At 60.4% G+C, this 102,613-nt stretch carries 104 protein-coding genes, 5 tRNA genes, 1 other RNA gene and 2 pseudogenes (1 of these 112 running past the window's edge); 63 read left to right on the plus strand and 49 right to left on the minus strand.

What is annotated here, in order from left to right; translation table 11 throughout:
* On the minus strand, nucleotides 1–48 hold the 5' portion of the coding sequence (locus MTX36_RS13195) for an FAD-binding oxidoreductase (protein ID WP_243620182.1). It extends 1,386 nt beyond the left edge of the window; the window shows 48 of its 1,434 coding nt (coding positions 1–48); the start codon lies at nucleotides 46–48; the stop codon falls past the left edge of the window.
* A gap of 45 nt (nucleotides 49–93) precedes the next feature.
* Here MTX36_RS13195 and MTX36_RS13200 point away from each other — a divergent pair, with 45 nt between their 5' ends.
* The 4 genes from MTX36_RS13200 to MTX36_RS13215 are packed head-to-tail and all read left to right on the plus strand — an operon-like array spanning nucleotide 94 to nucleotide 4,167.
* Complete coding sequence (locus MTX36_RS13200; RefSeq protein WP_374230479.1) at nucleotides 94–585, plus strand: GtrA family protein; 492 nt, start codon at nucleotides 94–96, stop codon at nucleotides 583–585.
* A gap of 54 nt (nucleotides 586–639) precedes the next feature.
* A complete protein-coding gene (locus MTX36_RS13205; RefSeq protein WP_243620183.1) occupies nucleotides 640–1,647 on the plus strand; it encodes a PIN domain-containing protein in 1,008 nt (335 codons plus the stop codon).
* A 19-nt stretch (nucleotides 1,648–1,666) separates the two neighbouring features.
* A complete protein-coding gene (locus MTX36_RS13210; RefSeq protein WP_243620184.1) occupies nucleotides 1,667–2,608 on the plus strand; it encodes an alpha/beta hydrolase in 942 nt (313 codons plus the stop codon).
* A gap of 56 nt (nucleotides 2,609–2,664) precedes the next feature.
* Nucleotides 2,665–4,167 (plus strand): HNH endonuclease signature motif containing protein, encoded by a 1,503-nt coding sequence (locus MTX36_RS13215; RefSeq protein ID WP_243620185.1) that lies wholly within the window; start codon nucleotides 2,665–2,667, stop codon nucleotides 4,165–4,167.
* A gap of 1 nt (nucleotide 4,168) precedes the next feature.
* Here MTX36_RS13215 and MTX36_RS13220 read toward each other — a convergent pair whose 3' ends face one another.
* From MTX36_RS13220 to rfbA, 5 genes are all read right to left on the minus strand, one after another.
* The gene (locus MTX36_RS13220; protein WP_243620186.1) at nucleotides 4,169–5,272 is read right to left on the minus strand and encodes a S1C family serine protease; all 1,104 of its coding nucleotides are present in this window, start codon (nucleotides 5,270–5,272) and stop codon (nucleotides 4,169–4,171) included.
* Nucleotides 5,273–5,352: 80 nt separating this feature from the next.
* Entirely contained in the window at nucleotides 5,353–6,183 is an 831-nt protein-coding gene (locus tag MTX36_RS13225; RefSeq protein ID WP_243620187.1) for a glycosyltransferase, read from the minus strand.
* Entirely contained in the window at nucleotides 6,180–6,650 is a 471-nt protein-coding gene (locus tag MTX36_RS13230; protein ID WP_243620188.1) for a GtrA family protein, read from the minus strand. The genes MTX36_RS13225 and MTX36_RS13230 overlap by 4 nt, the downstream gene beginning before the upstream one ends.
* Nucleotides 6,650–7,261, minus strand: a complete 612-nt coding sequence (locus MTX36_RS13235) for a dTDP-4-dehydrorhamnose 3,5-epimerase family protein (protein ID WP_243620189.1) — start codon at nucleotides 7,259–7,261, stop codon at nucleotides 6,650–6,652. The genes MTX36_RS13230 and MTX36_RS13235 overlap by 1 nt, the downstream gene beginning before the upstream one ends.
* A gap of 1 nt (nucleotide 7,262) precedes the next feature.
* Entirely contained in the window at nucleotides 7,263–8,138 is an 876-nt protein-coding gene (gene rfbA, locus MTX36_RS13240; RefSeq protein ID WP_243620190.1) for a glucose-1-phosphate thymidylyltransferase RfbA, read from the minus strand.
* A gap of 107 nt (nucleotides 8,139–8,245) precedes the next feature.
* Here rfbA and rfbB point away from each other — a divergent pair, with 107 nt between their 5' ends.
* Nucleotides 8,246–9,253 (plus strand): dTDP-glucose 4,6-dehydratase, encoded by a 1,008-nt coding sequence (gene rfbB / locus MTX36_RS13245; protein WP_243620191.1) that lies wholly within the window; start codon nucleotides 8,246–8,248, stop codon nucleotides 9,251–9,253.
* An 11-nt stretch (nucleotides 9,254–9,264) separates the two neighbouring features.
* On the opposite strand, the gene MTX36_RS13250 is transcribed toward rfbB, so the two are convergent.
* Together MTX36_RS13250 and MTX36_RS13255 are read right to left on the minus strand one after the other, a co-directional pair.
* Nucleotides 9,265–10,194 (minus strand): NAD(P)-dependent oxidoreductase, encoded by a 930-nt coding sequence (locus MTX36_RS13250; RefSeq protein ID WP_243620192.1) that lies wholly within the window; start codon nucleotides 10,192–10,194, stop codon nucleotides 9,265–9,267.
* A gap of 1 nt (nucleotide 10,195) precedes the next feature.
* Nucleotides 10,196–11,239 (minus strand): glycosyltransferase, encoded by a 1,044-nt coding sequence (locus MTX36_RS13255; RefSeq protein ID WP_243620193.1) that lies wholly within the window; start codon nucleotides 11,237–11,239, stop codon nucleotides 10,196–10,198.
* 108 nt (nucleotides 11,240–11,347) lie between these two features.
* On the opposite strand from MTX36_RS13255, the gene MTX36_RS13260 reads away from it, so the two are divergent.
* The gene (locus tag MTX36_RS13260; RefSeq protein WP_243620194.1) at nucleotides 11,348–12,004 is read left to right on the plus strand and encodes a bifunctional 2-polyprenyl-6-hydroxyphenol methylase/3-demethylubiquinol 3-O-methyltransferase UbiG; all 657 of its coding nucleotides are present in this window, start codon (nucleotides 11,348–11,350) and stop codon (nucleotides 12,002–12,004) included.
* Here MTX36_RS13260 and MTX36_RS13265 read toward each other — a convergent pair.
* On the minus strand, nucleotides 11,959–14,178 hold the full coding sequence (locus MTX36_RS13265) for a hypothetical protein (RefSeq protein WP_243620195.1): 2,220 nt from the start codon (nucleotides 14,176–14,178) through the stop codon (nucleotides 11,959–11,961). The two genes, MTX36_RS13260 and MTX36_RS13265, sit on opposite strands and share 46 nt — an antisense overlap.
* A 98-nt stretch (nucleotides 14,179–14,276) precedes the next feature.
* Here MTX36_RS13265 and MTX36_RS13270 point away from each other — a divergent pair, with 98 nt between their 5' ends.
* A complete protein-coding gene (locus MTX36_RS13270) occupies nucleotides 14,277–16,151 on the plus strand; it encodes a glycosyltransferase (RefSeq protein WP_243620196.1) in 1,875 nt (624 codons plus the stop codon).
* Between the two features lie 3 nt (nucleotides 16,152–16,154).
* Here MTX36_RS13270 and MTX36_RS13275 read toward each other — a convergent pair whose 3' ends face one another.
* The 6 genes from MTX36_RS13275 to MTX36_RS13300 form a co-directional block, all read right to left on the minus strand.
* A complete protein-coding gene (locus MTX36_RS13275) occupies nucleotides 16,155–16,982 on the minus strand; it encodes a TylF/MycF/NovP-related O-methyltransferase (protein WP_243620197.1) in 828 nt (275 codons plus the stop codon).
* A 46-nt stretch (nucleotides 16,983–17,028) separates the two neighbouring features.
* The gene (rsgA, locus tag MTX36_RS13280) at nucleotides 17,029–18,087 is read right to left on the minus strand and encodes a ribosome small subunit-dependent GTPase A (protein ID WP_243620198.1); all 1,059 of its coding nucleotides are present in this window, start codon (nucleotides 18,085–18,087) and stop codon (nucleotides 17,029–17,031) included.
* A gap of 155 nt (nucleotides 18,088–18,242) precedes the next feature.
* On the minus strand, nucleotides 18,243–19,139 hold the full coding sequence (locus MTX36_RS13285) for a glycosyltransferase (protein ID WP_243620199.1): 897 nt from the start codon (nucleotides 19,137–19,139) through the stop codon (nucleotides 18,243–18,245).
* Nucleotides 19,136–19,972 (minus strand): ABC transporter ATP-binding protein, encoded by an 837-nt coding sequence (locus tag MTX36_RS13290; RefSeq protein ID WP_243620200.1) that lies wholly within the window; start codon nucleotides 19,970–19,972, stop codon nucleotides 19,136–19,138. The genes MTX36_RS13285 and MTX36_RS13290 overlap by 4 nt, the downstream gene beginning before the upstream one ends.
* A gap of 9 nt (nucleotides 19,973–19,981) precedes the next feature.
* A complete protein-coding gene (locus MTX36_RS13295) occupies nucleotides 19,982–20,812 on the minus strand; it encodes an ABC transporter permease (protein WP_279394572.1) in 831 nt (276 codons plus the stop codon).
* Nucleotides 20,813–20,908: 96 nt separating this feature from the next.
* Complete coding sequence (locus tag MTX36_RS13300) at nucleotides 20,909–21,463, minus strand: bacterial proteasome activator family protein (protein ID WP_243620202.1); 555 nt, start codon at nucleotides 21,461–21,463, stop codon at nucleotides 20,909–20,911.
* 131 nt (nucleotides 21,464–21,594) lie between these two features.
* Here MTX36_RS13300 and MTX36_RS13305 point away from each other — a divergent pair, with 131 nt between their 5' ends.
* Nucleotides 21,595–22,797: a cysteine desulfurase-like protein gene (locus MTX36_RS13305; protein ID WP_094270767.1), complete on the plus strand. Its 1,203-nt coding sequence runs from the start codon at nucleotides 21,595–21,597 to the stop codon at nucleotides 22,795–22,797.
* A 15-nt stretch (nucleotides 22,798–22,812) separates the two neighbouring features.
* On the opposite strand, the gene MTX36_RS13310 is transcribed toward MTX36_RS13305, so the two are convergent.
* A complete protein-coding gene (locus tag MTX36_RS13310; protein ID WP_243620203.1) occupies nucleotides 22,813–23,802 on the minus strand; it encodes an NAD(P)H-quinone oxidoreductase in 990 nt (329 codons plus the stop codon).
* Between MTX36_RS13310 and MTX36_RS13315 the strand changes: the two genes are divergently transcribed.
* The 20 genes from MTX36_RS13315 to yut all read left to right on the plus strand — a co-directional run bounded on the left by MTX36_RS13315 (nucleotide 23,801) and on the right by yut (nucleotide 37,064).
* Nucleotides 23,801–25,039 (plus strand): alpha-hydroxy-acid oxidizing protein, encoded by a 1,239-nt coding sequence (locus MTX36_RS13315; protein ID WP_243620204.1) that lies wholly within the window; start codon nucleotides 23,801–23,803, stop codon nucleotides 25,037–25,039. The two genes, MTX36_RS13310 and MTX36_RS13315, sit on opposite strands and share 2 nt — an antisense overlap.
* Before the next feature lie 127 nt (nucleotides 25,040–25,166).
* On the plus strand, nucleotides 25,167–25,592 hold the full coding sequence (locus MTX36_RS13320; RefSeq protein WP_243620295.1) for a MarR family winged helix-turn-helix transcriptional regulator: 426 nt from the start codon (nucleotides 25,167–25,169) through the stop codon (nucleotides 25,590–25,592).
* Between the two features lie 50 nt (nucleotides 25,593–25,642).
* Nucleotides 25,643–25,732: transfer RNA gene (locus MTX36_RS13325), tRNA-Ser, on the plus strand.
* 202 nt (nucleotides 25,733–25,934) lie between these two features.
* Nucleotides 25,935–26,225, plus strand: a complete 291-nt coding sequence (locus MTX36_RS13330; protein ID WP_243620205.1) for a hypothetical protein — start codon at nucleotides 25,935–25,937, stop codon at nucleotides 26,223–26,225.
* Nucleotides 26,212–26,616 (plus strand): ankyrin repeat domain-containing protein, encoded by a 405-nt coding sequence (locus tag MTX36_RS13335; RefSeq protein ID WP_243620206.1) that lies wholly within the window; start codon nucleotides 26,212–26,214, stop codon nucleotides 26,614–26,616. The genes MTX36_RS13330 and MTX36_RS13335 overlap by 14 nt, the downstream gene beginning before the upstream one ends.
* Before the next feature lie 151 nt (nucleotides 26,617–26,767).
* The gene (locus tag MTX36_RS13340; RefSeq protein ID WP_243620207.1) at nucleotides 26,768–27,178 is read left to right on the plus strand and encodes an ankyrin repeat domain-containing protein; all 411 of its coding nucleotides are present in this window, start codon (nucleotides 26,768–26,770) and stop codon (nucleotides 27,176–27,178) included.
* A gap of 34 nt (nucleotides 27,179–27,212) precedes the next feature.
* Nucleotides 27,213–27,581, plus strand: a complete 369-nt coding sequence (locus MTX36_RS13345; RefSeq protein ID WP_243620208.1) for a hypothetical protein — start codon at nucleotides 27,213–27,215, stop codon at nucleotides 27,579–27,581.
* Nucleotides 27,582–27,587: 6 nt separating this feature from the next.
* A complete protein-coding gene (locus MTX36_RS13350; RefSeq protein WP_243620209.1) occupies nucleotides 27,588–27,752 on the plus strand; it encodes a hypothetical protein in 165 nt (54 codons plus the stop codon).
* A gap of 164 nt (nucleotides 27,753–27,916) precedes the next feature.
* Nucleotides 27,917–28,051, plus strand: a complete 135-nt coding sequence (locus MTX36_RS29865) for a hypothetical protein (RefSeq protein WP_279394573.1) — start codon at nucleotides 27,917–27,919, stop codon at nucleotides 28,049–28,051.
* A 3-nt stretch (nucleotides 28,052–28,054) separates the two neighbouring features.
* Nucleotides 28,055–28,228, plus strand: a complete 174-nt coding sequence (locus MTX36_RS30555; RefSeq protein WP_374230480.1) for a fumarylacetoacetate hydrolase family protein — start codon at nucleotides 28,055–28,057, stop codon at nucleotides 28,226–28,228.
* 516 nt (nucleotides 28,229–28,744) lie between these two features.
* Complete coding sequence (locus MTX36_RS29870; RefSeq protein ID WP_279394574.1) at nucleotides 28,745–28,876, plus strand: hypothetical protein; 132 nt, start codon at nucleotides 28,745–28,747, stop codon at nucleotides 28,874–28,876.
* On the plus strand, nucleotides 28,876–30,423 hold the full coding sequence (locus MTX36_RS13355; protein ID WP_243620296.1) for an ammonium transporter: 1,548 nt from the start codon (nucleotides 28,876–28,878) through the stop codon (nucleotides 30,421–30,423). The genes MTX36_RS29870 and MTX36_RS13355 overlap by 1 nt, the downstream gene beginning before the upstream one ends.
* 51 nt (nucleotides 30,424–30,474) lie before the next feature.
* Nucleotides 30,475–30,777: an urease subunit gamma gene (locus tag MTX36_RS13360; RefSeq protein WP_243620210.1), complete on the plus strand. Its 303-nt coding sequence runs from the start codon at nucleotides 30,475–30,477 to the stop codon at nucleotides 30,775–30,777.
* A 25-nt stretch (nucleotides 30,778–30,802) separates the two neighbouring features.
* Nucleotides 30,803–31,240, plus strand: a complete 438-nt coding sequence (locus tag MTX36_RS13365; protein WP_243620211.1) for an urease subunit beta — start codon at nucleotides 30,803–30,805, stop codon at nucleotides 31,238–31,240.
* A gap of 65 nt (nucleotides 31,241–31,305) precedes the next feature.
* Nucleotides 31,306–33,024 (plus strand): urease subunit alpha, encoded by a 1,719-nt coding sequence (locus MTX36_RS13370; protein ID WP_243620212.1) that lies wholly within the window; start codon nucleotides 31,306–31,308, stop codon nucleotides 33,022–33,024.
* 9 nt (nucleotides 33,025–33,033) lie between these two features.
* Nucleotides 33,034–33,681, plus strand: coding sequence for an urease accessory protein UreE (ureE, locus tag MTX36_RS13375; protein WP_243620213.1), 648 nt, complete (start codon nucleotides 33,034–33,036; stop codon nucleotides 33,679–33,681).
* Nucleotides 33,665–34,378, plus strand: coding sequence for an urease accessory protein UreF (locus MTX36_RS13380; protein ID WP_243620214.1), 714 nt, complete (start codon nucleotides 33,665–33,667; stop codon nucleotides 34,376–34,378). The genes ureE and MTX36_RS13380 overlap by 17 nt, the downstream gene beginning before the upstream one ends.
* Nucleotides 34,379–34,388: 10 nt before the next feature.
* Entirely contained in the window at nucleotides 34,389–35,036 is a 648-nt protein-coding gene (gene ureG / locus MTX36_RS13385; RefSeq protein ID WP_243620215.1) for an urease accessory protein UreG, read from the plus strand.
* Complete coding sequence (locus tag MTX36_RS13390; RefSeq protein ID WP_243620216.1) at nucleotides 35,033–35,992, plus strand: urease accessory protein UreD; 960 nt, start codon at nucleotides 35,033–35,035, stop codon at nucleotides 35,990–35,992. The genes ureG and MTX36_RS13390 overlap by 4 nt, the downstream gene beginning before the upstream one ends.
* A gap of 28 nt (nucleotides 35,993–36,020) precedes the next feature.
* Nucleotides 36,021–37,064, plus strand: coding sequence for an urea transporter (gene yut, locus MTX36_RS13395; RefSeq protein WP_243620217.1), 1,044 nt, complete (start codon nucleotides 36,021–36,023; stop codon nucleotides 37,062–37,064).
* On the opposite strand, the gene MTX36_RS13400 is transcribed toward yut, so the two are convergent.
* The gene (locus tag MTX36_RS13400; protein WP_243620218.1) at nucleotides 37,061–37,465 is read right to left on the minus strand and encodes a DUF4259 domain-containing protein; all 405 of its coding nucleotides are present in this window, start codon (nucleotides 37,463–37,465) and stop codon (nucleotides 37,061–37,063) included. The genes yut and MTX36_RS13400 overlap by 4 nt on opposite strands.
* Nucleotides 37,466–37,529: 64 nt before the next feature.
* The gene (locus MTX36_RS13405; RefSeq protein ID WP_243620219.1) at nucleotides 37,530–38,150 is read right to left on the minus strand and encodes a LysE family translocator; all 621 of its coding nucleotides are present in this window, start codon (nucleotides 38,148–38,150) and stop codon (nucleotides 37,530–37,532) included.
* A 397-nt stretch (nucleotides 38,151–38,547) separates the two neighbouring features.
* Between MTX36_RS13405 and MTX36_RS13410 the strand changes: the two genes are divergently transcribed.
* Entirely contained in the window at nucleotides 38,548–39,537 is a 990-nt protein-coding gene (locus MTX36_RS13410) for an alpha/beta hydrolase family protein (RefSeq protein WP_243620220.1), read from the plus strand.
* Between the two features lie 20 nt (nucleotides 39,538–39,557).
* Here the strand turns inward: MTX36_RS13410 and MTX36_RS13415 are convergent, their stop codons facing one another.
* The 3 genes from MTX36_RS13415 to hisC form a co-directional block, all read right to left on the minus strand.
* Nucleotides 39,558–40,427 (minus strand): MYG1 family protein, encoded by an 870-nt coding sequence (locus MTX36_RS13415; protein WP_243620221.1) that lies wholly within the window; start codon nucleotides 40,425–40,427, stop codon nucleotides 39,558–39,560.
* Between the two features lie 37 nt (nucleotides 40,428–40,464).
* Nucleotides 40,465–42,150 carry a bifunctional UDP-sugar hydrolase/5'-nucleotidase gene (locus tag MTX36_RS13420; protein WP_243620222.1) on the minus strand — a complete coding sequence of 562 codons (1,686 nt, stop codon included), beginning with the start codon at nucleotides 42,148–42,150 and terminating at the stop codon, nucleotides 40,465–40,467.
* Between the two features lie 118 nt (nucleotides 42,151–42,268).
* A complete protein-coding gene (gene hisC / locus MTX36_RS13425; protein ID WP_243620223.1) occupies nucleotides 42,269–43,345 on the minus strand; it encodes a histidinol-phosphate transaminase in 1,077 nt (358 codons plus the stop codon).
* Between the two features lie 62 nt (nucleotides 43,346–43,407).
* Here hisC and MTX36_RS13430 point away from each other — a divergent pair, with 62 nt between their 5' ends.
* From MTX36_RS13430 to MTX36_RS13445, 4 genes are all read left to right on the plus strand, one after another.
* Complete coding sequence (locus MTX36_RS13430) at nucleotides 43,408–44,127, plus strand: dienelactone hydrolase family protein (protein ID WP_243620224.1); 720 nt, start codon at nucleotides 43,408–43,410, stop codon at nucleotides 44,125–44,127.
* 96 nt (nucleotides 44,128–44,223) lie between these two features.
* Nucleotides 44,224–44,315, plus strand: a tRNA-Ser gene (locus tag MTX36_RS13435).
* A gap of 73 nt (nucleotides 44,316–44,388) precedes the next feature.
* A tRNA-Arg gene (locus MTX36_RS13440) sits at nucleotides 44,389–44,461 on the plus strand.
* Nucleotides 44,462–44,607: 146 nt separating this feature from the next.
* Nucleotides 44,608–45,795, plus strand: a complete 1,188-nt coding sequence (locus MTX36_RS13445) for a cation:proton antiporter (protein WP_243620225.1) — start codon at nucleotides 44,608–44,610, stop codon at nucleotides 45,793–45,795.
* Here the strand turns inward: MTX36_RS13445 and MTX36_RS13450 are convergent.
* From MTX36_RS13450 to MTX36_RS13470, 5 genes are all read right to left on the minus strand, one after another.
* Nucleotides 45,792–47,030: a S9 family peptidase gene (locus MTX36_RS13450; protein ID WP_243620226.1), complete on the minus strand. Its 1,239-nt coding sequence runs from the start codon at nucleotides 47,028–47,030 to the stop codon at nucleotides 45,792–45,794. The genes MTX36_RS13445 and MTX36_RS13450 overlap by 4 nt on opposite strands.
* 64 nt (nucleotides 47,031–47,094) lie before the next feature.
* Nucleotides 47,095–47,754: a DUF998 domain-containing protein gene (locus MTX36_RS13455; RefSeq protein WP_243620227.1), complete on the minus strand. Its 660-nt coding sequence runs from the start codon at nucleotides 47,752–47,754 to the stop codon at nucleotides 47,095–47,097.
* A 9-nt stretch (nucleotides 47,755–47,763) separates the two neighbouring features.
* Nucleotides 47,764–48,198: a very short patch repair endonuclease gene (locus MTX36_RS13460; protein ID WP_243620228.1), complete on the minus strand. Its 435-nt coding sequence runs from the start codon at nucleotides 48,196–48,198 to the stop codon at nucleotides 47,764–47,766.
* Between the two features lie 8 nt (nucleotides 48,199–48,206).
* A complete protein-coding gene (locus MTX36_RS13465; protein WP_243620229.1) occupies nucleotides 48,207–49,064 on the minus strand; it encodes a hypothetical protein in 858 nt (285 codons plus the stop codon).
* Nucleotides 49,061–50,206, minus strand: a complete 1,146-nt coding sequence (locus MTX36_RS13470) for a DNA cytosine methyltransferase (RefSeq protein WP_243620298.1) — start codon at nucleotides 50,204–50,206, stop codon at nucleotides 49,061–49,063. The genes MTX36_RS13465 and MTX36_RS13470 overlap by 4 nt, the downstream gene beginning before the upstream one ends.
* Nucleotides 50,207–50,453: 247 nt before the next feature.
* On the opposite strand from MTX36_RS13470, the gene MTX36_RS13475 reads away from it, so the two are divergent.
* A complete protein-coding gene (locus MTX36_RS13475) occupies nucleotides 50,454–51,041 on the plus strand; it encodes a putative glycolipid-binding domain-containing protein (protein WP_094270799.1) in 588 nt (195 codons plus the stop codon).
* A gap of 6 nt (nucleotides 51,042–51,047) precedes the next feature.
* On the opposite strand, the gene MTX36_RS13480 is transcribed toward MTX36_RS13475, so the two are convergent.
* Nucleotides 51,048–52,019, minus strand: coding sequence for a prephenate dehydrogenase (locus MTX36_RS13480; RefSeq protein WP_243620299.1), 972 nt, complete (start codon nucleotides 52,017–52,019; stop codon nucleotides 51,048–51,050).
* Between the two features lie 71 nt (nucleotides 52,020–52,090).
* On the opposite strand from MTX36_RS13480, the gene MTX36_RS13485 reads away from it, so the two are divergent.
* From MTX36_RS13485 to MTX36_RS13515, 7 genes are all read left to right on the plus strand, one after another.
* Complete coding sequence (locus tag MTX36_RS13485; RefSeq protein ID WP_243620230.1) at nucleotides 52,091–52,630, plus strand: tRNA adenosine deaminase-associated protein; 540 nt, start codon at nucleotides 52,091–52,093, stop codon at nucleotides 52,628–52,630.
* Nucleotides 52,631–53,092, plus strand: a complete 462-nt coding sequence (locus tag MTX36_RS13490; protein ID WP_094270801.1) for a nucleoside deaminase — start codon at nucleotides 52,631–52,633, stop codon at nucleotides 53,090–53,092.
* Nucleotides 53,093–53,233: 141 nt separating this feature from the next.
* On the plus strand, nucleotides 53,234–53,425 hold the full coding sequence (locus tag MTX36_RS13495) for a CsbD family protein (protein ID WP_243620231.1): 192 nt from the start codon (nucleotides 53,234–53,236) through the stop codon (nucleotides 53,423–53,425).
* Between the two features lie 56 nt (nucleotides 53,426–53,481).
* Nucleotides 53,482–53,572: transfer RNA gene (locus tag MTX36_RS13500), tRNA-Ser, on the plus strand.
* Between the two features lie 194 nt (nucleotides 53,573–53,766).
* Entirely contained in the window at nucleotides 53,767–54,450 is a 684-nt protein-coding gene (locus tag MTX36_RS13505; protein ID WP_243620232.1) for a YceI family protein, read from the plus strand.
* A 110-nt stretch (nucleotides 54,451–54,560) separates the two neighbouring features.
* Nucleotides 54,561–54,911: a YidH family protein gene (locus tag MTX36_RS13510; RefSeq protein ID WP_243620233.1), complete on the plus strand. Its 351-nt coding sequence runs from the start codon at nucleotides 54,561–54,563 to the stop codon at nucleotides 54,909–54,911.
* A 1-nt stretch (nucleotide 54,912) separates the two neighbouring features.
* The gene (locus MTX36_RS13515) at nucleotides 54,913–55,251 is read left to right on the plus strand and encodes a DUF202 domain-containing protein (RefSeq protein ID WP_243620234.1); all 339 of its coding nucleotides are present in this window, start codon (nucleotides 54,913–54,915) and stop codon (nucleotides 55,249–55,251) included.
* Here the strand turns inward: MTX36_RS13515 and MTX36_RS13520 are convergent.
* On the minus strand, nucleotides 55,217–56,158 hold the full coding sequence (locus MTX36_RS13520; protein ID WP_243620235.1) for a sterol desaturase family protein: 942 nt from the start codon (nucleotides 56,156–56,158) through the stop codon (nucleotides 55,217–55,219). The two genes, MTX36_RS13515 and MTX36_RS13520, sit on opposite strands and share 35 nt — an antisense overlap.
* A 124-nt stretch (nucleotides 56,159–56,282) precedes the next feature.
* Between MTX36_RS13520 and MTX36_RS13525 the strand changes: the two genes are divergently transcribed.
* Nucleotides 56,283–56,738, plus strand: coding sequence for an Rrf2 family transcriptional regulator (locus MTX36_RS13525; RefSeq protein ID WP_243620236.1), 456 nt, complete (start codon nucleotides 56,283–56,285; stop codon nucleotides 56,736–56,738).
* Nucleotides 56,739–56,837: 99 nt separating this feature from the next.
* Here the strand turns inward: MTX36_RS13525 and MTX36_RS13530 are convergent, their stop codons facing one another.
* Nucleotides 56,838–57,950, minus strand: a complete 1,113-nt coding sequence (locus MTX36_RS13530) for a GGDEF domain-containing protein (RefSeq protein ID WP_243620237.1) — start codon at nucleotides 57,948–57,950, stop codon at nucleotides 56,838–56,840.
* A gap of 231 nt (nucleotides 57,951–58,181) precedes the next feature.
* On the opposite strand from MTX36_RS13530, the gene MTX36_RS13535 reads away from it, so the two are divergent.
* The 4 genes from MTX36_RS13535 to MTX36_RS13550 all read left to right on the plus strand — a co-directional run bounded on the left by MTX36_RS13535 (nucleotide 58,182) and on the right by MTX36_RS13550 (nucleotide 64,986).
* Nucleotides 58,182–58,796 (plus strand): TetR/AcrR family transcriptional regulator, encoded by a 615-nt coding sequence (locus MTX36_RS13535; RefSeq protein ID WP_243620301.1) that lies wholly within the window; start codon nucleotides 58,182–58,184, stop codon nucleotides 58,794–58,796.
* 66 nt (nucleotides 58,797–58,862) lie between these two features.
* A complete protein-coding gene (locus MTX36_RS13540; protein WP_243620238.1) occupies nucleotides 58,863–61,211 on the plus strand; it encodes an MMPL family transporter in 2,349 nt (782 codons plus the stop codon).
* A 113-nt stretch (nucleotides 61,212–61,324) separates the two neighbouring features.
* Nucleotides 61,325–63,058, plus strand: a complete 1,734-nt coding sequence (locus MTX36_RS13545) for an ABC transporter ATP-binding protein (RefSeq protein WP_243620239.1) — start codon at nucleotides 61,325–61,327, stop codon at nucleotides 63,056–63,058.
* Nucleotides 63,055–64,986 (plus strand): ABC transporter ATP-binding protein, encoded by a 1,932-nt coding sequence (locus MTX36_RS13550; RefSeq protein WP_279394575.1) that lies wholly within the window; start codon nucleotides 63,055–63,057, stop codon nucleotides 64,984–64,986. The genes MTX36_RS13545 and MTX36_RS13550 overlap by 4 nt, the downstream gene beginning before the upstream one ends.
* A gap of 64 nt (nucleotides 64,987–65,050) precedes the next feature.
* Here MTX36_RS13550 and MTX36_RS13555 read toward each other — a convergent pair whose 3' ends face one another.
* The 3 genes from MTX36_RS13555 to MTX36_RS13565 form a co-directional block, all read right to left on the minus strand.
* Nucleotides 65,051–66,181: a DUF1972 domain-containing protein gene (locus MTX36_RS13555; RefSeq protein WP_243620240.1), complete on the minus strand. Its 1,131-nt coding sequence runs from the start codon at nucleotides 66,179–66,181 to the stop codon at nucleotides 65,051–65,053.
* Nucleotides 66,182–66,412: 231 nt separating this feature from the next.
* Entirely contained in the window at nucleotides 66,413–67,165 is a 753-nt protein-coding gene (locus MTX36_RS13560) for a CDP-alcohol phosphatidyltransferase family protein (protein WP_243620241.1), read from the minus strand.
* The gene (locus tag MTX36_RS13565; RefSeq protein ID WP_243620242.1) at nucleotides 67,162–68,328 is read right to left on the minus strand and encodes a glycosyltransferase; all 1,167 of its coding nucleotides are present in this window, start codon (nucleotides 68,326–68,328) and stop codon (nucleotides 67,162–67,164) included. Before MTX36_RS13565 ends, MTX36_RS13560 begins: the two co-directional genes overlap by 4 nt.
* A 235-nt stretch (nucleotides 68,329–68,563) precedes the next feature.
* Between MTX36_RS13565 and MTX36_RS13570 the strand changes: the two genes are divergently transcribed.
* Complete coding sequence (locus MTX36_RS13570; protein WP_243620243.1) at nucleotides 68,564–69,853, plus strand: polysaccharide biosynthesis tyrosine autokinase; 1,290 nt, start codon at nucleotides 68,564–68,566, stop codon at nucleotides 69,851–69,853.
* Between the two features lie 20 nt (nucleotides 69,854–69,873).
* Here the strand turns inward: MTX36_RS13570 and MTX36_RS13575 are convergent, their stop codons facing one another.
* Entirely contained in the window at nucleotides 69,874–70,893 is a 1,020-nt protein-coding gene (locus MTX36_RS13575; protein WP_243620244.1) for a glycosyltransferase, read from the minus strand.
* A 663-nt stretch (nucleotides 70,894–71,556) separates the two neighbouring features.
* On the opposite strand from MTX36_RS13575, the pseudogene MTX36_RS13580 reads away from it, so the two are divergent.
* A pseudogene (locus MTX36_RS13580) lies at nucleotides 71,557–71,964 on the plus strand (O-antigen ligase family protein); the annotation flags it as partial.
* A gap of 136 nt (nucleotides 71,965–72,100) precedes the next feature.
* On the opposite strand, the gene MTX36_RS13585 reads toward MTX36_RS13580, so the two are convergent.
* Nucleotides 72,101–74,302 carry an oligosaccharide flippase family protein gene (locus tag MTX36_RS13585; RefSeq protein WP_243620245.1) on the minus strand — a complete coding sequence of 734 codons (2,202 nt, stop codon included), beginning with the start codon at nucleotides 74,300–74,302 and terminating at the stop codon, nucleotides 72,101–72,103.
* A 6-nt stretch (nucleotides 74,303–74,308) separates the two neighbouring features.
* Nucleotides 74,309–75,307, minus strand: coding sequence for a glycosyltransferase family 2 protein (locus MTX36_RS13590; protein ID WP_243620246.1), 999 nt, complete (start codon nucleotides 75,305–75,307; stop codon nucleotides 74,309–74,311).
* A 114-nt stretch (nucleotides 75,308–75,421) separates the two neighbouring features.
* On the opposite strand from MTX36_RS13590, the gene MTX36_RS13595 reads away from it, so the two are divergent.
* Both MTX36_RS13595 and MTX36_RS13600 read left to right on the plus strand, forming a co-directional pair.
* Nucleotides 75,422–76,270: a hypothetical protein gene (locus tag MTX36_RS13595; protein WP_243620247.1), complete on the plus strand. Its 849-nt coding sequence runs from the start codon at nucleotides 75,422–75,424 to the stop codon at nucleotides 76,268–76,270.
* Nucleotides 76,271–76,365: 95 nt separating this feature from the next.
* Nucleotides 76,366–79,641: a LamG-like jellyroll fold domain-containing protein gene (locus MTX36_RS13600; RefSeq protein WP_243620248.1), complete on the plus strand. Its 3,276-nt coding sequence runs from the start codon at nucleotides 76,366–76,368 to the stop codon at nucleotides 79,639–79,641.
* A 60-nt stretch (nucleotides 79,642–79,701) separates the two neighbouring features.
* Here MTX36_RS13600 and MTX36_RS13605 read toward each other — a convergent pair whose 3' ends face one another.
* The 3 genes from MTX36_RS13605 to MTX36_RS13615 are packed head-to-tail and all read right to left on the minus strand — an operon-like array spanning nucleotide 79,702 to nucleotide 82,188.
* A complete protein-coding gene (locus MTX36_RS13605; RefSeq protein WP_243620249.1) occupies nucleotides 79,702–81,189 on the minus strand; it encodes a glycerophosphodiester phosphodiesterase family protein in 1,488 nt (495 codons plus the stop codon).
* A 1-nt stretch (nucleotide 81,190) separates the two neighbouring features.
* Nucleotides 81,191–81,688, minus strand: coding sequence for a DUF4352 domain-containing protein (locus MTX36_RS13610; RefSeq protein WP_243620250.1), 498 nt, complete (start codon nucleotides 81,686–81,688; stop codon nucleotides 81,191–81,193).
* A 50-nt stretch (nucleotides 81,689–81,738) separates the two neighbouring features.
* Nucleotides 81,739–82,188: an adenylyltransferase/cytidyltransferase family protein gene (locus tag MTX36_RS13615; protein ID WP_243620251.1), complete on the minus strand. Its 450-nt coding sequence runs from the start codon at nucleotides 82,186–82,188 to the stop codon at nucleotides 81,739–81,741.
* Between the two features lie 238 nt (nucleotides 82,189–82,426).
* On the opposite strand from MTX36_RS13615, the gene MTX36_RS13620 reads away from it, so the two are divergent.
* A complete protein-coding gene (locus MTX36_RS13620; protein WP_243620252.1) occupies nucleotides 82,427–83,767 on the plus strand; it encodes a UDP-glucose/GDP-mannose dehydrogenase family protein in 1,341 nt (446 codons plus the stop codon).
* A 59-nt stretch (nucleotides 83,768–83,826) separates the two neighbouring features.
* Complete coding sequence (tgt, locus tag MTX36_RS13625; protein WP_243620253.1) at nucleotides 83,827–85,116, plus strand: tRNA guanosine(34) transglycosylase Tgt; 1,290 nt, start codon at nucleotides 83,827–83,829, stop codon at nucleotides 85,114–85,116.
* Here the strand turns inward: tgt and MTX36_RS13630 are convergent.
* A complete protein-coding gene (locus MTX36_RS13630) occupies nucleotides 85,107–85,832 on the minus strand; it encodes a queuosine precursor transporter (RefSeq protein ID WP_243620254.1) in 726 nt (241 codons plus the stop codon). The two genes, tgt and MTX36_RS13630, sit on opposite strands and share 10 nt — an antisense overlap.
* A gap of 123 nt (nucleotides 85,833–85,955) precedes the next feature.
* Complete coding sequence (locus MTX36_RS13635; protein WP_243620255.1) at nucleotides 85,956–86,963, minus strand: hypothetical protein; 1,008 nt, start codon at nucleotides 86,961–86,963, stop codon at nucleotides 85,956–85,958.
* 127 nt (nucleotides 86,964–87,090) lie between these two features.
* Here MTX36_RS13635 and MTX36_RS13640 point away from each other — a divergent pair, with 127 nt between their 5' ends.
* Entirely contained in the window at nucleotides 87,091–87,654 is a 564-nt protein-coding gene (locus MTX36_RS13640; protein WP_243620256.1) for a DUF4190 domain-containing protein, read from the plus strand.
* A 10-nt stretch (nucleotides 87,655–87,664) separates the two neighbouring features.
* Here the strand turns inward: MTX36_RS13640 and MTX36_RS13645 are convergent, their stop codons facing one another.
* From MTX36_RS13645 to MTX36_RS13660, 4 genes are all read right to left on the minus strand, one after another.
* On the minus strand, nucleotides 87,665–88,405 hold the full coding sequence (locus MTX36_RS13645) for an EAL domain-containing protein (RefSeq protein WP_243620257.1): 741 nt from the start codon (nucleotides 88,403–88,405) through the stop codon (nucleotides 87,665–87,667).
* A 199-nt stretch (nucleotides 88,406–88,604) separates the two neighbouring features.
* Nucleotides 88,605–89,528, minus strand: coding sequence for a tRNA glutamyl-Q(34) synthetase GluQRS (gluQRS, locus tag MTX36_RS13650; RefSeq protein ID WP_243620259.1), 924 nt, complete (start codon nucleotides 89,526–89,528; stop codon nucleotides 88,605–88,607).
* Nucleotide 89,529: 1 nt separating this feature from the next.
* Nucleotides 89,530–90,129, minus strand: a complete 600-nt coding sequence (locus tag MTX36_RS13655; RefSeq protein WP_243620261.1) for a TetR/AcrR family transcriptional regulator — start codon at nucleotides 90,127–90,129, stop codon at nucleotides 89,530–89,532.
* A 50-nt stretch (nucleotides 90,130–90,179) separates the two neighbouring features.
* A complete protein-coding gene (locus MTX36_RS13660) occupies nucleotides 90,180–90,740 on the minus strand; it encodes a TIGR03086 family metal-binding protein (RefSeq protein ID WP_243620264.1) in 561 nt (186 codons plus the stop codon).
* A gap of 546 nt (nucleotides 90,741–91,286) precedes the next feature.
* Here MTX36_RS13660 and MTX36_RS13665 point away from each other — a divergent pair.
* A complete protein-coding gene (locus MTX36_RS13665; RefSeq protein ID WP_243620265.1) occupies nucleotides 91,287–91,832 on the plus strand; it encodes a pentapeptide repeat-containing protein in 546 nt (181 codons plus the stop codon).
* A gap of 75 nt (nucleotides 91,833–91,907) precedes the next feature.
* Here the strand turns inward: MTX36_RS13665 and MTX36_RS13670 are convergent, their stop codons facing one another.
* Nucleotides 91,908–92,582 (minus strand): response regulator transcription factor, encoded by a 675-nt coding sequence (locus tag MTX36_RS13670; protein WP_243620267.1) that lies wholly within the window; start codon nucleotides 92,580–92,582, stop codon nucleotides 91,908–91,910.
* Between the two features lie 125 nt (nucleotides 92,583–92,707).
* On the opposite strand from MTX36_RS13670, the gene MTX36_RS13675 reads away from it, so the two are divergent.
* Entirely contained in the window at nucleotides 92,708–93,013 is a 306-nt protein-coding gene (locus MTX36_RS13675; protein ID WP_243620269.1) for a DUF6191 domain-containing protein, read from the plus strand.
* A gap of 84 nt (nucleotides 93,014–93,097) precedes the next feature.
* Here MTX36_RS13675 and MTX36_RS13680 read toward each other — a convergent pair whose 3' ends face one another.
* Together MTX36_RS13680 and MTX36_RS13685 are read right to left on the minus strand one after the other, a co-directional pair.
* Nucleotides 93,098–93,514, minus strand: a complete 417-nt coding sequence (locus MTX36_RS13680) for a hypothetical protein (protein ID WP_243620270.1) — start codon at nucleotides 93,512–93,514, stop codon at nucleotides 93,098–93,100.
* Nucleotides 93,515–93,615: 101 nt separating this feature from the next.
* A tRNA-Ser gene (locus MTX36_RS13685) sits at nucleotides 93,616–93,703 on the minus strand.
* 124 nt (nucleotides 93,704–93,827) lie between these two features.
* Here MTX36_RS13685 and ffs point away from each other — a divergent pair.
* From ffs to MTX36_RS13705, 4 genes are all read left to right on the plus strand, one after another.
* Nucleotides 93,828–93,927, plus strand: an RNA gene (gene ffs, locus MTX36_RS13690) — signal recognition particle sRNA small type.
* Nucleotides 93,928–93,970: 43 nt separating this feature from the next.
* The gene (locus tag MTX36_RS13695) at nucleotides 93,971–95,263 is read left to right on the plus strand and encodes an aminotransferase class I/II-fold pyridoxal phosphate-dependent enzyme (protein ID WP_243620272.1); all 1,293 of its coding nucleotides are present in this window, start codon (nucleotides 93,971–93,973) and stop codon (nucleotides 95,261–95,263) included.
* A gap of 97 nt (nucleotides 95,264–95,360) precedes the next feature.
* Nucleotides 95,361–96,701, plus strand: a complete 1,341-nt coding sequence (locus MTX36_RS13700; RefSeq protein ID WP_243620274.1) for a glycosyltransferase 87 family protein — start codon at nucleotides 95,361–95,363, stop codon at nucleotides 96,699–96,701.
* A 17-nt stretch (nucleotides 96,702–96,718) separates the two neighbouring features.
* Nucleotides 96,719–97,294, plus strand: a complete 576-nt coding sequence (locus tag MTX36_RS13705; protein WP_243620275.1) for an HhH-GPD-type base excision DNA repair protein — start codon at nucleotides 96,719–96,721, stop codon at nucleotides 97,292–97,294.
* Between the two features lie 7 nt (nucleotides 97,295–97,301).
* Here the strand turns inward: MTX36_RS13705 and MTX36_RS13710 are convergent, their stop codons facing one another.
* Nucleotides 97,302–98,201 (minus strand): LysR substrate-binding domain-containing protein, encoded by a 900-nt coding sequence (locus MTX36_RS13710; protein WP_243620277.1) that lies wholly within the window; start codon nucleotides 98,199–98,201, stop codon nucleotides 97,302–97,304.
* A 179-nt stretch (nucleotides 98,202–98,380) separates the two neighbouring features.
* Between MTX36_RS13710 and MTX36_RS13715 the strand changes: the two genes are divergently transcribed.
* Nucleotides 98,381–99,358 (plus strand): YeiH family protein, encoded by a 978-nt coding sequence (locus MTX36_RS13715; RefSeq protein WP_243620305.1) that lies wholly within the window; start codon nucleotides 98,381–98,383, stop codon nucleotides 99,356–99,358.
* Between the two features lie 5 nt (nucleotides 99,359–99,363).
* Here the strand turns inward: MTX36_RS13715 and MTX36_RS13720 are convergent, their stop codons facing one another.
* Entirely contained in the window at nucleotides 99,364–100,365 is a 1,002-nt protein-coding gene (locus MTX36_RS13720; RefSeq protein WP_243620279.1) for an AraC family transcriptional regulator, read from the minus strand.
* A 199-nt stretch (nucleotides 100,366–100,564) separates the two neighbouring features.
* Between MTX36_RS13720 and MTX36_RS13725 the strand changes: the two genes are divergently transcribed.
* The 3 genes and pseudogenes from MTX36_RS13725 to MTX36_RS13735 form a co-directional block, all read left to right on the plus strand.
* Nucleotides 100,565–101,536, plus strand: a complete 972-nt coding sequence (locus tag MTX36_RS13725) for a quinone oxidoreductase (protein ID WP_243620280.1) — start codon at nucleotides 100,565–100,567, stop codon at nucleotides 101,534–101,536.
* A 26-nt stretch (nucleotides 101,537–101,562) separates the two neighbouring features.
* Nucleotides 101,563–102,453 (plus strand): TauD/TfdA family dioxygenase, encoded by an 891-nt coding sequence (locus tag MTX36_RS13730; protein ID WP_243620281.1) that lies wholly within the window; start codon nucleotides 101,563–101,565, stop codon nucleotides 102,451–102,453.
* A gap of 49 nt (nucleotides 102,454–102,502) precedes the next feature.
* Nucleotides 102,503–102,613 (plus strand): annotated as a pseudogene (locus MTX36_RS13735) (3-keto-5-aminohexanoate cleavage protein); the annotation flags it as partial.

A 102,613-nucleotide genomic window follows, 5' to 3' on the forward strand; every position in this document is an offset into this window, starting at 1 on the left:
TTGGGTGTGGAGAGCCTGCTGCGGCGTCTCTTCTGCTGTCGTGGACATCAAGGTAGAGGTTACCTGGGAGTAGTGCGGATAGCTTCGGCTCGAGTGGTTACTCTCGTCGTCGTGCCTGAAACGCCTGCGAACCACCAGCACGAACCCCATGTCCCGTTGCCGGTGGAGATCCCCGTCACGACGGACCTCGCCGATGATGCAATGGACCTGAAAACGCAGATCATCCGGTTTGTAGCGACCGGCGGGTTGTCGGCGGTCGTAGATTACGGGCTGTACGTGCTGCTCCTCGCGCTGGGATTGCCGCGCATCGCCGCAAAATCGCTGAGCTTCGTCGCGGGCACCACGACGGCATATCTCATTAATCGCCGGTGGACGTTCAAGGCCGAGCCGTCGCGTACGCGGTTCATCGCTGTTGTGGTGCTGTATGCCGTGACTTTCGGGATCCAGGTCTGGCTCAACGAGCTGATGAACCAGGTTTTCGACGACCAGTGGTGGAGTCTGCCCTTGGCCTTCGTCATTGCGCAGGGCACCGCGACGGTCATCAACTTCATCGTTCAGCGGGCTGTGATCTTTAAAATCAAGTAACGGTTCGGGGTGAATTAGCGTATTCGTCCGGTTTCTCGAGAGAGAATCGAGACCATGATCATCGTCCTCGATTCCTCCGCCCTGTCTCGGGGTGTGCGGTTCGACAATTCCATTGCCGACGCCAAGGCCCGCGGACTCCGCGTAGTCGTACCCCACCTGGTAGTTCTCGACGTAGCCAACCGCTACCGCGCGGAATCCGCAGAGATGATCGCCGCGCTGAGTGCGTCGGCACGGATGTACGACCGACTCGGCCTACGCCGAGACCTCACTCGATTCATCGACGCGGCCCACGACAAAGCTGACGGGTATGTCCAAGACGTTGTGGACGATCTCCGGCAGATCGGAGTCGAGGTTGTCGATCCAGTCGAGGTGTCGCACATCGAGATCGCCGAACGGGCAATCTCGATGCGCAGGCCGTACGTCGACAAGAAAAAGCGCGACGGATATCCCGCGACCCTGAACTGGCTGACAGTGCTCGATCTTGCCGACCGGAACCCGGGCGTCGAAGTGCTCTGGGTGAGTGACGATGCGCGCGCGTTCGGGGACTCCGGCGACGCATCGTGGCACGAAGATCTTGTTTGCGAACTCGAATCGCGTGGACTTGCCAGTCACGTCCGGTGGGCGCAGGAGTTCCCCGTATTCGACGGGCCGGCGCAGATCGAGGAGTCTGTCGAGGCGGAAGTTGTCACGCCGGAACTGGTTGCGCCGGTGATAGTTGCGACTGACGTCGTTGCAGTGACAATTGCGACTGACGTCGTTGCAGTGACAATTGCGACTGACGTCGTTGCGGTGGACGTTGTCGAGGAGTTTGCCGAAGAGCGTGTGGTTGCTGTGGGGCCGACGCCTGTTGAACGGGTTGTTGCGGCACCTGCACCTGCACCTGCACCTGCACCTAAGCCTGTGCAGCGGGCTGCTCGGACCCGAGTCGCACCACAGCGCATTCCACCCGCTCCGAAAGCGTCGACCGGTGGTTTGCGCAATCTCGGCAAGGTCATCGGCGGACGGAAAAGGAAAATGACGATCGTCGAGGATCTTGACGAAGTCGACCTCTTCGGAAGCTGATCGCTTCTAACCTCAACGGATGTCTCTGACGCCGATAGTCACTCGCCGGACCGGTATGCGGTACGGCAGGCCCAGTCTCGAATCGCAGGTTCTGTACAACGCGTGCCGCTGGATGGTTCGTCCGGTGGTGGGAGTTGCGCCGCTGACGCTCGGCGCCATTCGACGTGCTTCGGTTCTGGATACTGCGGCGGGGGTGCGGATTCCGTCGGGCATCGATCGAGAAGCCGTGCGCTTTCCGGGTTTCGACGGCGAATTGGTGCATATCGCCGGCTCGACCGCCGATATTCGTGACGGTGTTGTCCTGTACCTGCACGGCGGGGGGTTCATGTGTTGCGGCCTCAACACACATCGTCCGGTGGTTGCGAGTATTGCCAAACGAACAGGTCTGCCGGTGTTGCATCTCGCGTATCGGCAGTTGCCGACTACGTCCATCAGTGGGTCGGTCGACGATTGCCTCAGTGCCTATCGATGGCTCCTGACGCAGGGCGCTTTGCCGGAGAAGACGGTATTCGTGGGTGATTCGGCGGGTGGATTCCTGGTGTTCGCAACGGCATTGGCGGCCGCTGCTGCCGGACTCGCAGTTCCGGCCGGGTTGGTCGGACTGTCGCCGCTCCTTGATCTGGACTGCACCACGAAAGCTGTTCACGCCAATGCCCGACGCGATGTCATTGCTCCGGTATCAGCCTTGGCGGCCATCGGAAAATTGGGTGGTAAGGCGTTGTCGCCCATTGACGGCGACCTTGCCGGCCTGCCGCCGTCGCTGCTGATCGCGGCCGAATCCGAAGTGCTCCGAGTCGATTCGGAACTGATGGCGCAGCGGCTTTCATCAGCTGGAGTCGAATGTTCGCTGCAGATTTGGAACGGTCAAATTCACGCATTTCCGGCGGTGTTGCCGAGTCTGCCGGAAAGTCGGGCTGCGCTTCGCGACGTCGCAAAATTCATCTCGATTCGCATCGCCTGAGTTTTTGTCGGACCCCAGGTTTAAGGTTTGGAGCAAGTTCGAACCGGGGGGTTCTTGTGGACGAAATCGAGCCAGATGACGGTGGGCATGGTGACCTGACCGATGTGTTGTTGTGCGCTGCTGAAGAGTTGGTGCAATGTCCTGTTTCTGTGCTCACGGAGGATGCCGTTCTCGAGTCTCTACGACGGTTGGAGAGAATTGTTCGGTTTCTGGATGCCATTGCATACCAGCTTATTTCGGAGTGCCTGAGTCGTAGTCTGCACATCCGGCACGGATTGCGCTCACCCCATCAACTGCTCATCCAGACGCTGAGAATTTCCGCGACTGATGCGTCGCGGCGAGTGCGGGCGGCAAAGTCTGTGGTGCAGCGGGTTTCACCTCTGGGGGAATCACTTCCGGCGGTACTGGCAGGAACGGGAGAAGGCGTGCGGGACGGTGACATTGGCCGTGACCACATTTCGTCCATTGCTGATGTAATGCACAAGGTTCCGAACGCCGTCGATTTCGAAGCGCGCCAAAGCCTCGAGATGATCCTGGCCGAGTATGCCCGAACCGGGACTCCCGAGGGAGTCACTGCAGCGGGGGTCGAGGCATTGGCCTGGCTCAATCCGGATGGCGCACTCACCGACGACAGAGATCGGCGCCGCCGACGGTATCTCAATGTCCGGCACCAAGATGTGGATCTGATGTCGCGGATTTCTGGCGAACTGGATCCGGTCGCGCGTGCACGACTCGATGTGGTTCTGGCCAAGTGGGCGAGGCCCGGCATGAACAACCCGGATGATCCCGAATCGCCGACCGGAGACAGCAGTGAAGTGCGCGAGTCCGACATCGTTGCGGCCGCAGCACGAGACACCCGCTCCGCAGGTCAACGGAACCACGACGCGTTCTCGGCGCTGCTCAAATGTGTGCTCGACGACGGCATATTGGGCAAGCACCGCGGCCTCCCGGCAACCGTGATCATCACTATGACGTTGGCGCAGTTGGAGGAATCGATCGGAGGTGTGGCAACCACCGCGACCGGCGGAATTCTTCCCATTCACGAGGCACTGGCGATGGCTGAAAAAGCACATCCGGTGCTGGTTCTCTTCGATCAGAACGGCCGACCACTACATTTCGGTCGAGGAAAACGGTTGGCCTCCGTCGACCAGAGGTTGGCTCTCATCGCTGCAGATCGGGGGTGCACCAGACCGAATTGTGATGCCCCGCCGTCGCGGTGTGCGGTGCACCACATGGCCGAATGGAATGACAAAGGCCGCACTGACATCGACAACCTCACACTTGCTTGCGACAGCTGTCATGGTTCGGTGAAGCAGGGCGGCGAGGGCTGGAAAACCAATCCTCGGACCGGCGATGACGCCTATGCCGGCAGAACCGAGTGGACACCACCCGCACACATAGATCCGGAACGACGCCCGCGAGTCAACTTTCGGCACCATCCGAGTGAGCTACTGGATCGTGCCTACGCAATCATCCGGCGTCGCAATCACACTCAGCGCCGCGAGAAAGCGGGTCGGCAGGATTCATCCGGTGACGACGCAGATCCCGGAGCGATCTGAATTACCGCGGCGGGCCCTCGTCCAGGACGAGGGACCCGGCGGCCGGCTGACCCTGTGCGTCGGTCCACTTCACATCGATGGCGTCGCCGGGTTTTCGTGAGCTCATCACTGAGTTGAGATCTGCGGACGAAGTTATGGGGGTGCCGCCGAATTCGGTGATGACGGCACCCTTGGTGAGACCTGCCTTCTCGGCGGGTGAATCAAAGCTCACAGCAACAACTTCCGCTCCGGGCGAGGCGTCGCGGTGATCCTTGACGGCTACGCCGAGAATTGGTGTCGGGCCGACACGAACCGTCTCCGAGGAGAGTCCGCTGAGTACTTGGTCGACAACGGGAAGGGCGATATCAATGGGTATAGCGTACGACTGTGGGGCGGGCGAGGTTTCGGTGCGATCAGCAATGGCGTTGCCGGCACTGCTGACACCGATAAGCTCGGCAGCGGCGTTCACCAGAGGACCGCCGGAATCGCCGGGCCGGATGTCGGCGTCTACTTCGATAAGGCCCATTAGCTGGTTTCGTGATCCGTCCGTCGAATTGCGGGTATTGACCGTGACGCCCAAGTTGGTGATGACTCCGGGTGCAGGCAGTGGAACACCCTCGCCTTCGGCGTTTCCGATCGCAGTGATCGGATCGCCTCGCTTGGCGTTTTCGGCCGTGCCTACAGTCGCGCTGGGAAGATTGGATGCGCCGGCCAACCGAAGCACCGCGAGATCTTGATCGCTGTCGTAGCCGAGCACCTCGACGTCGTAGATCAGGCCGTTGGACATACTTGTCGCAGTAATCTCGGAACCTCCGCTGATGACGTGGTGGTTGGTTAACACCACTCCGTCAGGAGAGAGAACGATGCCGGTTCCGGCGGTGGTGGTGAATCCTCCGGAGGAAGTGATCGTCACGATGCTGGGGACCACCCGTGCCGCGAGTTCTTCGGGTGTGAGCGAGACGATCGGTGACGGCGGGGCGGTAGTGATAACCGTGACGGGCGCAGATTCTGTGGTGCCGGGATACGTTCCAGGTGTGAGAGGCGGCGCGACCAATGCGAGCCCACCCAGTCCCAATACGAGTAGCCCGGCCAGCCACAGGCTACGTTTTCCGCTGCGTTTCCTCATCGGTCGACCCATATCGTCGGTGTACCCAATCCGCGGATAGTCCAGTGTCGTGACGGTGAAGATTGCCGACTGGGACTGACTCAGGACATGCGATGCCGCAACAACATGTAGACCCCACGACGCATGAACGAGGTAGCAAGTGCGCGTAGATCGCCGATCCGGACGTCCATCGCGGATACGAGTGTCGGATCGGACTCGCGCAGGATTTTATGGAATGCAGCCGCCTGACCGGCCTGTTCCTTGGCAAGTCGGACACTCCATTGCCCGGCGTTGACGCGGAATGACGCGAGTGGTTTGGCGATCGCGTAGACGTCTCCTTGAAGTGCTACGCCGGTGTAGGTGGCCTCGTCGATGACGTACGGATTTGTGTCGTCCCACCATCCGATGGCTTTCAAAGCTGAGCGCCTCATCAGCACGCACCCGGGTTCTCCGAAGATATTTGCTCCAGCGGTGACCGTCTTGCGGGTGGCTTCTCGTCCGCTGACGAGACCCTTCAGGCCGGCGAGCCCGCGAGCAGACAGGATGGTCTTTCCGTTCGCATCTACGAGTTTGCGTTGCGAAGCAACGAGAACCACAGTGGGGTGTTTGTCGAACGCTGCAACCTGTTCGGCGAGGCATTCGGGATAGATCGTGTCGTCACCGCATACGAGCTTCAGTAGTTCACCGTTTGAGGCTTCACTGACACGGTCCCAGTTCCGCTTTGCACCGCCGCCGGCTTCTGTGGTCAGGATTTCGATGCGTGGGTCGTCGGCGTATCGTGCCAGGACCTTCATGGTGTCGTCAGTGGAGGAATGATCCGAGATGATCAATTCGAAGTCTTGGAAGGTCTGATTCAAGATCGAATCAATCGTCTCGGCAATGTATTCGGCATTGTTGTAGGCCGGGACGACGACTGATACACGGGGGGTCATGAGGTGCCTGTTCTCTTTTTTCTACTGAATGAGAAGTCGCGGTAACCGAAGAAACTTGCTGTCGCGGTAACTGCAGTGATGACGAGCTGGGACGGGATGGGTGGAAAATGTAGAAGCGTGACGGCGAGTGTCATCAGCGCAATGTTGACGACGAAGGCGCCGGAGTTGACGATGACGAATCGCCAGAAATCGCGCAAGAAGTGGCCGCGGACTTCGAAAACGAGATACCGGTACATTGCGAAAGCGCACAGCACGTTGCAGAGGTATCCGGCGACGATCGCGAAGTGATAACCAAGTTGATCGCCGAGTGAGACTTGCCAGACGATGAACCATGCCGTTCCGAGAACTGTGTTGATACCGCCGACCAGCAGAAATGCGAGTGGCTGATTTTTGACGACGCGCATCAGTAGGCCGGGTTTGCCGGTCATCCCGGCGGGTGGCGTCGCTGTTGCGTCTGGTGACACCATCAGCCTTCGCCGAATGTGGGCAGGAGCCCAGCGGATAGAGCGTCCTGCAGTGAGGGCGCTGCGGTGTCCTTGGCTGAGAGGGTGATGTTCAGCGGTTCCCCGTTTCTTCCGACAGTGGGCCAGTCGATGGCGATGTCGGAGTCGAGCGGGTGAACTTCGTGTTCGCGTTCGGGGGCGTACCCGGTCGAGCACAGGTACACGACGGTTGAGTTGTCTTCGAGGGAGAGGAAGGCGTGGCCGAGCCCTTCGGGCAGGAAGATTGCACGGCGTTCGGTGTCGTCGAGGAGGACCGAGTCCCACTGCCCGAAGGTCGGTGAACCTACGCGCAGGTCTACCGCGATGTCGAGAATCGCGCCTTTGATGCAGGTTACGTACTTGGCTTGTCCTGGAGGGACATCGGCAAAATGGATGCCCCGTAGGACTCCGGCGGCGGAGACCGAGCAATTGGCTTGTTGGAGATCGAGCGTGCGTCCGGTGATGTCGGAGAATCCGGGTTCGCGGAACCATTCGAGGAAGACACCGCGGTCGTCGCCGAACTGTTTGGGTGTGAATTCCCAGGCTCCGGGGACTTTCAGTTCGCGGTACTGGCTTGTTATGTGAGTACTTGTCATGTCACCAGTCCTTGCCACGTTCGAGAAGATCGAGAAGATATTTTCCGTAGCCCGATTTGAGCAATTTTTCGGCACGTTCGCGTAATTCGTCATCGGTGATGAAACCGTGGCGCCACGCTACTTCTTCGGGCGCGCCAATTTTCAGTCCCTGGCGCTCTTCGATTGTCCGCACGTAGTTGGATGCGTCGAGGAGCGAATCAAAGGTGCCGGTGTCGAGCCAGGCGGTTCCACGGGGAAGTATTTCGACCTGAAGGCGCCCGGCATCCAGGTAGGCGCGGTTGACGTCGGTGATCTCGTACTCTCCGCGCGCCGACGGTTTGAGGTCTTTTGCGATGGCGACGACGTCGTTGTCGTAGAAATACAGGCCCGGTACCGAATAATTGGAGCGGGGGTTTGCCGGTTTCTCTTCGAGCGAAACCGCCTTGCCCTCGCGATCGAATTCGATGACGCCATAGGCTGTGGGGTCCGATACCCAGTACGCGAAGACGGCGCCCCCGTCGATGTTCTCGAACCGCGTGAGCTTACTTCCGAGACCGGGACCGTAGAAGATGTTGTCGCCCAGGACCAACGCAGCGGATTCGGAACCGATGTGATCAGCACCGAGAACGAAGGCCTGTGCCAGGCCGTTCGGTTCGTGTTGGACCTGGTAAGTCAGATTTACCCCGAACTGGGATCCGTCGCCGAGCAGTCGCTGGAACTGCGGTGCGTCGTCCACTGTGGTGATGATCAAGATGTCGCGGATCCCGGCCAGCATCAGAGTGCTGAGTGGGTAGTAGATCATCGGTTTGTCGTATACCGGGACCAGCTGTTTGCTCACACCGAGTGTGATGGGGTGCAGCCTCGACCCCGTGCCGCCCGCCAGAATGATTCCGCGCATGACTCGCAGTGTTCCAGTGTTCGCGGGAGAAACAAATCTCGGGCGCACGGTATCGTGCGTGGCCGGTAGGTTGATCGGTTCGATTCGGTGATTGTGGAGGCGCAAACATGAGGGTGCTCGTCACTGGCGGTGCAGGCTTTATCGGCGCCAACTTTGTACATCAGACGGTGGTTGAGCGTCCCGAGGTAAAGGTCACTGTGCTTGACGCGTTGACCTACGCGGGCAACAAGTCTTCGCTCGATTCCATCGCGGATCGCATCACATTCGTTCACGGTGACGTCACCGACGCAGTTCTGGTTGACGAGCTGGTGGGGGCTGCGGATGTAGTGGTTCATTTTGCTGCAGAGTCGCACAATGACAATTCACTGGGCGATCCGTGGCCGTTCGTGCACACCAACATTGTGGGCACCTTCACTCTGTTGCAGGCGGTGCGTAAGCACGACGTCCGCTATCACCACATTTCCACCGACGAGGTTTACGGGGACCTGGAACTCGACGACCCTGATCGATTTACGGAATCGACTGCATACAACCCATCGAGCCCGTACTCGGCTACCAAAGCGTCGAGCGACATGTTGGTGCGAGCGTGGACGCGGTCCTTCGGCGTTCGCGCGACATTGTCGAACTGTTCGAACAACTATGGTCCATATCAGCATGTCGAGAAGTTCATTCCGCGGCAGATCACCAACGTTCTCGCAGGGCTGCGGCCGAAGCTCTATGGCGACGGTCTGAACGTTCGTGACTGGATCCATGTCGACGACCACAACAGTGCTGTGTGGGCGATCATCGACGGCGGACGGATCGGACAGACGTATTTGATCGGTGCGGACGGCGAGGTGAACAACCGAACAGTTATGGAGTCGATTCTTCAAATATTGGGCAAGAGTCGTGACGAGTTCGATTTTGTAACCGACCGCCCAGGTCATGACGTGCGGTATGCGATTGATTCGAGTTTGCTCCGGGAAGAGCTTGGTTGGGGGCCGCGCTACAAGGATTTCCGTAGCGGCCTCGAAGCAACCATCGGTTGGTACAGCGACAACGAATTGTGGTGGCGTCCACAGAAGGATGCGACCGAGCAGGCTTACATTGCTGCGGGTGAGAAAACCGCCGACTGAGTCCTGCGATGTCACTTCTGATCGGCCAAGCCCCGTCGTATCGAGTCCAGGGTCGAGGCGATGCCGGCTGGTAGCGGACGGTGGGGTCGTTGGTCCAGTTCTGTCCAGACGATCGATCTCAGCCGTAGGTCTCTGGCCTGCGCAGACGCGAGTGGGGAGCTGGCAAGGACAACGTTCGGCCGTGTCCGGAACACGGAGTGGCAGGCTCCGAGAATCGCTCCGATCGTGACGCTGCGACCGGAGGCATAGATCTTGGTGACGACACCTACAGGCGAGTTTTCTGCTTGTTTGAAGCTGTCGACCACCATCTCGGCGGCATCGGACACGTAGACGTAGTCCCGCAGCGTGTCCATAGGTACGTAGATCGAGATCGGCATGGACATTAGATAGCCGCGGCAAAGGTGTGAGATCAGGCCTTGCGGTTTTGCCAGATTCTGGCCGGGGCCGTAGAGGTTCGCGAACCGGCCTATGACAGTGCGAGTTCCGGTTCTCTCACCGAACTCGCGAACTATCGATTCGGCATCGAGTTTTGCGTAGCCGTAGTCGGCCAGCGGGGCAGTCGCACTCGCTTCGGTGTGCGGTGCCCCTGGTGCGCCTGCGTAGACGCCCCCCGCGGACGAAGCGTGGAAGATGGTTCCGGTTCCGGCGTTCGTCGTGCCCAACTCGTCGAGGACGTCTTTCATCAGTCCGTTCTCGCGAGCGAATTCATCACGACTGGTTCCATTGACGCCCGCGCCGGCACACCATGCCATTCGCCACGGGCCACCCGCCGCGTCGACGATCAGTTTCCTGGCGTCGGCGAAGAGAGTGTCCTTCGCACGATCAGGATCCCCCCACGGCACGCGACTGGTGCGAATATCGGCTCCGCGGCGATGTAGGTCGCGCGCTACGGCACTGCCGAGGAGGCCACCGCTGCCGACTACCCAGGTAGGAATGCTCATGCTATTCGGGTGACTTGATGTTGGGTGATTCGGAGGCTTCTCGACGACCCAGTGGGCCGACTGCCGGATCGCTGACGATCAGGTAGGGAGGCTTTCCCATTGCTGTTTTGACTGCCACACCGATGTATTCGGCGATCACGCCCAGCGAGAAGAGGACGGCACCGAAACCGAAGAGCATCACGATCATTGTCGATGCCCATCCGCGCACCTCGACGCCGGCGTCGAAGAACATGTACGAAGCCAACACGTAGAGGACGATCGCGAGGCCACCGACTGCGAACAAGAAACCGATGAGGCTCACCATTCGTAGGCCCTTGGTGCCGCTGGAGAGAACCATCCGCCAGAAATGCGACAGTAGGCTTCTGAGGTGATAGCCGGATGCTCGGCCACGTTCCTCACGTAGTTGGACGGGACTGGTCGTGACTTCACCGGCGATCCAGCCTAGGGCGACGTCGAGATATGCCTCGGAGCCGGCGTATGCGGCGACGGAGCGTCCGACCTCGCCGAGGACGAGTCGGAAGCTTTGATACTTCACGGAATTCTCGGACGACAAAATCTTGGTAGTGAGCCATTTCGACGACTTCGACGCTGCGTTGCGCAATGCGCCGTGTGGGGCCGCATTGACGGGTTGCGCGTAGACGAGGGTCGCCTGCTGGTCAAGTGCGGTGTCGAGTAGGCCGCCGATTTCAGCGGGGTCGTGCTGTCCGTCCTCATCGAGGGTCACGACCCATTCGCCGCCGCTCGATGCCATCCCGGCGAGGGTGGCGGGATGTTGACCGAAGTTACGTGAAAGCCAGATGGGTCGGATGAAGTCATGTTGTTTCGCGAGTGCGCGGATGACGGCAGCCGAACCGTCCGGTCCATGGTCGAAGACGAGGAGCACCTCTTCGACGATCATGGGACGCCCACGGGGTGTGGTCTGTGTCGTCGTGAGAGGAAGGATCTCGTCTATCAGTGCATTGAGTGTGCGTTCGCCCTGGTAAACCGGCACAACGATGGAAATTCGGTGGGCTTGCGCCGACTCGGGTGTGCTATCGGTCTTCACAGGCGGGCAGTGTATACGTGTAGTTCGCCCGACTTCTCGGAGTGGTGGCCTGACAGTGCGCGCCGAGAAAAGTTATGATCCGGATCACTCGAGGGAAGTGAGTGTCAGTTGTCCGAATTCAAAGAATCGACAGATGATGGGCGCCCGGAGTTCGCCGGCATTCGCGGCGGGGCGGATACCACCGATAACGAGTACACCGCACGGCTGAAGGAACTCCAGGGCGCTAGATGGAAGCGTGTGCTGAACGTTCAGGCACCGTATCAATGGAACATCCGACGGTTTCTCGGCGGGCGAAGGGTTCTCGACGTCGGTTGCGGTATCGGTCGGAATCTGCGGAACCTTGCGGCTGGAAGTGCTGGGGTAGATCACAACGAGCATTCGGTGGAGTTTTGTCGGTCCCTCGGGTTGGTTGCCTATACGTCCGGAGAGTTTCATGCGGAACCCGAGCGTCCCGCTTTCAATGGGATGCTCATGGCACACCTGCTCGAGCACTTACCGCCGGATGAGGTTGCGGGGATCGTCGCCGAGTATCTGCCGTATCTGGAGCCGGGTGCGACGGTCATGTTGGTATGCCCTCAAGAGCGCGGATTCGACAGCGATCCGACGCACACCGTCTTCCTGGACGGCGCCGATCTGGAAAAGATCTGCGCCGATACCGGACTCGTTGTCACTCGATCACTTTCCTTCCCCTTTCCGCGGTGGATGGGGAAACCGTTCATCTACAACGAGTCAGTGGTGATCGCGGAGGTTCCGTCGCGGCTGTGACGTCTGCCGCGGTAGTAGAGCACAGTCATTGCGCCGATCAGTACTGCGCCAAATCCCATGCCGACGAGACCGATTCGTTGACCTGGCGGGCGGAAGGTGACCACCAAATCGGCGTTTGTGGTTCCGGGTGGGATATCGACGTAGAGGAATACGTCGCCGAGGCCTTTGGTTGTGAGAACTTCACCGTCGAGGGTGGCGGTGTATCCGGGCCAGGCCAGTCTCGCGAAAACGATGCTTCCGCCCTGCTCGGATGAGACACGCACATGTTCGGTGTCGGGTTCGGACGAGATTGGTGTCGCTTCGGCGTTCACAGTTGCCGAGACGCGTCCGAGTTGGTCGGAGATCGGCCCGTCGTTGCGTTCGAGAACTGACACCGTGTCTGCGATGTCTGCCGGGACGCTCACCCAATGCCATCCAAGGGGCGGGGGCTGGCGATCGGCGCGCATGAACTGCGCATTCTGCAGCACGACGCGGTCCAGAAGCATCAGGTCTGCTGTGGTTCGACCCGTGTAACCGTCTTCTTGAAACAGTCGATGGAAGGAGTCGTCGCACGTGGACCCATCGTAGGTAATGCAGAGGAGATCACTGAAGGCTTGGTGTCCGACCGGGGTGTAAGCGTTGACGTAGTCGAGGTCGAGAACTTTGGCGTAGTTGCCGAATACCTGCGAAGTCCAGGGAAGGTCGGAATTTGCATTGGAGGTGTCGGTCAAGCTCCGCGTTCCGAGTTGGAGTGTTGTCCCTTCCCAATCCGGGAAGTTTGCTTTGGCTTCTGCTTGCGAGGTGGGTAGATACCATTTGCTGAGCACCGACGAGTATGTGGCGACTTGATAGAACGCGACTGGAGCAATCGTGAGAATTATCAGTCCAGCTGCTGCTGCACTGCCCCAGCGTTTCGCGGTGAGGACGACAAGCCCGATGGCGATCATTATGGTGATCGCCCAGAGGATGTGGCGGCCGAAGTACTGAGGTCCAGATGATCCAGCTCTGATTGCGAGAATCAGAACCAGCGCTCCTGCTGCGAACATTCGCGCTCGCAAATTTTTTGTGGTGCCGTATTTACTGATCAATATCGCGAGCAGTATCAGTGCGGTTACGGCAACAAAGGGAAGTAGACGTGCCGGCCAACGTACTTGGCCGATTGCGCTCGGGCCTGCCGTGAACAGCAGGACGAACACCAGCATGATCAGCGGCGCGCACAGTTCGCGGAGGCCACGGGAGGCGGCCTGCCAGCCGATGAATGCGAGTGCTGGAATCGCGAACCAAGCGATGTAGGTGATGGGCGCGTAGGTTGTCTCGCCGGTCCAGGATTCGATGCTCGACACGGATGAGGGGATGCTGGCGGTCAAGGTTTCGGACCAGGGGGCGGTGAGGAAATTGTCATTGATCGTTCCGGCTTCACCGCTGCGCCACGTGACGGAAGATGTCAGTACTCCGGGCAGGAAGGTGATCGCTCCGGCTGCGGCCGCGGCGATGCCGGCCGCGGCGAGTTTGACGGGGACGTGCCAATCTCGCTGGTATGCGTACTCGCCGATCATGAGGCAGGCGACAACGACGCCCGCCATCAATGCGTTATGTACGTATCCGACGCTTATGGCGAGGTAGAGGAAGATGAACATCGGAAGTGGGTTCGACCGATTCCGTGCATATCTGATTCCGCTGGCCCAGGCTTGTATTACCCAGGCCATCCCGAAGAGGGAGGTCACCCATGACGGAAACTCGAAGTACAGGGTGAAGCCGGCAAACGGTGCGGCAGAACCGGCGACAGCTGCCCAGTAGGGCCGAGCACCGTACTCGAGGGCAACGCGGTATACGCCCCACCCGAGAATGACGGCGAACACGAGCTTGACGAGTGTCGCAAACAACGCCATGTCATCGATGGACGGTGAAATGTAGTTGATGAAGATCTGGACCGGATTCCAGAGTCCGCCCTGGCCTTCTACCGGGTAGTTTCCCGCCATCCATTGGTCGAGCACGAGCGAGGGGAATTCACCTTCGCGCATGAGATGGCCAAGTTGAAGCCAGTTGCCGACCGCGCCGGACTCGGTGTCGTCGACATAGAAGTAGCGCGGATCGAATTGCGTGATCATGAAGAACCCGAGGCCTACGAGTGCCGGGATCACGGAACCCCAACTCCAGCGTTCCCGTCGGGTAGGAACCGGCGTTTCGAGTGTCAAAGATTCTCCCGGTCGCATGGATGGATGCACCAGAAACAGTAGCCGAGGCCGTGTTCTTCAGTGACGGCGGCAAATCCCCTTCGGATACCCTGCGAAGTGTGGATACCGCGAATGAGACCGAAAACCAGTCCAATCCTGGAGTCGAGTTGATTTCCCATCGGGCGACGTCGGATCGGCTACTCGTGCAGCGTGGGCTGTTCACCGGTACGTCGCCGGTGGCCAGCGACGAATTGTATGCCGTGACGAAGTCAGGTGTGGCGACGCGGACTCGTTTCGAGTTGCGACTCCAGCCCGGAGCCGTTGCACACACCAACACATTTTTCGGGAGATTCCCGGCCAGCTACTGGCAGCGCTGGACGAAAGTGGTCGAGGTCACGGTCACTGTTCGTATTGTGGCCGAGGCCACCTGCCGCGTCCAACTCCAGGCCTCCGATATCGGCGGTCATCGGCGCATTGTGACCAATGTTGTCGCGACGGGTAGCGAGACAGTCACCTTGACCGCGCCGCTCGACACGTTTGTCGACGGCGGTGCCCTGTGGCTGCAGTTCGAGGCTCAGGGCGGCAATGCCGTGGTCGACGAAGTCGAGTGGACGGTGGCGTCGCCGGAAACGATCCGGCCGGTGGCGATTGCCATCTGCACGTTCAACCGCGCTGATGACTGTGCGCGCACTGTTGCGGCGCTGGCTTCGGATGATCGTGTCCTGGATTTGCTCGACGCTTTGTACGTGGTTGATCAGGGAACTGATCCGGTCGAGTCGCGTGAGCTGTTCCAGGAAGTATCGAAGAAGTTCGGTTCGCGGTTGCATTACCTGCGTCAGGCGAACCTCGGCGGAGCCGGTGGTTTCACCAGGGGCCTGTACGAGGCTTCGGAAGCCGGACCGAATGCCGATGTGATCCTGATGGACGACGACATTCTCTGCGAGCCCGAGTCGGTTCTGCGGTTGAGCGCGTTTTCGAACATGACGACGGAACCGGCGCTGATCGGCGCGCAGATGCTGTTCCTGTTCAATCCGGACTATCTGTTGGCATCGGGTGAACGCGTTGATCTGGGCACACTTCAGCGTGGTGTACCGACGGACGAGCACGGTGTCCGCAACGCCAGCGTTCTCGAGAAGCTTCCGGAACGTCGCGTCGACGCTGAGTACAACGGTTGGTGGACTTGCCTGATCCCCGCCGAGGCCATCGAACGCATCGGTTTGCCGTTGCCGGTATTTTTCCAGTGGGATGACGTCGAGTACAGCTTGCGGGCGGGCCGAGCGGGCATTCCCACCATCACACTGCCCTCGGCTGCTGTTTGGCATGCGGACTTCTACTGGAAGGACGTCGACGGGTTCGCTCACTACTTCAGTACTCGCAACGGTTTGATTACTGCTTCACTCGACCCCGGATTTGCGCCGAAAACGTTGGCCAAGCAATTGGCCCGCGATATTTCACATTCGATAGTCGGTTTGCAGTACGGTCTCGCGCACACACAGATTCGGGCTATCGAGGGATTCCTCGAGGGACCCGGCGGTTTGGCGGATGGAGGCCAGAAGGCTTTGGCTTCGATCAATGAGGAGCGAAAGCGGTTCCCGGAGACGGTGACTCGTCCGGCGTCCGAGTTGCCGAGCAGGTTGCCCATTCGCCGGGTCGCGCCAAGTCCGAAGCCGGGTCTGTGGACGGATCTGGTTCTCGCGAAACGTGCTGTGACGCAGGCGCGTAACCAGCTCGAGCGGGGTCCCGTCGCGATCTCGTACGAGGACGCGCAGTGGTGGCATGTGGGCCGCTTCGATCATGTTTTTGTCACCGATGCGTCGCAGGGTGGGGTGCGTGAGCGCCGGTTCGACAGCGAGAAGGCCGCTGAGATGAGCGGCCGTCTCGCCGGCGTGATCAAGCGTTTTTATGCCGAGGCGCCGAGTGTTGCTCAGGCGTTCATCGACGAGTTCCCGCAGCTCACCAGCCGCGAGAACTGGGCCCGCCTGTACGAGAAGTGATCCTCAGCGGATCACTCTGGCAATGACCTGCTCGTTGTCGACGGTGTATCCGACGTACTCGAACGAGATGCCGGTGCGTGTGACGAATTCCGTCCACGCCCGGTACTCGTGGTGTTGCCACCCCGGGTAATTGAAGAACTCGTCGAATATCACGACCGACCCGGGAACGAGTCGGTCGCCGAGCAGATCGAGCACGGTTTTGGTGGACGAGTAGAGGTCCGCGTCGAGGTGGAGGAACGCGACGGGACCGGTTTCCTGTTCGAGGAACGACGGCAGCGTGTCGCCAAAGAGACCTGGAATAAGTTGCGCCCCTGGCACTTCAGGAATCGATTCCTGGGCGAATTCGCCGACGGGAAAGCCTGTCCTCCAGGTTTCGGGTAGGCCGGAGAACACGTCGAAGCCCGTGACCGTGCCTTCGCGTTCGCGAAACTCGTCGGCGATGATCTTTAGCGTTGTTCCGCTGGCGACCCCGAACTCGAGTGCCATTCCCGGAGTCTCGACCAAATTCAACGCGTGCCGCAGTGTGTCGTGCGGATGCCCGAACGTCTCGACTACACGCATGTTCTCCAGGATGAACGTCGCGCTCGATGCGGTGGCTTCCAGATCAACTGCGTAGGCGAGATCGCGGCGTTGACGAAACTCGAGCTCGTCGATCCGGGACCGAAGGCCCGCGATGTCCCCGCGGGCCCCGGCCAGTTCGTTGTGTGAGCGTGTTAGTTCGTCGAGAATCTGTCGTGTGCGTTCGGCATTATGATGGTCGGCGTTCTCGATCACCTCGGATACCGCACGCTGAAGCTTGGTCCTGGCGCTGGAACGGAACTGCTCGAACATGGCAACCTCTCGTCGGAATCACTACCATGCTGCCAGGGTTCGGCCGTTACTGTCTTCGTCCCCGGTAATGATCCTTCAACCGCCGCGAGATCGCCTTCATCTCGCGGACGCGTTCTGCTTGCAAACGAGCATCGCTTCGGGTGGCGTTCCAAGCGTTCTCGCGCTGCAGTTTTCGGTAGCTCGCGAGCCTTCTCTCGTGGACCTCTCCGAGTTCCACAGCGCGCCGAACAGCGCACTCTGGTTCCGACGTGTGTGAGCAGTCGGAGAACCGGCAGTTCGCGATCAGTTCTTCGATTTCGGGGAAGGTCTTGTCGATACCTTCGCCGGCGTTCCACATGCCGACTCCTCGTAGACCCGGTGTATCGATCAGGGTCCGTCCACCGGAGAGTGGAATCAGTTCCCTCGTAACGGTGGTGTGTCGGCCTTTGCCGTCTCCTGTTCGGACGGCACCAGTGTCGAGGAAGCTATGGCCGAGGAGTGCGTTGGCGAGGGTTGATTTGCCGGCCCCCGATGGACCGAGTATCGCCACGGTGCCGTCCAGAACTGCATCGAGTACGTCCATTCCTTCGTGAGTTTCGGCGCTGACCGCCAGTACGGTGGCACCAGGTGCGACTGCGGAGACCGTGGTGCGAGCGTCGTAAATGTTTTGAGCTACATCAGCTTTGGTGAGTACAACGACGGGAGTTGCGCCGCTTTCCCAGGTGAGTGCAAGTAGCCGTTCGATGCGACCCAGATCGACATCGCCGTCCGCAGCAGTGGCAACGACGACTGTGTCGACATTCGCGGCGAGAATCTGACCTTCGGATTTTCCTGAGGCGGAGGATCGAATGATACTGCTCGATCGTGGGAGTATCGAAGTGACCGTGTATGTTTCGGGCCAGTCGATCTGCCCGCTACCGGCAAGTGTCACCCAGTCTCCGGTGCACAGCGGTTCATTGCCGCTGACGGCGCGGGAAATTCCTGTGGCGGCGGCGATATCGCATTGGCCGCGGTCGACGCGAAGGACGCGTCCGGGCTTGTCGCCGGGCGGTGTCAGTGCGTCGAATTTATCTGAAAGTAGTGTGTTCCAGCCGTATTCGGTCAGGAAAGAGTTGTTCTCTGGCATGGTGAGTGTGTCCTGGAGGGCGAAGAAGTGAGTGTGTTGACGGTGTTGAAAGTGCGGAACACGACAGTCATCAGTACTCACTCCTCGTTTAACTCAGGACGCACCATGCGTCAGTGCGGAATCGTCTCAGGCAGCGATCGGTTTGCGCAACCGAATTAACTCGGGCGTTCGAACCGCTCTTGCCGGCCGAGCTTGCGGAGCCTCATCCACTCGCGGAGGCCGGCGGGGTCGCGGCGAGTGATCAGGAAGTACCAGCCGAACCGAATCCATTCCTGTGGAAGAAGTTTGCGCATTCCGGGCTGGGAGAGGATGTATCCGCGGTTTCGGTAGGTGAAGTAGCGCTTCGTCTCGTTGTCGGGGTACTGCGTGTGCATCCGGCCACCGAGGATCGGCTTGAATTCGTCGGCGCCGTTGGGATGGACGTAGGCGGTCTGCAAGCAGGTTCCGAATTTCAGTCCGGACCGTACGAGTCGACGGTGCACTTCCACTTCGTCCCCGCGGACGAACAAGCGGAGATCCGGGACGCCGACGGCGTCGATCGCGTCGGCGGTGAACAATGCGCCGTTGAAGAGGGATGCGATTCCCGGCAGGAGATCCTCGGAGCCCAGTTCGCTACGCAGACGGCGCCATTCCACGCCGCGGCGTAATGGGAACGCCAGGCGGTCTGGGTTGTCGATGTCGCAGACGACGGGGGAGACCTCGGCGAGATTGTGTCGGATCGCGCAGTCGAGAAGTGTTTCCAGGACGTCCGGACCCTCGGGTCGACCGTCGTCGTCGGCGAGCCAGACCCGATCTGCGCCCAGTGAAAGTGCGTACAAAATGCCCAGGGCAAATCCTCCGGCACCGCCGAGGTTGTGCTGGGAACCGATGTAACTTGTGGGCAGCGCGGCATTCTCGACGAGTTCACGAACTGCGTCTTCGTCGGCATTGTCGATGACGACGAGGTGATCGAGCGGCCGAGATTGGGTGCTGAGAACCTTCAAGGATTCGGCCAGCAGTTCACGACGTTTGTGCGTGACGACAACTCCGATAATTTTTTCGGGTGTGCTCATGGGTTGTTCTCCCGGGCCATGTCGTTCCCGGGGTTGTTCTCCCGGGCCATGTCCCTGATGACGTGGCGGACGTGGTCGGCGGCGTCGTCACCTTCGTAGGCGCGGACGACGTCTTCGATGTCGCCTTGCATGCGGATCTGGCCGTGGTCGACCCACATCGCGCTGTTGCAGAGTTGGGCGAGGAATTCGTTGGAGTGGCTCGCGAAAACCAGGATGCCGGAGCGTTCCACCAACTTCTGCAGGCGGATGCGGGCTTTTTTCATGAATTCTGCGTCGACGGCGCCGATACCTTCGTCGAGCAGCAGGATTTCGGGATCGATGCTGGTGACGACGCCCATGGCGACGCGTACGCGCATACCGGTGGAGTAGGTGCGCAGCGGCATCGAGAGGTATTCGCCGAGTTCGGTGAAGTCGGCGATTTCATCCATTTTCGCGAGCATCTGCTTGCGGGTCTGGCCGAGGAACAGGCCACGGATGATGATGTTCTCGTAGCCGGAGATTTCGGGGTCCATGCCGACGCCGAGGTCGAAGACGGGGGCGACACGTCCACGGATGCTGGCTGTTCCTCGAGTCGGTTCGTAGATGCCGGAGAGCAGGCGCAGCAGCGTGGATTTGCCGGCGCCGTTGTGGCCGACCAGTCCGATGCGGTCGCCTTCTTTGAGCGTCATCGTGATGTCGCGGAGTGCTTCGACGACTACCACGTCGGAGTCGTTGCGGCCGATGGATCCGCCGGCCTTGCCGAGGAATGCCTTCTTGAGTGAACGCGATTTTGCGTCGAAGATCGGGAAGTCGACGCACGCGTTCTGCGTGTGGATGCTGACTGGCTGACTCATGTGTTTCCTCTAGACCCAGTAGGGCACGCGTGCCCGGTACTTGCGGAGTGCCAGGATCGCGACGGCCCAGCCGACGACGGTCAAGGCGATGACGATGTACCAGTGGTAGGCCTGCTGGTCGGCTCCGATGAGTGGCGCTCGGATGATCTCGAGGTAGTGGTACAGCGGGTTGAGTTCGGCGAGCTTCACTCGGTCTGCGGCTTCTGGGCTTTGATCCTTGAGAGCCTGCGTCGTCCACATGATGGGCGTCAGTACGAACAGCAGGAGGGTGAGGCTGCCGAGGATGGGAGCGATGTCGCGGTATCGGGTGGAGAAGATGCCGAACACGATGGACACCCACAGGGTGTTCGCGACGATCAGCACAAATGCCGGTATTGCCGCGAGTGCTGTCCAGCTCATGTTCTGCCAAATGCTGAACGCGAACAGGAGGACCACGTAGATCGCGAAGTTGTGCGCGAAGAACAGCACCTGACGCCACACCAGACGGTAAACGTGCACGCTCAACGCCGACGGCAGCTGTTTGATCAGGCCTTCGTTGGCGATGAATACTTCGGAGCCCTCGAGGATGCTGGCGCTGATCAGGTTCCAGACGATCAGTCCGACGGTGACGTACGGCAGGAATTCCTTGAGCGGAATGTTGAGCAGCGCGGAGTACAGGAGGCCCATGGCCGCCGCCTGGACACCGGTAGCGATAGTGATCCAGAAGGGGCCGATGACCGACCGGCGGTAACGCTGTTTGATGTCCTGCCAGCCGAGGCTCAGCCACAACTCGCGCTGCCGCAGACCATCGCGCAGGTCTTTGAAGGCGCGATGGAACGTCTGGGAGTCGGACACGGGCATGGGTTGCTCCGACGTCTCTGATTCGGTTGCGGATGCTGACACGGAGGTCGAGCCTACCGGCCTCGGTGCGGCATCGACTTTCTGTGGTGACCGTGGTTACAGATACTGGCCTGTTCCGCCCCCTTGTTGGTCCGGATGCGTGGCGGAATGGGGGACTCCCATGCTCATTCCCGGAGGGAGTGCTCCTTGTCTCATTTGTTCGAGTTGAGCGCGCGCAGCCATCTGCTGGGCGAACAGCGCGGTCTGGATGCCGTGGAAGAGGCCTTCGAGCCATCCGACCAACTGGGCCTGTGCGATCCGCAGTTCGGCGTCCGACGGGATGGAGTCGTCGGTGAAGGGGAGGGTTAGGCGTTCGAGTTCTTCGCGCAACTCGGGGGCCAGCCCCTGTTCCAGCTCACGGATCGAAGATCGGTGGATCTCCTTGAGTCGGACGCGGCTGGCGTCGTCGAGCGGTGCGGCCCGCACTTCTTCGAGGAGCTGTTTGATCATGGTGCCGATTCGCATGACCTTGGCGGGTTGCTCGACCATGTCGGCGATGGATTCACCCTCCGCGTCCCTGCCGTCTTGGGTATCGGCGCTGTGCCGATCGGTGCTTGTCTCGGTGCCGTCGCGGCCGATGACAACGACCTGTTCTTCGCCTGAGTTCTCCATGTCTCCATCTTGTCGTGTCGGGCCGACAAACTACGCGTAACCCCAAAATGGTAACTAAAAAGTAACTGTAATGACAAGCATTTAGGTGTCTGCCTTCGACTAAGAAGCGCCGTGCCCCTAGAGTGTCGAGCATGGCTTACGACGTTGCCCGTGTACGGGGATTGATTCCCTCACTCGGCGACGGTTGGATCCACCTCGATCCGCAAGCGGGCATGCAGATCCCCGACGTGGTCTCGCGGACGGTGTCCACCGCATTCCGGGCGGCTGCATCGTCGTCATCGGGTCGACACGTCTCGAACCGTCGCAGTGCGGCAATTCTCGACAGTGCGCGTTCCGCCGTTGCAGATCTTGTCGGTGGTGATCCCGCTGGGGTCGTCCTCGGTGCAGACAGAGCTGTACTGCTGGCCTGGCTGGCGGAATCTCTGAGCTCTCGTCTGGGGCTCGGTACCGGCCTGGTTCTCTCGAGGCTCGACGAGGAAGCGAACGTGGCGCCCTGGCTGCGCGTCGCCAGCCGCTACGGCGCTCAAGTGCGCTGGGCCGAGGTCGAGATCGAGACGTGCGAGCTCCCGAGTTGGCAGTTCAACGAGCTCATTACTTCGACAACCAGGCTTGTGGCGTTGACCGCCGCTTCGCCGATCGTCGGCTCGGCGCCTAACGTGCGCGCCGCCGCAGATCGACTGCACGAATTCGGCGGACTCATGGTGGTCGACGCAGTCGGTGCTGCTCCCTACGCACATTTGGATATGGCTGAGCTCGGGGCGGACATCGTCGCAGTGAGTGCTCCGTCCTGGGGTGGACCGCAGGTCGGTGCCCTCGTGTTCCGTGATCCAGGTCTGCTGGATCGAATCCCGGCAGTGTCACTCAACCCGTACGCACGCGGTGCCGAGCGGTTGGAGGTGGGTGGACATCAGTTCGCTCTACTCTCGGGTCTTACGTCGTCGATCGACTTCCTGGCCGGCCTCGACGAATCGGCCACCGGTACCCGCCGCGAGCGGCTGGAAACGTCCATCAGCTCACTGCAGAACTATCAGGACGGCCTTTTCGACCACCTGTTGCGTTCGCTGTCTTCGCTACCCAACGTCATGGTTATCGGCCATGCGCCGACGCGCGTTCCGACACTCAGTTTCACTCTCGAGGGTATGGCCGCCGACAAGGTGGCCGCTCATCTCGCGGACAAGCGAATCGCCACAGTGAGCGGTACACACGGCAACTCGCGATTGCTCGACGCCTTGGGTGTCAACGACGAGGGTGGCGCGGTCACGGTGGGGTTGGCGCCCTATACGACGCGGTACGAGATCAACCAGTTGGTCGCCGAACTCGGCACTCTGGGTTGATCCCGTACCGATTTGTCAGTTCACCCTGAGAATCACCTTACCCACCGTTTCGGCAGCGTCCAGCAACTGATGAGCTAATGCTGCTTCGGTGATTGGAAGTTCAGCAGAAACGATCGGGTGAATCGCCCCGTCGGAAATTAGCGGCCACAGTTTTGCTCGGACGTCGGCGACGATCTCCGCCTTCCCCCCAGGTCCGGTGATCGGGCGACCTCGGAGGCCGGTCGATGTGATGTTTCCGCGCTTGCCCATCAGCTTGCTGATGTCGATTTCACCCTTGCGGCCGCCCTGCATTCCGATGATCACGATGTGGCCGTCCATTGCGAGGGCGTCGACGTTCCGTCCCAGGTACGACGCTCCCATGTTGTCTAGAATGACATCGGCGCCGTGTCCGTCGGTGGCGTCGGTGAGTGCGGCGACGAAGTCCTGTTCGCGGTAGTTGATCGTGATGTCGGCGCCCAGCTCACGGCAGCGATTCAGCTTTTCTTCAGATCCGGCCGTGACGGCCACGCGGGCACCGAGGGCTTTGCCGACCTGGATGGCGTGAGTACCGATCCCGCCGCCGCCCCCGTGAATCAGGACGGTGTGTCCGCGGCGCAACCCGGCGCGCATGACGACGTTGGACCACACCGTACAGGCGACTTCCGGCAAGGATGCAGCGACTCGCAGATCCACGCCCTTGGGGATCGGCAGGAGTTGCGCCGCGGGTACCGCAACTTTCTCGGCGTAACCACCGCCGGCGAGCAGTGCGCACACTTCGTCGCCGACGGCCCATCCGCTCACGCCCTCGCCGAGTTCACTGATGACACCGGAACATTCGAGGCCCAAAAAGTTGCTTGCGCCGGGCGGCGGCGGATAGAAGCCCTGGCGTTGGAGGAGGTCGGCGCGGTTGACGGCAGTGGCGGCGACGTCGATCAGAACGTGCCCGCGAGGCAGTTCGGGATCGGGTTGCTGTGCCCAGGCCATGACTTCGGGACCACCGGGCTGATCGATCGTGATGGCGTACATGGATACGACGCTATCGAATCTTGCGCGCGCGACGGGCTTTGCCGCTACCGTCGCGGTGGTGACTTACTTCGGGAACATGCAGAACGAGATTTATCTGACCGGCCTCGGCGGCACCAAGCCGTCGCTGCCGATGACGGCTGCGGGGTTGGAAGTTGCCGCGCGTGAGCAACTCTCACCGGAGGCCTTCGGGTATATCGCGGGCAGTGCCGCGACGGAACGCACCGCCGTTTCGAATCTTCGTGCATTCGAGAAACACGCGATAGTGCCGCGCATGTTTCGGGGCACCGCGGCCCCCGATGCCCGTGACCTGAGTACCACGGTGCTCGGCACACGTTTGGCCGCACCGATCCTGACCGCGCCGGTTGGTGTACTCGGTTTGGTTCACGAGGATGCGGAGGTCGCGGTCGGAGCGGTGACGGCGGAGTTGGGGATCGGCTCCGTATTGTCGACGGCGGCATCGTCGACAATCGAAGATGTAGCCGCCGTGTCGGGCGACAACTGGTGGTATCAGCTGTACTGGCCGGCGGACGACGAGCTGGCCGAGTCCTTTGTTCGCCGCGCCGAGAAGGCCGGTGCCAAGGCTATCATTCTCACTGCGGATACGCCGGGTATGGGTTGGCGTCCAAGGGATTTGGAGTTGGGTCACCTTCCGTTCCTGCAGGCCAAGGGGATCGCCAACTATCTTTCCGACCCGGTCTTCCGGGCCAAGTTGGCGACGCCACCCGAGGAGAGCGCCGAGGCACTGCAAATTGCGGTGTTGACGTGGGTTTCACTGTTCGGCAATCATGCCGTTCGGATGACGGATATCGCGAAACTTCGCCAGTGGACGTCCCTTCCGATCGCGGTCAAGGGAATTGTGCATCCTGACGACGCCCGCGCTGCGGTCGCTGAGGGTGCGGACGGCATCATCGTGAGTAATCACGGCGGACGCCAAGTCGACGGAGCGATCTCGGCCCTGGATGCGTTGGGGCCCATAGCGTCGGCGGTTGGCCATGAGGCTGACATTCTGATGGATTCGGGTATTCGTTGTGGCGCTGATGTGATCACCGCGCTGGCTCTCGGTGCCGATGCCGTGCTGTACGGGCGCCCGTGGGTGTACGGATTGGGGCTCGCTGGCGCCGATGGTGTGCGTCACGCATTGCGGATTCTGCTCGCAGATCTGGACCTGACGATGGGGCTTGCCGGGTTGGCTTCGGTTGCGGAGATCGACCGATCCGTATTGCTATCCGGTTCGTGACCTTTGTCCAGGGTCGACTGCTGATGTCGGTTGCGGGTCTAAGCTTGGCCCTGTGACAGCAGAAGCAACTACTGAACAGGTGGCCCAATCGGCGCAGGAGGCGGCGCCGTGGCTCACTCCCGTCGAAATGCGTGCCTGGCGCGGCTACATGGACGGCAATCAGCGTCTGATGGAAGTGCTCAACCGAGAGCTTCAGGACGAGCATGACTTGTCGCTGGCCGACTATCGCATTCTGGTCATGCTGTCGGAGTCCCCGGACGGCTCGCTGCGGATGAGCGACCTCGCGGACGGCGTTCTGTCGTCACGCAGCCGCCTGACGCATCAAATCCGTCGGATGGAATCGCAGGGCATCGTTGTGCGCGATACCTGCGCCGAGGACGGCCGTGGAGTACTTGCCCGGATTACTGAGGAGGGTCGGCAGAGGCTTGCTGCTGCGGCTCCCACTCACGTGGCGGGTGTGCGCCAGAATCTGGTGGATCTGTTGACGCCGAAGGAGCTGGAAGTGCTGGCTGCCGTCTTCGCGAAGGTGGACAAAGCTATCGGAGATCGCTGAGAAGGGGAGCCGTTTCACGGCGCTCGAGTGCACCGGATAGGATCGCCCACGGAAGCGTGGCAGAGCGGCCGAATGCACTCGCCTTGAAAGCGAGCGTGGCGTTAAACCCACCGGGGGTTCAAATCCCTCCGCTTCCGCCAAGTGTCCCTCACCTGTTCAGGCAGGTGGGGGACTTTTTTGTGCCCTTCGGGGATTGCTCGCCGTAGGCGAGGACGCCTCGGCCGACTTCGATAGGAAAGTCGCTGACAGAAGACTGATTGGCACCCGCGGAACCGAATGTGCGTTGGATGCGTCCAAACCCTTGGGTCGTCCGGTCGTTCCGGATGAACAGGTTGGGGTCAAGTGTCCGAAAAGCTGGATGTGTGCGTCGATCGAATGCGTGAGGCCTCGGCCTTCATCGCGACTAAAGCTGACGACACCGCCGACGGTGTGAAGCACATCGACCGCATTGTGTCGGGTGACCTGCTGGGACATGGTCGGCAAGGCCGAGCCGCAATGTCGTATGAGAACTACTGGCGGGATTGGATCGTCGACATTTCCGCTGCGGTGCGAAGGGTCCGACAGTTGGCCCCGGCAACTCAGGGCACGGATTCGAGCTGCCGAGAGAAGGGAACTAGACATGACGAAAGTTGATCGCGGAGGGCGTATTCCACTGCACTACGCCGCACTCGAGGGAACTGCCGACGACGTCACTCGGCTTCTCCAGGCGGGGCAAGACGTCCACGCCGTTGACCATGCCGGGTTCACACCACTGCATTTCGCCGCGCAGGATGGTCGACCGGACAACGCGAGGGTGCTGATCGCCGCTGGTGCCGACGTCAATGCCGGGGATGCGAAGGGTGACACTCCTCTCAAGAAGGCAGTGATGGGAAGCCATGACTATGTCGGAGTCATCAAGGTTTTGCGGGAAAATGGTGCCGATCCCACGATCAAAGCGCAGAACGGCAGAAGCGCGCTCGACACCGTCAAAATCATCGGCAATGAGGGTATCCGCGCAGCGTTTCGCGATCTCCTCGACCAGTGAAGGGGAACGACCGTCCGCGATCGGGGAATACGGAGATTACTTACTGCGCGCGCGTACTGCGGATGCCACTGCGACGTTGGACCGCACAGACTGGATGAACTTTGATCCACTCGAGTTCTATAGTGCTGAGGGCACAGGGAGGGAAGTAGGCATGACGAAAGTTGATCGCGGAGGGCGTATTCCACTGCACTACGCCGCACTCGAGGGAACTGCCGACGATGTCACTCGGCTTCTCGCCGACGGCCAGGATGTGAACGCTGTCGATTATGTTGGGTTCACGTCGCTGCATTTTGCAGCGCAATCCGGTCGCGTCGAAAACGTCAGAGTGCTGATTGCGGCGGGAGCTGAAGTCGATGCGCTGGATTCCGCCGGCAACTCCGCCCTCAAGAAGGCTGTGATGGGTGCGGCCGGCGATCCAGTCGGCGTCATCAAGGTTCTGCGAGAAAATGGTGCCGATCCCACGATAAAAGCGCAGAACGGCAGAAGCGTGCTCGACACCGTCAAAATCATCGGCAACGAGCTCAAGCGCGCAGCGTTCAGTGATCTGCTCTACGACAAGTGACTGACATTCAAACGCGAACCATCGGGGGCACTGGGTGAAATATCTTGATGAAGCACGTGAGATCTGGACGACGCTGGTACCTCCGTACGGACCTGCGGAGTCCATACAGGGTGAACTGCTTCGAGCAGTGGATCAGCTGCGAGTCGAAGCGCAGTGCAACGGCAACATCAATTGGGAAGTTGGCAACTACGCGGACTATGTCCCGTACCTACGGGCCAGACTGATCGACTCCCGAGTCTTCAACACGGCAGCGCTCACCGAAATCGAGATCGACCTCAACAGGCTCGCAGACTTCGAATTCCCCGAAACTGATGACGAACCATACGACCGATTATGTGACCGTATCGTCGAATGGGTACGAGCACATCCTGAACCAATTCCGAATACGGTTGCGCTGCAATAAATCCAAATGAAATTGCTTGTTCGAGATGCCGGCAATAATCGATCCGGAACCATGAGTGCTGAAGCCAGCTATCTGGAAGAGATGGGTGTCGAGGGCGTGGACAAGGAAAATCCGTGCCTGTTCTTCTTCATGAAACCGCCGCGCACCGCCGCGCACCGCTATCGCTGGTAAGGGCGACACCATTCATATGTCCATCGGCACAGAAGCATTCGGTTGGGAGATCGAGTTGGCTGCGATTATCGGCCACCGCGAGCGAGGAGTGTCGGTGGAGATGCGCTGGGCTACAGTGCGTGACCACAACCAAGCGCTGGATATGTCCTACAAATTGGCCTGGAGTGCAGGAAATGGTAATGGGCACCTGCTGCCTGCTCGGCCCCAGAGGTGTTCCGGCCGTGAAGATTCTGGATCTGCAGAATATCGGTCTCGGCCTGTTCGTCAACGGCGAGTCGAAGCAGTGGGATCGTTCGTAATCGATGATTTCTTCTGCGGAGGAACAGATTTCAATCTTGTCCCAAAATCTGGGGCTTGATTCGGGAAATGTGGTGCTGACCCGAACGCCGGCCGGTGTGGGAGTGTCGAAGCGTGATCTTCTACTCAATTTCGGCGGTTCCATTCGAGGTAATGGCTGGATATCGGATGTCGACTGATCGATTCGCGGAACTGAAAATTTTTTGCAACCAACAACTTCACGAGAAATGGGCTATGAACTGTGCCGGGGTTGTCGATGCCTCCCGGCACAGTTTTGTCTGCGCTACCCCTGTCCGAGAATAGGGTTCGTCCACTTGGGTTATTCGGCTAGGTGACTCGAGTCTGCCAAACATTCTCTTTCGTGATCAATATTCCGAAGTTGAGAAGATTTTCCTGGGGCGCTGTGGTTGCGACTGTCCGTCGTGACGCGCTCGAGCTGATCTTGTTATCGATCGGTGATACTTCGACTGAAATATGTTCTGCCCGTGACAATTTCGAGACCAGTTTGAGGAGAGTTCCCTAAAGCTGCAAATCTGCTCCATCCCGCCAATCTAGCCAAAACGTGCAACCATCTGCGTACCGTCGTCTGCGGGGCAGTCACTGTCGACGGTTGATCTTCGCACTGCTCTTCGGCACGTGGCGTACGAGAAATATCGACATTGTTCAGGTCTGATTGCTCGGAGGTGGTTCTATCAATGCTGGCAGACGCGATAATCAACAGCGGTGACACGGCTTGGGTGCTGATATCCGCAGGTCTCGTCCTCTTCATGGTTCCCGGACTCGCGTTCTTCTACGCCGGATTGGTCGAGGAAGCAATGTACTGGTGATGCTGCAGCAGAACCTCGTTCCGCTCGGACTGGTGTCCATTACCTGGATCGTGTTCGGTTACAGCTTCGCCTTCAGCGGAGACTTGGGGGCCGGGCTTCTCGGTGATCTGAAACTTTTCGGCTTGCAAGATATTCACACTGCGGCTGCGCCCGGCTTCCACCTCATCGAAGGCGCGGTCGCGGTCCCGACCTTGGCGTTTGTCGCCTACCAGATGATGTTTGCGATCATCACGCCTGCGCTGATCACAGGTGCGACGGCCAACCGCCTCAAGCCCCTTGGTTGGGCAGTTCTGCTGGTGCTGTGGTCCATCATCGTCTACCCGCCGATCGCGCACTGGCTCTTCAATCCCGAGGGTTGGCTCGCGCTGCGCGGAGCGCAGGACTGGGCGGGCGGAATTGTGGTGCATGCATCTGCCGGTGCCGCTGCTCTCGCGATTCTGTTGGTTGTCGGCAAACGGCGGGGTTGGCCCAACGCCGAGTCCGTTCCGCATTCCTTGCCGTTGGCCCTCATCGGTGGTGGCATCCTCTGGTTCGGTTGGTTCGGCTTCAACGCCGGCGACGGATTGGCGGCCGATGGTGTTGCGGCACAAGCTCTGATCAACACACACATTGCCGCTGCCGGTGGCATGGTCGTCTGGCTGGTCATCGAGCGCTACACCGAGGGTCGGGCAACCGCGATCGGCGGAATTACCGGTGCTGTAGCCGGTCTGGCCACCGTTACACCGTGTGCCGGCTATGTAAGCACCTTCTCGGCGTTGGCAATTGGAGCACTTGCCGGGTTGGTGTGCCACTACGCACTGGCGCTTAAATCGATCTTCAAGTTCGACGACGCGCTCGACGTCATTGCAGTCCATTTCGTCGGTGGCATTCTCGGTTCGCTGCTTGTGGGCTTCTTCGGTGAGAAGGCGATCAACCCGATCGGCCGCGACGGACTGCTGTTCGGGGGCGGTCTCGGGTTGTTGGGGGAGCAAGCCCTGGCGCTCATTGTGGTTATTGCCTTCTCCTTCGTGGTGACTTGGCTGATCGCGATGGGCATCGAGAAGACGATCGGACTCAAACTTGCCCCGGAGGATCAGGTGGATATCGATCGTCGTCAGCAAGGCATGGACGCCTACCGCTACAACGCTGCCTTCGTCGACGCCGGCGGCGCTCCGCAGACCAGCGGATTCGACGAGGGTGCAGCTCCGAAACCGGAACCGGACCTGGTCGTCGCTCCCGGTGCGCCCAAGCATGAACTCATCACCGTTGTGCTCGAGAGTATGGAAACGGAGAAGCTGCGGCATGCTCTCGTCGAAGCCGGTGCCGAGTCGATCGTCGTATCGGAAGCCCATGTCTCAGCAGGTGATTCGGACTCGATCAACTTCCGTGGGCATCGCAATGACGTTGTCTTCACCGAACGGCTTCGGGTTGAAGTCCTGGCGCCGGCAGATCGAACACAAGCAGTTCTCGACGCGCTCAACAGGCACACCATCGGACGGCGGAGCGGATTTGTGCAACAGTCCGCCGAGCCTCTGACGGGGTCCAGTACACCGAGTTCGGGAAGCTGAGTTTTCAGTGACTACAGGATCAAAAAGTATGAGTGAGAAGGAGCCATCGGAATGCATCTGACACCGCGCGAACTCGACAAGCTGACCATCCTCATGTTGGCCGACGTAGCTCTCCGTCGAAAAGCCAAGGGGCTCAAGTTGAACCATCCGGAGTCGGTGGCGGTCATTACCGCAGCGGCACTGGAGGGTGCCCGGGAGGGGAAGACCGTCGAGCAGGTGATGGCCGACGCGTCGCACGAGTTGACTGTCGACGACGTGATGGAGGGTGTGCCGGAGATGATTCCGCGCGTACAGGTCGAGGCTGTCTTCACGGACGGCAGCCGCCTGGTCACCGTTCACTCACCCATCCAGTGATCCCCCGAGATCGAGGAGCAAGTACATGGCTGCACAGAGTAAGAAGGGCGCCGCACAGGCCGCGAGGGTGCCGGTCGGTGGTTACGTTCTGAAAGACGAACCGGTAGAGATCAACGCCGGGAAACCGCGAATCAAGATGCGAGTACGAAATACCGGTGACCGGCCAATCCAGGTGGGTTCACACTTTCACTTCATGGAGGTGAACCGGGCACTCCGATTCGATCGTGAGCGGACTTTCGGTTGGCGTCTGGATATCCCGGCGGGAACTGCCGTGCGGTTCGAACCGGGCGACGAGAAGGAAGTGACCCTGGTGCCGTTCGGCGGCAAGCAGCGGGTTCACGGATTCAACAACTTGGTAGATGGCTGGGCCCCGACCCACGCGACGTACCGACCGAGACTCGGTCGCGCTGTCCGCCTTGCTACAGAGCAGGGCTTCGAATCCGAAACTGAAACGGCTGAGTAAGTAAGCCTCGGGGCTCGATAGCTGCTGGGTCACCTCTCGTAAGTGATGAGAAGGAGTTCGAACAGATGACAAGTATTTCACGGCAAGAGTATTCAGGTCTTTTCGGAGTTACGACGGGTGACCAGATCAGGCTGGGTAACACCGACCTCTACATCGAGGTGGAGAAGGATCTGCGCGTCATCGGCGACGAGGCGCTGTACGGCGGCGGCAAGACGTTGCGCGACGGTATGGGGCAGGATCCGGCGTCTTGCAGTTCCGACGGAGCCCTCGACCTGGTCATCACGAACGTCGTGGTCGTCGATGCCACCCTTGGCGTAGTGAAGGCGGATGTCGGCATCAAGAACGGCAAGATCGTCGGCATCGGAAAGGCGGGTCACTCCGGCACGATGGATGGCGTGACACCGGGTTTGACTACCGGACCCGCCACCGACGCAATCTCCGGTGAGCAGATGATTCTCACTGCGGCCGGAATTGACCCGCACGTCCACCTCGTCTCACCTCAACAGGCGTATCACGCACTCTCCGGCGGTGTCACCACCCTGATCGGTGGCGGTATCGGACCGACCGACGGAACCAACGGCACCACCATCACCTCCGGTATCTGGAACATGGAGATGATGCTCAAGGCCAATGAGGGATTGCCGGTCAATGTCGCCATGTTGGGTAAGGGCAACTCGTCGGGGCATGCATCGCTTGTCGAGCAGATCAAGGCCGGTGCGGCGGGTCTGAAAGTCCACGAGGACTGGGGCGCAACACCTGCCACCATCCAGATGTCGCTTCAGGTGGCCGACGAGATGGATGTTCAGGTTGCCATCCATACGGATACCCTCAACGAGGCCGGCTATGTCGAGGACACCATCGCGGCATTCGAGGGACGTACCATTCACACCTATCACAGTGAGGGTGCCGGTGGTGGTCACGCTCCCGATATTCTGCGAGTTACGGGTGAGGACAACGTCCTTCCAGCTTCGACCAATCCGACTTTGCCGTACGGCATCAACACACAGGCCGAACTTTTCGACATGATCATGGTGTGCCACAACCTCAATCCCAAAGTGCCTTCAGATGTTTCGTTTGCCGAGTCCCGTGTCCGCGCAGAGACGATCGGTGCCGAGAACGTTTTGCAGGACATGGGTGTCATCTCGATGTTTTCGAGTGACTCGCAGGCGATGGGGCGCGTCGGCGAAAACTGGTTGAGGGCAATACAAACCGCGGACTGTATGAAGCGGTCGCGCGGTAAACTGCCCGAGGACTCGCCGAACAACGATAACTTCCGGGTCTTGAGGTACGTCGCCAAGGTGACTATCAATCCGGCGATGACTTTCGGCATCTCCCATGTCCTCGGGTCCATCGAGAAGGGGAAGATGGCCGACCTCGTATTGTGGGAACCGGCGTTCTTCGGAGCCAAGCCCAAGGCAGTTATCAAGGGGGGCTTGATCAACTGGTACGCGATGGGCGATCCCAATGCGTCATTGCCGACGCCTCAGCCGGTGATCTACCGGCCGATGTTCGGTGCGTTCGGACAGGCGCTGCAGGAAACGTCAGTGTCGTTTGTTTCGCAGGCGGCACTCGATGACGGGATCAAGGATCGTCTCGGGCTGGAACGACAGGTGATGGCAGTCGAGGGCACTCGGACTGTGACCAAGCGTGATCTGGTGCTCAATGACAAGACTCCCGAAATCAAGGTCGATCCGGAAACATTCGCGGTGACAGCGGACGGCGAGCACTGCTACGTCGAACCTGCGGAATCGATTCGCCTGAACCAACTTTACTTCTTCAGTTAGGGGATTTCCGTGTCGGAAACAATCACACATACGCATGGCGACGGTACGGCTCCGCACACTCACGCCGTCATGACGGCGCCGAGCGGCAAGCCGATCCGAGTCGACGCCTTACTCGGCAAGGAAACAGACGAGGAATGGGTCGGTGTACTGGAGAAGGCTGTTGTAGACGTCCTTTCCCTCGATCAATGGGAGGCACAGAAGAGTCGCCTGCGGCGTACGACGCTCGGTGGTCGTGAATTGGCGGTATCACTCGATCGCGGAGTTCAGTTGCAGGACGGCGACATTCTGTTGTGGGACGAAGGTGAAAACACGGCCGTCGTTGCTCGGATCAATCTCAAGGATGTATTGGAGATCGATCTCAGTGCATTGGTGAACGTGACGCCCGAGAAGATGATCCAAACGTGCTTGGAGCTGGGTCATGCTGTGGGGAATCAACATTGGCCTGCTGTAGTCAAAGGCATGAAAGTGTATGTTCCGCTAACCGTCGACAAGGCGGTCATGGGTTCGGTGATGCGTACACACGCTTTCGAGGGCATCGAGTACACGTTCATTCCGGGGGCCGAGGTCATTCCCTACATCGCTCCGCACGAGGCGCGCCGGTTGTTCGGTGCGGCTGCGCGTGAGGGCGAGGGGCATACCCATGACCCCCTCGTCTGAGGGATTCCCGCTCAGTATCACCCGTGCGATGCGGATGATGCAGTTTGCCGATTCCATGTTCCCGGTCGGTTCCTTCTCGTTCTCCAACGGGTTGGAATCGGCTGTGGCCCAGAAGATCGTCAAGGACGGACCGTCGCTGAGGGAGTTCGTTCTCGCTGCTGCGCATCAGGGGGCGACGTGTGATGGGATCGCGGTGCTGGCAGCGCATCGCGGCGCCTCGGCCGGAAATTTCTCGGCGATCGTCGAAGCTGATCATGCGGTGATCGAGCGCAAGTTGAACGAGGAATCTCGCACGATGAGTACCCGCATGGGCAAGAAGTTAGCCGAACTCGGTGGACGTCTTGCCGGCGCGGAACTGTTCGAGAAGTGGTTGGCCGCAGTGGAGTCCGGTGAAACGCCGGGAACGTATCCGGTTGGTCTCGGAATTGCGTTCGCCGAGATGGGCTCTCCGGAAGAGGACGCATTTTCGGTCAACCAATACGGTGTGGCGATGACCTTGCTGGGGGCGGCGCTCCGTATCGTGCGGGTAGACCATCTGGCTACGCAGGAAATCCTGTTCGAGGTAAATCAGACTGCCGGCGACGAGTATGCCGCCGTACGTGAGTACGGGCTCGAAGATATGTCGAATTTTGCCCCGATGATCGACATTCTGGCTGCCGTGCATGTCAAGGCGCACGTCCGAATGTTCATGAACTAGAAGGAGAGCCATGAAGAAGACAACGCGAATCGGGATCGGTGGGCCTGTGGGCTCGGGTAAGACCGCTCTCATCGAGGCGATCACGCCGGTGTTCGTTAATCGTGGAACCAGTGTTCTGATCATTACCAACGACGTTGTCACCACTGAGGATGCCAAGCACGTGCGCAAAGCGCTCAAAGGTGTTCTCGTGGAAGAACGTATCGTCGGCGTCGAGACCGGTGCGTGCCCTCATACTGCAGTACGTGAGGATCCCAGCATGAATCTCGCTGCGGTCGAAGACATGGAACGAACCTTCCCGGACACAGACGTAGTGTTCATCGAGAGTGGCGGCGACAACCTCACTTTGACATTCAGCCCCGCGCTGGTCGATTTCTTCATCTATGTCATCGACGTTGCTGCGGGAGACAAGATTCCGCGAAAGAACGGACCGGGTATATCGCAGTCGGACATCTTGGTAATCAACAAGACCGACCTGGCCCCGTACGTCAAGGCGGATCTGGGTGTGATGGATCGAGATTCGAAGGATATGCGCGGCGACAAGCCGTTTGTCTTCACCAATTGTATGACCGGTGAGGGCATCGAGGAAGTAGTGGACCTCATCGTGCACGGTGTCCTCTTCGACGAAGAGGACGAGGAAGTGGGAGTGGGAGCGCCGTGAGTGCGCCAACCACTTCGGGAGTGTCACGGGCTCTCCCCGAGTCGATTCCGACGATCCCGGAACTCGATCAGTATCAGGATCAGCCCAAGCAAGCTCCCGCCGGAAAGGTTGGAAAGACCGGCGTGCTCGAGATGCGATTTGTCGATCGGGGTGACAAGACGATTCTGCGAGACATGTATCGCAAGACGCCGATGCTGGTGCAGCAGGCGCTGTACTGGGACGAAGCCTTGCCAACCATGCCGTGCGTTTACATGATCTCGACGTCCGGCAGTGTGCTGCAAGGTGATCGACTTTTTCTGACCATCGAGATGGAGCCGGGATCTTTGGCTCATGTCACGACGCAGTCGGCCACCAAGGTGCACCGGATGGATGCCAATCATGCGTCGCAGTTGCAGAAGGTTGTGTTGGCCGAGAATTCGTATCTCGAACTGATGCCGGGCGTGACGATTCCGCACCGCAATACGCGGTACTACGCGCGGACCGAAGTGACGATCGATCCTTCTGCGACGCTGTTGTTCTCGGAAATTGTCATGCCGGGCCGTAAGTACCACAACAGTGCCGAATCTGAAGGCGAACTGTTTGTCTACGACCTGTTCTCGACGCTCATCACGGCGAGCCGGCCGGACGGCAAGAGTCTTTTCACTGAGAAGCTGGTCATCCAGCCGAAGCGATTCCCCGTGCGTCACAACGGAATCATGGGCCGGTACGACGTGTTCGGAAATGTCATCCTTCTGACCCCGAAGGAACATGCCGACGAGATCTTGGAGCAAGTGGTTGCCGGTCCCGACGGCAAGGTCATTTCCGGGGCCAGCCGGCTGCCGAACGATGCGGGCCTGATCTTCAAGGTACTCGGTCCGGAGAGCGAGCCGGTTAAGGCGAAGGTTCGTGAGTTCTGGGCGCAGGTTCGAAAGTCGGTTCGCGGTACCACGATTCCGCCCGTTCCCCTGTGGGGATGATGCCTGACTAAGGATTGAGGGACACCAGATGGCCACCATCACCAAGCCTTGGGACGACATCGCCGACAAGAATGTTGTGCTCAGATTCATCGACACCAATCTCAAAGGCGCCGGGCAGGTCATGTTCCAGGGCAATGCCCTGACAGGGTTGCTGTTTATCGTGGGCATCTTCTGGGGCGCGATCGCCGCCGACACCATAGCGGTCGCTATCGGCGCAGTGGTAGGTCTGGTGGTATCGACGGCAACCGGGATGTTGTTGCATTCCGACGACGATTCCATGCGCATCGGCTTGTACGGATACAACGGAATCCTGTTGGGTGCAGCCTTTCCCACGTTCCTCGCCGGTGGGGTGATGTTGTGGATCTACCTGGTGGTGGGAGCTGCCGCGTCGACCGTTGCCTTCTTGGCTATTGCCAACGTGTTCAAGACATGGGAGGTGCCGGCACTGACGTTTCCGTTCAACCTCGTCAACTGGTTCTTCCTGCTGGCCGCATTCCAATTCCTGCGCATCGAGACGTCGGAACTGAGTGCCGGCCAGTTTCCGCAGCACATCGGCGACGCGTCGGTGCATGCCGATGTCACTTTCAGTTTTCTTTGGGACACCTTGTTCCGCAATGTTTCTCAGATCTTCCTGATCAACAATACGATTACCGGCGTTATCTTCGTCGTGGCATTGCTGGTTGCTTCGCGGTGGGCGGCAATGTTCGCGCTCATCGGTTCGGCTGTCGCAATCGGTGCGGTACTCGCGTTGGGTGTCAACACCGTCGACCTCGGAAACGGCTTGTACGGCCTGAGTTCCGTCCTGACGGCCATCGCCTTGGGATCGGTGTTCTACAACCCGTCGTGGCGTGTTTTTGTCTACACACTGTTCGGGGTGCTGGTGACAGTTGTTATCCACGGAACGTTGGTGTCGGCCTTCGCGCCCATCAGTCTCCCCGCTGGAACGGGCCCCTTCGTCTTTGCCACCTGGCTGTTCCTGCTGCCGAAGAAGAAGTTCGTTCCGGTCCAGCACGACACCATCAAAGGTGGCGCGGCAGAGGGCAAGGACTCGATCACCAGGGCAAACGGCTAGACCGTCAGCACCCGTAGGTCTTCGAGTCCGTCGACCACCGGGATGCGCCAGGCGGCAAGCTCTTCGGGACCCTGCTCGTCCCACAATTCGAACAGTTCCGAATCTGTCGACGCGATAGTGCGTTCCACCATGTCGATCAGCCAGGTGAGGCGCTCACCGGTCAATGCGTCGGCAAAGTCGTCGAGATCAAGTTCCTCGACCAAAGGGTCCCGCTTGCGGTCTGCGCGCACGATCAGCACCAATTCGAGTAGTGCAACGGCGATCTGGCCGCCGTCCACTTCCAAGTAGTCGTCTTCGAAGGTCCACTCCACCGATTCGAAGGTGAAATCACCGTGTCCGATGGATGCAACCACATCTCCCGCACCGTCGTTCTCGAACGGTCCCGATCCCCACGCGCCCACTACTGACTCTTTCCTACTGTGTATTGGTTCTAGCGTTATTCAGCGCGCTTGCTGTGCCATTCGGTCAGCGCGCTTCCAGCGCAATCTTCACCCCGAATCCTAGAAGCACCGTCCCCGTGACTCGTTCGAGCATCTGCCGTACCTTCGGCTTCTCGAAGGTGCTACGTGCCCGTGAGAGCAGGACGACGTACGTGCTGAGCCAGGCGATGGAGATCGCGACGTGGATGAGGACCAACAATGCGAGGGACAGTCCGGTCGGCCATCCCGCCGGGACTAGTTGGGGCAACAGTCCGGTGTAGAAGACGGCGATCTTGGGGTTGAGCAGGTTGGTGGTGAATCCGGTTTTCCACGTTCCGGCTTTGTGCACGACCGAAGCGCTCGGTCCGTGAACCGCGGCGGATGCGCGACTCTGCCAGAGTGCCCGCACCCCGAGATAGATCAGATAGGCAGCGCCGGCCAGTTTGACGGCGGTGTAGGCCTCTGCGGACGCGGCGAGAATTGCAGACAGTCCGAGGACGGTCAGGAGACCCCACACGAGTAGGCCGCTGACTATGCCGACTGAGACCCGAAATCCCGAAGATCGTCCGCCGGTGAGCGCTGCCTGCGTCACGACGGCCATATCCGGTCCGGGTACCAGCGTGAGTAGTGCGAGGACGGCGGCAGCCGCCAGCAGCGCGGAAATCATGTGCCAAGTATGAAGAGGTTGCTTGCTTGTGAACAAATCGTGGACCACTGGGGCGGAACTGCGTGGACACGCCCGAAAGGGACAAGGCGACAATATTTTGGGCCCGAAGTTATCCACACTGTGGAGAACTTCATCGCTGCAGGTAGATGGAATAACCTTCATGTAATTCATGGAGTTATCCACAGGTTATGCACAGACCGGGGTGGGATGTGAATTAAGTTATCCACACCTGTGTGTGCATCGGTGGAGAACGTGCCGAAACTTACAGACCCTTGGGGGCATACCCGGCGGCAACCAGCTGCAAACGAAGGGTTGACCTCGCAGCGTTCGTCCTGTCGAATCGTGAGTTACGACCGATCAGTCGGGACGGATTGCCTGTGAGAAGGGGTGCTCACTGATGCGGAGAAAACGGCAGAAGGCTGGGATGCTCGCGGTGGCCTTGGCAGTATTTGCACTCAGTTGCAGCAACGTTGCTCAGGCGGAACCGCAAGCGCGCGCTCACATCGATCGGATCGTCCAACTGACCCCCACCCGGAGTGCGGTGTTCGTCGACTCCCCGTCGATGCGACGGGAAATGCAGGTTCAGGTGTTGCATCCCGAGAATGGAACGGGCACACGGCCGACGTTCTATCTCCTCGACGGGGTGAGTGCCGGCTCCGAATCCGGTTACACCGAAAGTACGTGGACTCAGAAGACCGACATCGAAGCATTCTTCGCCGACAAAGACGTCAATGTTGTTCTGCCCGTGGGCGGCACCGGAAGCTATTACACCGACTGGCGCGCCGACGACCCGAATCTCGGTGTGAACAAATGGGAATCATTTCTGGCCGATGAACTGCCGCCCCTGATCGACGAGGCCTTTCGTGGCAATGGAACCAACGCAGTGGGCGGAGTGTCCATGGGCGCGCTCGGGGCCGGTAACTTGATCACGCGCAACCCGGACTTGTATACGGGATTAGCCTCGTACAGTGGATGTCTCGACAACTCTGCGTCGTCGTCGCAGGATTCCGTACGTGTCACGGTCGCCAGCAAGAACGGCGATGCCGCCAACATGTGGGGACCGGTTTCGGATCCGGCGTGGCGCGACCATGATCCGTCCTACAACGCAGAGACGTTGCGTGGCAAGGCGATCTATATTTCTTCGAGCACCGGCTTGCCCGGAGTGTACGACGACCTGTTCACTCCGGACGGGCGTCTGATTTCCGTCGTAGGCGGACCGTTGGAAGCGCTCGCGCATACCTGCACTCAACTATTCGAGAACAGGCTTGACGGACTCGCAATCCCAGCGGAAGTCGCCTACCGGGACGGCGGAACCCATTCGTGGCCGTATTGGCAAGATGCACTGCATGATTCCTGGCCGACGCTGCGATCGGCACTAGGCCTCTGAAGTTCTACAGCGCTGAAGTTCTACTCTGCGAGAGCGAGTTTCAGTAACTTCATCGCGTCGTCGCGGGTCTGTGCAGCAGCGATGAATCCGGCTTTGTGGCAGAACACCGAAGTGTCGACGCCGGTTTCGGCCGCCATGTCCTTGCCATTGAGGCCACGCCACAGTTCCGGCAACAGCTTTCGTGAACCGAACTTCGAGTCAGCCGGCTTGACGGTCTGAATCGACCAGCCGCCATTGGTGTTCGGGAAGATCGTGAACAGCAGTTCCGGCTGAGCCGACGCTGCACGGCCATGCGGAATGAAGCGTTCCAGGACGACAAACCGCGGATCCGACGCCTTGGCGTAGGTATCGGCAAATTCGCGTTCGGCTGCTGCGTCGCCGGCGTACTTGGCGCGCAGGCGAATCAGGACCTGGGTTGCCAGAACCACTGCGAGCTCGAACTGTGTATCGAATTCTTCGTCGCTGGACGAGATGGGATTGAACAGGTCCAGTACCGAAGACAGATCGAAAGGCTTGGTGCCGTACTCGTTGAGGGTGTAGATCTCCTGGCCGTTGTCGACTGCGTCGATGCCTTCGACCAAGCGGCTGTCGATCCGGCGGCACACGGACTCGTCGCCACCACAGAACTGCAGGCCGAATTCCTGCCACAGCAGACCGAATGCCGAGTACAGAATGCCGTTGCTGCGCTCGCCCGCACCGCGCTGATGATGATCGAAGCGTCCGGCTGCGGGTTCGTAGCGGCCGCCGACGTCGAGCACGATGTCTGCGCTGTTCAAAACGTCCTCGTCGCGGCTGCGAACGACTGTGGCGTCGGGGTACAGCTGCTTGAGCAGCGATACGCCGAAGACGTCGTCTGCGTGGAATTTGCCGTTATGGGTCGCGATGATCACGTGTCGAGACTAGGCAATCTTGACCGCCTATGCCTATTCAGTCGATGACATGGATTCGATCCGTGGGCGGCGGGGAGACCGGTGAACCGGCTGTGAAGAGCGCGGTCAAGGCGTCCAGGTCAGTGCCCGCGCCGGTTGTTTCCGTCGACTGCCTCAGTGCGGTGAAGCCGTCGCCGCCGCTGGCGAGGAACTTGTTGACGGCCACGCGATAGACCATGTCCGGGCCGATATTCTGGCCGTTCAGGCGCATTTCCGAGATCCGGGAACCCTGGGGTGCTGTGCGATCGAGGGTGTAGGTAAAGCCGTTCGACGGTGCGAGGATCCGTTCGATGGTGCTGCCTTCGGTCGAGTATTGAAACTGCTGCTCCAGGGCTTCTTTCAATACCGAGCCTGTGACGGAGAGCACTTCGAGGCTGTTGCCGAACGGCTGGACCGCGTGAGCTTGGCGGTACGTCACCACACCCGGGCTGAGGTCTTCGCGGATCCCGCCGGGGTTGGTGAGCGCGATTTGAGCTCCGCGAGCACCTCCAGCGGCCAATTGGCCGTCGGCAACCAGGTTGCCGAGCGTTGATTCGGCGCCGACGATGTGGTCTCGGGTGAGTGCGGCGGTGAGTGTCCCGACTGGGCGCTGCGCCACTTCCGCGGCTGCCTTCCACGCGCGATCCGATAGTGCCTGAACCTCGGAATCCGGCGAAATATCATGCGTCACTATCTGATTGAACGCCGATGTCTGGTCGCGCACCACGTCGCGAGTGTTTCGGTCGATGGTCACATCGGCAACGGAGACGATCCGGCCGTGCGAGGCGCCCTGCATCACAACGCGGGGATTTCCGGCCGGATCCGGGAATTCGCAGTTGTACTGCTGATGGCTGTCTGCGGTGAAGATGACATCGACTTTGGGGGAAGCGCGCAACGCGATATCGCGTGCCGGCCCGGACGTGACGTTGCAATCGTTGGGTCCGCCGGCCCTGTCCGGTTCGTCGCCGCGGTGCAGCAGCACGGTGATGGCTTTGACGCCGAAGAAGTCGAGAATGTCGGCAGTGCGATCGATGGCCTCGACCTCGTCGCCGAATCTCAGGTCTGCGATTCCGTCGGGTGAGACGATCTGCGCTGTGTTGCTCGGGGCAATCGCGATCACTCCGAACGGGATGCCGTCCACCATGTTGACGGTGAAGGGGAGTGTCGCGGGGGTGCCGTCGGCGTAGGTCATGTTGGCGGCCATCAGCGGAAAGTTGGTACCGCTGAACGACGGACTGAATGTGCACGCATTGGCGGCGGAGCATCCACCCGATTCCAGGCGATGGAACTCGGCCAGGCCCTTGTCCAGCTCGTGATTACCGATCGCCGACGCATTGATCTGCATGCGATTGAGGAGTTCGACGGTCGGTTCGTCGTTGAACATCGAGGATTCCAGCGCCGACGCGCCCCAGTTGTCGCCGACCGAGTAGAGCAGCGAATTCGGGGCTTGGCTGCGCAGTTGCGAGACATAGGCCGCGAGGTACGCAGCGCCACCGGCGGGGGTCAGGGAACCGTCGGCCTGCATGATCTCGCTGCGTTCGCCTTCCGGGGGCAGCAAGCTGCCGTGGAGATCGTTGAACGCGAGTAGGCGGACCGAGAGCGTATTGACGGGTTGGGCTGTTGCGACAGCACTCAGGGAGGTTGCGGTGATGGCGAGAAGGGAAGCTGCGAGCACAGCACAAGCGCGCGTGATGCGTCGCGTCATATGTCAAGCTCCCTTGCTCGGACCGATCTCGAACCTTCCTGAGTGTGCCTGGCCGTGATAACGAATTCTAGTGCTGCGCGTAACAGTTAGGTATCAAGTGTCACGCCGGCATGAACGCTTACGCACTGACGCCGATCCCTGCCAGGTGCCGTGCAGCGTCGGTTCGGGCGAAAGCGAGGAATGCGTCGTTCTCCTCCGGATCGCCGATGGTCATCCGGACGCCCTCGGTGCCGTACTGGCGAATTAGAATCCCAGCTTCGGTACTTGCCTCGGCAAAGCCAGGGGAGAGGTCGCCGAGGGGAAGGTAGACGAAGTTCGCCGACGATTCCGGGACCGTGTAGCCGGCCTCGATCAACGAGGAGCGAACGCGCGTCCGCTCCGCGATGACGCCTTCGGTGCGAGCGAGGAGTTCGTCAGCCGCGGCCAGGGAAGCGATTGCGGCGGCCTGAGCGACGGCGCTGACCGTGAACGGCGTGTGGACTTTGCCGAGCGCGGTAATGATCTCCGGATCAGCCACCGCGTAACCCACGCGAATGCCGGCCAATCCGTACGCCTTCGAAAAGGTACGCAGAACAACCACGTTGGGGCGGCTACGGAACAGTTCGATTCCGTCAGAATCGGAGCGGGAGTACTCGTAGTACGCCTCGTCCAGAGCCACGACAATATGCGTCGGAACCGCGTCGAGGAAGCTCTCGAGTTCCGCTTTCGACAGCGCGTTACCGGTCGGGTTGTTGGGGTTGCAGATGAAGATCAGACGGGTGCGATCGGTGATCGCGGCCAACATTGCGTCGAGATCGTGGCCGAACTCTTCGGTCAACGGAACCTTCACGGAAACTGCGTGGCCGACCTGGGCGACCACCGGGTACGCCTCGAAGGAACGCCACGCGAAGATCACCTCGTCGCCCTGGTCGCACGTGATCTGAACCAATTCCTGGCACAGCGTCACCGAACCGCAGCCGGCGGCGACATTCGCGGGTTCCACGTTCAGGAACGAGGCGAGCGCCTCGATGAGGGCGACGGCGGCGTTGTCGGGGTAGCGGTTCGCGTTCGCGACAGCGTCGGCGACGGCATCGCGAACCCCGGGAAGTGGGCCGATCGTCGTTTCGTTGCTCGCCAGCTTGATGGCGCCGGGAAAATTGCGTCCGGGAACGTAGGCGGGAATCGAGGCGAGGTCAGGCCGAATACGAGGAGTCACTCCCTGATTATGCGCTGCCGGATTCGGTGCGCTCGAGCCGTCCACGTGTCAGAGTAGGAGGTATGTCGGGAATGTTCCGGGACACCGCGTATTTGCCGGGGGCCGACGGTGACGTCGCCATCGCTGTGCCGCTCACCGTGGTGGAACCTGACGGCCCGACGCGTGGTGCCATCGTCGTTCTTCACGAGGCGAGGCAGTTCGGTGAGGCGCTCCTGGAATTGATGTCAGCCCTCGCGCTCGAAGGCTGGGTGACCGTCGCACCGCATCTCTTTCATCGAGAACCCGAGCAGATGCACGGTGACATTTTCGGTGACAACCTTTTTGCCGACTTCGACGCCACCCTCGATTGGCTGATGGGGCGGGATGTCCGGGCCGACACCATCGGCGTCCTCGGCTTCGATGCCGCCGGTACCGCCGCAATGCTCGTCGCCACCAGCCGCCCGGTCGGTGCTGCGGTCAGCGTCGCTGCCCGCGGGATCGTCGACGCGCTGTCCGTCGACGCACAGGCACTCATCGAGGCCGCTGTGTCATTACAAGCTCCCTGGCTCGGTTTGTACGGCGACGACGATCCTGCAACTCCACTCGAGCACGTCAACCAACTTCGAGAGGCTACGGCCAAAGCTGACGTCGCCACCTTGGTGGTGAGCTACGCCGGCTTGGCGCATCGCGCCGACGAACCACCACAGGTCTCCGACGGTCAGGACGAGGACGACCCGAATGCGGCCGCGATCATCGACGCTCGCACCAGAATCTTCGACTGGTTCGACAGCAACCTGCGATAAGTGCCCGAATTGGGGCGCTGACCACTCGTTTTGCCTTTGGTGGTGAGACATGTGTAATCTTTCTTCCCGGCGGTCCGAAAGGATCGGAACCCCCAGGGAGGCGTGCCAGAGCGGCCGAATGGGACTCACTGCTAATGAGTTGTCCCTTTTACGAGGGACCGGAGGTTCAAATCCTCTCGCCTCCGCCACGCCGGTGATTTTGACCGGCGGGTTAGAAATGATAGAAATTACGACAGCACGACAAGCAGTACAACAGAACATGCGCCCGTAGCTCAACGGATAGAGCACCTGACTACGGATCAGGAGGTTAGGGGTTCGAATCCCTTCGGGCGCACAAACAGAACACCCCGTCACTTAGCAGTGGCGGGGTGTTTTGCGTTATGCGCTTGCGTGCATGACTGTGATCATCACCTCACCGTCCGGTGGACGCGCCCAATCGTGACTACCCACACATCGGTCGCAAATGCCCGATAATGACGCGTGCCCTCAATTGCCTCGTCGCTGTTCTGGATCGCGTTGATCGCTGCTCTCGCGCCCATCGTCGCTGGCCTGTTTCCGCGTCGGCTGGTGCCCGAAGTGGTGTTGCTGTTGGTCGCCGGAGCCGCCATCGGACCGTTCGCGCTCAATATCGCCGCGGAGAGCGACGCCATCGGAACTCTCCGGGAGCTTGGGCTGGGGATGCTCTTCCTCCTTGCCGGCTACGAGATCGACCGCAGTGAACTCAGCGGCAAGGGCGGTCGGCGGGCGCTGTACACGTGGCTGCTGTGCCTCGCTCTGGCTTTCGGCGTAGTTGCCCTGCTCGGCATCCGAAACGTGATTTCCGCCGAGGCTGCGGTCGCCATCGCGATGACGTCGACGGCTCTGGGTACGTTGCTGCCGATTCTCAAGGACAACAAACTCCTCGACACGCGTTTGGGTAAAACTGTTCTCAACCACGGCGCGGTCGGCGAACTGGGGCCCGTGGTTGCGATGGCTGTATTGCTCAGCGCGCGTGGCGCTTTCCTGTCGCTGGTAGTGCTTGCGACCTTTGCTCTGATCGCTGTGCTTGTTGCCGTTTTGCCGACAAAGCTTGTGTCGCAAGGGTCGTGGACACATCGACTCGTCCGTTCGGGTGCCGACACAACTGCGCAGACGACGGTCCGTCTGACGGTGCTGCTGCTGGTCGGTCTCGGTGTGCTGTCGGCCGTATTTTCCCTCGACGTCATTCTCGGCGCCTTTGCGGCGGGATTCATCTTGCGCCGCTTGATGCCTGAGGGTGACGAGCGGTTGGAGATCAAACTCGAGGGCATTGCTTTCGGATTCCTCATTCCGATTTTCTTCATCACGTCCGGAATGGCAATCGATGTTTCGGCAGTGGCCGCCAATCCTGTTGTCCTGCTCGCATTCCTGCTTCTTATCATTGTGGTCCGCGGTGTGCCGGTGTTCATCGCGACAAAGTTCGAGAAAATCGAACCACCTTTCAGTGCCCGCGAGAGTGCACAGGTGGCGCTGTACGGCGCTACCGGATTGCCGATGATCGTGGCCGTCACCGGGGCAGCCGTCAGTGCGGGTCAGATGTCGTCGGACAATGCGTCGATTCTGGTGGCAGCGGGTGCAATTACCGTTCTGCTCCTACCGATGTGTGCGACGCTGCTGAATCGGCCCGAGCAATCGAACAAGGTGAGCTAGAGCCCCAACTGCTCGTCGAGCCAGTCGAACATTCGCTGATCGGTGAGGCGTCGGGCCATCGGCTGACAGTGAAGGTTTGCGCCCTCGGCGGCCGTGAAGGGAACAACGGTGGTGGGTCCGCCCGACAGTTCGGCGAGGCGAGACGATTGCCCCGGCCAGAACTGCTCCCCTTCGGGATCGGTGATCATCATGGGCGTGGTGATGGAGCCTGCCACATGCTCGAGGCGGTACTTCCGGACCTCGACGAGAGTGTTGTAGTAACCCTCTGTCAGATACGGCCGGGACCGGAATCGCCACAGGCGCGCAGCATCTTTCGACGCCCTCATTCCCATGGCCATATCGCGGTCGAAAACCTCGGCTTTGCCCTCGTCCAGCAAGTTCTGCATTCCCCGCGGTATGTGCTTGAGCCACGACGCCGACACATCGACTACACCGGGATCCGCGATGGCCGCGGCGATCCGATGCTCGAACGCCAACGCCTGCGGCACCCAGTAACCGCCCTGGCTTATCCCGTACATCGCCAACTTCGACGCGTCGACGTCCGGGCGGTCGACGAGAAAATCGACGATGGGAGTGATGACCGCTTCCCAATCGTGGCGAAACGGAACATTGTGCTCGAAGAGCATGGACTGCTGGCCGGGTCCGTCGAACATCAGGACGTTGTAGCCGCGTTCCAAGGCGCCGGCGCCGCCGCTGACCCACAGTGAGCTGATGGGGCCGTCGCTGCCGTTCACCATGATGAGCGTCGGCCGACGGACCTCCCCGGGTGGACGGAAGAAATATCCCGGCATCGTGTTGTCCTCGTACGGAATTCGAACGCGTTCGACGGGTTGCGCCGTGGTGTCGACAAAACGATCCCAAGCCTGCCGGTGATGCCTGAATGTGGGTACCAGTACCGAGTCGTCGTTGAGACCGTCGACTGCATTGACTGCAACACCGAAGTACGACGCTGCACGCAGATATGCATTCGATGCACTGCGCGGGTGCCCTGCGTTCGCCGATGCTTCGGCTTGCTCGAAGATTCGGGAACCCAGATCGAACCAGGCCTCGTACCACCCCTCATGGTCTTTGTCTCCGATATCGGTAAGGGATGAGAGCACTTCTCCGGTATCGGACGCCCCGTACGTAGCGTGACCGAGGAGGATTCGCAGTTCGTAGTCGAAAGACTCGTTGCGATAAAACCCGGTGGAAAACGCCTGATGCGGGTGGGAGAACAACGACGACGCTAGGGACATTGGCACACCTTTGGTAGGTCCGTCTATTCCAGGATCGCCCGAAACCGCTGTGTCAAAACCTTTTCTATGGCCGCCACACTGCAAATCCCAGTGTGCACAGCCACAACGACATACCCAGAACCTGTGCGCGTTGAGCAATTCCCAAGCCCAGGTTACCGCCGCCGGCCAGTTCTATTCCGTTAGTTGTCAACATCCATACCGTCGCAAGGGAAGTCGCGATCAAGATGCCCAACCCAGCCGTGCGCAGTGACGGGTATTCGCGGTATCGAAAAGCGCCAACCGTAAACGCGATCATTGCGATAAAGATCGCGAAAACCGCTACGCTGCTGGTCAACGCATGAATATGGTGCAATTGCGGGAGTAGTCCGCCCGGCGCGCTCGCCTCACAACTCGCCCCGGAACACTCCAGGGGAAACGATGCGTCGGCGATCGTGGCAATGCCGAACACTGCCAGCGCTATCCATCCCGTGACGTAGAGCTTGCGCCGCGGAGTTGTGAGTAGTCCCAGCGTCGCTGCCACCAACATCAAACAGGCAGAGAGGATGTCGGCGTTGCTGAATACGTCGCGATACTTCTGATTTGCGGTATCGAGTTCACTGAGAAACGACGTCACGGGATCAAGTCCGGTTGGGAGGAAGAATTCGAGAATCCACGACGAATAGACAATTCCACCCAGTGCCAGCGCGACCGCCAAACCCCATCGCGCCCCGTTGCGTTCCTTCACACTGCGAGCTTACGGACTGGTCAAGGCGTTCTGGACGCGATCAGCCGCAGTCAATGCAATCTGGACGCGATCAGCCGCAGTCACCGGATCTTCGTGTTCCCAAATCCGGATCACCGTCCAGCCCAGTTCGCCCAGTCTCACATCGGTATCACGGTCCCGAACAACATTGGCCGCCAACTTGTCCGCCCACCACTGTGCGTTGTTCTTCGGGAATGTTGCATGCTGCGGGCAGCAGTGCCAGAAGCAACCGTCCACGAACACTGCCACTTTGCGACGCGGAAAAACCAGATCGGCTCGTCGGCGAATGCCTTTGGCGGGAGCTCGATCCACGAAATACCGCAGGCCGCGCCGGTGGAGTTCGCGTCGCAGTGCGAGCTCAGGCTTGGTGTCGCGGCGACGCTGAACGCTCATTCGAGCGCTGGTCACAGGATCTGTCGCAGGCACCGCCGTACCTAACCGTCGGAGTCTTCGCCGTCGTCCGGGTCCGACCACGTCGGCGCAAACCTGTTGCGACGCTCCACTTCACCGTGAACAACGGTCACAAAGTCGTTGAACGACAGCGTTTGGCTGTCCGTCGGTCGACCGTTGCGTGGGGGAGGTTCGTCGACGTCGAAAAACCTTACAGCGCCATCGCTTTCGTATAGGCCGATGTAGACCTTCTCGAAGAGGTCGTAGCGGGTGTCCTCGGCGCCGAGATCGACCCACGCCTTCCCTGGGACGCCGACGACGGCGCGCTTGCCGCGTCCGGAACGCTTCGACAGCGTGGTGACGTGGTGGGCAAACGAAGATTTGCCGGTGTCGCTGGTCTTGGTGGGATCGCCGTCGTCACACGTGGCATACGGTTCGAACATGACGGCAACCAACACGCTGTACGGCTGGCGCTGATGCAAAACCATTGCCTCGCCGCGCAATTCGTGATCGTTGCGGACGATGTTCTTGGTCCATCGACCCAGCTTCTTGCTGCCGGGACTGTAATCCTGGAAGTTGTACGTCTTGATCGACACGCACAGAATTAGGCCGAGGGTGGGATCGAGTGCCTTGACGTCCAAGCGCTTTCGGCCTTTGGCGACGTCGACCGTCGCTTCCTGGCCTTCGCCCGACGCGGTCGGAGTGATGTTGGGGTACAGCGGCCGCAGGGCATCGGCGACGGTTTGCGCCAACTGGTTGGACAATCGCTGGGCGTAGTTTTTCTTTTCGCCGCGATCGGCATCGGCGGCAGGTTTGTCGCCCGCGAGTTGCAGTGCGTCCCAAAGTGGTTCGTGTTCCGGTGTGGAAAACAGAGTGTCAGGCTCGGGAAACAATTCATTCATGCGACAGCCTCGGGGTATCCGCCCATCCGTTCGAGGTGACTTTCGACGTCCTCGATGAATCCGGGGATGAAGCGGAGGTTGCCCATCCGGGCGCGCTTGAGGAAGCCGGCGGTAGCCCGAGCGGACAGCAAACGTGTGTCTTCGAGGAAACCGCTCAGATCTTCGTACTCGTCCTGGACCGGCCAGGTCGAGGTATGGACGCGGAAGGCTTGACGGTTGCGGCCCCACGCGGCACTGGGCCAGGCATCGCCGGGTTCGAGGGGGGACTGGTTGCTGGCGTCGTACTGGATGGGATCGTTCAACCGACTGCCCACCCATGACGCCATCCGCACACTCACGGCATTACCGACGAGCTTCCAACGGTGACTGTGGCGCAGGCCGGGGACGTCGACCGACGGCAGCGTCCAGTCGGGATCAAAACCTTGCAGACGCTCGGCGTCGACGAGACCTGGAGTGACGATTTCACCCGAAGGCAATCGGACGGCGGGCTGGCTGGGGATTCCGATGGACGATCCGCCCTTGAGCGTCGGGACGGCGTTGACGGCCCAGCCGAGGCCGCGGGTGCCTTCAGTCCAGTAGAAACCGCATGGGAAGTCGGCGGGATCGCCGCCGAGTCGCTCACCGGCGTCCTCGCCGAAGAGGACTTCACGAGGATCCTCGGTGCGTGAGGCAATCATGATCACGCGCTGGCGACGCTGTGGCAGGCCGAATGCTCGGGCGTCGACAACCCGGTAGGCCCACGTGTAGCCGAGGTCTTCGAGGGCGTCGGTGATGTGGCGCATGGCAGCGCCCTTGCTGAGTTGCAGCATGAAGGGAACATTTTCGATGACCAGCCAGCGTGGGCCTTTTTTCCGTTTGACCAGTCGAAATACTTCGTCGACCAGGCCGGAACGGGCGCCGGTGATTCCTGCTGTCTTGCCGGCTTGGGAGAGGTCCTGGCAGGGGAAGCCTGCGGCCACCAAGTCGATGTTCGCTGGGAGCGCACGGAGTTTCGTGACATCACCGTGCAAGGGGACATCCGAGAAACGGGAGCGGAGAACCGCCTGGGCGCCGGGGTCGATTTCACACAGCAGTTCGGTGTTCCACCCATGTTCCGACAGGCCTAACTCGAGCCCGCCGATACCGGCAAACAACCCCACCATGCTTCGCGACGACGTCACAGCACCCTTCCTCACGAACCGACTGCAATTACGGTACTCGAGAAGTCCGACATCTTTTGCCAAAGGTTTCGCAATTGGCGGTTCAGCCCGCGTGAGAAGCCGAATCGGGCTGTGAATCGGCTTACATACGTGGCCGTTGTTCACTGATCGCATCGGAAAAGGTCCCGGATCCCCGGCAATAATCCGCGCCAGCAGTGCTCTGTGGGCCTTCGTCCATTACCGTGGTCGGGTGAGCATCCAACCTTCCGGTAGCGCGTCCTGGCCTGCGGTATTGACCTGGCAGGCCCACAACGCTCCGCGTATGGAGTCGGTCCGTGTGCAGTTGAACGGCAACCGCATCAAGGCGTCGGGCCGGATTATCGGGGGCGCTTGCAGCGAGCATCCCGCGTTCAGTGCGTCATATGACCTGGTCACGGACGAAGCTGGTGTCACGCGCAGGCTCTCGGTGCGTACGGCTCTGGCGGCCGGCGAGCGTCAGATGTCGATCAGTCGCGACGAAGAAGGCACCTGGATGGTGGAGAACGGCGCCCACCATCAGCGTTCGTCATTCGACGGCGCGCTTGATGTCGACGTAATCCTCAGCCCGTTCTTCAACACCCTCCCCATCCGCCGCTTCGGTTTGCAGAACAACACCGACGACGTGGAGGTTCCGGTTGTGTACGTCAACTTGCTGGATCTGCGGGTCGAAGGCGCCACCATTACCTACAGCAGTGGTACCGACGGCATCAGCGTGCTCTCGCCGGTGTCCAGTTCCACGGTGTCCGTCGACCACGACGGTTTCATCATCGACTATCCCGGCCTGGCTGCCAGAATCTAAACGGAGCTAGTTGCTCCGGCGGATTACGCCACCACGACGTCCGGCGTCGCGCATCCGATCGATCCAACCGGGTTCTCCGACGGTTATGTCGGTGATGTCCCAGCGTTCCTGCGATTCGTAGGCTCCGCGCGCGGCAAACCCGGCGTCGACGAGTTCTGCCGTCGAACCATTGTCGTGGAGGTCGATTCGCACGCGCTGCAGTAGTTCGAGTGCCTCGTCCAAGGCGATCAGCAGGGCGTCTCGGTTGCCCTCACACATCGCGCGCACCAGTCCCGGTGCACTGCCGGCCACACGGGTGCCGTCCCGGAACGATCCTGCTGCCAATCCGAGGGCGAGTTCACCGCCGGCGGCACCGGTGATCGCCAAGGTTTCGGCCAGCAGATGCGGCAGGTGCGAAATCCGTGCGACTGCCCGGTCATGTTCTAGGGACTCGGCGGGAACCACTACCGAACCGCAATCTAGAGCCAGATCCGCAACTTGCGTCCAGACGGCGGCGTCGACGCCTTCGTCTGTTGCCACGACCCAGACGGCGTCGGCGAAGAGGTCCGCATCGCCCACCGCCCAGCCTGAGGCCGAGGTTCCGGTCATGGGATGGCCGCCCACAAAACGCGTGCTCAGACCACGGCGCTCGACGGCTGCCTTCACCTCACCTTTGACGCTGACGACGTCGGTGATCGGGTTGTTCGGTGCGTGCGCTGCAATGGCTTCGAGAGTGGCGTCGACGGCTGGCATCGGGACGGCGATCACGATGATCGCGCTGGTAGCGTGCGCTTTCCGGAGAACGGCAGTCAGGTCGGTGTGGGCGTCGAAACCGTCGGCACGGGCGGCTTCAGCCGACTCGGCAGAACGGTTGTACCCCCACACCTTGCGACCCGAGCGCGCAGCGGCCCGCAGCAGCGAACCGCCGATCAAACCGAGGCCGAGAACGCAGACGGGCGGGGCGGAAACTGTCGCAGGCACTCGTTCAGGTTGACATATCCGGAGTGGAACTTCGCTACCTGGCAGGTACGGACTTCACGACCTGGCACTTGCCGGGCTACCGTTGCGCCATGGGTGCACAGCGCGCGAGTAACAAGAGCGCCTCCTCGAATCAGTCGGAGGAGTTCGAAGGCTTCGGGATGGCGGTGGTACGTGAGGAGGGAAAGTGGACGGTCAAGCCGTTGACTTCCGCAGCTTTGACGTCACTGGCGACAGCCGAAACCGAACTTCGCGAGCTTCGTAGCTCCGGTGCCGTCTTCGGTCTTCTCGACGTCGACGACGAGTTCTTCATCATTGTGCGCCCCGCGCCGGCGGGTACGCATGTGCTGATTTCCGATGCGACCGCAGCCATCGACTACGACATTGCGGCCGACGTACTCGATGCACTCAACGTCGAGATCCCCGATATCGATCCGGACGAGCTCGACAGCGTGGAACCCTGGGCCGAAGGGGACTTGTCGGTTCTATCTGATCTGGGGTTGCCGGAACCCGTCCTCGCAATTATCTCGGCCGACACCGATCTGTACCCGGACGAGCAGTTGACGATGATCGCTCAGCGACTCGGATTCGAATCCGAATTCTCGGCTGCGCTCGACAAACTTCCTCGGTAGATGTCTCTCGCTGACGATCAGCGCATGATCCGTGTGGCCATCGATGCTGCACTCGGTGCGTCGGACGCAGATGTTCCCGTGGGCGCCGTGGTCTTCGATGCCGACGGTGTCGAGGTGGCTCGCGCGGCCAATGCGCGTGAAGCGTCGTCCGACCCCACCGCGCATGCCGAGATTCTGGCTTTGCGGGCCGCCGCACGCGTCTACGGTGACGGCTGGCGTCTGGAAGGTGCGACGCTCGCCGTCACCCTCGAACCCTGCACGATGTGTGCCGGAGCTTTGGTCCTCGCTCGTGTTTCTCGCGTCGTTTTCGGCGCGTGGGAACCCAAGACCGGGGCCGTCGGGTCGCTGTGGGATGTGGTTCGTGACAGAAGATTGACCTACCGTCCGCAGGTGCGCGGCGGGGTGCTCGAGGACGAATGCGCTGGGCTTTTGGAGGATTTTTTCCGCGAGCATCGGTCCTGACACGGGTATTCCCGACGGAGATCAATTCCACATCGGGGTAGCCGGAACTGGATATCGCGGGCATGGTGGAGGCAGATGCCGTCACGGTATCGGCGAATTGCCGGAAGGTGATTTGTTCGCGTTCATTCGATGGGAGTACTCATGGGAATCGCAGACAAAGCTCAGAACAAGGCAGAAGACCTCGGGGGCAAGGCCAAGGAAGCTGCGGGCGGCGCCACCGGAAACAAAGACCTCGAAAACGAAGGCAAGGCCGACCAGGTGAAATCTGCCGTCAAAGATGCTGGTGAGAAGGTCAAGGACGCCGCTTCCAGCGTCAAGGACAAGCTGACGTAAAGCCGCGTCACCTGGCGATTTTTATTCTCGGGGACACGTCCGGTAAAGTAACCAACGGTGGCGTGTCCGAGCGGCCTAAGGAGCACGCCTCGAAAGCGTGTGACGGGTAACCCCCGTCCGAGAGTTCAAATCTCTCCGCCACCGCCAAGAGTCCCTCACCTGTTAACGCAGGTGAGGGACTTTTTTTGTGCGTTTTGTGCACCCCCTTGATGGTGCGAACGACGCTTTCGTCGCCTCAGATGTGCCGAACGTACCGTTCGCTCGAGGGTGGAGGCACTTCACAGGACTCTCCCAGCTAGGAACTCCTGACAACCGTTGAAGCTGCAACTAGCCTTGGAAGCATGAAAAAGATGTGGTGGATCGGCGGAGCTGTGGTCCTGATTCTGCTCGGCTTGCTCGTGGGGCCGTGGGCGTACGGAAAGTTTGTCGCCGAAGACGACGCCCCCGCTGCAGTGGTATCCACCCAGGGCGCAGAAGCGGCTTCCGGGTCGATCGATGGCACCTGGACGGTGGCGGCCGGTCAGGGCGACAACCAGACGGCAGCCGGGTACACGGTGCACGAGATTCTCAACGGCGCGAGTGTGACCGTGGTGGGCACCACCGGTGACGTGAGTGGCAACGCGAGAGTCGAGGGCGAAAAGCTCACTGCCGGTGAGGTGACCGTGCAGGTCGCGAGCATCAAGACGGATTCGGACCGCCGTGACGGCCAGTTCACCGGCAACGTGATGAGCACCAGCACCTATCCGACTGCGACGTTCACGATCAATTCACCCGTCGACCTGTCTTCGGTGCCGACGGACGGAACGACCGCGACGGTGACTGTGCCGGGCACATTGACGCTCAAGGGCGTGTCCAAGCCGGTGTCCGTCGATATGACGGTTCTGCATTCCGGTGACTCGTTGATCGCGTCGGGTTCGATTCCGGTTACCTGGACAGATTTCGGTGTCGAGCCCCCATCACTCGGGTTCGTCACGGTCGACGGCAGTGGCTCGGTGGATTTCCTGGTGTCACTCGCGGTGTCCTGATCAGGCCCGAGTGTGGGCTCGGAGGAGCCTCCAGGGAAGATTAAGGACATGTACTTGTTTCTGGACTGCTCGCGCGGATACGAGTGTTGTCGTGACGGGCAGCAGTTGTGATGGTCAGATGGCGGCCATTCAAATCGGGTGAAGACCCGGATCCGCGATTCACGCTCGCCAACGAACGGACGTACCTCGCCTGGATTCGTACCGCGACGGCGTTCGTGGCGTCGGGCGTCGGACTCGAGGCTTTCGGTGGCGATATTCTGCCGGCGACGGTCCGTGCTGCTTTGGCTGCCTTGCTATTGGTCGGCGGCGCACTGATTGCGATTACGTCGTTCATTCACTGGATCAGTGCGGAACGCGCGTTGCGGGCGGACCGTTCGCTACCGGTTCCGTTGATGGCGCCGGTGGTGGGCATCGTTCTGGTGATCTGCGCGACGGTCCTGGTGATCGAGGTTGTGAGCTGACGTGACGTCGGTCCGGTCTGAAGACGCACCGAAGCCTCCGGACAAGGGCTTGCAGTCCGAACGTACGTCGCTTTCGTTCGTTCGGACGAGTCTGTCAATTCTCGGTTTGGCGGCGGCGTGTTTGCGATGGATGCCGCCGTTCGGGGCGGTGGCGTTGATCGGCCCCGCGCTCGCCGCGCTGCTGATCGTAGGAGTGACTATTCACGAACGTCGTTCGAGGCCGGCGCGATTGGCGCTGTTCGCGACAGAAAAGGCCGCGCCCGCACTGGGTATGGGGGCCGTACTTGCGGTGAGCCTGCTTCTCCTCAGTGCTTCGGGGCTGTGGATTTTGCTGAAGTAAGTTCGGATTTCGGCGCCCAGCCGGGCGGGCCGAAGGTGTAACCGAGTTTGTCTCGCCAGGTTGAAGCGCTGCGCCAATCGCGGGCGATGGCAGCGTATTCGAGGGTCTGCAGTTTCCAGATGTTGTACGTTCCGACCGGCGTCGTGAGTCCGTAGGTGGGCCTGTGGGTTTCAGGTTCGAAGGTGCCGAACATGCGGTCCCAGATGATCAGGATTCCGGCGTAGTTGCGGTCCAGATATTCGGCATCGGACCCGTGATGGACGCGATGATGTGACGGTGTGTTGAAGATGAATTCGACAGGCCGCCAGAGTTTTCCAACTCTTTCCGTATGTACGAAGAACTGATAGATCAGGCTGACCGAGACTCCGGCGAAGATCATCCACGGCGGCATTCCGAGAAATGCCAACGGAAGCCACATGATGATTTGGACGCTTTGGTTCCACTTTTGTCGAAGTGCCGTGCTGAAGTTGAAGTATTCGCTCGAATGGTGTGCTTGATGAGTTGCCCAGATAACCCGAACTCGGTGTGCCATACGGTGATACGTGTAGTAGAGGACATCGATTCCGAGTAGGAGAATTACCCAGGTGTACCAGGCGGTCGGCGGCAGATGCCACGGCGCGACGTACACCCAGGCCGCGGCGTAGCCGATCAGTGCGAGTACTTGCCAGAAGGCGCTTGTTGCCAGGGAGACCACCCCGAGCAGGATGCTGGTTCGGGCGTCGACCAGGTGGTAACCGCCCACTGCGGGTCGTGCTCGACCGTCCGCGTCGTCAGGCTGATTTTCGAGTGTTCGCGCTGCGATCCATTCGATCACCAGGAAGAGGACAAACGCGGGGATGGCCAGCGTTACCGGATCATGAAGCGGTTCGAGTAACGCCTTCCAGGATTGGAGAAGGGTCTCCCACATGCACTTTGTCCTGTTCTCTCCATTGAGTCGTTACATCATGCACCAGGGATGTAACTACAGGGAAGGGAATGGCTCTTGTGCTTTCACCTTGCTTCTTTCCATAGTGGAATGGTAGGAATTCTCGGTGCACATCACCGCAAAGGTCGACTACGCCGTGCGGACTTTGGCGGAACTCGCGGCAGTCGGCCCAGGCCCGGCCAAAGCTGAGTTTCTCGCCACGTCACAGGTGATTCCCCACAAGTTTCTCGAGGCCGTGCTGTCGGATCTCCGCCGCGGCGGACTGGTCAGCAGCAAGCGCGGACCGGAGGGTGGGTACTGGCTTGCCCGGCCGGCCTCGGAGATCACCATTGCTGACGTCATCCGCGCGGTTGAGGGGCCGTTGGCGTCGATCCGCGGTCAACGGCCGGAGGATGTCGACTACAGCGGACCGGCGACGCCCCTCAAAGAAGTGTGGATCGCTGTTCGGGTGAACCTCCGCGCGGTACTCGAAAACGTCACGATTGCGGACGTCGCAGTCGACGGACTGCCGGAATTCGTTCATGAGTTGACGGCGGATCCCGGGGCCTGGAAGCGGCGCTGACGTTTGTTGCAGAAGCGGCGCTGACGTTTGTTGCAGAAGCGGCGCTGACGTTTGTTGCAGAAGCGGCGCTGACGTTTGTTGCAGAAGCGGCGCTGATCGCTACTCGGTTCGATTGAACCGCGTCATGTCGAGTGGGGCTGTGTTTGCAGAGTTTCCGCCCGCCGACTTTGCTTGGTACATCAGATGATCCGCATGCACGATTGCGCGTGAGAAGGCGTTGTAGTCGAACTGTTCCAACTGCGGAATGAACGGCATTGTGGCGGCGCCGACGCTGACGGTCGCAAGGGGAGCGTCGGTGGGTTCGATGGCGGCGCGGGGGAGCGCCGCGATGCGTTTGCGCAATCCGTAGGGCGTTCCGATCATGACGATCGTGAATTCCTCTCCACCGGTGCGCGCGACGTAGCCGAAACCGTTGACGTGTTGTTGAAGCCGGTTGGCGGTTCTGATGATGACGGTGTCACCGACTTCGTGGCCGTAGGCGTCGTTGACGGCTTTGAATTTGTCGATGTCAACGACCGCGACAGCGATGTCGGCTCGGTTGGCGTGGGCGATCGACCAGACGCGTTCCGACATGTCCCACATTCCGCGACGGTTGAGGAGTCCGGTCAGTGCGTCGATTTTCGAGCCCGTCGCGCGGGCCAGGAGTTGGCGCCAGGCGAACTGAATGGTGGCTGGAATGAAGATGACGGCGCACAGTACGACGTCGGTGCGCGCGATGATGCCGGCAGTGGTCGACGTTCCGTCGGCTATGGCGAGGATCGCGAGGGAAATGATGAAGGTGCAGGAAAAGGCCAGGTGGAAGGCAAGCCATCGAAAGTTGAGAAAGTAGGTGAAGTAGGCGCCGGTGGCGACGAAGAGCGCGGTGGCGAAGAGTGCTGCATCGTGGTTGGTGAACGTGATGATGACGGACGCTGTCCCCAGATCCGCCCAGATTCCGAAGAGTTTGGTCGCTCGCGGTCCGCGAACCTTCCCCAGGAACCATGCAGCGGTGGGGAAGAGGTTGGCCGTCGCGAAGGCGATGAGCCAAGCACGAGCAAAGGGTCCGTCGGGGCCTTCGCCGCTGATCAGGAACAGATACGCGACGATGGAAAAGTTGAGCGAGCAGAACCCGATGGTGATGTTGACGAGTCTCAGCACCGATCCGGGACTGTTCTTCGTCCCCCACAGCATGGCCGAGGACGGCACCGGCCAGGTGTGTAGGAGTGAATCCATGGAGTTCCTTAGCGGTTCAAGGTAGCGATTCGACGCTGGGTAGCCGGTTGGTTAATCAACGGCAACCATATTGCGTAATTGTCTGGCGTGGGTGTGGGTTTGTCGAGAGCGTGCAATTTTTATCGACAGATGTGACCGGCATTACAGCTGTCGTGCGGGTGTGCTCTAATCCACAATTTTGCAGTGCTCTGCAAAGTTGCAGATGTCTGCAAGTTCGGTAGCGTGGGCGGAGTGATATTCGAGCCAGGCCTTCGTGACCGCAAGAAGGCAGCAACCCGTTCCGCGCTCAGCGATGCCGCGGCGCGGCTTGCTCGGGCACTCGGAATCGAATGCGTCACTGCCGACGCGATCGCGTCCGAAGCGGGGGTGTCGACGAGGACTTTCCACAACTACTTCTCCAGCAAGGAGGAGGCAGTACTCGCGCACTTCGAAGAATCTGTCCACGAGTGGCTTGAGATGCTCGCGGCGCGGCCGGCAGACGAGCCGATTCTCGATTCGCTCGAGGCCTTGCTGATCGGGATCGTGAACGACCCCAGTAGGGCTCTCGAAGAGTCCGCCAAAGTGGGCGTCCTAATGGATGGCAGTCCCGCGTTGTATCGCAAGGCCGCTGAAATGCACCAACGGATCGGCCGGGAAGTCGCCCAGGCATTGGCGGACCGCACCGGTACCGATGTCGACCGGGATCTCTATCCGACCCTCCTTCTCGCGGCGGTGGGCGGGGCATGTAAATCGGCGATCGACGTCTGGACCGGAGGGAAGTCGGAGGCTTCCGGCCCAGAGGAACTCGTTCGTGACGCCTTTCGTCAGATTCGGGCGGGGCTCCCGGCTCCGCCACCACGTTCCTGACGCGAATTTTCGGGTCACACATCACATCTGTCCACGTACACGCACCGAAACAGCAAGGAGCCCGTCGTGGCCACCTATCTCTATCGGATCGGCAAGTTCGCCTATCGGCGAAAAGGTGCGGTCCTCAGCCTCTGGTTGATCATTCTTGTTCTCATGGGCGTCGGGGCGGCCACCCTGTCCGGTCCCACCAAGGACTCGTTCAACATTCCGGGTACTCCCGCGCAGCAAGCCCAGGACTTGATGGCGGAGCGTTTTCCCGATGCTGCCAATCCGATGGATTCGTTGACTGCGCGATATGTAGCCCAAGCCCCCGCAGGTACGACGCTGTCCGATCCGGAAAACGTCAAGGCCATGGATGCCATGCTCGAGAAGGTCCGCGGCATCGACAAGGTTACGGACGCTGCCAAGGTCGATCCGGCAACAGCGTCGCCGCAGGAAGCAGCAGGCGCGTTGGTCAATCCGGTTGCCGCCAACGATTCAATGGTCGCGATGTTCAAGGAAAAGGCTGCGGCTACAGGTGCTTCCGAAGAACAGGCGCTTGCCGACGCCGCTGCATTGTCGCCGCTCAGCCAGGACGGCACGGTCGGATACATCGAAGTCCCGTTCGTCGGCACCATGACCGATGTGGACGATGCGCTGACCGAGTCGATCAACGCCGCTGCCGACGCGGGACGCGCTGCTGGACTCAACGTCCAGATCAGTGGTTCGGCCGCGCAGGTAGCGGAAATGCCCGGTGGCCTCGCTGAGCTGATGGGTATCGCAGTTGCTGCGGTCGTTCTCGCCCTCACATTCGGTTCGCTTGTAGCAGCAGGTCTTCCGCTGATCACTGCCATCATCGGCATCATGATCGGCAGCCTCGGCATCACCGTCGCTACGGGCTTCATGGATCTCGGTTCCATGACCCCGACGCTGGCGGTCATGATCGGACTGGCGGTGGCAATCGACTACTCGCTGTTCATCATGTCGCGGTTCAAACATGAACTCACGCTTACCGACGACCGTTCCGAGGCGGCCGGTCGCGCCGTGGGAACGGCCGGTTCCGCAGTCGTATTCGCCGGTCTGACAGTCATCATCGCGCTTGTCGCGCTGCGGGTTGTCGGTATCCCGTTCCTCTCGGATATGGGTGCGGCAGCAGCATTTACGGTACTGATCGCAGTTCTCATCGCCTTGACGTTGCTGCCCGCGATCCTGGGCATGTTCGGCAAGAAGGCTTTTGCGGGCAAGATTCCGTTCCTCGGAAACAAGGCTCAGGGCGCCGAAAGCTCGAACAAACCCAACTTTGCTCTTCGCTACATCAACGCCATCGTCCGTCGCCCACTGGTTCCGTTGATCGGCGGTGTCGTCCTGTTGGGTGCATTGGCTTTGCCTGCAACGGGATTGAATCTGGCACTGCCGTCCGAGGCGACCGGTGACCCGGCCACAAGTTCACGTCAGGCATACGACCTGATCAACGACGGCTTCGGCGACGGTCGGAACGGTCCGCTCCTCGCCGTCATCGATGCGAAGGACGCGAACATCCCAGCCGGACAGGCGTTCGAGAAGGTCATCACGACCATCTCGGGCCTGGACGACGTATCGAACGCACAGATCGTCAAGGTCAATCCGGCTGGCAACACTGCGCAGGCTCTCATCACCCCGAAGAGTGGTCCAACCGATCCGGCGACGATGGATCTGGTGAGCAACATCCGCGGTGCTGAAGGGGCGCTGCATGATTCGATCGGCGTCAGCTACGGCATCACCGGCCAGACGGCTCTCGAAGGCGATATCTCGGAAACACTTCAGAGTGCACTGGTTCCGTACCTCGCGGTAGTCGTCGGGTTGGCATTCATCCTGTTGCTCTTGGTGTTCCGCTCGATCCTGGTGCCCTTGACCGCAACCCTGGGCTTCCTGCTCAGTGTGCTGGCGACATTCGGGGCCACCGTCGGAATCTTCCAGCACGGCTGGTTCGGCATCGTTGCGAACCCACAACCGCTTGTGAGTTTCATGCCGATCTTCCTGATCGGTGTGGTGTTCGGGCTCGCGATGGACTACCAGGTGTTCCTCGTGACGCGAATGCGTGAGGAGTACGTCCATGGAGCCACCGCCAAGCAGGCTGTGACCGTCGGCTTCAACCACGGTGCCCGAGTCGTCAGTGCTGCCGCGGTCATCATGATGTCCGTGTTCGGTGCCTTCATGGCTGAGCCGAACTCGTTCATCAAGTCGATCGGGTTCGCGCTCGCGGCGGCAGTCTTCTTCGACGCTTTCATCGTGCGCATGGTGATCATCCCGTCCGTCATGGCGCTCCTCGGTGACAAGGCGTGGTGGCTGCCGAAGTGGCTCGACAAGATTCTGCCGAACATCGACATCGAGGGCGAGAAGCTCAACCAAGCCCTCCGCGAAGAGAAGGAAGCGGAACTAGCCGCAACATCTGCCTAACTGCTGTGCGCCTTTATTAACCTCCGGGGGTTAATAAAGGCGCACAGCACTTTTTCTGCTGAGTCGAATATTCGGGGGCAGTTGTCGGTGACGCTTGGTAACCTTCGCTCACTATGCTGATCAGGCTGCTGCGCACTTACCTCGAGCCGTACCGCGGCGAACTCACGGGCGTTGTTGTCCTGCAGTTCATTGCGACTATGGCCGCCCTTTACCTTCCCAGTCTCAACGCCGACATCATCGACAACGGCGTGACCAAGGGAGACACCGGCTACATCCTGTCCACGGGCGGGATAATGCTCATGGTCACTCTGACGCAAATCCTGTGCTCGGTGGGGGCGGTGTTCTTCGGAGCCCGCGTCGCCATGGGTATCGGGCGTGACCTGCGAGCCTCGGTGCTCCATCAAGTCGGAACATTCTCGGCCCGCGAAGTCGGATATTTCGGTGCACCGTCACTGATCACACGCAATACCAATGACGTCCAGCAGGTTCAGATGATGGTCGTGATGAGTTGCACCATCCTCGTCATGGCTCCGATCATGTGTATCGGCGGCATCATCATGGCGGTGCGTCAGGACGTAAACCTGTCGTGGATTCTCGGCGTAAGCGTCCCGCTGCTCGTGATTGCGATGAGCTTGATCATCGCCCGCATGGTCCCAGGTTTTCGTCTCATGCAGGGGCGTCTCGACTCCGTCAACCGTGTTCTCCGTGAACAGATCACCGGCATTCGCGTAGTTCGAGCGTTTGTTCGCGAACCTTCCGAGGTCAAGCGCTTCGGTCAGGCCAACGACGAACTCACCGAGACGGCTCTCGGAGTCGGCAAGCTGATGGCGCTCATGTTCCCGTTGGTGATGCTGATCAGCAACGTCACCAGCGTGGCCGTGATCTGGTTCGGTGGGCATCAGATCGACAGCGGATCCATGGAGATCGGCTCACTCACCGCGATGCTCAGCTACATCATGCAGATCCTGATGGCTGTCATGATGGCCACGTTCATGGCCGTCATGTTGCCGCGCGCGTCGGTGTGTGCCGAACGTATTTCCGAGGTCCTCGACACCGACTCCTCAGTCATTCCGCCCAAGAATCCGATCCACGAACTTCGCACCCCCGGTGTCGTGGAACTTCGGGGAGCTCAGTTCCAGTTCCCTGGTGCCGAGGAACCGGTGCTGCGCGACATCACCTTCCGAGCCGAACCCGGCAAGACCACCGCAATTATCGGTGGTACCGGATCGGGAAAGACGACACTGCTCAATCTGATTCCGCGCCTCATCGATTCCACATCCGGATCGGTATCCGTCGGTGGCGTCGACGTCCGCGAGATCGATACGGAACTGCTGTGTTCGGTCATCGGGCTGGTCCCGCAGAAGCCGTACCTGTTCTCCGGCACCATCGCATCCAACCTTCGCTACGGAAATCCTGACGCCACCGACGCGTGGTTGTGGGAATGCCTCGAGATTGCGCAAGCCGCAGATTTTGTCCGGGACATGCCCGAAGGTTTGGACACCCCGGTCGCCCAGGGCGGTACGACGGTTTCCGGTGGTCAGCGTCAGCGACTCGCGATTGCCCGAGCCTTGGTGCGTAAGCCGCAGATTTACCTGTTCGACGATTCCTTCTCCGCCCTCGACCTCACCACGGACGCTCGCCTACGTGCAGCGCTGCGGCCGGTCACCCAGGACGCGTGCATCATCGTTGTTGCGCAGCGTATTTCCACCATCGTCGAAGCCGATCAGATCATCGTGCTCGACGACGGTGCCATCGTCGGCGTCGGCACACACGAAGAACTGCAAGTCACTTGTCCCACCTACGGCGAAATTGTCGCCTCTCAGCTAGCCGTACAGGACGCATCATGAGCAATCGACCGAGTTCTTCGCCCCCGATCGGGCCGCCCGGTGGTGGCGATCCCACCAAGAAGGCCATGAACTTTGTGCCTTCGCTCAAGCGCCTACTTGCGCGGCTCAGTCCCGACAAGCCGATTGTCATCTTGATCTTCGCTTTGGTAGCGGTCAGCGTAGTGCTGACATCGATCGCTCCGAAGATCCTGGGCAACGCCACCAACCTCATTTTCGACGGCATTATCGGTAAGACGCTGCCTTCCGGAATCACCAAGGAGCAAGCCGTCGCCGGTTTGCGCGCCGATGGCCAAGGCCAATTCGCAGACATGGTCTCAGGTATGAACGTCGTGCCCGGAACCGGAATCGATTTCGACGAAGTCGGCCGAGTGCTGATGATCGTGTTGCTGCTGTTTGTCGCTGCGGCACTGTTCAGTTGGTTGCAGTCGTACCTGCTCAACATCGTGGTTCAGCGCACCGTTCGACGGTTACGTGAGGATGTCGAGCAGAAGATCCATCGTCTTCCGTTGCGGTACTTCGATACTCATGCGCGTGGTGATGTTCTCTCGCGCGTCACCAATGACATCGACAACGTCGCACAGAGCATGCAGCAGACACTGAGCCAGCTGGTGATGTCGGTGATGACGGTGATCGGCATTCTTGTCATGATGGTGTTCATTTCCCCGATCCTGGCCTTGATCGCAATCGCGACCGTTCCCTTGTCGATCATCGTGACGGCAGTGATCGCGAAGCGTTCGCAGAAACATTTCGTGGCGCAGTGGAAGAGCACCGGCGGCATCAACGCACAGGTCGAAGAAGCTTTCAGTGGCCATGAGCTGGTCAAGGTGTTCGGCCGTCAGAACGAGGTCGAGGAGCGCTTCCGTAAGCAGAACGAAGATCTTTACCAGTCGAGTTTCAAGGCGCAGTTCATTTCCGGTCTGGTCATGCCGGCCGTCATGTTCCTCGGCAACCTCAATTACGTTGCCATCGCTGTTGTCGGCGGTATGCGTGTTGCTTCGGGAACCATGACGCTCGGTGACGTGCAGGCTTTCATCCAGTACTCGCGCCAGTTCACGCAGCCTCTGACGCAGATCGCTTCGATGACGAACCTGCTCCAGTCCGGTGTTGCGTCAGCCGAGCGGGTGTTTGCTCTTCTCGATCAGGAAGAGCAGTCCACCGACCCCGCGGATGCTCAGTCACCCGCAACGTCCACCGGCCGTGTGGCTTTCGAGAACGTCACGTTCAGCTACAAGCCCGAACAGCCTCTTATCGAGGACCTGTCGTTGGTCGCCGAGCCCGGCCAGATGGTTGCCATCGTCGGCCCCACCGGAGCCGGCAAGACCACGCTCGTCAATCTGATTCTTCGGTTCTACGAACTCAATTCGGGTCGAATCACTCTCGACGGTATCGACATCTCGAAGATGACCCGCGACGATCTGCGTTCGCGGATCGGCATGGTTCTTCAGGATGCCTGGTTGTTCGGCGGCACCATCCGCGAGAACATCGCGTACGGCAAACCGGATGCCACCGAAGAGGAAATTCAGCGCGCCGCGCAGATGAGTTACGTCGACAAGTTCGTGCATTCCCTGCCCGAGGGATACGACACCGTCATCGACGAAGAAGGCAACAACATCAGTGCGGGTGAGAAGCAGCTCATCACCATCGCGCGTGCGTTCATCGCGCAGCCATCCATACTGATCCTCGACGAGGCCACCAGTTCCGTGGACACCCGTACCGAACTCCTAGTGCAGAGTGCTACTGCCGTCCTGCGCAGTGATCGCACCAGTTTTGTTATTGCGCACCGCCTTTCGACAATTCGTGATGCAAACCTGATTGTCGTGATGGAGGACGGTCGGATCGTGGAGCAAGGCAGCCACGACGCATTGCTTGCTTCACGGGGTGCGTACTTCCGCTTGTACAACAGTCAGTTCGTGGGGGCAGAAATCTAGTCTCGGACTTCTCGACCAAGAACGGCACCGACACTCGGTTCGATCCGAGGGTCGGTGCCGTTTGTCAAGATTTGCGAGATCGTCTGCGTAGTTTGCGACTTCGGGTTCCGGCACGCATCTCTTCGCAGAGTTGTTCGTACCCCTTGGTCACCTCGTCCCACCGGTAGGTGGCGGCCGCGTGTGCCTGCGCCCGGACGCCGCGTTCCGCTGAGACGATGGGATTCGACTCGGTTTCTTCGAGTGCTGCGGCGAGTTGTGTCAGTCCGCTGAAGAAGATTCCGTTGTCTCCCAGCACTTCACGATTGAAGTTCACATCCCAGGCGATGATATTGGCAGCTGCTCCCATTGCGCGAAGTAGCGACGGGTTGGTGCCGCCAACCGTATGCCCATGGAGGTAGCTCGCTGCTCCTGCATACAGGGTGTCGAGGAGGTCTTGATCCCAGACGCCGCCAAGCCTGCGGATGCGTGGATCCGAATCGGCGAGTTCGTGGATGCGTTTTTCGTGGTCACTTTCGTAGGGCACGGAGCCGACGATGATCAGGGGTAGTTGCGCGTCGCTCTCCAGGTAGCCCTCGATGATCTTGTCGACCTGGTTTTCGGGTTCGAACCGAGCGACGATCAGGTGATAACCATGCTCGGTCAGATCGAGTTCTGCCAGACGGCTCAGATCAGTGGTGTCGCGGATGGGCGCACCGTACGGCAAGAACATGCTCTCGGTGTCGTAGCGCTGGCGGTAGTAGTCTGCGATACCTTCGGCATCGGAAATCAATTCGTCTGCAAGCCAGACGGATACACGTTCATTCGCCAGATAGTATCGGCGTCCGACCGGCCCCCATTTTCCTCGTTTCCACTCGAGTCCGTCGACGTGGACGGCGACCGGAATGCGCGCTGCGCGGATCACCGGCAGGAGCGGTGCGTTTGCAGCATTGAAGACGATGGCGGCATCGCAGCGGCGTCGGAGAAGGTGTCCGACCGATAGTGCGGTGTGGCTCAACGTCTCCAGGATGGGGTGCTTCAAAGCGGGTAGCGGCACTCGCTCCATGCCGAGGTAGGTCGGCGACCGGTCTTTGCCGCGGCAGTACACCACCACTTCGTGTCCGCCATCGACGAGGCGAGAGCCGATTTCTTCCACTGCTGTTTCGAATCCGCCGTAGCGTGCCGGCACTCCGCGTGTCCCGATCATTGCGATTCGCATCGGCGGACCTCCCTGTTGTTCGTTTCTGATTGCTGGTGTGGTGTCCGAGCACGGGCGCCGTCGCCGTGTTGGGTCTACCGTCCGAGGTCTTCAGATTCGGTAAAGATTACCAAAAAATTGCTGATACCCCAAGCTGTAGAAACTATCCAGCAAATTGTTTGATGCAGTGTAACGCCATGAGGCGCGCCACGATGCCAATATAGCAAACATATGGCAAACTAGGTCGAGCTTTCAGAAGTTGCGGATCTCCCGGTACCACTTCGGCAGTGCAGCGCACAGAAACAGGGATGTGCCGGCTAGCAGCAAGGCGTACGCAACGACAAAGCCTGCCTGCCAGCCGAACAGCACGAATATCCCGCACAGCACGCCGTAGTCGGTGGGAATGACCAGAATCGATCGAAGAGTGGCGCTAGCGCTGGAATCTGCCGGAGCCGGAGCCCGTTCCGGATGCGCGCGTCGCAACTGATCCGTCAAGATCTGAACGAAGAAAAAGACTGATGCCACCAGCGTGAAACCGATTGGAATCAAAAGTAATTCGATATCGGTCACATCGTAGTGGCGATACCAGCCGATCAGTACCGCAAGATGCAACGCAGTGGTCTTGATGCTGTCGACCACATGATCGAGCCACTCGCCGGCGGGCGTACCGCCGCCGCGTAGACGTGCGAGTTGACCGTCTGCGGAATCGAATGCGTACCCGATCAGCAATCCCACGGCGATGAGGACGCCGATCCACCAGTTAGGTTGTGCCAGTGCGATAGCCGCGATGGAGACGGCACTGAAGGCTGCGCTGATGAATGTGACCTGGTTGGGGGTGAGGCCGAGTTGGTACGCAGCCGCGGCGATAACGCGTCCGATCTTCCGATTGACGAACCGGGAATAGGCAGGAGAACCCTTGGCGGGTGGCTTTTGTGCCCCGGCCAATCGTCGGACGGTATCGGTGAACGATTCTTTGGGGAGCGAGTTGTTCTGGGCGAAAGTCATATTCGGGTGCTTCCGGTTGTCGAAATCAGGGCGTCGGCGATGTCGGTCCGATATCGCTCCGGAGAGAATCGGGTCAAGGCCTCGGCGCGTGCGCCGATTGCCTGCTCGCGGGTTGCATCCCAGTCGTCGATCGCCCTGTGGATGGCGTCCGCCAGCGCGACGGCATTTCCAGGCTCGACCAGTAGTCCGTTTCGGCCGTCGTCGATGATTTCGACGAGGCCCTGAACAGCTGAGGCCACCACGGGCCGTGCGGCTAGGTGAGCTTCCACCGCTACATTGCCAAACGGTTCAGCTCTCGACGGCACGAGTGCGATGTCCGCCGATTCGAGGGTTTCCCAGACCTGGGCGACGACGCCCAGACGCCGGATGCGGTCGCTGACACCGGAGGCGGCGGCGATGCGGCGGAGATCGTCCTCGAACCATTCGTATCCGGCGAAGACGTCTCCGGCGAGATCGAGTGTCACATCCAATCCGCGTTGGACAAGAATTCCGAGCGCTTCGACCGCAATGTCCGTACCTTTGCGCGGTGCGATTCGTCCGACGAGCACGAGTCGGATCGGTCCGGTCAGAGTGTGTCGCGGTGGCGTCGGCTCGCTCGTCGGACCGGCAACGCCGTTGTAGATCACGTTCATGCGGTGTCGAAGCATCGGTATGTCACGAATGATCAGTTCGCGACAGGCATTGCTGTTCGCGATGACGCGCCGCGACAACAGCAACTGTGCGCTCAGTCCCACACGGATGGGCTTGGCCGCGGTGTCCTCGGCTTCGTGCACATGGCAGATCACCGGGTACCTCAACAGCTTCGCGAGTACAGCCCACCAGGGGACGGTCACCGTGCTGATGTACACGACGTCGGGGGAGTGGCGGCGAAGCGTTCGCACCATGGCGGGTGTGGCACGGGCTGTCTCCCGGGCCAGTGAGAGCAGGCCGGTCGGGGACATCCTGGATTTGCGTAGGACGGGAATCGACATGATCACGACCTCGGCGCCGGATTCCTCCATGAGCGGCGCCAGCGGCCCGTTCGACGCCAGTACCACCGTCACGTTCCAGCCCCTGTTTGTCAGAGCCAGTACTGATTCCAGAACGATTCGGTCCGATCCGTACATTTCGGCACCTGGATGGACCACCAGTGCTCGTCGGGCCAGCGCTCCGGCGTAATCCACGTATTCCCCTCGACTGTTCGTTCCGGCTCGCTTGCCGTGTCCTGGCGGCTCGGAGGTGGCTCGTCGCCGGCTCGGAAGCGAACGACAAGCGAATGTAACCGTATAGTTGCAGGGAGGTTAGTTGGCAGCGCTGGGTATTGTCCACTTGGCCTTCCAAACTCGGAAGAAAGCGAAGATTTGAGTGGAAAACGTATGGAATCTCGCGCGCGCTCGATCAATTGTCCTAATTGCGGGAATGTTGCTAGGGCTGATTGTGGGCGCGGTATATGCGGGAACGGTCCCCGTTGAGAGTCGCTCGACGGCAGTTGTCTACTTCGCTGTCGACCGCGCCAAGACGGCAAGTGACTACACGGCAGGCAACACATTCGCGCAGAGCGTCATGCCTTCGTTCGCCCAGATCGTGAAGTCGCCGATCGTTCTCGATCCGGTCATCAAAGAGCTCGACCTCCAGACGACGGCCGGGAGCCTCGCCGGCCGAATGCAGGTGGATGTGCCGTCGAATACGGCTGTGATGAAGGTGACGGTCACCGACGCGACCAGTCTGCGGGCGGCGATGACGGCTAATGCGGTGATCCGGCAGCTCGACGAAGCGGTGCGAGCGCTGTCCCCGAAGGGCGAGCAGGACAGCCCCGCCATGCGAATGTCGACGGTGTCCGCGGCGGTGGCGTCGGATAAGCAGCCGACGGCAAGTCGCTTGACATTCGAAGTGCTCGGTGCCGTGGGAGGACTGCTCGTGGCGTTGGCGATCGTGGCGATTTGGGAATCATTGACCAGGCCGATTCGATCGGCCTCGGACATCGAGGCGCTGTCCGCGGTGCCGGTGTTGGCCGCAGTCACGTTCGACGGTGATCGGGTTGCGGAGTCCGCCGACGGCAATGAAGCGGAGGGTGCGGTCGGAACCTTGGTGCTGCACAACAATATTGCAGCGGTCTGCGAGAACCTCGGCGGCGTGAAGTCCGTTGCCTTCGTGCCGGTGACTGCAAGCAACGACGCCGGGGCCATTGCCGTCGACCTCGCGATGGTCTCGGTCAGGGCTCGGAATCGAATTCTGTTGGTCGACGCCGACCCGCGAGCGGCATCCGTTGCAGGCATGCTCGGCCTGCAGCCGACTCCGGGACTCTCGGAGATCCTGCAAGGTAGTGCCGGGTTCGGTGAGGTTTTACAGCACACGGCCGGTCTGGATTTTGTTGCTGCCGGTAGCGCAGTAGGAAGTCCTGCCGAGTTGTTGGTCAGTTCGAGATTGAACCCCTTCCTCGAGATCGAGTCGGCGCGCTACAAGATGCTCGTCGTCGTTGGCGGCGCTGCGCTGCCGGTAGCGGACGGTGCAACGTTGTCGGCCGCCGCCGATCTCACGATCTTGGTGGCGCGGCGTGGACACACCAAGCGTCGTGACCTCGCCGAGGCAATCGAACGGATGTCGGCGTCGGGTGGAACCCTCGCGGGTGTCGTTCTGGTGCAACGCCGTTCGTTCGCCGCGCGCGCTCGGTCACGGATCAAGAGCCGGGCTCGGAAAGGCATACGTTGATCGTCATGTGGCACAAGGGCTTATCGGCCGGCGTCGCGGTAGGCGTCGACGTGGGCGAGGCCGAGTTTCGGCCACTCTCTGGCAGAGAGATCGGGGGATTCGGCAGGCGCGGGAACGGTGAGTGCAGCGTCGATCGACTCCGTGGTGAGCGCTCCCGGGTAGAGACGGACCCAACCGGGTCCGACCTCGTCGGACAGTCTCCGAGTGATGGCGGTATCCGGAACCAGGACAGGTCTTTCGAGTGAGAGCGCGAGAAGTAGTGCCCCGGAGTTGTGCATGTCCTGATACGGGAGGACGACCAATTGTGCCGCGGTGATTTCCAGTGCCAGCGCGCTGTCCTCGACGTAGTCGAGGACAGCGCTGATGCGACCGTCCGCCCGCGTTGCGGATTCAACGACGCTGCGAAGTTCGTCGGTGCTCGGCTTGCCGACTATTCGCAGGCTTGCCCCGGCAGTGGTGACGTTCGCAAAAGACTCGAGGAGCAATTCGGTTCCCTTGTACGGGCGGATCAAACCGAACGAAATGAGTTGACCGGCTACGGGTTCGGACTTCGGGTACCTGGAGAACCAGTCAGTGTAGTCGCCGTGCGGAATGAGTATCCGCCTCGCTCCCGGAGGCACCGTGGACAACTCGTTGAGCACGATCCACGTCCGGGTGCGGCGATCACACCACCGAAGCAACGCTGCTTCGGTACGGGCGCCGGTTTCGTGTGCTCGAACATTGTGAGCAGTACGAACGATCGGTGTATCGGTGAACTGCACTCGCGCCATCATCATCGCGAAACGTACTCTGGCGGCGGCCCGGGCGAGGACGCCGTCGCGACGCATCATCACCTCGGGCCAATGGACGTGAAGTACGTCGTAGTGGCCGAGCAATGCGGTGCGCCAACTGAAGTACTGAACTTCCGCACCGGACTCCCGGACCGAGTCGGCGAGTTGCACCACGTACGGGTTGGTCGTCTTGGACGGACCACGGACAGACAGCAGCACTCTCAACGCATCGTCCGTGGACTGTCGGTCCTTGCCGAATCGAGGTCTCATGCGACCGTATCCTAAACGTATCGAGTCCCTCGATGCACGGACGGCTCGTTGTAAACGAATTTGGGAGTGCTCTTGACTTTCAGACGTTTTCGGCCCGACGCCGCAGTATCGCTGATCGTGATCGTCTGGGCGATGTACGCGGTACCGCGACTCGTACAGTCGCTGACGACGGTGAAGCGGCGGACCACCGTGGGCGATGCACTGCCGATGAGTCCACTTGCGGTCAAACTGGAACTGCTACTGCTGCTGGCCGCATTTGCCTTGTGCGCGTTCGTTATTCTTCGCGGCACGGCGGCGCTGCCTACCGATCGCCGTGTGCCGTTGGTGCTCATGCTCGCTCCCTGGATATACGTGGTGGTCAGAGATCTATACATCGATCACGTGCCGACACGCGGCGGAATGCTGTATCCATTACTGGTAGTAGCGATCTGGATACTGCGGCCGCAACTGCGCAAGCTTGCCGTGCTCGGGTATCTCGTGGTGCTGACCGCAGTGGCGTGTGTTCTTTTGGGCATTTTCCTGCCGGAAAGCGGAATCTTCATATCGAGTTCGGGTGCGGCTGTGGCGCCGACAAAAGAGATTCTTCCGCTGGGCATTCTGATCGGAATATTCACGGACGGTAACAATCTCGGGCAGTATCTGGTTCTCGGTTTGCCGACGGTGATGCTGATTCCTCGTCGGGCGGTGCGGGCGGTGGGCGTCGCCGTCACCCTGTTCGCAATCCTGTGGACTTCATCTCGATCGTCGTTGGCTGCTGCCGGACTCGCCGGCGTGGTGTGGGCGCTGCTGGCGATTGCGCCGTCCATTCTGCGTCGGCCGCTGTCGTGGTTTCTAGTGGGAGCAACTGCGGCAGTGGTGATCGGATGGCCGTTGTCCACCCCGGCCGACGACGCGTTGACCAACCGCGGCGCAATTTGGCGTCACAGCTTGGAGGCGTGGCGGAACAACCCTTGGTTCGGTTCCGGGTCGAATTGGTATTCGGTTCTGCCGCAACATGTCGGGAGTCTCGGGGGTTTCGCGTTCCACGGTCACAACCAATTCGTGCAGACCATCGCGACCGGTGGACTCGTGTTCGTGTTCCTTGTGGCCGCGATGTTCAAGGTGATCACACGGGCGGCTGCTCAGTGGAGTATGCGGGGTGTGTTCGCGCCGGTGGCGCTGTTGGCGGCATTGTTCGCCTCGTCCACGTTGGAAGTTTCGTTCGGGTTCATCGACAGAGCTTTTCTCGTTGCGGTGACTGTACTTCCGCTGATGTTCGCTGTGTTTGCGCCCCTTCCCGAGCGATGCGCGCGCGTCGGCGGCTCACCTGCCAATCCCGTGAGATCGCGGCGATGACTGCAAGCATCAGCCCGATCACCGCGCCCACTTTCAGGGTCAGGCCAGTGCGCGGCGATGACGCGAACTCAGGGACGGGCGCTCGGGAGACGTTGAGCTTCAGCATGTCCGGCTGTTCAATCTGAATCAGCCGGCCGGTGAGATCGGCCAATTGCTCGGCGACGGCGTCGGCGATCTGTGCCGCACCCTCGGCTGTGCGAGCTTTGACGGTGAATTGCAAGGTTACTGTTTCGGCGGGGATGGTGACTTCGATGTCGCGGGCCAAGGACTCCGCGGAAGTGTCGAGTCTCAGACGGCCGATGACCGGCTCCAGCACGGCGGTGGAGGTGGCGAGGGCGGCAAATGAGCGGGTAAGCGAGAGCGCTTGAGGGTAGCGGTCACTGATCTGGCGTGGCGTGCCCACCACGCCGAGTTGAAGGGCGCCTTCGGATCGGGCTATGTAGGTCTGGGGGGTGAAAATCGACACGGAAAAAGCAACTACCAGTGTCAAGACAAGTACCGCTCCGAAGGTCCGCCACTGCTTCTTGACGATTGCCAGGTAGCCCCACAGCGTCAAGGTGTCCTCCGCTGAGGTCGCCAAGATTTCAGGAACCGGACCATGGTCGACAGATTGGTTCGGTCGGCGGGGAGGGCGACCGATGGCCCGACCTACGAAGTCGAGCAAAATCGACAAATCGCTTCGAACTGAGGGAAAGACCGCCGCGGAGACGGCGGCTGCGGCCAGCGCGCAAACGATGCCTGCTGCCAGAGACGCGGATGGGGTCACAAACAGGTGAGATCCGGCAAAGGCAAGCAGTCCGGCAGGTGCCCCGAACAGCAGAATGGCCCGTAACGAGTTGCGCAACAACATCATGCTGTCCACGCCGGACACGCGGTGAACGTGCCACAGCGTGACAAGCCAGTCGACCAGAAATCCGATGGACGACGACGCAGCCACCCCGACGGCGCCCCACGGGAGTCCGGCCAGGGTGATCAGGATGACGGCAGGTCGAAGAAAGAGATACAGGCGCAACTGTGCGCCGGTCAGGCCGTGGGACAGGTACACCCAATAACAGATTTGGGATACCGAGCGGAAGATTCCTCCGATGGCAAGGAGCGCGAAGATCGGGGCTACCGCAGGCCACTGCTCGCCGAAGGCCACGGTGACCAGCGGCAGTGCCACTCCGGCGCTGACTGCTAGGGACGATGCGGTGACATACCCGCCGATCAGCTGCGCTCTGGCCAGGTACCGCCCGTAGGTCACCGGGTCACCCTGAACTTTGGAGAGAATGGGAAGTGCGACGTTGGTGAGTGGGGCGTTGATCTGGTTGAGCGGGGTCATCAGCAGTTGGTAGGCGCGGTTGTAGAACCCGAGCGTGGTGGATCCGTACATCGCTCCGATTGCGATGCTGTCGACATTCTTGGTGGCGTACCCCAATAGTTGGGTGCCGAGCAGTCCACCGCCGAAACGGAAGAACCGTCTGATCGATACGTCTCGTTGCGGAAGTCCGGGACGCCATCGGCACGCCAGGAAACTGAGCACCAGCGTCGCAACAGCCACCATGACCAACTGCGCGACGATAGCCCAGTATCCGGCACCCGAAAGTGCCAGCAGCACAGCCGTACCGACTCCGAGGGCATTTGCCAGTACGTCGGTGGTGGACAGTGCGGTGAATCGCATACTGCGCATGAGTTCAGCGCGGAACTGGGTGGACGCGCCGCTGACGATGAACACGCCGGCCACGGCGAAGACGATGGGCACGAGTTCGGATTTGCCGTAGATCCACGCGATCAGTGGTGCCATCGCCGACACTGCGATGCAACAGACGAACCCGATGCCGGTGTTGGCCCAGAACAGGTTGGTCCGTTCGGCGTCGTTCAGCTCCTTGGCCTGCACGGCGGCGAGCGAGAGTCCGAAGTCACGGATCAGATCCGCGGCGCCGGTTATGGCGACGACCATGGCGACGATGCCGAAGTCCTCCGGCGTCAGCAGCCTGGCCAACAGGATCAACGACCCGGTCTGGACCACGAATTTCACGGCCTGGAACGCGAGCGTGACCCCGCCGCCCCGCGCGGCCTTGTCGGCGAGATTCATCGGGTTTCAGGCACCGGCCGGACGGCGATACTCGAGGTAGGTGCGCCCGAAGGCACCCGCGATGATCCCCGCTCCGCGAGCTGCGATTCGGATGCCGTGTGCGCGGTGGCGGGGATTTCGGCCCAGCGCACCCAGAGCGGCTCGGGCAGTTCCACCCGCGACTCTGGTCGATCCGGCCAGCAGGAGGGCTGCGCGTAGCTTCGTGGTTCGTTTACTGCCGGAGACGAGGGCTAATTCCGTACGTGCCCAAGAGTTTCCGATTCGATAGCGTCGTCGGATCACCCAGTCGCGGGTGGCCCGTTCTGCTGGAACCACATCGGTCACGACCGCCTCGTCGCACCACGCCAGGGTGAAACCGGCCCCGGTGTATCGACGAGTGAACAGGCTGTCGGATCCTCCACTTGCGCTGAAACTCTCGTCGAATTCCAGTGAGATGGAGCGAACCAGGCGTAGATCGACGAGCAGGTTGTTGGTCGCCGCTACGCGTACTTCGGTGCCGGTGGGTAGGCGTCGGCGATCGAAGAAACCGCCGTCGGCGATCCACGGATCGAGTGGCGCCGCAAAGGTTGACACGACCGGGCCGACGACTCCGTCGGCGCCGGTGCGTAGCCGAGTTGCCAGCAGCGACGTGAGCCAGCCGGGTGTCGGGCGCTCGTCGTCGTCGATGAACACGAGGAGATCGAAGTCGGCGGATTCGGCGAGCGCCCGGTTGCGTGCGGCTGCGATGCCGGGAGTTGGTTCGTGCACGTAGGTGATGCCGTCGCCGAATTCGATTGCGGTGTCTCGACCGCCGCCCTCAGGGTCGTTGTCGATGACGAGGACAGTGGGTTGCCGAACCCCGAATGCCTCCCCAGCCTCGAAGCTATGTTTCAGCAACTCAGGAAGTAGCTCGCGTAGGTCATCTGGGCGCCGGAACGTCAAGACGGCCACGACGATTGATAAATCGGACAAACGTTCCTTGGCTGTGGTGACGGTGTTCGGGATGTCACGGCCTTTGCTGTTCACCCCCGATACGATAGCGCTTTGTGTTTGCTGAAATGTGACCAAGGCACTGATGGTGCAAGATGGGGAGTTTCGAGAATGCTACGGAGAATGCATCCGAAGAGGACAATTCGTGCGATGGGACTTGCTCTCGTCACATTGCTCACGGCCGGAGGGATGGTGGCTGGTCGGCCGGGCGACGCTGAAGCGGTTGTGCCCACTATCTTCGGCCTACCTGCAGAGACGCCGTTGCGTGTGCACAATGGAGACCTGACGATTCGGACACCGGGCACAGTGATCGAGAACCTCGATATCCGAGGTTTTGTCAGAGTCGAGGCCAGCAACGTGACCATTCGACGGTCCATCGTCCGAGGGCGTGACCCGCAGCGGACCAATCAGGCGCTGGTCGCGGCCTATGGTGACCATCGGAATTTTCGGATCGAGGATACGACGCTGAAGCCGTCGTCACCGTCTCCGTATGTCGACGGAATCAAGGGACGGAACTTCTCCGCCCGGCGGGTCGATATCTCGAAAGTCGTCGATTCGGTGGTGATTTTCGGGGACAACGTCGACTTCGGATACAGCTGGCTGCACGACAATTTGCACTATTCGCCCTGGCCACAGCAGTGGGACAACCAGACGCACGATGACAACGTGCAGATCGAGGGTGGCAGAAATATCTCCGTGCACAACAGTCGGTTGGACGGTGCACACAACGCTGCGGTGATGATCACGCAGAACTACGCGCGTGGCGTGAACATACAGATCAACGACAACATCATTTCCGGTGGTCAGTGTGGGATCAATGTCGACGAGAAGGGGCGGGGCCCGATCGGACTGTCGATCAAGAACAACAGGTTCGGCAAGACCGGAATCCCGGATTGTGGGATTCTCGCGCCCAAAACGTCCGTTGGCGATTGGACGATGAATTCGTGGGTTGCCACCGGCAATTCTGTCCGAGTTCGCAATCCGCGAAAAAAGAAGTAACTTGTTGGTTGCTGGCAGTGATTCTGCCCGTGGATCCAACACGCGTCGGGGGGGAATGAACCCGTGTGTGTTCCACCTTGCAACCGGGAGTACGAATGACCGAAATCGTTGGCACGCGCGTCGTCGGACATCAGGACCGCTGGCGTAGATGGCGTCAGGTGGCCGCGGCGTGCGTTTCGGGGGTGACAGCTCTGGCTGTCGTGGGATCGCTGACAGTCGGCACAGCAACCGCCGACACTGTGCCCGTCGACCCCTCGACGCCGGCAACGGTGTCCTCGGATCCACTACCTACCGTCCAGGTGGACGGCGTGGTGTGGGCGCAGATCGTCGTTGGCAACACGGTGTACGTGACGGGTAAATTCGCCAACGCCCGGCCGGCGGGGGCTGAGCCGGGCACAAACCTCATCCCGAGGTCGAACGCCCTGGCCTACGACCTCGAAACCGGAGAACTCAAGCCGTGGGCACCTACGCTCAACGGTCAGGGGCGTGCGCTCGAAGCGTCCACGGATGGCAAAACGGTCCTTGTCGGCGGTGATTTCACCAATGTCGGTGGGGTCAAACGGTATCGGCTGGCTGCTCTTGATGCGGACAGTGGTGCGGTGAAACCCATGATGACGGCAGCACTGGACGCCGGTGTGCGTGCTCTCGAAGTCCGAGGCGACACGCTGTTCGTCGGCGGAATCTTCAATAGCGTTGGTGGACAAGCGCGTCAGAGGCTGGCGGCATTCGATGTCGGAACGGGTGCGGTTTTGCCGTGGGCACCCAGTGCCAACGCTGAAGTGTTGGCCATAACGGCGCCTCCGGGAAGTAACAAGGTTGTGGTCGGTGGACGCTTCACGACACTGAACGGCGCAACCAACGTCGGCGTCGGCTCTCTCGACGCCATTTCGGCTGCGGCCATTTCGTTTCCCACCAACACGGTTGTGACTAATTCTGGTAGCAACTCCGCGATCTACAGCTTGAGTAGCGATACCGGCACCGTGTATGGCACCGGCTATTCGTACGGGTCAGGAAATCTCGAGAGCGTTTTTGCCTCCGACGTTGCGACCGGGAATCTTCGATGGATCAGCGGGTGTCGGGGTGATACGTACTCCAACGTGACGATCGGCGACGTGATGTACATCGCCGGCCATCCGCACGACTGCAGTCAGATCGGTGGCCAACCGCAGACCACTCCGTGGAGTTACCAGTGGACGTTGGCATTTCGCACGAACACGACAGGAGCGGTCAACTCGAGCGGCAACTTCCTCGGCAAGCCGGCCCCGGAGATACTTCACTGGTTGCCGTCGTTGGCGCCGGGCACCTTCACCGGCCAGAATCAGGCAGGCTGGTCGATCGCAGGCAACGATCGATACATCGTTGTCGGCGGTGAGTTCCCGAAGGTCAATGGTGTTGCGCAACAGGGCCTTGTGCGGTTCGCTGTCAAACCGCTGTCGCCGAACGCGGAAAAGCCGGTCGGCTACGACGAGCTCACACCGACCTTTGCCGATGTAGGCCCCGGTGCGATCCGTGCGACGTGGAAGGCTGCCTGGGACCGTGACAACAGCCATTTGACTTACGAGTTGCTTCGCGGCGCGGAACTGTCGACTACTACGGTTGTCGCGACCACGGCCAATGATGCTCAATGGTGGAATCGGGGACGGATGGGTGTCACCGACACATCGGCGCCGCCCGGCTCGACCCAGACGTATCGGGTCCGGGTCACGGATGCGTACGGCAACAGCACGATCGGGCAGAGTGCGACGGGTACGGTGCCGATGGGAAGTTCGGCGGCGAGCGAATACCAGCAGTTGATTGCCGCTGATGGCGCCAATCACTACTGGCGACTGGGTGAGGCGTCGGGGACCCGCGTGGCCGATTGGGCGGGTGATTCCGATCTGACTTTGGGAACTTCCAATCGCACTGTCGTCGGCGGCGCGATCGTCGGTGATCCGAACACTGCGACGTCGTTCTCGTCCGGATCCACTACCGGTGGGCCGGCGCAGTTCGCGCCGCAGACCTTCAGTGCCGAGGCGTGGTTCAACACCACCACCCGTTCCGGTGGAAGGATCATCGGTTTCGGTACTGCGAACAATGTGAACGGCGGTGCCAACGATCGTAATGTGTACATGAACAATTCGGGCCAGTTGACGTTCGGTACGTATGTGCTCGGAAACCGGACGGTGAACAGTCCGGCATCGTACAACGACGGCAAGTGGCATCACGTCGTAGCCACCATGGGGAGCGTCGGGCTGCGACTGTATGTGGACGGTCAGCCGGTGGCCGAACGCACCGACACCAAACTGGGCGAGTACTACACCGCCGGGTACTGGCGGGTCGGCGGTGGCAACTTGGGCAATTGGCCGTCGGCTCCGAGTAGCCAGTATTTCGTGGGTGCGCTCGACGAGGTTGCGGTCTACAGCTCGGCGTTGAGTTCAAATGCGGTGCAAGAGCATTGGCGACGTGGGCAAGGAGTGGTAACGAACAAGCCGCCGGTGGCGTCCTTCACGGAGACGGTGAAGGATCTGTCAGTAGCCTTCGACGGCAGCGCTTCCAGTGATCCGGACGGAACCATTGCGTCGTACGAGTGGAACTTCGGTGACAATGCGACGGGTAACACGGCAAAGGTGGACCACACGTATGCGGCCGCAGGAACGTATACCGTCACCCTGACGGTCACGGACAGCTCCGGCGCGAAGAGCACTGTGACACATCCCGTTTCGGTCAAGGCCGTGACAACTCCGCCGGTTGGTGATATCGAGGTGGTCAAGGACGACTTCGGCAGGGAAACGGTATCGGGACTGGGCGAGGCGGAGCTCGGTGGAACGTGGTCGGTGTCCGGTGGCGGAGCCAAGGCCTCGGTGGACTCGGGTTCGGCCAAAGTGACGGTGCCGGCAGGTCGTTCGGCGACGATGTTGTTGCCTGCTGTCACTGCTGGTGATCTCGACGTGTCACATTCGATGTGGCTGGAAGCGATGCCGACCGGTGGCGGCGCGTATCTGTCGACACTGCTACGCAGTAGTGCTGCCGGCGATTACCGTTCGCGGGTAAGGATTCTCGCTGACGGCTCGGTGCAGGTTTCCTTGACCAAGGTGGTGGCGGGTACTGAAACGGTACTCGGTTCGGTCGTGACACTGCCCGGCTTGACGTACACGGCAGGTAAGCACCTGCGGGTCCGTGCTCAGGTTCTCGGTTCGTCGCCGTCCACGCTGCAGGTAAAGGTGTGGGACGAGGATCTGGCAGAGCCTGCGGCGTGGACAAGATCCGTGACCGATTCCACTGCAGGACTGCAGGAGACGGGTTCGACGGGCTTGGCTGTGTATATCTCGGGGTCGTCTACCGACCCTGTTGTGGCGCGGTTCGACAACTTCGAGGCCGTAGAACCGGCCTAGACATGGATGAGACATCGCCCGCCCATTCGGTAGGGGCGGGCGATGTCGTGTTTCGGGGGATCAGGAGTAGGTGACGCGGATGTTGCGGAACGACGCCTGGGCATCGGTGCCGGAATAGTTGCGCGCCACTGTGAAGTAGTCGCCGGCTGCCGTGCGAGGTGCGGTGACGGATGTAGATTCGGCCCCTTGTCCCGGATTATGTTCGACCGTAACAGAATTCGTATTTACGGTAATTCGTAGCGTCTGCCACTGGCCGACGGCCGACGCTTCTCCGATTGCCGCAGATTGCAGCGTGGAGAATCCGTTGTCTTCGGGAATGCTGCGCAATTCCACAGTCCCCGTGGACCGCAGAATGGCGAGCTGACCTTGGCCGGTTCCGGGGGCCACCTTGCCCAGTCGGTACATGGAATCGTCGTCGCGTCCGATGACGACCGCCAGGTGATCGGACGAGAGCGGTGGCGCCGCGCCGAACTGTGCTTCGACGGTGATGACGTACGGGGCTGCGGGTACCGGGCACATCGACCCCATCGACAGAGATTGTGGAACTGTACTGTCGGCCAGCAGGATCGAGCCGTCCGGTCCCCATTCGGGTGCCGTGGACGATGAGATGCTGCCTGTCAGGTCGCCTGGTGCGATCCGCCCGGTGACAAAGGTGTCGTGTGGGCTCGGCTCGGCGGGGAGTGCCAGATAACTCCACGACGAGCACATGAACCCCTGCACTCCCGCCTTCGACAGGTACCGAAGCTGGGAGCGGCGGCTCACAGGCCACGCGATCACCGGTTTCCCGGTCGCCACGGCGCTCTGGATCAAGGATTTGTGCAGTTCGGTCGGCGCACCGACGGCGGCCGACATTCCGATTGCGTCTGATCGGTCGGCGGCCTCCGCGATTTCAACTTCGGTTACCCCCGCATGGAGGTACGTCCAGATGGAGAGCCCAGCCGCGCGTGCGGCGGCCTCGCCTTCTCGGGCGGCGAACGGTTGCGTGAATACGGTGGCGTCGCCGAGCTGTTTCGAGGTGACGGCGTCGATGACATCGATGGTGGCTTCCGGGTTCTTGGACTCGACAAAGAGAACAGCCCGCTTGCCGAGTCGGTCGAGAACCTCTGAGAACAAGGGAATTGGCTGCAAGCCCCAGTTCGGTCCGACCCAGCGGGTGAGATCGATGTGGCTCTTGCTCAGTTCGTCGTAGGTGACATCCGCAATGGTGATGTTCTGATCGCTCGTTTTGAGCAATGTCGGGTCCTGATGGCAGACGAGGATGCCGTCCCGGGTGCGGTGGACGACGATGCTTATCGCCTCGGCGCCGCGGTCGATGATTCGAGAATATGCGGCCAGGGTGTGCTCGGGCGCCTCGTCCCCGGCTCCGCGGTGAGCGATGAAGAACTTGTCGCGGGCCAGGAATTGTTGCGCCGGAGACTGGTTCGAGGCACTGGGGTCAGTACAGGCAGCCAGCGCGGATCCGCCCGCAATTCCCAACCCGAGGGCGGCGGCGACGCGGAATGCGCTGCGCCTGGACAGAGCGGTCTGCCGTGGTACCTCGGCCGCCATGTCAGCGGGAGACGGCGATTACGTTCTGGGAATCGGTGTGGCCCACTTCGAATATCGTGGAATCACGCCCGTCCTCCGGAATCTGGAACACGTATGCACCCTGTCTGTGCTCGCCCGGAGCTAGTGATCCGCTGACCGGTGTGGCTGTGTCGGCTGCACCGGGTGCCGCCGGCAACCTGTCACCGTAGTAGGCCGTGACGGTCAAAGTATCCAGCGAGATATCCGTGGTGGCCTTGTTCACGAAGTCGAGTGTCACGCTCACGCCACTGCCGGCGATCTCGCCGGGTCCGTTGGCGACGAGCTCGAGCGGTTCGGTGCTCACTGCCGTGACCTCGAGTCCGTTGGAGAGTGGGCTCGGCTGTTCGATCGGCACGGGCGGGAGCGTGGAGATGCTCTCCGCCGGAGCGTCTGTGATGCCTGGCGGCGGCGGCGGGCCTGAGGCGCCGGCGGAGGCGTCGGAACATGCTGAGAGCAGGGTGATCGCCAGCAGGGCGGACATCCCGACCAAGCGAGACGAAGGCGCGAACCTGGAAATCCGTTGCGGTTTCCTCATATTTTGGTGCTCGGGTGACGCGAACTGACGGACATCTCGAGGGCTGCGCGGAGCAACGTGCTTGATGTGTCGAGGGTGTAGGGAAAATAGACCACCTCGACGCCGACGGCCGCGAATTCCCGCTCCAGTTCGAGGCCCTTCGGCGTTCCTCGCCAATCGTCTCCCTTGAAGATCGCATCGAACCCCACATTGCGCCAGGTGTCGATCTTGTGTGGCTCGGTTTCGGCGATGGCCTCGTCGACGTAGTCGATGCTTGCGACGATCTCGATCCGCTCGGAGAGGGGAATTACAGGATTGCGGCCCTTGGCCAGGAACGCCATCTCGTCGGAGACGACGCCTGCGATCAGGTAGTCACATTGGCTTGCCGCGTGCTTGAGGATGTTGAGATGCCCGATGTGGAACATGTCGTACACACCGGGCGCGTAACCGATACGACGGGTCACCATCTGCTCCCTGCGTGAGGTTTGCTGGAGGTTCCAGCCGGTCGCTGTCTCATGGTTAACCAACTTCACTGTCATGGTCACTGTAATGTTGCTGGAAACTGCAGCCTGTATGCGAGTTGCCTGGGCAAATGTAGCTTATTTTGGTACATAGTAGAGAATGGCCGTAGATAATTTCGCATCTAGCAATTATCTCGCAACTTATGTCCGGTTTGGAAGCTAGTCAATTTCAGGGGGAGTCTGAGTGTTTGCGCGACGGATTGCTGTCGTCGGGACAGGGTATGTAGGACTTACGACGGGCGCGTGCCTGGCGTCGCTCGGACATCACGTGATTTGTGCCGATGTCGACGAGGAAAAGATCCGGCGCCTGCGGGACGGGACGGTGGACATCCTCGAGCCCGGTCTGTCGGATCTGGTGGCAGAAGGCCTCGCTGCCGGACGTCTGTCGTTCACCGTCGGTGCGGCTGTCGCCGTCGCACAGCACACCGCTGGTGTCGAGGTGGTGTTCCTCTGTGTCCCCACTCCGATGGGGGTCGGTGGCGTAGCGGATCTGCGAGCCGTCGAAGCGGTGCTGGACGAGGTCCGCGACGCGCTGCCGGCTGGTTGTGTGATCGTGAACAAGTCCACTGTCCCGGTCGGGACGGCTATTCGAACCGCGGAGTTGCTAGGTCGCCCCGATGTGGCGGTCACCAGTAATCCGGAGTTCCTGCGAGAAGGTACTGCGGTTCGCGACTTCCTCAACCCCGACCGGATCGTTGTCGGCAGCTCGGCGCAAGACGCCGCAGAACGCGTCGCGGCACTGTATTCCAAGTTGGGGGCCCCGACGGTGCTCACCGACTCGGCCAGCGCCGAATTGGTGAAGTATGCGGCCAATGGTTTTTTGGCGATGAAGTTGTCGTACGTCAATGCTGTCGCTGAACTGTGTGAACGATTGGGCGCAGACATTCTGGATGTGACCGAAGGCATGAGCTACGACCGCAGGATCGGGCGTGAGTTCCTCGATCCGGGCCCGGGATGGGGCGGGTCGTGCCTCCCGAAGGACACCCAGGCGCTGCTTCAGGTGGCTGATGCCGCCGATTTCGAGTTCCGTCTCATGCGGGCGTCGATCGACACCAATACGCGTCAGCGTCAGCGGATGGTGGACAAGATTCGCCTGGCGATCACCGGCAGCCGGACCGGCTCCCTGAACCGTACGCGCGTGGCATTGCTCGGTCTGACGTTCAAGGCGGGTACCAACGATCTTCGTGATTCCCCGGCGCTCATGATCGCTGCGTTGCTGAGGCAGGCCGGCGCTGAGCTGGTCGGATACGATCCAGCGATCCCCGCATCGACGTCACACCCGGATTTGGTGGGCATCGAACTGGCCGCTGACGTGTATGCCGCCCTCTCCGAAGTCGATGCTGCCGTCGTACTGACCGAGTGGCCGGAGTTCCGCACCCTCGATTGGTCGAGGATCGCCGGCCTGATGCGTGCTCCGAGCGTGATCGACACTCGAAATCTGTTGGATGCGGACGTCATGGCGCGTGCAGGCCTGACGTGGACAGGAGTTGGCCGACGTCAGTCCGCAGATAACGCTTCCTGCTGATTGCAGGATCGTGACCAGGGACTATCAAGATGCTCGCGTAGCTGTGACAGGATTGTGCCGTGAATTCTGCAGTACAGCCCCAGCCCGATGCGTCTCCGTCGAAGCGCCCCGAATCTATCTTCACGATCGGGACCCGCCTCGAAGACCGTCTGGGTCGGACCGGCACCATCCACACGCCGCATGGTGACATCGCGACGCCGTCGTTCGTGGTGGTCGGAACCAAGGCGACGGTCAAGGCCGTGCTGCCGGAATCCATCAAGGATCTCGGCACACAATCGGTGCTCGCCAACGCCTATCACCTGTACCTGCAGCCTGGCGCCGACATCGTCGACGAAGCCGGCGGTCTGGGCAAGTTCATGAACTGGGACGGACCCACCTTCACCGACAGTGGTGGATTCCAGGTCATGTCGCTGGGCGTCGGGTTCAAGAAGGTGCTCGCGATGGAGTCCGTCGGAGTGCAGTCCGACGACGTCATCGCCAAGGGCAAGGAACGCCTCGCCACTGTCGACGACGAGGGTGTCACCTTCAAATCGCACCTCGACGGCAGCAAGCATCGCTTCACGCCTGAGGTGTCGATGCAGATTCAGCATCAGTTGGGTGCAGACATCATGTTCGCGTTCGACGAGCTCACCACCCTGCTCAACACTCGTGGTTATCAGGAGCGGTCTGTCGAGCGCACGCAAGCGTGGGCGATCCGCTGCATCAACGAACATGAAAAGCTCACCGCTGAGCGTGCCGACAAGCCGTACCAGGCGCTGTTCGGTGTGGTCCAGGGCGCGCAGTACGAGGATCTGCGTCGCCAAGCGTGCCGTGGCCTCGAGTCCATCGAGGGCGAGAACGGCTACGGATTCGACGGTTACGGCATTGGCGGCGCCCTCGAGAAGCAGAACCTCGGCACCATCGTTCGCTGGTGCAATGAGGAACTGCCCGAGCACAAGCCCCGCCACATGCTCGGCATCAGTGAGCCCGACGACTTCTTTGTTGCCATCGAGAACGGCGCGGACACTTTCGACTGCGTCAACCCGTCACGAGTGGCGCGCAACGCCGCGATCTACGTGCGCTCCGGCAGATTCAACATCAACACCAGTCGCTTCCGCCGCGATTTCACACCGATCGACGACGAGTGCGACTGCTACACCTGCGCCAACTACACCCGCGCTTACATCCATCACCTGTTCAAGGCGAAGGAAATGCTCGCTTCGACGCTCTGCACCATTCACAACGAGCGTTTCACCGTGAAGTTGGTCGACGACATCCGTGCCAGCATCGAAGGTGGATATTTCCACGACTTCAAGGCCGACATGCTCGGAAAGTTTTATGCCAAGAAGATCCAGGCGGCTCAGCTGTAGGTCGGTTCGCGCTTCTTCACATACGCGATGACGCGGTACGTGATCGGCATGACCAGAACCTCGACGAGTGTCTTCCAGAGGAAGCCGACCAGCACGTAGTTGATGAAGTCTTCCCAGGTGCTGATGCCGATCACGCCGGCCGCGATGGAACAGAAGATGAGGGTGTCGGCGAATTCTCCGACAACCGTCGAGCCGATCAAACGCGCCCACAGGTGCTTTTCCTGCATGCGCTTCTTCATCATGACCAGAACGAGCGAGTTCAGGAGCTGCCCGACGAGGTAGGCGGCCAATCCGGCGACCAGGAGCCTGGGGATAACGCCGACGACGGTTTCCAGGGATTCCTGATTTTCGTAGAAGGCGGCCGACGGCAACTGAACGGCGAGCCAGAAGCACGCAGCCGCAAGCATGAGCGCCCCGAAGCCGAGATAGATCGCGCGTCGGGTGGCTTTGAAGCCGTAGACCTCACTGAGGACGTCGCCGAGTACGTACGCGAGCGGGAAGAGGAAGAACCCGCCGTCGGTGATGATCGGGAGAAGCTGAATCGGCCCCAATGAGAACTCGGAGTCCGAGAAGAATGCAACGCCTTTGGTCGCGGCCACATTCGAGATCAGTAGTGTCGCGGTGAAGAGGGCGACAATCGTCGGGTAGTAACCCGTACTGACGTGCGCAAACTTGGTCTCTTGAGCTGTTTCGTCTTGCTGATCCTGAGCTGTCACGTCAGCAATCCAAGCACCTCCGGGCGCTCGGAAGCGAGTTGGCGACCGTCCAGTTGTCGAGAACACACCGAAGGCCCGGCAGTTTCACGGGGAAACTGCCGGGCCTTCGGTGTGTAGAACGGATCAGATGGCAGCGACGAACCGGCCGGTGAGGACGCGGTACGCGTAGGTAGAAGCGATCAACGAGATGGGTAACGTCACGAGCAATCCAACGAGCAACAGGATCGTTCCGACGATGTTGATGCCGATCAGAGTCAGTGCGAGAAGGAGTAGTGGCCCCACGTTCTTGGATGTGAGGGCAAAACTGGACTTGATGCCGCTGATTGCATCCTGATTCTGATCGATCACAAATGTGAGCGTGTAGTACGTCAGGAAGATGACGATCAGGCCAGGGATGATGCACAGGACCAGGCCGATTCCCGACGCGATACTGATGATCACGCTGGCGAGAACGATTGCTCCGACATTCGTGATCTGGATGAACGAGCCGAATGCGGGTTTGTTGCCGTCGATCTCGTGCAAGGCTCCACGAATGAAGGCCGCCTGGATGAGAAAGCCGACGATTGCCGAAACGAGACTGCCGATGAGGGCGAGAACCGAAATTTCGCCAGGACTCGAAGCGCTACCGAAGACGAGTTGGATAAGGCCACTGATGACGACTGCAGCCAGTGTCACTCCGATCCAAACCAGAGCATTGTTCTTGAACCGCTCCCAGCCGTAAGTCAGTGCAGCACCGACAGAAAGCTGAGGTCCACCGAACCCTGCGCCGTAGTCGTTCGCCGGCGGCGGCGGAAAGTTACTGCCCTGGGGCGGTGGCGGGTATCCACCAGGCGGGGGGTAGTTGCCCGGAGGGGGAGGGTTTCCACCCGGCGGCGGGTAATTGCCACCCGGAGGCGGATAGTTTCCACCCGGAGGCGGGTAGTTGCCCGGAGGAGGTGGGTAGTTTCCACCCGGGGGCGGGTAGTTTCCGGGCGGCGGGCCCGCGGGCGGCTGAAATCCGCCACCGGGAGGGGGCGTTACCGGCGGCGGGTAGCTACCAGGCGGCGGTGTTTGAGGCCGACTGTAGGGATCTTGTGGTGGTTGCTTTCCCTCGTCTGGATTTTTGTTGGGGTCGTACCCGCCGGTCGTCATCGTTTCCCCTCATCGTGAAAGCTCGCTCGAGTTTGACAGTAGATATGACCCTACTGTTGTAGCGCGCAGATGTGGACGGCATTTGCTCGCCAGGCACCGGATGTCGCCGGTGGTTTAGGCTGCGTTCATGACGAGTTCCGGGGGCAACGGCGAGAATTTTCCAGATGATTACCTGGCAAAACCTGGATACGGCGAGGTTCCGAGTCTTCCGACAGACAGTGTCGGACATTCGTCGGAAGTAACGCAGTCATATTGGGAGATTCCGGGCTTTACATCTGCCACGGAGCAGTATCCGGGCTATCCGCCGCCGACGTATACCCCGACATCAGGTCATCCGGCTCAGTATCAACAGCCGGCTCAGTATCAACAGCCGGTCCAGTACCAACAACCAGTGCCCTATCAGCAGCCGATGCAATACGGCGCTTTCGGTCAATATGGCGGAGGCTACGCGCCGCCGGTGGGAACCAATGGGCTTGCGATTGCATCGCTGGTGACATCACTCGCGGGAGGGTGCTTTTACGGGCTCGGCGCTGTCATCGGGATTATCTTGGGTGTTGTTGCACTCGGGCAGATAAAGCGCACTGGTCAGGAGGGGCGTGGAATGGCGATCGCAGGCATCAGTATCGGTGTCGCCGTGATTATCTTTTGGGTGTTGTTCGTACTCTTTGCTGTAGCGCTCAATTCCACTTAGGCGCCGAGTCCTACATTGCTGTCATGTGTGCGTCGGTCGGTAGTGGTTTCCCGAAGTAGTAGCCCTGCCCGATGTCGTATCCAGCACGAACCACGGCATCAGCTTGATCAGCGGTTTCGACGCCCTCGGCGATGGATTCCATCCCCAGTTTTTCGGCGATTTCGGCGATGGCTTCCAGGACGATGAACGCTCGCTCGCGGGGGTGCTTCGATTCGCTGAGTGCCCATGTCAGGGTCTGGTCGATTTTGAGAATGTCGATCGGCAGCTCGGACAGTGCCGCAAATGAGGCGAATCCAGCTCCGAAATCGTCGAGCGCAATGCGAATGCCTTCGTCGTGGAGAGTGTGCAGAGTGGCGGCAGCATCTTGGCCGACGACGCCGAGTTCGGTGACTTCTACGACGAATTTGTCGTGAGGTGTATCAGACTTATGCAGGGAATTGAGTATTTCGCGCGCCGCATTCTTTGTGGATAGTTGCCGAGGTGAAAAGTTGACGGCGATATTCAAGTGATCGTCCCAGTCTGCGATTTGTTCGCAGATGAGGTCGAGTGCCTGTAATCCGATCGGAATAATCAAACCGGACATTTCGGCAGATTTCATGAAATCTTGTGGTTCGATCAATCCTCGGAGTGGATGTCTCCACCGGAGGAGCGCTTCGTAACCGGTGATAACCGAAGATTTCAGGCTTACTTGGGGTTGGTACAAAACCTCGAATTGATGGTCGTCGAGTGCCTCGCGAAGCTCGCGAACCATACGGATTTCCTTTTCGTCCTGTTCCCGCTCCTGCCGCACTGCAGTTCAGTACGGTTGCCCCCCAGCGGGTGCGTGGTCATTCGAGGGTGTGGCCCTCGGTTGTAACCTGCTCAGGACGACATGTCCTGTTTGCCTTCACCTATGTCGAAGGTACTTCACTAAACGAAAATTGCCAATGATTAGCTGCCATTTCTATCAGTTACGGCAATTCCGATGGGTCTGCATGATCGTCGGTCGCCACGATCCACGGTTCGTGCGGAATCTTTTGTGTATCGAACCGTTCGGCTAAGTGCATTGGTGTGACTCGTTCCCCGGGTTCGGCCAATCCGATGCTCGACGCAATCATTGTCAGCACCTCGTCGGAACCGCGGCCGAGCGCGCGCTGATCGGAGAGAGTGACCGCGCCGTCCCGCTTTGCCAGGCGCTTGCCGTCGGTGTTCAGTGCGAGAGGGACGTGAGCGTAAACCGGTGGCGTGATTCCGAGGAGCGTCGCCAAGTACGCCTGGCGTGGGGCGGAACTCAGCAGGTCGTCTCCACGTACAACTTGGTCGATGTGCTGGGCGCCGTCGTCGACGACGACGGCAAGATTGTATGCGGGCACGCCGTCGCCGCGGAGCAGGACGACGTCGTCAACTGCGCTGGTGACGTTGCCCCGCAGCGTGTCGGTGACCGTGAACGAATCGGTGTGGGACCGTAACCGAAGGGCTGGGTTTCGACCGGTCGCGAGTTTTTCGGCTTGCTCGGAGACCGAGAGATTCCGGCACGTTCCCGGATACGCCCCATCGGGAGCGTGAGGCGCGGACGGCGCTTGCAGGATTTCCTTGCGAGTGCAGAAGCAGGGGTACGTGAGCCCCCGCCCGTTCAGTGTCTCGATGGCTTCCGCATACAGCGGCAGCCGATCTGATTGTTTGACGACTTCTCCGTCCCACCCCAGGCCGAGCGCACGGAGGTCGTTGAGTTGACGGTCCATGGCACCGGGCCGGACTCGATCCAGATCTTCGACACGAATGAGGAAATCGCGACCGGTGGTGCGGGCAAACAGCCAGGCCAGGAGGGCGGTGCGCAGGTTCCCCAGATGCAGATCACCGGAAGGGCTCGGTGCAAAACGTCCGGCTCCCACCACGTCAGCTCGCCAATCCGGTCGACACCTCGGCGTCGTGAAGGGTGAGGCGGATCTGACTTTCGAGGGCGTACTCGAGATAGTGCGCGGGATACAGGTCGGGATTGCCGATCGCGTCGAGTGCCAATCCGTTGACCGTCGCAAGGAGAAGCGCCGCGCGCGTTTCGGCTTCGGGCAGGGCAACCTGGATCAGAACGGCAGAAATGCCGGTGCGGACGGTGAACAGTGCGGTTCGCCGAATTTCTGCCAACGGTGCACTGGTCGCTGCCCGCACGGCAAATGCGGCCAGGACGTGAGCTTCGCGGGTGCGCTGCTCGTCCAGGGGGAGTAGCTGTGACAAAGCGTGGAACAGTGCGACGTGCGGCGAGGCGCCTGGCGCAGATTCAGTGAGACGATTCAGCATTCGCTCGGTCAGGGTGCGTAACGCGAATGTCAACATCTGTTCTTTGGTCGAGAAGTGATGTTGGACAGCCCCGATCGACACCTCTGCGCGCTTCGCGACCTCTCGGACGCTGGCATTTTCGAGCCCTGATTCGGCGGCAACGTCAAAAAGCGCCGCGGCCAGCAAATCCGGGTTCGTAGCTGATTTTCGACCTTCGCGCATGCCTGGAGATTACAGGCGTATTGAAACAACCTGCATGTCAGGGGTGTTTTTCAGGCGGTACGGCCGAGGTAGGCCATAAGTCGGGTTGCTTTGTCCGCGTCGTCGGAAACTGGCATCTCGGGGCCGCAGACGCCGTCCATTCGGATCGAATCGCCGAGGTTTGTAGCGATCTGCGACGCCCATTCCACATCGTCGTCCGGAATCGACGTGTCGGTACCGGTTGCGACGGCGAGATCCCATCCGTGAACGACCAGATCGAAACACAGGAAGCCTTCGACGGTAGCTCCGAGATTGGTTCGGCCGAAGTGTCCGTCGTACTCGAGGTTCGCCTTGGCCGGGTCGTCGAGAATGGCCTGCATCGAATCGCGCACTGCAGCCCACGCAGCGGCAGGATCTTCGTCGACGGACGGCCCCGACGCCAGTTCGAGGCCGACGACCTTGACCATGTCGCGTTCACTGTCGATCACGTGTCGCAGTACATCCCGTGCAGTCCAGCCGTCGCACGGAGACTTGTTGTCCCAGTTCTGCTCGGGCACCGCGGTGATCTTCTGGGTGAAATTGGCGGCCAGATTTCGGTAGCGCTGGGCGGGGGAGATATCGGTGGAAGTCATGGAGCTGATTCTTCCGGATCTGGCGCGAATCGGGATTGTTTTCTTCGAGGCATTTTCCGGGCTGCTAGTTTGTCGGCAGTGCTTATCAAAACTTGTCTGTGATCCGGACCTTCCGTAGTGATCGTGCGCCGCGCCTACGCGCGGTGGTGATTCCGTGTGCCCCGAGAGGGAATCCGATATCGGGTTCCCGCCTCCTGTCCTGCACACACATCGCTACTGGGAGCTCACTTGATCATCTCGTCTACATCTACGTCCATGCCGTCATCGCTGCGTCGCGAGGATCTGCGCGCCGACTGTGGAAGTTGTTTCGCTTTGTGCTGCACTGCCTTCGGATTTTCACGATCGGTAGACTTTGCCGAAGACAAGCCGGCCGGCTCGCCCTGTCGTCATCTTGCGTCGACGTTCTCCTGCACTGTCCATGAAGGACTCCGTCCCCGCGGTTTTCGCGGGTGTACCGTCTTCGATTGCTTCGGCGCGGGGCAGGCGGTATCGCAGCGATTGTTCTCGGGTGTCAGCTGGCGCGAGAGGCCGGATACACAGCCGGACATGTTCGCGGCTTTCAAGATCGTGAAGCAGTTGCACGAGATGCTGTGGTATCTGGCCGAGGCCTGCGAACGCGCCTACGCTCCGGAGGCTGTACACGAAGCTCGTGAACTCGAATCAGCAATTGCCGCACTGACTCACGGCAGTCTCGCCGAACTGTTCTCGGTAGACATCGGTGCACTGCACGGCGCGGTCAGAACGGTTCTGATGGAGGTCAGTGAGGAAGTTCGGGCTTCCTACTTCGCTGAAGCGGGCCATCTGGACCCGAGCTTCACGCCGGCAGCGGATCTTGCCGGGGCTGACCTGCGGGCACGCAGATTGTGTGGGGCGGACCTGCGCGGCGCCTGCCTGATCGCCGCGGATTTGAGGGAAAGTGATCTCGCTGCGGTAGACCTACTCGGTGCGGATCTGCGTGATGCACGGTTGGAGGGCGCGGATCTCTCAGCCGCGTTGTACGTCACTCAGCCTCAGATCAACGCAGCTCGGGGTGATGGAAAAACACGTTTGCCGGCAAGTGTTTCCGCTCCCTCGCATTGGTTCGATCACTAGCGAAGCGAGCCCCGCATCCTGGGCGAGAATATCGCCCAGGATGCGGGGCTTCGACGGTGTCCTGCAGAGCGGTGCTCAGTCGACTGGGCCGAAGCGGTAGCCGAATCCGCGCACCGTTTTGATGTAATGTGTTCGGGCAGAGTCAGATTCGATCTTTGCCCGCAGGCTCTGAATATTGGCGTCGACGGCTCGGGTCTTGGCGGAGGTCGATTCGCCCCAGACCTTCGCGAGAAGCTGATCCCGGGAGTAGACATGGCCCGGGCGTCCCGACATTTCGAGAAGCACGCGCAATTCTGTTCGGGTCAAATCTAATTGGCGACCGCCGACAGACGCGGTCATGGCGCGTCGGTCGATCTGTAGTTCGCCGTGGCGTTCGCGTTTGTCCGTGCGCGGCGCCGGCGTCGTCCGCAGCAGTGAGGTGACACGAAAATCGAGATCCCGTGCGCTGACCGGACTCACCGCAAAATCAGACGCCACCCGAGTGGGCGCATCCTCGATGTCCTCTGATGATTCGACGACCATGATGATCGGAATTTCACTGCGAAGCCGAATTTGGCGCGCAACTTCGAAGCCGTCGATATCGGGGAGTGACAGGTCGAGTACGGCGACATCGAAGCTATCGGTGCCAAGGGCGTTGAGACTGTGACGACCTGATCCGAACAAATGGACCGTATGGCCGAAGAACGCGAGTTCGACGCCGAAAGTGTGGGTTGTGTCCGGCTGAGCTGTAGCCGCGAGAATCATGCTCATCGTGTGCTGTCCCCCCGTCGGTGCTGAGGGCAGCAACCTGAAAAATCCCCACTGTGAGTGTTCCAGACCACCGACGCTCTGGCCACTTCGGGTGCATTGTGCGTAGTGGTCGCTAAACTTGCTGGATGGGCAGTGTCTTTGCGCTGACCCTTCCGGGGTTGTTGGTACTGCTGATCCTGTTCGCTTGTGCGGAAACATTGTGGAATCGGCTAACCGGGGGCAGGGCGTTGCCGTGGACGCGGGGGCGTACTTCGCGGCCGGTATCGGCGGCCGGATTCGAGGAAGTGGCGGCACTGTTCCAAGGCTCCAAGCATCATGAATTCGAGCAACGGCAGAGTGCGTTGATGCATCGCGAGGACGACGCCGAAGGCGAACCAGCGTGGGTTGCTGTCGACACCGATACGAATACCGTGGTCTTGCGAACCCGTTGATGTCGGCGTGAAAAGCTTGTTGCGCACTGGAATTTGCCGACTGGCTGCAAAGAGATGGGCGCGTCAGTGCGCCTGTCATCGTGTCTACTTCGGACAAGTCGCCAGGAGTGCCGCAACTCCGACGTCGTAGCCCGCGCACATCGCGGGATAGCAATCTGGCAGGCGCGATGTTGTTCCGCGTTCGTGGAGGATGTCGAACAGAGGGTGCGCCGCCCATCCGGCTGCGACCACGAAACGGGCAGTCGTCGGCGGTAAGGCCAAGGCGCTGCCCAGGAACGCTGCGGATGCGGCTACTGCCGCCCATTCGCGGGCGGCGATATCGGGCTCGGTTCGTCGACCGGCTCGTGCGGCGGGATAGACGATTGCGGCAGTCGACAATCCCGCTGCATACGCTGTGGTCCGATGTCGAGTCACGGAACGCTTTACTGCGACATCGATCAGCGCGCTGAGGGCGAGGCCCGCGCCGAACGCACCTAGTCGGTGAAGCTTCGATGAAGGCATGTGGCGACAGTAAGCGCTGGTAAACGTGTGTGTTCTGGTAATCCGGCAATTGTGCGGGCAAAGAAAAAGTCCCCGACCAGATAACTGGTCGGGGACTTCCCTGGCGGAGGATAGGGGATTTGAACCCCTGAGGGCGTTAACCCAACCCGCGTTCCAGGCGAGCGCCATAGGCCACTAGGCGAATCCTCCGTGGAGTAGCATACCCAACAGTTGACGATAAGCGTTAAACGGGTATCTGACCTGCGCCGATGCACCGAAATTGACGGTAAAGGCGGGTGGTGTGCGGGGCACCCCTCGGGCCGTCTACACTGTTCATTGGATCCCGCGCGGCGCGCATCCTGTGAACTCCCCCAGGGCCGGAAGGCAGCAAGGGTCAACGGGCTCTGCCGGGTGCGCGGGGTCCTCTATTTTTTTCATATATCCCGACCCCGCCTCGTCGGTGAAAGGCCGCTCCGGATGCCTATCCAAACCCAGATCGGGTTGATGAGCCATGAAGAACTCACCTCCGAGCATGAGAGTCAGAGCGCGAAGTACACGCAGCTCCAGGCTCAAAAGCTCGCACTCGATCTGACTCGCGGTAAGCCTTCGCCCGAGCAACTCGACCTTTCTACAGCGTTGTTGGCGCTGCCAGGCGACGGTGATTTCCGTGACGGAAGCGGTACCGATTGCCGCAACTACGGTGGCCTGACGGGCTTGCCGGAACTGCGTGCCATCTTCGGTGAACTGCTCGGCATTCCGGTTGCCAATCTCCTTGCCGGCAACAATGCGAGCCTTGAGATCATGCACGATAACGTGGTGTTCTCGCTGCTCCACGGCACTCCTGATTCAACGCAGCCGTGGTCGCGTGAAGAGAAGATCAAGTTTCTCTGTCCCGCTCCGGGATACGACCGCCATTTCGCGATCACCGAGTCGTTGGGCATCGAGATGATTTCGATCCCGATGAACCACGACGGCCCGGACGTCGTCAAGATCGCCGAGCTGGTTGCTGCAGATCCGCAGATCAAGGGCATGTGGGTTGTTCCCGTGTACGCCAATCCGACCGGGGCCGTGTATTCGGAAGAAATTGTGCGCGCTCTGGCATCGATGCCGGCCGCAGCGCCTGATTTCCGTCTGTACTGGGACAACGCTTACGCGGTACATCCGCTGTTCGGCGTGATCGCGCCGTCCTATGACGTTCTTTCGATGGCTGCCGAGGCCGGACATCCCAACCGGCCGTTGGTGTTCGCGTCGACGTCCAAGATCACTTTTGCCGGCGCAGGCGTGAGTTTCTTCGGCGGTTCGGCCGAGAACCTTGCTTGGTACCAGAAGTTCCTGGGCAAGAAGAGCATCGGCCCGGACAAGGTAAATCAGCTCCGCCACCTGCGCTTCTTCGGCAATGCGGATGGTGTTCGTGCGCATATGGAGAAGCATCGCGAGTTGCTTGCACCCAAGTTCGAGTTGGTTCTGAAGATCCTCGAGGATCGGTTGGGTGCGTCGAAGATCGCGTCGTGGACCGAGCCCAAGGGGGGCTACTTCATCAGCCTCGACGTCATCGACGGCACAGCCAAGCGCGTCATCGAACTCGCCAAAAATGCTGGTATCGCGCTCACAGCAGCCGGTTCGGCGTTCCCGTACAGCACGGATCCGGATGACCGGAACATTCGTCTGGCTCCGAGTTTCCCGTCGCTCGGGGACCTCGAGGTCGCGATGGACGGTGTCGCAACGTGTGTTCTGCTGGCGGCTACAGAATCGCGACTTGCTGAGAACTGAGCTACTGAAAACGGCGTGCCCGGTCGGTACTTCCGGTCATTTCTTGTAGCGTTTGGTTCACAGGTACCCGACAGATGATGCAAACCCGGAGGTTGTAGTGACGGGCGAAATCAGCGGTTCGGAGAGTTCTGGGCTCGAAGTGAGTTCGGTGGGAGAGTCGGACGTTCCGCAGCAGAGCAGGCGTCGACTGCGGGTCGGTGTGATCGGGTTTGCCGTCCTCACGGTGCTGGCGATCGCTTCGGTGCTGATGGTTCTGTACGGCGTTCCGATGGATGCAATCTATTGGGGAATTTTCCACAATTTCCTCGATCTCGACGTCTACCGCCACGGCGGAAGTTTTGTGGTCCAGGGGCTTCCGTTGTACGACGGTCCAGTCTTCAAAGGCATGATGTTCACGTACACACCCTTTGCCGGGATGCTGTTCACAGTGTGGGCGGTGCTTACGTTTCAACAGGCCATCGTTGTCTGGACGGTCCTCAATGTTGTGGCCCTTTTCGCTGTGGTCGTGTTGTGCTGGAAGTATCTCGGCTATCGTCTCGACGCCAAGGCGTATGCCGTGAGTGTGTCGGCCACGGTCATCTTCCTGTTCATGGAGCCGGTACGTACGACGCTCTGGCTGGGGCAGATAAATATCTTCCTGTTGCTGTTGATCGTGTGGGATCTGGGCCGGGACGAGAAGAGTCGCCTTCGGGGGATCGGTGCCGGAATCGCTGCGGGGGTGAAGCTGACGCCGGCGTTCTTCTGGGCGTATCTGTTCATCACGAAGCAGTGGCGCGCGCTGGTGACAGCGGTTGTCACCTTTGCCGTAACCGTGGCTCTGGGTTTCGTCGTGATGTACCACGATGCCTATACGTACTGGACTGGCACGCTTTTCGAGAGTGAACGGGTCGGGCGGTCGGATGCGCCCAGCAATCAGTCGGTGTCCGGATTGATCGCTCGGCTCACGCACACACCGGACCCGTCGCAGGTGCTGGTTCTCGGTCTGAGTGCGCTGGCCGCGTGTTTGGGGCTGGGCGCCGCGTGGGTTGCGTATCGGCAGGGGCAGAAGCTGCTCGGTCTTACGCTGACCGGGCTTACTGCCACTGTGGTGTCGCCCTTTTCCTGGGGCCATCATTGGGTGTGGTTCGTGCCGCTGGTGATCCTGGCGGCCCACTATGCGATGGCGTCGCGGAAGATTTGGGCGTGGATTGCACCGGTCGTATTTCTGCTGCCGGTACTGAATTGGTCGCGTACCTGGTGGGATCCGACGGTCTTTCCCGGTACCGACCGCTTTGTCGGTATGGGTTTGTTCATGCTTACAGTCCCGGATTATCTGAGCATCCTGACGGGCGCCGTTTATCTGTGGGTGTTTGCCGTCGCTGCACTGAGCACTCTGATCGTGTTCGGTTGGAAAAAGTGGGCAGTGCCGGCTCCGGAAGCTGAAGTAACAGCACTCTGACTGGCAAGATCGGATGCATGACACTGAACCTGAATCTTGTCGGTGATCCCGAGGCCGATGCACTCCTGTCTGCGGATCCGCTGGCGCTGTTGCTCGGTATGCTCCTTGATCAGCAGGTTCCCATGGAGACAGCATTTCTGGGGCCGAAGAAGCTCGCAGATCGGATGGGCGGTCTCGACATCCACAGGATCGCCGACATGGACACTGACGAGTTCATTGCGATCTGCGCGCAAACGCCCGCGGTGCACCGTTTCCCCAAGTCGATGGGGGAGCGCATTCAACTTGTGTGCCAGTACATCGTCGAAAACTACGACGGCGATACCGCGGCGATCTGGACATCCGGTGACCCGGACGGTAAGACAGTGCTGAAGCGGCTCAAGGCGTTGCCCGGCTACGGAGATCAGAAAGCGCGAATCTTCCTGGCACTCCTCGGAAAACAAATCGGCGTCCAGCCCAAGGGTTGGCGTGAGGCGGCGGGGGATTACGGACTCGAAGGCTCCCGGCGCTCTATTGCCGATGTTGTCGACGAGCAGTCCTTGCTCGAGGTCCGTGAGTTCAAGAAGGCGGCGAAGGCCGCAGCAAAAGCGAAGTAGCGAGGCGCTAGGCGCTGCGCATCCGGACAAGCTTCACCAAGTCGCCGGCCGGCCCCTCGAGCTGACGCGGGGGGCGCCACACGGCGCGGAGGGTTCGGTCGAGTACGAGGCCGTCGACTTCGACTACTCGTAGTTCGCCGGTTTTCACTTGGTCGTTCACTGCCAGCGTGCTCAGTACCGCCGGCCCGACGCCTCCCAACACGCTGGTGCGGATCGCTGCCGAGCTTCCCAGTTCAAGCAAGGGTGCAGCACGTTCGTACTCTTGAAGTGCCAGGTCGAGTGTTGTTCTGGTGCCGGATCCGGGTTCGCGCACGAGTAGTGGTGTGGTGGCTAACTCAGCTGCGGTGAGCGGCTTGCGTCGGCGTGCCCAGGGATGCTCGGGATGAACGACAACCACGAGTGAATCGCGGGCGACGGTAATGCTGTGCAGATGCCTTGGTGCGGTGGGGGATTCGATGAAGCCGACATCGCACGTTCCGGCATCGATCGCTTCGATGACGCGAGTCGAGTTGTAGACCTGAAGATGCACGGTCACATCAGGGTGCAATCCGCGAAAACTGCCAAGCCAGGCCGGGATCAGATGTTCTGCCACGGTCATGCTCGCGCAGACGGTCAGTTCTGCTGATCGTTCGGTCCGCATCCCTTCGGCGACGTCGAGAAGTTGTCTCGAATTGTCCAGGACGCGGCGAGCCCAGTGGACGATGACGGTCCCTTGCGGCGTTAGCGTTGCTCCGGTGGATCGTCGATGGATCAGTGGCATGCCGAGTTGCCGTTCGAGAGCTTTGACTGCGCGACTGGCATTAGGTTGCGCGATGTGTGCGAGACGGCTTGCAGCACTGAGGCTTCCATGATCATCTATACCGATGAGTAGCTCGAGAGTGCTGAGATCCGGCCATCGTCGAGTCATGCGTTCAGGCTATACCTAGCAGTAGAGTCATATCGAATTGATATCTCGTGATAGCAAGAATTGATCTACCGCATTGCAGAAGTCTGGCGGACCCTGAAGAGGTGAACCGTGATGTGAAGACCGTGGCCGACAAACAGGCCGTCGTTGCCGATGTGCCGCAACCCCACCGTTGGGCTGGTATGAGGGCACTGGTGCCGGGTGTGGCGCTGTGCGCTGTCGGCGCAGTGGTCGCGTTGACGGTCGGTAGCTTCTTCTCCACGGTGAGTCCGTTGCTGATCGCCATCGTGGCCGGCGCTCTTCTCGCGAACCTGGTTACCCTCCCCGCGAATTTTCAACCCGGACTGACCTTCTCGTCCAAGAGGTTGTTGCGCGTCGGTATCGCACTGCTCGGCCTGCAGTTGATGTTCAGTGACATCCTGAACCTGGGCTGGGGCGTGATCGGTGTAGTTGTGGCGATCGTGGTACTCGGCATCGCCGGAACTATGTATGCCGGAAAGCTTCTGGGACTCTCGTGGACCCAGCGAATACTGATTGCCTGCGGTTTCTCGATCTGCGGTGCTGCTGCAGTTGCTGCAGCGGACGGCGTCGTCGACGCAAAAGAAGAAGAGTTACTCACGGCAGTAGCGCTCGTTGTCATCTTCGGCACCTTGATGATTCCGACAATTCCGTTGTTGGCCAGAAGTTTCGGGATGAATGACATCAGTGCCGGCATGTGGGCCGGCGGATCGATTCACGAGGTCGCCCAGGTTGTCGCTGCCGGTAGCGCCCTCGGCGCCACTGCGCTCGGTGTTGCAACCATCGTCAAGCTCGCGCGTGTGCTCATGTTGGCGCCGGTCATGGCATTCCTGAGTATTCGTCAGCGTTCCCTGTCCGACAATTCGAATCCGAATGTCAAACGGCCGCCGCTGGTTCCGTTCTTCACCCTGGCCTTCATCGGATTCATGGGGCTTCGCTCGACGGGCCTTGTTCCCGAGGGTCTGCTCGCCGATGCCAAGATGGTTCAGACTGCCTTGTTGGCTGCTGCAATGTTCGGGCTGGGGCTCGGCGTGCGAATCAGCGTGATTCGGGGGGTGGGCGTACGTCCGTTCGTGCTGGCCGCAATGTCGACCGTCTGGGTGGCGACCATCGCCTACGTCGGGGTTGTGCTGGTCAGCTAGTGCCTTCACATTTTGTGCGCGCTTCGCCAGGCGCTGGGGCTGACGTCGAACTCATTGCGAAACCATCGCGAGAAACTGCCCTGGGTGGAGAACCCGAGGTGGACGGCGACCTCGGTCAGTGAATAGCGTGGATTCGATACAAAGCGTTCCGCGAGCGCACTGCGAACGGAATTGAGAACCCCGGTGAATGTCAGCTCGGATTCGGCGAGGTGGCGATGCAGCGTTCGACGATCAAACCCGAGACTTCGCGCAACGTGTTCGGCTGAACACCTCCCGGTCGGAAGTAGAACTTCGATCAATTCCTTTGTGCGACTCAGTGTGTCAGAGGATGTGGCAACGGGAAGTGAGTCGAGAAATTGTCGGGCGTAGGGACGCAGAAGTTCGTCGGACAGTTGGTTGGCTGCATCGAGATCGCTGGCGTAGAACACGATTCCGGTGAACTCGTGATCAAATTCCACTGCGTTGCCCAGAATTCTTCGGTGGGTGCTGGTGTCCTTCGGTGCGCTGTGCGTAAATCCGACGCTGACGGGTTGCCAGCGCGATCCGAGGAAACTCCGCAGGATCTGCAAGGTTGCTCCAACGGCGAGTTCGACGGTCTGCCGGGAGTCGACAGGCTCTCCGACTTCCAGTTCGATACGCAGGGTGGCGAGTCCGTTGACTTCGGCCAGCCGAATTCGTAGTGCCTCGTTGTAGGTGTGCTCATAGCGCATGAGGACGTCCAGCGCGCTTCTGACGTCGGGCTCCTCTCTGATCACGAGGCTCAGTGGTCCGAGGTTGGAGAGTCGGCGGAGTTCGGCCAGGAGCAGGCCGAAGTCTTCGTGTCCGGATGCCGCTGCGGACCGTTCGAGGAGTGTGGCAATCGACGCTGCGGGCACCCATTGGTCGGGGATTGCCAGGCTGGCGGGTGTGAGATCGACACTCCGCATGAGTGTTACGGCATCGATGTCTACCGAGTGGCAAAGGTCGACGTAGCGGTTGAGTGATGCATAGCGGGCCAATGGCTTCATGGAGGATCCTCGGCTAGATGTCCCAAAATGACGTGTTGCGTGTCTCGTCAAGTTAAGCATGTGAGCCGGATCTCACCTAATCTGGTTCTCATCAGTTCGGCGCGATACCGAAGTCGATCACGATTTCCGGAACCTGTTGCGTACGAATACAGCTCGACCGCTCGCGGCGTCGAGAATGTCCACAGAATTGGAGAGCATCATGGCGAACGCCATTCGATTCCATGAAATCGGTACCCCGTCTGTCATGCAATGGGAAGACGTGGAGGTAGGCGAGCCGGGTGCCGGTGAGGTCCGGATTCGGCACGAGGCCGTTGGCCTGAACTTTGCCGACACCTATTTCCGAAGTGGCCTCTACCCAGCGCAGCTACCAGCAGGAATGGGCGTCGAGGGCGCCGGTGTGATCGAGGCGGTCGGTTCCGGTGTCGATTTCAGTGTGGGGGACCGAGTGACGTACACCGGCAGCCCGCTCGGGGCGTACAGCACCGAACGCATCATGCCGGCCTCGGATCTGATTGCGCTGCCTGACGGCATTGCTTTCGACACCGCTGCAGCGATGACCATGCGAGGTTTGACCGCCGCGTACCTCCTGCGTCGCATCTACCCGCTGAAGGCCGGTGACACCGTTCTGTTGCACGCAGCTGCCGGCGGTGTGGGACTCATCTTCACCCAGTGGGCAAAACTGCTGGGAGTCAAGGTGATCGGTACTGTTTCCACTGACGAGAAGGCTGCTGTTGCTCGCGCCCATGGCTGCGACGAGGTCATCATCTACACCCGTGAAGACGTCGTAGCCCGAGTCAGAGAGATCACCGGCGGTGTCGGAGTGCCGGTTGTGTACGACAGCATCGGGCAGTCTACCTTCGACATTTCGCTTGATTCGCTGGCTCGCCGCGGACTGATGGTGTGCTTCGGTACCGCGTCCGGTCCGACGCCGCCGATCAACGCAATGCAGTTGGCGGTCAAGGGGTCTCTCTTCGTGACCCGCCCGGCTCTCGCTGATTACATCGCGGATCCGGCGGAGCGTGCCGAACTGGCAGCCGAGCTCTTCTCGCACGTCGAAGCTGGTCGTATCAAGATCGAAATCAATCAGCGTTACGCACTCGAAGATGCGGTGCGCGCGCACCACGATATGGAATCCGGCCGCAGCATCGGGTCGTCCGTCTTTTCCGTCTGAGAATAAGCGCCTGTAGAGGACTTGTCATGAACAACACCGCAACGCTGAACAAGACGACCGCCAGTTCGATCACCGTCCAAAAGCTGACTTGCTCCATCGGTGCCGAGTTGTCGGGAGTAGACCTCGGTGAGGTCTCCCGCGACGACGCATTGTTTGCCGAAATCAGGTCTCTGCTGCTCGAACACAAGGTTCTGTTCTTCCGCGATCAGGATTTCAGCCGGGCTGAACACGTAGAGCTTGCACAGCGTTTCGGTGAGCTCGAGGATCACCCTGCGCTGGGTAGCGATCCTGAGCATCCCGGTTTGGTTCGCATCTACAAGGATCTCGACAGCCCTCCGGAGCATTTCGAGAATGCCTACCACTGCGACGCCACCTGGCGCGTGAACCCACCCATGGGTTGCGTACTCCGTTGTGTGGAAACACCTCCCGTCGGTGGTGACACCATCTGGGTGAACATGGCTCTGGCTTACGAGAATCTGCCGGCCGCGGTCAAGGAACAGATCAAGGATCTGAGGGCTCGGCACAGTATCGAGTCGACCTTCGGGGCGCGGATGCCGATCGAGCAGCGCCACGAGCTCAATCAGCGCTTCCCTGATGCCGAACATCCTGTTGTCCGAACGCATCCCGAGACCGGCGAGAAGATTCTCTTCGTCAACTCGTTTGCGACGCACCTTGTCAACTATCACACACCGGACAACATTCGATACGGTGTCGATTTTGCTCCGGGCGCGAGCAATCTGCTCAACTACCTGGCGAGTCAGGCGCAGATTCCCGAGTATCAAGTTCGGTGGCGTTGGACCAAGAACAGCGTTGCGATCTGGGACAACCGATCGACGCAACACTATGCGGTGCAAGACTATTGGCCGGCAGTTCGAAAGATGGAGCGCGCCGGAATAGTCGGCGACGCACCGTTCTGATCTTGTACACCGACTGAAATTTCACATACTTTCCGATTGGAGTCACGTTATGCATTTCCACGACGACGCACTGTTCCCCGAGACCCAGGAAAAGCTGGTCATCACCGTCGCACCGTACGGCCCTGAATGGGAACCGGACGACTTCGCCGAAGACCTGCCC

Source organism: Rhodococcus sp. ARC_M6, from assembly GCF_022810305.1.
Taxonomy (GTDB): domain Bacteria; phylum Actinomycetota; class Actinomycetes; order Mycobacteriales; family Mycobacteriaceae; genus Rhodococcus_F.

Excerpts from the sequence above, each read along its gene's own strand:
- MTX36_RS13640 (WP_243620256.1), top strand. The coding sequence starts at position 87,091 with ATGACGAGTTCCGGGGGCAACGGCGAGAATTTTCCAGATGATTACCTG.
- MTX36_RS13450 (WP_243620226.1), bottom strand. The coding sequence starts at position 47,030 with ATGTCCCTAGCGTCGTCGTTGTTCTCCCACCCGCATCAGGCGTTTTCC.
- MTX36_RS13560 (WP_243620241.1), bottom strand. The coding sequence starts at position 67,165 with ATGACTTTCGCCCAGAACAACTCGCTCCCCAAAGAATCGTTCACCGAT.
- MTX36_RS13665 (WP_243620265.1), top strand. The coding sequence starts at position 91,287 with ATGTTCGCGGCTTTCAAGATCGTGAAGCAGTTGCACGAGATGCTGTGG.
- MTX36_RS13530 (WP_243620237.1), bottom strand. The coding sequence starts at position 57,950 with ATGGATTCACTCCTACACACCTGGCCGGTGCCGTCCTCGGCCATGCTG.
- MTX36_RS13645 (WP_243620257.1), bottom strand. The coding sequence starts at position 88,405 with ATGGTTCGCGAGCTTCGCGAGGCACTCGACGACCATCAATTCGAGGTT.
- MTX36_RS13220 (WP_243620186.1), bottom strand. The coding sequence starts at position 5,272 with ATGAGGAAACGCAGCGGAAAACGTAGCCTGTGGCTGGCCGGGCTACTC.
- MTX36_RS13465 (WP_243620229.1), bottom strand. The coding sequence starts at position 49,064 with ATGAATGAATTGTTTCCCGAGCCTGACACTCTGTTTTCCACACCGGAA.
- MTX36_RS13485 (WP_243620230.1), top strand. The coding sequence starts at position 52,091 with ATGGGTGCACAGCGCGCGAGTAACAAGAGCGCCTCCTCGAATCAGTCG.
- MTX36_RS13605 (WP_243620249.1), bottom strand. The coding sequence starts at position 81,189 with ATGGCGGCCGAGGTACCACGGCAGACCGCTCTGTCCAGGCGCAGCGCA.
- rfbA (WP_243620190.1), bottom strand. The coding sequence starts at position 8,138 with ATGCGCGGAATCATTCTGGCGGGCGGCACGGGGTCGAGGCTGCACCCC.
- MTX36_RS13350 (WP_243620209.1), top strand. The coding sequence starts at position 27,588 with ATGAAATTGCTTGTTCGAGATGCCGGCAATAATCGATCCGGAACCATG.
- MTX36_RS13655 (WP_243620261.1), bottom strand. The coding sequence starts at position 90,129 with ATGCGCGAAGGTCGAAAATCAGCTACGAACCCGGATTTGCTGGCCGCG.
- MTX36_RS13305 (WP_094270767.1), top strand. The coding sequence starts at position 21,595 with ATGGCTTACGACGTTGCCCGTGTACGGGGATTGATTCCCTCACTCGGC.
- MTX36_RS13680 (WP_243620270.1), bottom strand. The coding sequence starts at position 93,514 with ATGCCTTCATCGAAGCTTCACCGACTAGGTGCGTTCGGCGCGGGCCTC.
- MTX36_RS13505 (WP_243620232.1), top strand. The coding sequence starts at position 53,767 with ATGAAAAAGATGTGGTGGATCGGCGGAGCTGTGGTCCTGATTCTGCTC.
- ureG (WP_243620215.1), top strand. The coding sequence starts at position 34,389 with ATGAAGAAGACAACGCGAATCGGGATCGGTGGGCCTGTGGGCTCGGGT.
- MTX36_RS13365 (WP_243620211.1), top strand. The coding sequence starts at position 30,803 with ATGGCTGCACAGAGTAAGAAGGGCGCCGCACAGGCCGCGAGGGTGCCG.
- MTX36_RS13295 (WP_279394572.1), bottom strand. The coding sequence starts at position 20,812 with ATGCCCGTGTCCGACTCCCAGACGTTCCATCGCGCCTTCAAAGACCTG.
- MTX36_RS13570 (WP_243620243.1), top strand. The coding sequence starts at position 68,564 with ATGTTGCTAGGGCTGATTGTGGGCGCGGTATATGCGGGAACGGTCCCC.
- MTX36_RS13490 (WP_094270801.1), top strand. The coding sequence starts at position 52,631 with ATGTCTCTCGCTGACGATCAGCGCATGATCCGTGTGGCCATCGATGCT.
- MTX36_RS13410 (WP_243620220.1), top strand. The coding sequence starts at position 38,548 with ATGCGGAGAAAACGGCAGAAGGCTGGGATGCTCGCGGTGGCCTTGGCA.
- MTX36_RS13575 (WP_243620244.1), bottom strand. The coding sequence starts at position 70,893 with ATGAGACCTCGATTCGGCAAGGACCGACAGTCCACGGACGATGCGTTG.
- MTX36_RS13610 (WP_243620250.1), bottom strand. The coding sequence starts at position 81,688 with ATGTCCGCCCTGCTGGCGATCACCCTGCTCTCAGCATGTTCCGACGCC.
- MTX36_RS13420 (WP_243620222.1), bottom strand. The coding sequence starts at position 42,150 with ATGACGCGACGCATCACGCGCGCTTGTGCTGTGCTCGCAGCTTCCCTT.
- MTX36_RS13340 (WP_243620207.1), top strand. The coding sequence starts at position 26,768 with ATGACGAAAGTTGATCGCGGAGGGCGTATTCCACTGCACTACGCCGCA.
- MTX36_RS13205 (WP_243620183.1), top strand. The coding sequence starts at position 640 with ATGATCATCGTCCTCGATTCCTCCGCCCTGTCTCGGGGTGTGCGGTTC.
- MTX36_RS13585 (WP_243620245.1), bottom strand. The coding sequence starts at position 74,302 with ATGAATCTCGCCGACAAGGCCGCGCGGGGCGGCGGGGTCACGCTCGCG.
- MTX36_RS13720 (WP_243620279.1), bottom strand. The coding sequence starts at position 100,365 with ATGAAGCCATTGGCCCGCTATGCATCACTCAACCGCTACGTCGACCTT.
- MTX36_RS13550 (WP_279394575.1), top strand. The coding sequence starts at position 63,055 with ATGAGCAATCGACCGAGTTCTTCGCCCCCGATCGGGCCGCCCGGTGGT.
- MTX36_RS13230 (WP_243620188.1), bottom strand. The coding sequence starts at position 6,650 with ATGGTGTCACCAGACGCAACAGCGACGCCACCCGCCGGGATGACCGGC.
- MTX36_RS13290 (WP_243620200.1), bottom strand. The coding sequence starts at position 19,972 with ATGAGTCAGCCAGTCAGCATCCACACGCAGAACGCGTGCGTCGACTTC.
- MTX36_RS13380 (WP_243620214.1), top strand. The coding sequence starts at position 33,665 with ATGACCCCCTCGTCTGAGGGATTCCCGCTCAGTATCACCCGTGCGATG.
- MTX36_RS13715 (WP_243620305.1), top strand. The coding sequence starts at position 98,381 with ATGAGGGCACTGGTGCCGGGTGTGGCGCTGTGCGCTGTCGGCGCAGTG.
- MTX36_RS13235 (WP_243620189.1), bottom strand. The coding sequence starts at position 7,261 with ATGACAAGTACTCACATAACAAGCCAGTACCGCGAACTGAAAGTCCCC.
- MTX36_RS13510 (WP_243620233.1), top strand. The coding sequence starts at position 54,561 with ATGGTCAGATGGCGGCCATTCAAATCGGGTGAAGACCCGGATCCGCGA.
- MTX36_RS13430 (WP_243620224.1), top strand. The coding sequence starts at position 43,408 with ATGTCGGGAATGTTCCGGGACACCGCGTATTTGCCGGGGGCCGACGGT.
- MTX36_RS13615 (WP_243620251.1), bottom strand. The coding sequence starts at position 82,188 with ATGGTGACCCGTCGTATCGGTTACGCGCCCGGTGTGTACGACATGTTC.
- MTX36_RS13635 (WP_243620255.1), bottom strand. The coding sequence starts at position 86,963 with ATGACGACCGGCGGGTACGACCCCAACAAAAATCCAGACGAGGGAAAG.
- MTX36_RS13335 (WP_243620206.1), top strand. The coding sequence starts at position 26,212 with ATGACGAAAGTTGATCGCGGAGGGCGTATTCCACTGCACTACGCCGCA.
- MTX36_RS13285 (WP_243620199.1), bottom strand. The coding sequence starts at position 19,139 with ATGAGCACACCCGAAAAAATTATCGGAGTTGTCGTCACGCACAAACGT.
- MTX36_RS13670 (WP_243620267.1), bottom strand. The coding sequence starts at position 92,582 with ATGAGCATGATTCTCGCGGCTACAGCTCAGCCGGACACAACCCACACT.
- MTX36_RS13520 (WP_243620235.1), bottom strand. The coding sequence starts at position 56,158 with ATGTGGGAGACCCTTCTCCAATCCTGGAAGGCGTTACTCGAACCGCTT.
- MTX36_RS13300 (WP_243620202.1), bottom strand. The coding sequence starts at position 21,463 with ATGGAGAACTCAGGCGAAGAACAGGTCGTTGTCATCGGCCGCGACGGC.
- MTX36_RS30555 (WP_374230480.1), top strand. The coding sequence starts at position 28,055 with ATGATTTCTTCTGCGGAGGAACAGATTTCAATCTTGTCCCAAAATCTG.
- MTX36_RS13405 (WP_243620219.1), bottom strand. The coding sequence starts at position 38,150 with ATGATTTCCGCGCTGCTGGCGGCTGCCGCCGTCCTCGCACTACTCACG.
- MTX36_RS13695 (WP_243620272.1), top strand. The coding sequence starts at position 93,971 with ATGCCTATCCAAACCCAGATCGGGTTGATGAGCCATGAAGAACTCACC.
- MTX36_RS13315 (WP_243620204.1), top strand. The coding sequence starts at position 23,801 with ATGGATACGACGCTATCGAATCTTGCGCGCGCGACGGGCTTTGCCGCT.
- MTX36_RS13705 (WP_243620275.1), top strand. The coding sequence starts at position 96,719 with ATGACACTGAACCTGAATCTTGTCGGTGATCCCGAGGCCGATGCACTC.
- MTX36_RS13600 (WP_243620248.1), top strand. The coding sequence starts at position 76,366 with ATGACCGAAATCGTTGGCACGCGCGTCGTCGGACATCAGGACCGCTGG.
- MTX36_RS13225 (WP_243620187.1), bottom strand. The coding sequence starts at position 6,183 with ATGACCCCCCGTGTATCAGTCGTCGTCCCGGCCTACAACAATGCCGAA.
- MTX36_RS13320 (WP_243620295.1), top strand. The coding sequence starts at position 25,167 with ATGCGTGCCTGGCGCGGCTACATGGACGGCAATCAGCGTCTGATGGAA.
- MTX36_RS13250 (WP_243620192.1), bottom strand. The coding sequence starts at position 10,194 with ATGAGCATTCCTACCTGGGTAGTCGGCAGCGGTGGCCTCCTCGGCAGT.
- MTX36_RS13660 (WP_243620264.1), bottom strand. The coding sequence starts at position 90,740 with ATGACTTCCACCGATATCTCCCCCGCCCAGCGCTACCGAAATCTGGCC.
- MTX36_RS13710 (WP_243620277.1), bottom strand. The coding sequence starts at position 98,201 with ATGACTCGACGATGGCCGGATCTCAGCACTCTCGAGCTACTCATCGGT.
- MTX36_RS13275 (WP_243620197.1), bottom strand. The coding sequence starts at position 16,982 with ATGTTCGAGCAGTTCCGTTCCAGCGCCAGGACCAAGCTTCAGCGTGCG.
- MTX36_RS13545 (WP_243620239.1), top strand. The coding sequence starts at position 61,325 with ATGCTGATCAGGCTGCTGCGCACTTACCTCGAGCCGTACCGCGGCGAA.
- MTX36_RS13355 (WP_243620296.1), top strand. The coding sequence starts at position 28,876 with ATGCTGCAGCAGAACCTCGTTCCGCTCGGACTGGTGTCCATTACCTGG.
- MTX36_RS13360 (WP_243620210.1), top strand. The coding sequence starts at position 30,475 with ATGCATCTGACACCGCGCGAACTCGACAAGCTGACCATCCTCATGTTG.
- MTX36_RS13470 (WP_243620298.1), bottom strand. The coding sequence starts at position 50,206 with ATGGTGGGGTTGTTTGCCGGTATCGGCGGGCTCGAGTTAGGCCTGTCG.
- MTX36_RS13675 (WP_243620269.1), top strand. The coding sequence starts at position 92,708 with ATGGGCAGTGTCTTTGCGCTGACCCTTCCGGGGTTGTTGGTACTGCTG.
- rsgA (WP_243620198.1), bottom strand. The coding sequence starts at position 18,087 with ATGCCAGAGAACAACTCTTTCCTGACCGAATACGGCTGGAACACACTA.
- yut (WP_243620217.1), top strand. The coding sequence starts at position 36,021 with ATGGCCACCATCACCAAGCCTTGGGACGACATCGCCGACAAGAATGTT.
- MTX36_RS13370 (WP_243620212.1), top strand. The coding sequence starts at position 31,306 with ATGACAAGTATTTCACGGCAAGAGTATTCAGGTCTTTTCGGAGTTACG.
- MTX36_RS13725 (WP_243620280.1), top strand. The coding sequence starts at position 100,565 with ATGGCGAACGCCATTCGATTCCATGAAATCGGTACCCCGTCTGTCATG.
- MTX36_RS13495 (WP_243620231.1), top strand. The coding sequence starts at position 53,234 with ATGGGAATCGCAGACAAAGCTCAGAACAAGGCAGAAGACCTCGGGGGC.
- MTX36_RS13310 (WP_243620203.1), bottom strand. The coding sequence starts at position 23,802 with ATGTACGCCATCACGATCGATCAGCCCGGTGGTCCCGAAGTCATGGCC.
- MTX36_RS13555 (WP_243620240.1), bottom strand. The coding sequence starts at position 66,181 with ATGCGAATCGCAATGATCGGGACACGCGGAGTGCCGGCACGCTACGGC.
- MTX36_RS29870 (WP_279394574.1), top strand. The coding sequence starts at position 28,745 with ATGCTGGCAGACGCGATAATCAACAGCGGTGACACGGCTTGGGTGCTG.
- MTX36_RS13210 (WP_243620184.1), top strand. The coding sequence starts at position 1,667 with ATGTCTCTGACGCCGATAGTCACTCGCCGGACCGGTATGCGGTACGGC.
- rfbB (WP_243620191.1), top strand. The coding sequence starts at position 8,246 with ATGAGGGTGCTCGTCACTGGCGGTGCAGGCTTTATCGGCGCCAACTTT.
- MTX36_RS13730 (WP_243620281.1), top strand. The coding sequence starts at position 101,563 with ATGAACAACACCGCAACGCTGAACAAGACGACCGCCAGTTCGATCACC.
- MTX36_RS13595 (WP_243620247.1), top strand. The coding sequence starts at position 75,422 with ATGGGACTTGCTCTCGTCACATTGCTCACGGCCGGAGGGATGGTGGCT.